98 protein-coding genes (2 of these 98 cut by a window edge) are annotated in these 115,343 nt (G+C 59.2%); 61 read left to right on the plus strand and 37 right to left on the minus strand.

Annotation, left to right across the window (positions count from 1 at the left end):
* Positions 1-241 carry the 5' portion of a GNAT family N-acetyltransferase gene (locus HF945_RS01325; RefSeq protein WP_290523994.1) on the minus strand. 74 nt of this gene lie to the left of the window's left edge, so the window shows 241 of its 315 coding nt (coding positions 1-241); it begins with the start codon at positions 239-241; its stop codon lies off the left edge, out of view.
* A gap of 101 nt (positions 242-342) precedes the next feature.
* Between HF945_RS01325 and hisB the strand changes: the two genes are divergently transcribed.
* The 5 genes from hisB to HF945_RS01350 all read left to right on the plus strand — a co-directional run bounded on the left by hisB (position 343) and on the right by HF945_RS01350 (position 4,371).
* The gene (gene hisB, locus HF945_RS01330) at positions 343-948 is read left to right on the plus strand and encodes an imidazoleglycerol-phosphate dehydratase HisB (RefSeq protein ID WP_290523995.1); all 606 of its coding nucleotides are present in this window, start codon (positions 343-345) and stop codon (positions 946-948) included.
* Between the two features lie 8 nt (positions 949-956).
* Positions 957-1,598, plus strand: coding sequence for an imidazole glycerol phosphate synthase subunit HisH (gene hisH, locus HF945_RS01335; protein ID WP_290523996.1), 642 nt, complete (start codon positions 957-959; stop codon positions 1,596-1,598).
* Between the two features lie 71 nt (positions 1,599-1,669).
* Positions 1,670-2,410 (plus strand): 1-(5-phosphoribosyl)-5-[(5-phosphoribosylamino)methylideneamino]imidazole-4-carboxamide isomerase, encoded by a 741-nt coding sequence (gene hisA / locus HF945_RS01340; protein ID WP_290523997.1) that lies wholly within the window; start codon positions 1,670-1,672, stop codon positions 2,408-2,410.
* 13 nt (positions 2,411-2,423) lie between these two features.
* Positions 2,424-3,197, plus strand: a complete 774-nt coding sequence (hisF, locus tag HF945_RS01345; RefSeq protein ID WP_290523998.1) for an imidazole glycerol phosphate synthase subunit HisF — start codon at positions 2,424-2,426, stop codon at positions 3,195-3,197.
* A gap of 289 nt (positions 3,198-3,486) precedes the next feature.
* Positions 3,487-4,371: a bile acid:sodium symporter family protein gene (locus tag HF945_RS01350; RefSeq protein WP_290523999.1), complete on the plus strand. Its 885-nt coding sequence runs from the start codon at positions 3,487-3,489 to the stop codon at positions 4,369-4,371.
* On the opposite strand, the gene HF945_RS01355 is transcribed toward HF945_RS01350, so the two are convergent.
* Genes HF945_RS01355 through HF945_RS01365 form a run of 3 tightly spaced genes read right to left on the minus strand, consistent with a single transcriptional unit; the run spans position 4,356 to position 7,677 of the window.
* Positions 4,356-5,132: a divergent polysaccharide deacetylase family protein gene (locus HF945_RS01355; protein WP_290524000.1), complete on the minus strand. Its 777-nt coding sequence runs from the start codon at positions 5,130-5,132 to the stop codon at positions 4,356-4,358. The two genes, HF945_RS01350 and HF945_RS01355, sit on opposite strands and share 16 nt — an antisense overlap.
* A complete protein-coding gene (locus HF945_RS01360) occupies positions 5,132-6,448 on the minus strand; it encodes a S41 family peptidase (RefSeq protein WP_290524001.1) in 1,317 nt (438 codons plus the stop codon). The genes HF945_RS01355 and HF945_RS01360 overlap by 1 nt, the downstream gene beginning before the upstream one ends.
* 35 nt (positions 6,449-6,483) lie before the next feature.
* Positions 6,484-7,677 carry a peptidoglycan DD-metalloendopeptidase family protein gene (locus HF945_RS01365; protein ID WP_290524002.1) on the minus strand — a complete coding sequence of 398 codons (1,194 nt, stop codon included), beginning with the start codon at positions 7,675-7,677 and terminating at the stop codon, positions 6,484-6,486.
* A 112-nt stretch (positions 7,678-7,789) separates the two neighbouring features.
* On the opposite strand from HF945_RS01365, the gene HF945_RS01370 reads away from it, so the two are divergent.
* The 3 genes from HF945_RS01370 to secB are packed head-to-tail and all read left to right on the plus strand — an operon-like array spanning position 7,790 to position 8,970.
* Positions 7,790-8,206 (plus strand): rhodanese-like domain-containing protein, encoded by a 417-nt coding sequence (locus HF945_RS01370; RefSeq protein ID WP_290524003.1) that lies wholly within the window; start codon positions 7,790-7,792, stop codon positions 8,204-8,206.
* 17 nt (positions 8,207-8,223) lie between these two features.
* Entirely contained in the window at positions 8,224-8,484 is a 261-nt protein-coding gene (grxC, locus tag HF945_RS01375; RefSeq protein WP_290524004.1) for a glutaredoxin 3, read from the plus strand.
* 12 nt (positions 8,485-8,496) lie between these two features.
* Positions 8,497-8,970 carry a protein-export chaperone SecB gene (secB, locus tag HF945_RS01380; RefSeq protein WP_290524005.1) on the plus strand — a complete coding sequence of 158 codons (474 nt, stop codon included), beginning with the start codon at positions 8,497-8,499 and terminating at the stop codon, positions 8,968-8,970.
* Positions 8,971-9,103: 133 nt separating this feature from the next.
* Here the strand turns inward: secB and trmL are convergent, their stop codons facing one another.
* The gene (trmL, locus tag HF945_RS01385) at positions 9,104-9,577 is read right to left on the minus strand and encodes a tRNA (uridine(34)/cytosine(34)/5-carboxymethylaminomethyluridine(34)-2'-O)-methyltransferase TrmL (RefSeq protein ID WP_290524006.1); all 474 of its coding nucleotides are present in this window, start codon (positions 9,575-9,577) and stop codon (positions 9,104-9,106) included.
* A gap of 68 nt (positions 9,578-9,645) precedes the next feature.
* On the opposite strand from trmL, the gene HF945_RS01390 reads away from it, so the two are divergent.
* Together HF945_RS01390 and HF945_RS01395 are read left to right on the plus strand one after the other, a co-directional pair.
* Positions 9,646-9,987, plus strand: coding sequence for a DUF4377 domain-containing protein (locus HF945_RS01390; protein ID WP_290524007.1), 342 nt, complete (start codon positions 9,646-9,648; stop codon positions 9,985-9,987).
* 12 nt (positions 9,988-9,999) lie between these two features.
* Positions 10,000-10,317 carry a DUF2007 domain-containing protein gene (locus HF945_RS01395; RefSeq protein ID WP_290525371.1) on the plus strand — a complete coding sequence of 106 codons (318 nt, stop codon included), beginning with the start codon at positions 10,000-10,002 and terminating at the stop codon, positions 10,315-10,317.
* 152 nt (positions 10,318-10,469) lie between these two features.
* Here the strand turns inward: HF945_RS01395 and typA are convergent, their stop codons facing one another.
* Complete coding sequence (typA, locus tag HF945_RS01400; RefSeq protein ID WP_290524008.1) at positions 10,470-12,281, minus strand: translational GTPase TypA; 1,812 nt, start codon at positions 12,279-12,281, stop codon at positions 10,470-10,472.
* 254 nt (positions 12,282-12,535) lie between these two features.
* On the opposite strand from typA, the gene HF945_RS01405 reads away from it, so the two are divergent.
* The 3 genes from HF945_RS01405 to HF945_RS01415 are packed head-to-tail and all read left to right on the plus strand — an operon-like array spanning position 12,536 to position 15,662.
* Positions 12,536-13,132 carry a RimK/LysX family protein gene (locus HF945_RS01405; protein WP_290524009.1) on the plus strand — a complete coding sequence of 199 codons (597 nt, stop codon included), beginning with the start codon at positions 12,536-12,538 and terminating at the stop codon, positions 13,130-13,132.
* On the plus strand, positions 13,132-14,667 hold the full coding sequence (locus HF945_RS01410) for an inactive transglutaminase family protein (RefSeq protein ID WP_290524010.1): 1,536 nt from the start codon (positions 13,132-13,134) through the stop codon (positions 14,665-14,667). Before HF945_RS01405 ends, HF945_RS01410 begins: the two co-directional genes overlap by 1 nt.
* Positions 14,667-15,662: an alpha-L-glutamate ligase-like protein gene (locus HF945_RS01415; RefSeq protein ID WP_290524011.1), complete on the plus strand. Its 996-nt coding sequence runs from the start codon at positions 14,667-14,669 to the stop codon at positions 15,660-15,662. Before HF945_RS01410 ends, HF945_RS01415 begins: the two co-directional genes overlap by 1 nt.
* 54 nt (positions 15,663-15,716) lie before the next feature.
* Here the strand turns inward: HF945_RS01415 and HF945_RS01420 are convergent, their stop codons facing one another.
* Positions 15,717-16,664: a metallophosphoesterase gene (locus HF945_RS01420; RefSeq protein WP_290524012.1), complete on the minus strand. Its 948-nt coding sequence runs from the start codon at positions 16,662-16,664 to the stop codon at positions 15,717-15,719.
* Between the two features lie 176 nt (positions 16,665-16,840).
* On the opposite strand from HF945_RS01420, the gene HF945_RS01425 reads away from it, so the two are divergent.
* The 6 genes from HF945_RS01425 to glnG all read left to right on the plus strand — a co-directional run bounded on the left by HF945_RS01425 (position 16,841) and on the right by glnG (position 23,520).
* On the plus strand, positions 16,841-17,926 hold the full coding sequence (locus tag HF945_RS01425) for a tRNA (5-methylaminomethyl-2-thiouridylate)-methyltransferase (protein WP_290524013.1): 1,086 nt from the start codon (positions 16,841-16,843) through the stop codon (positions 17,924-17,926).
* A 9-nt stretch (positions 17,927-17,935) separates the two neighbouring features.
* Positions 17,936-18,187 (plus strand): sulfurtransferase TusA family protein, encoded by a 252-nt coding sequence (locus HF945_RS01430; RefSeq protein ID WP_290524014.1) that lies wholly within the window; start codon positions 17,936-17,938, stop codon positions 18,185-18,187.
* Between the two features lie 228 nt (positions 18,188-18,415).
* Entirely contained in the window at positions 18,416-19,822 is a 1,407-nt protein-coding gene (glnA, locus tag HF945_RS01435; protein ID WP_290524015.1) for a glutamate--ammonia ligase, read from the plus strand.
* Between the two features lie 261 nt (positions 19,823-20,083).
* On the plus strand, positions 20,084-20,800 hold the full coding sequence (locus tag HF945_RS01440; RefSeq protein ID WP_290524016.1) for a DUF4124 domain-containing protein: 717 nt from the start codon (positions 20,084-20,086) through the stop codon (positions 20,798-20,800).
* 169 nt (positions 20,801-20,969) lie between these two features.
* Complete coding sequence (gene glnL, locus HF945_RS01445; protein ID WP_290524017.1) at positions 20,970-22,055, plus strand: nitrogen regulation protein NR(II); 1,086 nt, start codon at positions 20,970-20,972, stop codon at positions 22,053-22,055.
* Between the two features lie 34 nt (positions 22,056-22,089).
* Positions 22,090-23,520, plus strand: a complete 1,431-nt coding sequence (gene glnG, locus HF945_RS01450) for a nitrogen regulation protein NR(I) (protein WP_290524018.1) — start codon at positions 22,090-22,092, stop codon at positions 23,518-23,520.
* A 242-nt stretch (positions 23,521-23,762) separates the two neighbouring features.
* Here the strand turns inward: glnG and HF945_RS01455 are convergent, their stop codons facing one another.
* Positions 23,763-24,176 (minus strand): nuclear transport factor 2 family protein, encoded by a 414-nt coding sequence (locus tag HF945_RS01455; RefSeq protein WP_290525372.1) that lies wholly within the window; start codon positions 24,174-24,176, stop codon positions 23,763-23,765.
* A gap of 49 nt (positions 24,177-24,225) precedes the next feature.
* On the opposite strand from HF945_RS01455, the gene pip reads away from it, so the two are divergent.
* The 5 genes from pip (at position 24,226) to HF945_RS01480 (ending at position 29,102) form a co-directional block, all read left to right on the plus strand.
* On the plus strand, positions 24,226-25,149 hold the full coding sequence (gene pip / locus HF945_RS01460; RefSeq protein ID WP_290524019.1) for a prolyl aminopeptidase: 924 nt from the start codon (positions 24,226-24,228) through the stop codon (positions 25,147-25,149).
* Positions 25,146-25,583: a D-aminoacyl-tRNA deacylase gene (gene dtd / locus HF945_RS01465; RefSeq protein ID WP_290524020.1), complete on the plus strand. Its 438-nt coding sequence runs from the start codon at positions 25,146-25,148 to the stop codon at positions 25,581-25,583. Before pip ends, dtd begins: the two co-directional genes overlap by 4 nt.
* 173 nt (positions 25,584-25,756) lie before the next feature.
* Positions 25,757-26,239 (plus strand): DUF3015 domain-containing protein, encoded by a 483-nt coding sequence (locus HF945_RS01470; RefSeq protein WP_290524021.1) that lies wholly within the window; start codon positions 25,757-25,759, stop codon positions 26,237-26,239.
* Positions 26,240-26,343: 104 nt separating this feature from the next.
* Positions 26,344-28,164, plus strand: coding sequence for a DUF4105 domain-containing protein (locus HF945_RS01475; RefSeq protein ID WP_290524022.1), 1,821 nt, complete (start codon positions 26,344-26,346; stop codon positions 28,162-28,164).
* Positions 28,143-29,102: an alpha/beta hydrolase gene (locus HF945_RS01480; protein WP_290524023.1), complete on the plus strand. Its 960-nt coding sequence runs from the start codon at positions 28,143-28,145 to the stop codon at positions 29,100-29,102. The genes HF945_RS01475 and HF945_RS01480 overlap by 22 nt, the downstream gene beginning before the upstream one ends.
* A 369-nt stretch (positions 29,103-29,471) precedes the next feature.
* On the opposite strand, the gene tatC is transcribed toward HF945_RS01480, so the two are convergent.
* The 13 genes from tatC to HF945_RS01545 all read right to left on the minus strand — a co-directional run bounded on the left by tatC (position 29,472) and on the right by HF945_RS01545 (position 42,145).
* Positions 29,472-30,218, minus strand: coding sequence for a twin-arginine translocase subunit TatC (tatC, locus tag HF945_RS01485; protein ID WP_290524024.1), 747 nt, complete (start codon positions 30,216-30,218; stop codon positions 29,472-29,474).
* Positions 30,211-30,570, minus strand: coding sequence for a Sec-independent protein translocase protein TatB (gene tatB / locus HF945_RS01490; protein WP_290524025.1), 360 nt, complete (start codon positions 30,568-30,570; stop codon positions 30,211-30,213). Before tatB ends, tatC begins: the two co-directional genes overlap by 8 nt.
* A gap of 30 nt (positions 30,571-30,600) precedes the next feature.
* Positions 30,601-30,831: a Sec-independent protein translocase subunit TatA gene (gene tatA, locus HF945_RS01495; RefSeq protein ID WP_290524026.1), complete on the minus strand. Its 231-nt coding sequence runs from the start codon at positions 30,829-30,831 to the stop codon at positions 30,601-30,603.
* Between the two features lie 35 nt (positions 30,832-30,866).
* Entirely contained in the window at positions 30,867-31,202 is a 336-nt protein-coding gene (locus tag HF945_RS01500) for a phosphoribosyl-ATP diphosphatase (protein WP_290524027.1), read from the minus strand.
* A gap of 95 nt (positions 31,203-31,297) precedes the next feature.
* Entirely contained in the window at positions 31,298-32,902 is a 1,605-nt protein-coding gene (locus HF945_RS01505; RefSeq protein ID WP_290524028.1) for an AarF/UbiB family protein, read from the minus strand.
* The gene (locus HF945_RS01510; protein WP_290524029.1) at positions 32,902-33,570 is read right to left on the minus strand and encodes an SCP2 sterol-binding domain-containing protein; all 669 of its coding nucleotides are present in this window, start codon (positions 33,568-33,570) and stop codon (positions 32,902-32,904) included. The genes HF945_RS01505 and HF945_RS01510 overlap by 1 nt, the downstream gene beginning before the upstream one ends.
* Positions 33,571-33,580: 10 nt before the next feature.
* The gene (gene ubiE, locus HF945_RS01515; protein WP_290524030.1) at positions 33,581-34,333 is read right to left on the minus strand and encodes a bifunctional demethylmenaquinone methyltransferase/2-methoxy-6-polyprenyl-1,4-benzoquinol methylase UbiE; all 753 of its coding nucleotides are present in this window, start codon (positions 34,331-34,333) and stop codon (positions 33,581-33,583) included.
* Positions 34,326-35,030: a hypothetical protein gene (locus HF945_RS01520; protein WP_290524031.1), complete on the minus strand. Its 705-nt coding sequence runs from the start codon at positions 35,028-35,030 to the stop codon at positions 34,326-34,328. The genes ubiE and HF945_RS01520 overlap by 8 nt, the downstream gene beginning before the upstream one ends.
* A 107-nt stretch (positions 35,031-35,137) precedes the next feature.
* Positions 35,138-36,472 carry an ATP-dependent protease ATPase subunit HslU gene (gene hslU, locus HF945_RS01525; RefSeq protein ID WP_290524032.1) on the minus strand — a complete coding sequence of 445 codons (1,335 nt, stop codon included), beginning with the start codon at positions 36,470-36,472 and terminating at the stop codon, positions 35,138-35,140.
* Between the two features lie 4 nt (positions 36,473-36,476).
* Positions 36,477-37,001, minus strand: coding sequence for an ATP-dependent protease subunit HslV (hslV, locus tag HF945_RS01530; protein WP_290524033.1), 525 nt, complete (start codon positions 36,999-37,001; stop codon positions 36,477-36,479).
* 417 nt (positions 37,002-37,418) lie between these two features.
* Positions 37,419-38,054: an SPOR domain-containing protein gene (locus HF945_RS01535; RefSeq protein WP_290524034.1), complete on the minus strand. Its 636-nt coding sequence runs from the start codon at positions 38,052-38,054 to the stop codon at positions 37,419-37,421.
* Positions 38,055-38,085: 31 nt separating this feature from the next.
* Positions 38,086-39,840, minus strand: coding sequence for an arginine--tRNA ligase (argS, locus tag HF945_RS01540; protein WP_290524035.1), 1,755 nt, complete (start codon positions 39,838-39,840; stop codon positions 38,086-38,088).
* Between the two features lie 130 nt (positions 39,841-39,970).
* The gene (locus HF945_RS01545; RefSeq protein WP_290524036.1) at positions 39,971-42,145 is read right to left on the minus strand and encodes a primosomal protein N'; all 2,175 of its coding nucleotides are present in this window, start codon (positions 42,143-42,145) and stop codon (positions 39,971-39,973) included.
* A gap of 153 nt (positions 42,146-42,298) precedes the next feature.
* Between HF945_RS01545 and rpmE the strand changes: the two genes are divergently transcribed.
* Both rpmE and HF945_RS01555 read left to right on the plus strand, forming a co-directional pair.
* The gene (gene rpmE, locus HF945_RS01550) at positions 42,299-42,517 is read left to right on the plus strand and encodes a 50S ribosomal protein L31 (protein ID WP_290524037.1); all 219 of its coding nucleotides are present in this window, start codon (positions 42,299-42,301) and stop codon (positions 42,515-42,517) included.
* Positions 42,518-42,629: 112 nt separating this feature from the next.
* Complete coding sequence (locus tag HF945_RS01555; RefSeq protein WP_290524038.1) at positions 42,630-43,904, plus strand: malic enzyme-like NAD(P)-binding protein; 1,275 nt, start codon at positions 42,630-42,632, stop codon at positions 43,902-43,904.
* 102 nt (positions 43,905-44,006) lie between these two features.
* Here HF945_RS01555 and HF945_RS01560 read toward each other — a convergent pair whose 3' ends face one another.
* Positions 44,007-46,604: a penicillin-binding protein 1A gene (locus HF945_RS01560; RefSeq protein WP_290524039.1), complete on the minus strand. Its 2,598-nt coding sequence runs from the start codon at positions 46,602-46,604 to the stop codon at positions 44,007-44,009.
* Between the two features lie 199 nt (positions 46,605-46,803).
* On the opposite strand from HF945_RS01560, the gene HF945_RS01565 reads away from it, so the two are divergent.
* The 12 genes from HF945_RS01565 to HF945_RS01620 all read left to right on the plus strand — a co-directional run bounded on the left by HF945_RS01565 (position 46,804) and on the right by HF945_RS01620 (position 63,253).
* Positions 46,804-47,871: a pilus assembly protein PilM gene (locus HF945_RS01565; RefSeq protein WP_290524040.1), complete on the plus strand. Its 1,068-nt coding sequence runs from the start codon at positions 46,804-46,806 to the stop codon at positions 47,869-47,871.
* Complete coding sequence (locus HF945_RS01570) at positions 47,868-48,434, plus strand: PilN domain-containing protein (RefSeq protein WP_290524041.1); 567 nt, start codon at positions 47,868-47,870, stop codon at positions 48,432-48,434. Before HF945_RS01565 ends, HF945_RS01570 begins: the two co-directional genes overlap by 4 nt.
* On the plus strand, positions 48,431-49,111 hold the full coding sequence (locus HF945_RS01575) for a type 4a pilus biogenesis protein PilO (protein ID WP_290524042.1): 681 nt from the start codon (positions 48,431-48,433) through the stop codon (positions 49,109-49,111). The genes HF945_RS01570 and HF945_RS01575 overlap by 4 nt, the downstream gene beginning before the upstream one ends.
* Before the next feature lie 5 nt (positions 49,112-49,116).
* Positions 49,117-49,647, plus strand: coding sequence for a pilus assembly protein PilP (locus HF945_RS01580; RefSeq protein WP_290524043.1), 531 nt, complete (start codon positions 49,117-49,119; stop codon positions 49,645-49,647).
* A 20-nt stretch (positions 49,648-49,667) separates the two neighbouring features.
* On the plus strand, positions 49,668-51,830 hold the full coding sequence (locus HF945_RS01585) for a type IV pilus secretin PilQ family protein (RefSeq protein WP_290524044.1): 2,163 nt from the start codon (positions 49,668-49,670) through the stop codon (positions 51,828-51,830).
* Positions 51,827-52,360 carry a shikimate kinase AroK gene (aroK, locus tag HF945_RS01590; RefSeq protein ID WP_366492402.1) on the plus strand — a complete coding sequence of 178 codons (534 nt, stop codon included), beginning with the start codon at positions 51,827-51,829 and terminating at the stop codon, positions 52,358-52,360. Before HF945_RS01585 ends, aroK begins: the two co-directional genes overlap by 4 nt.
* Positions 52,361-52,415: 55 nt before the next feature.
* A complete protein-coding gene (gene aroB, locus HF945_RS01595) occupies positions 52,416-53,495 on the plus strand; it encodes a 3-dehydroquinate synthase (RefSeq protein WP_290524045.1) in 1,080 nt (359 codons plus the stop codon).
* Positions 53,485-54,993: an SPOR domain-containing protein gene (locus HF945_RS01600; RefSeq protein WP_290524046.1), complete on the plus strand. Its 1,509-nt coding sequence runs from the start codon at positions 53,485-53,487 to the stop codon at positions 54,991-54,993. The genes aroB and HF945_RS01600 overlap by 11 nt, the downstream gene beginning before the upstream one ends.
* Before the next feature lie 163 nt (positions 54,994-55,156).
* Positions 55,157-59,620, plus strand: a complete 4,464-nt coding sequence (gltB, locus tag HF945_RS01605; RefSeq protein ID WP_290524047.1) for a glutamate synthase large subunit — start codon at positions 55,157-55,159, stop codon at positions 59,618-59,620.
* Between the two features lie 17 nt (positions 59,621-59,637).
* Entirely contained in the window at positions 59,638-61,059 is a 1,422-nt protein-coding gene (locus HF945_RS01610) for an FAD-dependent oxidoreductase (RefSeq protein ID WP_290524048.1), read from the plus strand.
* 161 nt (positions 61,060-61,220) lie between these two features.
* Positions 61,221-62,282, plus strand: a complete 1,062-nt coding sequence (gene hemE, locus HF945_RS01615; protein ID WP_290524049.1) for a uroporphyrinogen decarboxylase — start codon at positions 61,221-61,223, stop codon at positions 62,280-62,282.
* Positions 62,283-62,470: 188 nt separating this feature from the next.
* Positions 62,471-63,253 carry a pilin gene (locus tag HF945_RS01620; RefSeq protein WP_290524050.1) on the plus strand — a complete coding sequence of 261 codons (783 nt, stop codon included), beginning with the start codon at positions 62,471-62,473 and terminating at the stop codon, positions 63,251-63,253.
* 313 nt (positions 63,254-63,566) lie between these two features.
* Here the strand turns inward: HF945_RS01620 and HF945_RS01625 are convergent, their stop codons facing one another.
* From HF945_RS01625 to HF945_RS01665, 9 genes are all read right to left on the minus strand, one after another.
* The gene (locus HF945_RS01625; protein ID WP_290524051.1) at positions 63,567-64,025 is read right to left on the minus strand and encodes a YiiD C-terminal domain-containing protein; all 459 of its coding nucleotides are present in this window, start codon (positions 64,023-64,025) and stop codon (positions 63,567-63,569) included.
* A gap of 105 nt (positions 64,026-64,130) precedes the next feature.
* Positions 64,131-64,472, minus strand: coding sequence for a 4a-hydroxytetrahydrobiopterin dehydratase (locus HF945_RS01630; protein ID WP_290524052.1), 342 nt, complete (start codon positions 64,470-64,472; stop codon positions 64,131-64,133).
* A gap of 71 nt (positions 64,473-64,543) precedes the next feature.
* Positions 64,544-65,269, minus strand: a complete 726-nt coding sequence (locus tag HF945_RS01635; RefSeq protein ID WP_290524053.1) for a hypothetical protein — start codon at positions 65,267-65,269, stop codon at positions 64,544-64,546.
* Between the two features lie 141 nt (positions 65,270-65,410).
* Positions 65,411-65,812: a hypothetical protein gene (locus HF945_RS01640; RefSeq protein ID WP_290524054.1), complete on the minus strand. Its 402-nt coding sequence runs from the start codon at positions 65,810-65,812 to the stop codon at positions 65,411-65,413.
* Positions 65,809-66,621 carry a fatty acid desaturase gene (locus HF945_RS01645; RefSeq protein WP_290524055.1) on the minus strand — a complete coding sequence of 271 codons (813 nt, stop codon included), beginning with the start codon at positions 66,619-66,621 and terminating at the stop codon, positions 65,809-65,811. Before HF945_RS01645 ends, HF945_RS01640 begins: the two co-directional genes overlap by 4 nt.
* Positions 66,622-66,765: 144 nt before the next feature.
* Positions 66,766-68,007, minus strand: a complete 1,242-nt coding sequence (locus HF945_RS01650) for an acyl-CoA dehydrogenase family protein (protein ID WP_290524056.1) — start codon at positions 68,005-68,007, stop codon at positions 66,766-66,768.
* A 194-nt stretch (positions 68,008-68,201) separates the two neighbouring features.
* Positions 68,202-68,876, minus strand: a complete 675-nt coding sequence (locus HF945_RS01655; protein WP_290524057.1) for a 2-phosphosulfolactate phosphatase — start codon at positions 68,874-68,876, stop codon at positions 68,202-68,204.
* 23 nt (positions 68,877-68,899) lie between these two features.
* A complete protein-coding gene (locus HF945_RS01660) occupies positions 68,900-69,430 on the minus strand; it encodes a hypothetical protein (RefSeq protein ID WP_290524058.1) in 531 nt (176 codons plus the stop codon).
* Between the two features lie 93 nt (positions 69,431-69,523).
* Positions 69,524-69,967, minus strand: coding sequence for a ComF family protein (locus HF945_RS01665; RefSeq protein WP_290524059.1), 444 nt, complete (start codon positions 69,965-69,967; stop codon positions 69,524-69,526).
* A gap of 325 nt (positions 69,968-70,292) precedes the next feature.
* On the opposite strand from HF945_RS01665, the gene bioB reads away from it, so the two are divergent.
* The 7 genes from bioB (at position 70,293) to HF945_RS01700 (ending at position 79,283) form a co-directional block, all read left to right on the plus strand.
* Entirely contained in the window at positions 70,293-71,444 is a 1,152-nt protein-coding gene (gene bioB / locus HF945_RS01670; RefSeq protein ID WP_290524060.1) for a biotin synthase BioB, read from the plus strand.
* Positions 71,445-71,589: 145 nt separating this feature from the next.
* A complete protein-coding gene (gene bioF, locus HF945_RS01675) occupies positions 71,590-72,756 on the plus strand; it encodes an 8-amino-7-oxononanoate synthase (protein WP_290524061.1) in 1,167 nt (388 codons plus the stop codon).
* 74 nt (positions 72,757-72,830) lie between these two features.
* Positions 72,831-73,643, plus strand: a complete 813-nt coding sequence (gene bioH, locus HF945_RS01680; RefSeq protein ID WP_290524062.1) for a pimeloyl-ACP methyl ester esterase BioH — start codon at positions 72,831-72,833, stop codon at positions 73,641-73,643.
* Positions 73,609-74,430, plus strand: a complete 822-nt coding sequence (gene bioC / locus HF945_RS01685) for a malonyl-ACP O-methyltransferase BioC (protein WP_290524063.1) — start codon at positions 73,609-73,611, stop codon at positions 74,428-74,430. The genes bioH and bioC overlap by 35 nt, the downstream gene beginning before the upstream one ends.
* Before the next feature lie 190 nt (positions 74,431-74,620).
* Positions 74,621-75,265: a dethiobiotin synthase gene (gene bioD / locus HF945_RS01690; RefSeq protein ID WP_290524064.1), complete on the plus strand. Its 645-nt coding sequence runs from the start codon at positions 74,621-74,623 to the stop codon at positions 75,263-75,265.
* 188 nt (positions 75,266-75,453) lie between these two features.
* Positions 75,454-77,190, plus strand: a complete 1,737-nt coding sequence (locus HF945_RS01695) for an alkaline phosphatase D family protein (protein ID WP_290524065.1) — start codon at positions 75,454-75,456, stop codon at positions 77,188-77,190.
* Positions 77,187-79,283, plus strand: coding sequence for a metallophosphoesterase (locus tag HF945_RS01700; RefSeq protein WP_290524066.1), 2,097 nt, complete (start codon positions 77,187-77,189; stop codon positions 79,281-79,283). Before HF945_RS01695 ends, HF945_RS01700 begins: the two co-directional genes overlap by 4 nt.
* A gap of 333 nt (positions 79,284-79,616) precedes the next feature.
* Here the strand turns inward: HF945_RS01700 and HF945_RS01705 are convergent, their stop codons facing one another.
* The 5 genes from HF945_RS01705 to rsgA form a co-directional block, all read right to left on the minus strand.
* On the minus strand, positions 79,617-80,636 hold the full coding sequence (locus HF945_RS01705; protein WP_290524067.1) for a glycosyltransferase family 9 protein: 1,020 nt from the start codon (positions 80,634-80,636) through the stop codon (positions 79,617-79,619).
* A 652-nt stretch (positions 80,637-81,288) separates the two neighbouring features.
* On the minus strand, positions 81,289-82,425 hold the full coding sequence (locus HF945_RS01710) for an alpha/beta fold hydrolase (RefSeq protein ID WP_290524068.1): 1,137 nt from the start codon (positions 82,423-82,425) through the stop codon (positions 81,289-81,291).
* A 153-nt stretch (positions 82,426-82,578) separates the two neighbouring features.
* Positions 82,579-83,439, minus strand: a complete 861-nt coding sequence (gene asd / locus HF945_RS01715; RefSeq protein WP_290524069.1) for an archaetidylserine decarboxylase — start codon at positions 83,437-83,439, stop codon at positions 82,579-82,581.
* A gap of 53 nt (positions 83,440-83,492) precedes the next feature.
* Positions 83,493-84,308 (minus strand): rhodanese-like domain-containing protein, encoded by an 816-nt coding sequence (locus HF945_RS01720; protein WP_290524070.1) that lies wholly within the window; start codon positions 84,306-84,308, stop codon positions 83,493-83,495.
* A 106-nt stretch (positions 84,309-84,414) separates the two neighbouring features.
* The gene (rsgA, locus tag HF945_RS01725) at positions 84,415-85,446 is read right to left on the minus strand and encodes a small ribosomal subunit biogenesis GTPase RsgA (RefSeq protein WP_290525374.1); all 1,032 of its coding nucleotides are present in this window, start codon (positions 85,444-85,446) and stop codon (positions 84,415-84,417) included.
* An 82-nt stretch (positions 85,447-85,528) separates the two neighbouring features.
* Here rsgA and orn point away from each other — a divergent pair, with 82 nt between their 5' ends.
* Positions 85,529-86,074: an oligoribonuclease gene (gene orn / locus HF945_RS01730; protein WP_290524071.1), complete on the plus strand. Its 546-nt coding sequence runs from the start codon at positions 85,529-85,531 to the stop codon at positions 86,072-86,074.
* 123 nt (positions 86,075-86,197) lie between these two features.
* Here orn and queG read toward each other — a convergent pair whose 3' ends face one another.
* Positions 86,198-87,247: a tRNA epoxyqueuosine(34) reductase QueG gene (queG, locus tag HF945_RS01735; protein WP_290524072.1), complete on the minus strand. Its 1,050-nt coding sequence runs from the start codon at positions 87,245-87,247 to the stop codon at positions 86,198-86,200.
* 82 nt (positions 87,248-87,329) lie between these two features.
* Here queG and HF945_RS01740 point away from each other — a divergent pair, with 82 nt between their 5' ends.
* The 15 genes from HF945_RS01740 to HF945_RS01810 all read left to right on the plus strand — a co-directional run.
* A complete protein-coding gene (locus HF945_RS01740; protein ID WP_290524073.1) occupies positions 87,330-88,829 on the plus strand; it encodes an NAD(P)H-hydrate dehydratase in 1,500 nt (499 codons plus the stop codon).
* Positions 88,804-89,268, plus strand: a complete 465-nt coding sequence (tsaE, locus tag HF945_RS01745) for a tRNA (adenosine(37)-N6)-threonylcarbamoyltransferase complex ATPase subunit type 1 TsaE (RefSeq protein ID WP_290524074.1) — start codon at positions 88,804-88,806, stop codon at positions 89,266-89,268. Before HF945_RS01740 ends, tsaE begins: the two co-directional genes overlap by 26 nt.
* Positions 89,252-90,634, plus strand: coding sequence for an N-acetylmuramoyl-L-alanine amidase (locus HF945_RS01750; RefSeq protein ID WP_366492414.1), 1,383 nt, complete (start codon positions 89,252-89,254; stop codon positions 90,632-90,634). Before tsaE ends, HF945_RS01750 begins: the two co-directional genes overlap by 17 nt.
* Before the next feature lie 81 nt (positions 90,635-90,715).
* Positions 90,716-92,548: a DNA mismatch repair endonuclease MutL gene (gene mutL / locus HF945_RS01755; protein WP_290524075.1), complete on the plus strand. Its 1,833-nt coding sequence runs from the start codon at positions 90,716-90,718 to the stop codon at positions 92,546-92,548.
* Positions 92,549-93,550, plus strand: coding sequence for a tRNA (adenosine(37)-N6)-dimethylallyltransferase MiaA (gene miaA, locus HF945_RS01760; RefSeq protein ID WP_290524076.1), 1,002 nt, complete (start codon positions 92,549-92,551; stop codon positions 93,548-93,550).
* Positions 93,551-94,071: 521 nt separating this feature from the next.
* On the plus strand, positions 94,072-94,356 hold the full coding sequence (gene hfq / locus HF945_RS01765) for an RNA chaperone Hfq (RefSeq protein ID WP_290524077.1): 285 nt from the start codon (positions 94,072-94,074) through the stop codon (positions 94,354-94,356).
* Positions 94,357-94,600: 244 nt separating this feature from the next.
* Positions 94,601-95,983, plus strand: a complete 1,383-nt coding sequence (gene hflX, locus HF945_RS01770; RefSeq protein ID WP_290524078.1) for a ribosome rescue GTPase HflX — start codon at positions 94,601-94,603, stop codon at positions 95,981-95,983.
* A gap of 45 nt (positions 95,984-96,028) precedes the next feature.
* The gene (gene hflK / locus HF945_RS01775) at positions 96,029-97,195 is read left to right on the plus strand and encodes an FtsH protease activity modulator HflK (protein WP_290524079.1); all 1,167 of its coding nucleotides are present in this window, start codon (positions 96,029-96,031) and stop codon (positions 97,193-97,195) included.
* Complete coding sequence (gene hflC / locus HF945_RS01780) at positions 97,195-98,244, plus strand: protease modulator HflC (RefSeq protein ID WP_290524080.1); 1,050 nt, start codon at positions 97,195-97,197, stop codon at positions 98,242-98,244. The genes hflK and hflC overlap by 1 nt, the downstream gene beginning before the upstream one ends.
* A 330-nt stretch (positions 98,245-98,574) precedes the next feature.
* Positions 98,575-99,045, plus strand: a complete 471-nt coding sequence (locus HF945_RS01785; protein ID WP_290524081.1) for a hypothetical protein — start codon at positions 98,575-98,577, stop codon at positions 99,043-99,045.
* 177 nt (positions 99,046-99,222) lie between these two features.
* On the plus strand, positions 99,223-102,204 hold the full coding sequence (locus HF945_RS01790) for a hypothetical protein (RefSeq protein ID WP_290524082.1): 2,982 nt from the start codon (positions 99,223-99,225) through the stop codon (positions 102,202-102,204).
* Positions 102,205-102,360: 156 nt separating this feature from the next.
* Positions 102,361-108,624, plus strand: a complete 6,264-nt coding sequence (locus tag HF945_RS01795) for a hypothetical protein (protein WP_290524083.1) — start codon at positions 102,361-102,363, stop codon at positions 108,622-108,624.
* The gene (locus tag HF945_RS01800; RefSeq protein ID WP_290524084.1) at positions 108,621-109,232 is read left to right on the plus strand and encodes an OmpA family protein; all 612 of its coding nucleotides are present in this window, start codon (positions 108,621-108,623) and stop codon (positions 109,230-109,232) included. The genes HF945_RS01795 and HF945_RS01800 overlap by 4 nt, the downstream gene beginning before the upstream one ends.
* 19 nt (positions 109,233-109,251) lie before the next feature.
* Entirely contained in the window at positions 109,252-112,128 is a 2,877-nt protein-coding gene (locus HF945_RS01805; RefSeq protein ID WP_290525376.1) for a hypothetical protein, read from the plus strand.
* Between the two features lie 2 nt (positions 112,129-112,130).
* A protein-coding gene (locus HF945_RS01810; RefSeq protein WP_290524085.1) for a CshA/CshB family fibrillar adhesin-related protein crosses the window boundary here: on the plus strand, positions 112,131-115,343 show its 5' portion. It continues 1,590 nt past the right edge of the window; only the first 3,213 of its 4,803 coding nucleotides appear in the window; it begins with the start codon at positions 112,131-112,133; its stop codon lies off the right edge, out of view.

Below are 115,343 nucleotides of genomic sequence, written 5' to 3' on the forward strand. Positions count from 1 at the left end.
TGCCCACGCCGCGCCCGCGGGTGGCAGGGTGCACCACCATCCAGTCCAGCCGGGGCTGGTTTTTCCCTATCAGGGCAATAGCCACACGCTTGCCGTTGAAGTGGGCGGCAAACAGCCTGTGTTCCCCGCGCGCCTGCGCATCCTGCAGTTTTTGCCGGTATTCCGGGTCATCGCGCAGCACCTGCTCGAAGGTCTGGCATTCTTCCAGGGAAAAAGGGTGGGCCTGAACGCTGATGGGCATGGATCGACTCCGCTGGTTGAGGGAATGGGGGCTCTGCCACAATGGTGTCAACAGGCCGTCAGGCTGCGTATAATAGCCGGCCCAATGCCCGGGAGGTATAGATGAGCAAGCGAAGCGCGACTGTTGAGCGCAATACCCTGGAAACCCAGATCCAGGTTTCCATCAATCTGGATGGCACCGGCCAGTGCAAACTGGACACCGGACTGCCGTTTCTGGAACACATGCTGGACCAGGTGGCGCGCCACGGTCTGGTGGACCTGGAGATCAAGGCCAAGGGCGATTTGCACATCGATGCTCACCACACCGTGGAAGATATCGGTATTACCCTGGGGCAGGCGTTCGCCAAGGCGGTGGGTGACAAGAAAGGCGTACGTCGCTACGGCCATGCCTATGTGCCGCTGGATGAAGCCCTGTCCCGCGTGGTGGTAGACCTGTCCGGCCGTCCCGGTCTGGAAATGTTTGTGGATTTCACCCGTGGCAGCATTGGCGGCTTTGATGTGGATCTGTTCTACGAATTCTTCCAGGGACTGGTGAACCACAGCATGATCACCCTGCATATCGACAACCTGCGTGGCAAGAATGCCCACCACCAGGCCGAGACTGTGTTCAAGGCTTTCGGGCGCGCCCTGCGCATGGCCATTGAGCCGGATCCGCGCATGAGCGGCATCACCCCGTCCACCAAGGGCACCCTGAGCGAAAGCGAGTAAGTGCAGCCATGAGCGAAGTAGTTGCCGTTATTGATTACGGTATGGGCAACCTGCATTCCGCAGGCAAGGCTCTGGAAAAAGTGGCCAATGGGCAACAGATTCTCATCACCGGCGATGCCGACCAGATCCGCGCGGCGGACCGGGTGGTGTTTCCGGGGGTGGGGGCGATCCGCGATTGCATTGCTGTGCTGAAAGACACCGGTCTGGATCAGGCGATCCGTGACGTGATTGCCGCTGGCAAGCCGCTGCTGGGTATCTGTGTCGGCATGCAGGCGCTGATGGCGCGCAGCGAAGAAAATAACGGCGTGGATTGCCTCGGCGTGTTCGACGGTGAAGTGACCTTCTTTGGGGACATGCACGATGATACCGGCGGCAAGCTGAAAGTGCCGCACATGGGCTGGAACCAGGTGCAGCAGGGGATGGCGCATCCCATGTGGGCCGGTATCGCCAATAACGCCCGCTTCTACTTTGTGCACAGCTACTGTGTCACCGGTCTGGCCGATGAAGAGGTGGCGGGTTTCTGCGATTACGGTCGCCGTTTTGCTGCTGCCGCCACACGCGGCAATGTCTTTGCGGTGCAGTTCCATCCTGAAAAGAGCGCAGATGCGGGGCTGACCCTGCTGGAAAACTTCCTGCGCTGGCAGCCCTGACGTCAGTTGACTGCAATACTCCGTTTTATTGGTTGTCCCTTGGTGGGACGGCCCAGTTTTGAGATCTTGATATGCTTTTAATTCCTGCCATCGACCTGAAAGACGGAAAATGTGTTCGCCTCAAGCAGGGGCGGATGGAAGACGATACGGTGTTTTCCGAGGATCCGGTGGCGGTAGCCACACACTGGGTCGAGCAGGGTGCCCGTCGGCTGCACCTGGTGGATCTCAATGGTGCTTTTGCTGGTGAGCCGGTGAACGGCGAGATCGTCAAAGCGATCGCCCGCAAATATCCGGATCTGCCGATTCAGATTGGCGGTGGTATTCGCAGCCCGGAAATTATTCAGGCCTATCTGGATGCCGGCGTTCAGTGGGTGATCATTGGCACCAAGGCGGTGAACGAGCCGGAATTTGTTCGTGACATGTGCAAGCAGTTCCCCGGTCACATCATTGTCGGGCTGGATGCGAAGGAGGGTTGGGTAGCCACCGATGGCTGGGCCAATGTCACTGATGTGAACGTGATTGATCTGGCCAGACAGTTCGAGAATGACGGTGTTTCTGCCATCGTTTACACCGACATCAGCCGTGACGGCATGCTGCAGGGCGTGAATGTGGATGCCACCGTGCGTCTGGCCCAGTCCATGTCCATTCCTGTGATCGCCTCCGGTGGCATTACCAACCTGGACGATGTCCGCAACCTGTGTGGTGTGGCGGACCAGGGCATCAGTGGGGCCATCACCGGCCGTGCCATCTACGAAAACACCCTCAACTTTGCAGAAGGTCAGGCGTTGTCTGACGAACTGATCAAGGCCTGAGGCGGAGACAAGCATGGGACTCGCCAAACGCATAATTCCCTGTCTGGACGTGGATGATGGCCGCGTGGTCAAGGGCGTCCAGTTCGTGGATATCCGTGATGCCGGTGACCCGGTGGAAGTGGCCAAGCGCTACAACGATGCCGGAGCTGACGAGATCACCTTTCTGGACATCACGGCCAGCCACGAAGGACGGGATACCACCCTGCATACCGTGGAACGGATCGCCAGCCAGGTATTCATTCCCCTGACCGTGGGCGGCGGCGTGCGCACCCTGGAAGACATCCGTAATCTGCTCAACGCCGGTGCCGACAAGGTGGGGATTAATTCCGCTGCCGTGCACAACCCGGAATTCGTTCGCGAAGCGGCAGAGAGATTTGGCTCACAGTGCATTGTGGTGGCCATCGATGCCAAGAAAGTCAGCGCGGAAAGTGAGCCCAACCGCTGGGAAATTTTCACCCATGGCGGTCGCAAGCCCACCGGGCTGGATGCGGTGCAATGGGCAAAGCGCATGACTGATTACGGCGCCGGCGAGATTCTGCTCACCAGCATGGATCGTGACGGCACCAAGAACGGTTTTGATATTGCTCTCACCCGCGCCATTTCCGATGCGGTGCCGGTGCCGGTGATTGCCAGTGGCGGGGTGGGCAACCTGCAGCATCTGGTGGATGGCGTCATTCAGGGCGGTGCCGATGCGGTGCTGGCGGCTTCGATCTTCCACTTTGGTGAATATTCCGTGGAAGAGGCCAAGCGCTTCATGCAGAGCGCGGGTATCGAAATGAGGTTGTGATTTTACGCCCGATGCAGGATGCCTGACGCCAGACGCAAAAAACCGCCGATCCCGGCGGTTTTTTTGTGATCATTCAATCGCCCGTGTTTCGTCGCTTGCAGGCAAGCTCCCACAGTAGCCCCCTGTCGCTCCTTTTGTTTGGCGTCAGGCTTCCGGCGTCCAGTATCAAGCGTCCCCATGGCCAAATGCGCCATCCTCAATGCCGTTCATGCGTCGCCGCTGGCAGGGGCCTCTGCACTGAATTACTCTCGAATGTATATCTACAAGAAAGAGTCCGGGAGAGTACGCAATGGGTTCCAGTGCATTGATCGATATCGGTTTGCCGATATCCCTGTTCTTGATCATGGTCGGCATGGGCATGACGCTCACGCCAAAGGATTTCCGAGAGGTGGCCATTGCCCCACGGGGGACCGCCTACGGTCTGGTTTGCCAGATCCTGCTGCTGCCGTTGGTGGCGTTCGGTGTGGCCGTGGCGATGGAGCTTTCTCCGGCCCTGGCCGTGGGCTTGATTGTGGTGGCCGCCTGCCCGGGGGGAACCACGTCCAACCTGTTTGTCTATCTGGGCCGTGGCGACGTGGCGCTGTCCATTGTGCTGACCGTGATTGCCAGCCTGATCACCATCGTGACCCTTCCGGCCTTCACCGGCTGGGCGCTGGAGCATTTCCATGACTCGGACAGGACTATCGACCTGCCGGTGCTGCGCACCGTGCTCACCCTGATCGTTATTGTGTTGCTGCCGGTGGCCATTGGCATGACGATTCGTCACTTCAAGCCGGTCCTGGCAGCAAAGGGCGAGAAAGCGGTGGGCCTGCTCGGCCTGGTGGTGCTGATAGCCGTAATTGTATTGCTGCTGGTAAAGCTGGGTGATGAAGCCTTCGAGCTGTTCCGCAAGGCCGGGGTGTCGGCGATTGCCCTGAATGTGGCGGGCATCGCGCTGGGTATGCTGGGGGGGCGGCTGATCGGTCTGTCCCGTGACCAGGCCTTTACCGTGGCGATCGAGCTGGGCATCAAGAATGGTACGCTGGGCTTGATGGTCACTCTGACGTTGCTGCACTCGGAGGCCATGTCGGTACCGTCAGCGGTGTACGGCGTGCTGATGTTTGCCTTCGGTTTCCTGATGATTGGTTATGCCCGGCTCACCGGCATTGGGCGCCGCTCTCAGCTTTCCCCGTGATCTTTGCTGATGGCGGCGGCGGTGCTCATCACCGGTGCCGTCAGCAGCTCTGACACCGGTACCACGTGGATTCCAGCCTGATTCAGCAGGGGGAGTACCTGTTGCAGGTAGTGTACGGTTTCCGGGTAGGGGTGCCCGATGGCGATGGCCTGTCCGCGCTGACGGGCCAGTTTGATCAGCTTGTTGAATTGCTCATTGATGGCCGGCAGGGTGCGTTCGTTGTCCAGAAAGATGTCGCGTCCGGCGTTGGCAATGCCGGCCTGGCGCGCCTGAAGCAGCGCCACTGAGCGCCCGGTGGTGCGGCTGTCCACGAAGAATAATTGCCGGGCCTTGAGCTCCCCCATCAGCCACCCCATGGGGCGAGTCTGCTCGGTGAGTGCGCTTCCCATATGATTGTTCAGGCCACGGGCTTCTGGCAGCTGATCCAGGGCCAGGCGTACCTGGTCCTGGATTTCCTGTTGTGTCATTTCCAGCGTGAGGCCGCCACGATCCAGGCGGGCGTGGTGTTGTGCGGCCATAGGCATGTGCACAATCACTTCCTTGCCTTTGCGGCTGGCCTGGCGGGCCAGGCGAGGCCCGTGGGGGGAAAAGGGGATAACGGCGCAGGTTACCGCAGCGGGCAGATCTACAATGGCCTGGCCGTTCCCCCGGCTGTAGCCCAGATCATCAATGATGATGGCGATGCGCGGCGGGTTGGCCTGGGCGGCAGCAGTGACCAGTGTCACCGCCAGCAGGGCCAGTCGTATCAACAGTTTGGCCATCAGGGGTTGTCGCTGTTGGCCTGTTGGGTGGTGATGCGGGACATGACCACGCCCTTGAGGATGGCGAGGGCCTGGGCCAGGGGGTAGTCCTCCTGGGCCAGTGAGGGCGTGCTTTTCTTGCTGGTCCCCTCGCCATTTTCGTTGTCCAGGTGGCGCGGCAGATCCGCTTCACGCAGCTGCTGGTCTTCCCGCACTTCCAGGTGGGTAACCTGATCAATGGTAATGTCCGGGACAATGCCCTCGGCCTGAATGGAGCGGCCAGAAGGTGTGTAATAACGGGCGGTGGTCAGTTTCAGGGCCTTGTCTTCGCTGAGCGGTAGCACGGTCTGCACGGAGCCTTTGCCAAAGGTGCGGTTGCCCACCACCAGTGCCCGGTGTTGATCCTGCAAGGCGCCGGCCACGATTTCCGAGGCAGAGGCGCTGCCACCGTTCACCAGTACCACCAGTGGCACCCCTGCCAGCCGGTCTTCGGATGAGGCCTTGAACTCGCTGCGGCTGTCCTGGCTGCGCCCCTGGGTGTAAACGATCAGTCCGTTGTTGAGGAACAGGTCAGCAACTTCCACGGCGCCGCCCAATACCCCGCCGGGATTGTTGCGCAGGTCCAGTATCAGGCCGCGCAGCTCGCCTTCTTTACTAAGCTTGTCCAGAGCCTTGCCGGTGTCCGCACCGGTATTGTTCTGGAACTGGGAAATACGCACATAGCCGAGACCGGGCTCCAACAGCCGGGAGCGCACACTGTGCAGCTGTATCTTGTCGCGTTTGACGCTGACCTGGCGTGGGTTTTCTTCCCCCTCGCTGAGCACCATCAGTTCAATTTCAGAGCCGATTTCGCCGCGCATCAACTCCACGGCTTCGCTCAGGGTCAGGCCTTTCACAAAGGTGTCGTCGATCTTCAGGATCAGGTCGCCCGCCTGAATGCCGGCCTTGCTGGCCGGAGAATCGTCCACGGGGGTCACGACCTTGACGAAGCCGTCTTCCATGGTGACTTCAATACCCAGGCCACCAAATTCACCGGTGGTGGTGACTTGCAGATCTTCAAACTGGTCCGGGGTCAGGTAGCTGGAATGGGGGTCCAGTTCATAGAGCATGCCGCGAATGGCGGATTCCAGCAGATCCTTGTCACTCACCTCTTCGATATAGGAGCCACGGATTCGCTCCATGACTTCGGCAAAGGCGCGCAGTTCTTCCACGGGGACGCCTTGCTGGGCGGCCTGACGATCCAGCGCCGGGTCGGCGGCTTGTGCCGGCAGGGACGTCAGCCCGATCAGGCCGGTGAGCAGGACGGAGCGAAGCGCATGTTGTTTGAATGTTGGCATCAAGGATCCCCGGCGCACGGACTATGCCGTGCGGTTCAACGATTGTTCTGGGCAATGGGAGGCAGTGTAACACGGCGGTCGCACCAGCGTGTCGGGTTCACCGCCTTGCCGCGATGGCGTATCTCGAAGTACAGACCACTGGCCATGTTGCCGCCGGAGTTGCCGGCCAGTGCCAGGCTGTCACCGGCAGATACCCATTCCCCCACTTCCCGCAACAGGGCCTGATTGTAACCGTACAGGCTCAGGTAGCCTTCGCCATGATCGACAATGGTGAGCAGGCCGTAGCCCCTTAGCCAGTCTGCGAACACCACCCGGCCCGGGTGGATGGCTCGAACCGGGGTCCCCCCCGGGGCTGACATGATCACGCCCTGCCAGCGCAGCGCTCCCTCGCGACGACTGTTGTAGCCAGTGGTGATGCGGCCTGGCAGTGGCCAGGGCAGTTTGCCGGCCAGTTTGCCGAAGGGCTTGCCACCCAGGTCGGCGGGAATATCGTCAAAACTGCGGCGCATCTCTTCCAGCAAGGCGGCAAGGCGTTGCTGGTCGGTCTTTAGTTGGTTGATGTCCTTGCCGCGGTTATCCAGCGAGCGGTTCAGGGCGGCCAGACTCTGCTGGCGTTTCTGCTGGGCTTGTTCCAGCTTGCTGGCATGGCGGGCTATTTCTGCGCGTTTATCCAGCAGTGCCTGACGCGCGCTGGCAACCCGCTCGCCAACGGCCTGCAGTTCTGTCAGCTCGGCCCGGACCGCCTTCAGGCGCTGGGTGCGGGCGCGTTGATAATATTCCTGGTATCGCATCAGTCGGGCAATTTGATCGGGTTGTTCCTGATTGAGCAACAACTTGAGTCGCTCCTGGCGGCCGCTTTGATAGCTGGCGCGGACCGTGCGGGCGAGCCATTCCACCTGGGTGCGCTTGTCCCTGGCCAGGGCGGCCTGTTCCTTTTCCAGAGTGGCTAACTTGCGCTTCGCCTCTGCCTCGCGCTGTTCCAGATCACGCTGCTCTTTGGCCAGTCGGCTGATGCGCAGCTCGGCCTCACGCAGGTCTGCCTGCACGGAATCGCGTTGCCGGAGTTCTTTGGCCTGGGCCTGGCTGAGTTCGCTGATGCGGCTTTTCAGGGCTTCCAGTTCGGCCTTGGAGGGTGTGCTGTCTGCGTGAGCGGGAAGGCAAAGCAGTGCCAGCAAGGTCAGCCCGAAGAGCCGTCCGGCGACGGGGGAGAAAGGGACGCTGATTGGCATGGTTTTACCTTCCCCCCCAAGGGGTGTGTATACTTGGCGCCGATTTTTCATCGATCCTGATGCGGGGGGCTTGCCCCGCAAGACGGATTAACGCCACTGATTCGGGGTTCCCATGAGCCAACTGTTTGAATTCGCCAGCAACCATTATCTTCTGGTGTCCGCCTTTTTCCTGCTGTGGGCTGTATTTTTCGTGCTTGAATCCCGCCGCGGCGGCAAGCCGGTGACGCCACAGATGGCCACCAATATGGTCAACCGGGAAGAGGCTGTCATTGTGGATCTGCGCGACAGCGATGAGTTTCGCGCCGGCCACATTGCCGGTAGCCTCAATATTCCGGCCGGTCAGGCTCTAGAGCGTATTGCAGAACTGGAAAAATACAAGGGCAAACCGCTGATTCTGACTTGTGATATGGGCAGCAAGGCCTCACATCTTGGCAGGCAGCTGCGTCCCAAGGGCTTTGATAACCTTTTCCGGATTCAGGGGGGCATCAACGCCTGGCGTTCTGCCTCACTGCCGGTGGTGAAAGGCTAATTACAGGAGGGTAGACCATGGCGAAAGTGGAACTCTATACAACCGCGTGGTGCCCTTTCTGTGTCCGCGCCAAGCGGCTGCTGGACAGCAAGAATGTGTCCTACCAGGACACCGATGTGGACCGCGATCCGTCACAGCGTCAGGTAATGATGCAACGTGGCGGCGCCCATACGGTGCCGCAGATCTTTATTAATGATCACCCCGTGGGCGGGTGTGATGAACTCTATGCTCTCGAGCGGGCGGGGGAACTGGATGCCCTGCTCGGAGCCGATCAGTAACTGGAGAGAACAATGGCTGACGAACAACAACAGGTTTTCCAACTGCAGCGTGTGTACCTGAAAGATGCGTCCTTTGAATGTCCCGGCGCACCGGAAGTGTTCCTGCAGGAGTGGAAGCCCAAGGTAAACGTGCAGATCAACAACGGTGCCCGTCGCGTGGGCGAAAGCACCGAGTACGAAGTGGAGCTGACCGTCACGGTGACGGCAAAGGACGAGAAGGAAGAAAAGACCTTCTATCTGGCCGAAGTGAAGCAGGCCGGCATCTTCACCGTGAAGGGGATTGAGGGCGAAGAGCTGGGTCAGCTGCTGGGCGCCTACTGCCCGAACCTGCTGTTCCCCTACGTGCGTGAAGTTGTCTCTGACCTGGTCGCCAAGGGGTCCTTCCCGCAAATGCTGCTGCAGCCGATCAACTTCGACGCCCTGTACCAACAGCAGCGTCAACAGCAGGCGGCGCAGGCTGAGGCGAAGGGCGAAACGGTTCAGTGAACAGTTAACAGTGAATAGTGAACAGCGCCGCGAAGCGGGGTTGTCAGTTCATAAACGAAAGAGGCCGCGCTCAGGCATTGGGCGCGGCCTCTTGCGTTTAAGGCTAAAACAAACCAGCCCCGCGCGCTGTTCACTATTCACTGTTCACTGCTCCCACATATCCCAACTGCCGCCACGCCTCATACACCGTGACGGCGACGGCGTTGCTGAGATTGAGGCTGCGGCTGTCGGGGACCATGGGCAGGCGCAGACGTTGTTCGGCGGGGAGGGAGTCGATGATGGCCGGGGGCAGGCCGCGGGTTTCCGGGCCAAATAGCAGTACGTCGCCCTCCCTGAATGGGGCGTCACTGTGGGGGCGGCTGGCTTTGGTGGTCAGGGCAAATACTCGTTGCTCGGGAATCTGCTGCAAAAATGTCTCGAAGTTGCGGTGAATGTGCAGGTTGGCGAATTCCCGATAGTCCAGTCCGGCCCGCCGCAGCTTCTTTTCATCCAGAGAGAAGCCCAGTGGCTCGATCAGGTGCAGGGTGGCGCCGGTGTTGGCGGCCAGACGAATGATGTTACCGGTGTTAGGTGGAATTTCCGGTTCGTAGAGGGCAATGTGCAGCATTGTGTTTTGCCGTCAGGGCGGCGCCATGGTACTGATTAGGGAGTGCCAAAGGATAACAGGGAATCAGAATGAAGCGAGGATGGCGAATCGGGTTGGCAATCGTGCCGGCCCTGCTGCTGGTGGGTTGTGAGAGTGAACCTGAAGGGCAGCTGCTGGAAGTGGCGCCTTACCGGACCGCGTGTATTGGCGTAGGGCCCATGGAGTGCCTGCAGGTGCGCCGTGACGGTGAGGAGAGCTATTCGCTGTTTTACAGCAAGATCGAAGGGTTTGAGTTTGAATCAGGCTATCAGTACACCCTGCGTGTAAAGGTGACTCCGGTGAAGGATGCGCCTACAGATGCCAGCTCCGAGCGTTATACGCTGCTGGAAGTGGTGGAAAAGGCGGATGTGAACCAGCAGGAGGCTCCCTGACCCTTGCGCTGTGTGTATCAGGCCCGGGACGGGCTGGAAGCTCATGTGGTGGCCGATCTGCTCCAGCAAGTGGGTATTGCCGCGCGGGTGCAGGGAGACCTGTTACAGGGCGGGATGGGAGAGCTGCCGGCGTCAGGCCTGGTTGCCGTATGGGTAGATAATGAGGAAGAAGCCCGCGCCCGGGAGCTGGTGGAAGAGTATCAGCGCGAGCAACCAGAGCTGCCTGAGTCGCGGTCCCCATCAACACCGTTATCCTCGGCGGGTTTCCTGTCAGGTTTGCTGGTGGGGTTCTTTGCCGGGGTGCTGGTGATGTTGATGCTGTTGAGATGAGTTTAAAGTTGAAAGTTCAAAGTTGAAAAGAGAGAGCCTGGCTGCTTTGGCGTAGGTTGGCGCGGGCTTTGGTCTTTGCGTGAAGCATGAAGCGGCCGCAGCCATAAAAAAAACCGGGTTGGTACCCGGTTTTTTTTGGTTGCCGTTCAGTATCAGGCGCGGCCGGCGCGCTTGCGTTCGGTTTCCGTGAGCAGTTTCTTGCGCAGACGCAGGCTTTCCGGAGTGACTTCCACCAGCTCGTCATCTTCGATGAAGTCCAGTGCCTGTTCCAGGCTGAAGCGGATCGGCGGGGTCAGTACGATGTTCTCATCGGTGCCGGAGGCGCGCATGTTAGTCAGCTGCTTGCCCTTGGTGGGGTTCACCGCCAGGTCGTTGCCGCGGCTGTGAATGCCGATGATCTGGCCTTCGTACACGTCAACGTTCGGGTCGATCAGCATGCGGCCACGTTCCTGCAGGTTGAACAGGGCGAAGCCCAGCGCCTTGCCCTTCACCATGGAGACCAGCACACCATTGATGCGCTTGGCCATGTCACCCGGCTTGAACTCGCCGTAGTGGCTGAAGGTGCTGTTCAGGATGCCAGTACCAGAGGTGAGTGTCAGGAACTGGCTGCGGAAACCGATCAGGCCACGGCTGGGAACGAGGAATTCCAGGCGAACCCGGCCCTTGCCGTCCGGTTCCATGTTGGTCATTTCGGCCTTGCGCAGACCCAGCTGCTCCATGATGGAACCCTGGTGCTGCTCTTCCACATCGGCCACCACGGTTTCGTAGGGCTCCTGCTTCTCGCCGTTCTCTTCGCGGATAATCACCTGGGGGCGACCGACCGCCAGCTCGAAGCCTTCACGACGCATATTCTCGATCAGCACCGACAGGTGCAGTTCACCACGGCCGGACACGCGGAACTGGTCGGCGCTGCCGGTTTCTTCCACGCGCAGAGCCACGTTGTGCTTTAGTTCGGCGTCCAGGCGCTCGCGGATCTGGCGGCTGGTCACGAACTTGCCTTCCTGGCCAGCGAACGGGGAGGTGTTCACATGGAAGAACATGCTCACGGTGGGCTCGTCCACGCTCAGCGGCGGCAGCGCTTCCACATTGGCCGGATCACACAGGGTGTCGGAAATGTTCAGCGGATCGAGGCCGGTGATACAGACGATCTCACCGGCGGACGCGGCAGGGGCGTCGACACGTTCAAGGCCGTGGTAGCCCATGATGGTCAGAATTTTACCGTTGCGCACGGCGCCGTCAGCACCGATCACTTTCACCGGGCTGTTGGCCTTGATCTGGCCACGCTTGACCCGACCGATACCGATGATGCCCAGGTAGCTGTTGTAATCCAGAGAGGAGATCTGCATCTGGAACGGGCCGTCGGCGTCCACATCCGGGTAGTCCACCTTGTCGACGATGGCCTGCAGCAGCGGCGTCATGTCGTCAGCCAGATTGTCTGCTTCCAGGCCGGCGATACCGTTAAGGGCGGAGGCATAGATCACCGGGAAGTCCAGTTGCTCATCGGTGGCTCCCAGGTTGTCGAACAGGTCGAACACCTGATCCATTACCCAGTCAGGACGGGCGCCAGGGCGGTCGATCTTGTTGATCACCACGATCGGCTTGAGGCCGGCAGCGAAGGCTTTCTGGGTCACGAAGCGGGTCTGGGGCATGGGGCCGTCTACCGCGTCTACCAGCAGCAGTACGGAATCCACCATGGACATCACCCGCTCTACTTCACCGCCAAAGTCGGCGTGTCCGGGGGTGTCCACGATGTTGATGCGGTAATCGTTCCACTGAATAGCGGTGTTCTTGGAGAGGATGGTGATGCCACGCTCCTTCTCCAGATCGTTGGAATCCATCACCCGCTCGATGTCGCCAGCGCGATCTCCCAGGGTGCCGGATTGTTGCAGCAGCTTGTCCACCAGGGTGGTTTTGCCGTGGTCAACGTGGGCGATAATGGCAATATTGCGCAGGCGTTCAATCACGAGTGTTGGCTCCAGTGAAGAATGGGCGGAACCGCTCCGGGTCCCGCAGGGGCGCGCATTATAACAGCGCTGGTGGCAGGGGATAGCCCATCGGTCAGCTTTCTTGTTTGTGAACTGGTTCATGATTTTACGGTTGTTCCTGCGAAGAACGCCGGGATGACCTAGAATGGCGCAACCTTTTCGTCCCGGCTTAGTCACAAAGCTGTCTCTCTTACCGGTTCTCCGGGCAGTAACGCTTTTAGATTCAGGTTGTTATGATGCGATTCTCTCTTTGGCTGATGTTGGCCGGCTGCACTCTTGTGGCACAGGCCCAGGGGCCTGCCAGCAAGGTGATTTACGGCTTGAACGAGCATGTCCAGCTTCGCGAATTGGGGGTGAGTGTGCCGGCCAAACTGGATACCGGAGCAGAATCCGCTTCTCTGAGCGCCCGCCACATCCGCATTTTTGAACGCGACGGGGTGGACATGGTCGAGTTTGACCTGGCGTTGATGAAGCAGGACCGAGAGGCGCTGGGGATCAAGCGGGAGCAGTGGGATGATATTCAGCTGCCCCTGGTGGGGCATGTGCGTATCAAACGACTTGCAGAGAGTCTCGTGGAGGAAGAAAGAGGGTACAATCGACGCCCCATGGTCATGCTGACGGTGTGCATGGGGCGGCGGGCAGAGCAGATCGAGGTCAATCTGACTGACCGCAGTGATTTCAGCTACCCGCTGCTGATCGGGGCAGATGCCCTGAAGCGTCTCGGGGCCGTGGTCGATCCCTCTCTGGTGATGACCGCCGGCAAGCCTCGCTGCACGCTGGAACTGGATGAACAACACGACGACACGACGGAGGCTGCCGAGGCGCAATAATGGGTTCAGTGAAGTTTCAGGCTCGCCTTCTGGCGTTAATGCTGCTGTTGCTGGGCGCGGGCAGCATTCTTTATCAGGTGTTTGTCCAGGATGTTCCCCTGAGTCAGGACGAGAAAGATCCGGTCTGGGTGATTGATGCCCAGGTGGGTTTTACCGCCAGACCCAATAAACCCGTCAAGGTGCGCATGTTCGTGCCGCCGCAGGGGAGCGGATTTACCACCCTCAATGAGAGTTTCATTTCCAACAATTACGGCGTGAACGTGAACGAGGAAAAGGGCAACCGGCAGGTGACCTGGTCCTCTCGCCGTGCGGACGGCCGCCAGTTTCTTTACTACCGGTTGATGCTGACCCATCGCTATGCCCAGGCGGGCGAGGTGGCGCCCGGCCCGCAGTTTCGACAGGCCCCCAATGTACAAGGCCCTGAACGCCTGGCTGCCGAGGCGCTGCTGGAGCCCATCCGTCAGCATTCTGCGGATGTGGAAACCTTTATCAGTGAGACCATCAAGCGGGTCAACGAGCTGGAGAATGACAACGCCCAGTTGTTGCTCGGCAGTGATGTTTCCGCACTCAATCGCGCCCGTGTGGTCGATCTGCTGCTGGGGTTGTCCCATATCCCGGTAGAGCCGGTGCATACCTTGCGTCTGGCAGAGTCCCAGGAGCAGGAGCCCGAGTTGTGGCTGCGCAGTTATAACGGTCGCGAGTGGCTGTACTTCAACCCGGTCAATGGCCAGCAGGGCCTCCCGGAGGACCGTCTGGTGTGGTGGCGCGGCTGGGAGCCGCTGATGAAGGTGGACGGAGGCAAGTCGGCGGACATGGTGTTCAGCGTGCATCGCAATGAAATGAGTGCATTGCAGCTGGCCCAGACCCTGCGCACGAAGGATGCCAGCAGCTTTATCGATTTTTCCCTTTATGAATTGCCGCTGCCGGCACAGCAACTCTACCGCACCCTGATCATGATTCCATTCGGGGTAATCCTGGTGCTGGTGATGCGGTCGCTGGTGGGGATGGAAACCCTGGGTACCTTTACCCCGGTGCTGATTGCCCTGGCTTTCCGCGAGACGCAGGTAATATACGGCGTGTTGCTGTTTGTGTTCATCACGGCGCTGGGGCTGTCGTTACGCTCCTATCTTGAACACCTGAAATTACAGTTGTTACCCAGGCTCTCGGTGGTGCTGACCTTTGTCGTGATGGTGATGGCGTTGATGAGCCTGGTGGGCTACAAGCTGGGTATCGGTTCCGGGTTGTCCGTGGGATTGTTCCCCATGGTGGTGTTGACCATGGTGATCGAGCGGACCTCCATCGTCTGGGAAGAGCGGGGTGGCAGCCAGTCACTCAAGGTGGGGCTGGGGACGCTTGTGGTAGCGGTACTCAGTCATCTGCTGATGGTCTGGCAGCCGCTGTCCTACTTTGCCTTCACGTTCCCCGGGGTGCTGCTGTGTGTGGCGGCCTTCATGGTGATGATGGGGCATTATCGAGGCTACCGTATCACTGAGCTGGTGCGTTTCCGGGCCATGGTGGATGGAGACAAGCACTGATGTTCTGGTCGAAGACCCGCAAGGCGCTGCGTGCCCGTGGGGTGATGGGCATCAACCAGCGCAACGGCGACTACATCCTGCGATACAACAAGCGCAGCCTGTACCCGATGGTGGATGACAAGCTCAAGACCAAGAAAATGGCCATTGATGCGGGCATTCGGGTGCCGGAGCTGTATGGTGCCATTGGTACCGAGCAGGGTATCAGTACCCTGCGCAAGGTGGTGGATACCCACCGCGACTTTGTCATCAAGCCGGCCCAGGGGGCTGGCGGCGATGGCATTATGGTGATCGCCGACCGCTTTGAGCATTATTTTCGCTCAGCCTCCGGGCGCATCATCACCCAGGAGGAGCTGGAGCATCATATTTCCGGAATCCTCTCCGGGGTCTATTCCCTCGGTGGTCACCGCGACCAGGCCCTGATCGAATACCGGGTGCGCTCCACCGAGCTGTTCAACCGCATCAGTTACGAAGGCGTACCAGACATTCGCATCATCGTGCTCAAGGGCTATCCGGTGGCGGCCATGTTGCGCTTGCCGACCCGGCAATCCCAGGGCAAGGCCAACTTGCATCAGGGGGCTATTGGTGTGGGGCTGGATCTTTCCAGTGGCGTCACCCTGGGAGGGACCTGGCACAACCAGCGCATCGAGCGTCATCCGGATACGGCCAACGCCGTAGCCGGGCTCACCGTACCGGATTGGGAAGACTGTCTGGCGCTGGCTGCACGCTGTTACGACCTGACCGGCCTGGGCTATCTGGGGGTAGATCTGGTGATGGACCGGGATCATGGCCCGATGATGCTGGAACTCAATGCCCGTCCCGGCTTGAACATCCAGATCGCCATGGATGACGGTCTGCTGCGACGCTGTCGCCAAGTGGAGCAGCATCTGGAACAGCTAAATGATGAAGATCGCCCGGCGCCCGAGCGGGTAGCATTTTCCAAACAGCAATTTGCGGTGGCAGGGGTGGTGCCGCAGCCCCCTGAAACAACGCAGTAACCCCTGTGCTCGGGGGGTATTGTGATTGCTCCCGAGCCCGCTTTCCCGCGCTGACTATCGCACCCCCTTGCCGGGCTGATGACCTTGCCAAAGTAGTGTAATCAGGGGATCGGCCGGCTCTCCCAATACGCTGTAGAAGCGGTATTCCGCATCAAGCTTTTCGTCATTTTCATGAAAGTCCAGGGTCAGCAGGCCGTGGGTGGCGCGGGTGAATGTCTGGCTGTCACTGGCTGGGCCAAGATCGTTGTTGATGCTGGCGGAGCCGGAGATCAGTTGCCGGGTGCCACGGTATTCTCCCTCATCTGACAGGATGTGATCGTGGCCGCCAAGCAGCAGATCCAGGCTGCCCACCAGCTTGTGCTTCAGGCCCAGGTTGATCATCTCATGGGCATTGCCGTGGGAGCCGGTGCTGAACATGGGATGGTGGGCGAAACCCATGCTGAATCGACACCCCTGCTCCCGGGCGATCTGCTTGCTCTTTTTCAGCCAGTTGCCTTGCCGGTGCAGGTGATACCACTTTTCGAACCAGGTGGTTTCCAGGCTGAAGGCGCAGGCATCCGGCCACTGCTCAAAATAGTAGAAATGGGGCAGATGGATCAGCGGGTGACGGCGCGCCACCTCCAGCCAGGCCTCCCCATCCTGTTTCCAGTCGTGATTGCCCAACACCAGATATACCGGGATGCCGGCGTCCAGCGCAGGCTGCAGCGGGGGCAGGAAGCGTTCCTGAATGAGCGGGTCGTCCGGCCCGTTGATGCCATCCGGGTAGACCAGGTCCCCCTGATAACGGACCTGGTCGCAGTGCAGTTCAACGATGGCCTGCCCCACGGCCAGGGCTGGCTGATTACCCCAGCCTGCGTCGCCGATCACGCATACCCGCTGCCCTGCCAGGGGCTTCTTGTGTACCAGCCAGGGGGCATGGGGGATGTGCCACCACCAGGCCAGTGCGGCGCTGACGGCAATGAGAATCAGCAGAGTGCCAAGGCGGCGAAGCCGGTGTTGCATGTTGGGTCCGTGTAAAAGCTCCGGGATCGGGGAGTGTGGCGGTGGGCTGTGACGTGCAAGTGACAAGCGGTGGCCGTGGAGGATGCGTGAAAACCGCCTCGTTGCTATACTTCGCCGCCCAATTTTCAGGCTCGGGGCGTGCTCACCGGGTACGCTCCTGACAGGCAGGTTTATTCATGACTGAGGCAACCCAACCCATCAAGCGCCGTGCCATTGCGCTGGTATCCGGCGGACTGGATTCCATGCTGGCTGTGAAGGTAATGCAGGAGCAGGGTATCGAGGTGGAAGGGGTGAACTTTTTCACCGGCTTCTGCGTGGAAGGGCATACCCATGCCATCCGCAAGAAAGACAAGGACAAGGAAAAACGCAACAACGCCTTGTGGGTGGCCGAGCAGCTTGGTATCAAGATGCACATCATTGATATCTCCGAGGAGTACAAGGATGTGGTGCTCAATCCCAAGCACGGTTACGGCGCCAATCTGAACCCCTGTCTGGACTGCAAGATCTTCATGGTCAATCAGGCTACCCTGATGATCAACAAGGCACGGGAATTTGCCGGTGATCGTGGTTTTGATTTCATTGTCACCGGTGAGGTGATCGGTCAGCGCCCCAAGAGTCAGCGCAAGGAAACCATGCCGATCATCAGTCAGGAGTCTGGCGCTGATGATCGCCTGCTGCGGCCCCTTTGTGCCCGGAACCTGCCGGCGACTCTTCCCGAGCGGGAAGGCTGGGTGAATCGTGACGAGCTTCATGACTTTTCCGGCCGTAACCGTAAACCGCAGATGGCACTGGCCAAGAAGTTTGGGCTGGATGACTTTGCCCAGCCCGCCGGTGGCTGCTGTTTCCTGACCGACGAATCCTATTCCAATAAGCTGGCGGATCTGTGGAAGGCCCGTAACGAGCGCCGTTACGAGCTGGATGACATCATGTTGCTCAAGGTGGGGCGGCATCTGCGTCCTCAGCCTCACTACAAGCTGATCATCAGCCGTGAGGAGGGGGAGAACCGCTTTCTGGAAGGGTATCGCTACATGTTTACCAGTATCACCACGGTGAGCTGCCCGGGGCCGCTGGCACTGGTGGACGGCAACTTTGAAAATGATGACGAGCTCCACCAGGCTGCCGCCATTGTGGCCCGTTATTCGAAAGGCCGCGTGCTGGATGAGGTGACCCTGGAAATCCGCCAGGCCGATGGCGTGGCTCGCCAGGTGACGGTAAAGCCGGCGTTGCCGGATGACGTGCCGGTATCCTGGAATGTGGGCTGAGGTGACATCATGACTGATCCGATTCATGAACTGGATACGCGCCGTCTGTTGTGCCCGATGCCGGTCATCAAAACGCAGAACAAGGTGCGAACCCTGAGCACAGGTGATTGTCTTCGCGTCATCAGCACCGACCCCGGATCCTTGAATGACATTCCTGCCTGGTGCCGTATTAACGGCCACGAGGTGCTGGAAACCGGGGAGCAGGGCAACGAGGTATTTGTTGTGTTGCGGGTGGGTGAGGATAATGGTGCACTGTTTTAGTGCTGTGCACCGCCGTGATGCGCTATTGTGGTGCGCAATGTTGGTGCTGCCTGCCGTTGCCCCTTGTATTTCGGCTTGATGCGCTAAAAAAGGGCTGGCATGGTATTTGCCTCCCTATTGGCATTGCTGGCCGTCTGGCCGAGAATACCGGCTCTCTGTGTTGCTCCATGCCGGTGCAACAGAAAGAGCCAGAGATAAACCCGCTGTTCCTTAGGAGGACGCACGATAATGTCTGAGAAGACCCTCAAACTGATCAAAGAAAACGATGTGAAATGGGTGGACCTGCGCTTCACCGATAGCCGTGGTAAGGAGCAGCACGTAACTCTGCCTGTGGGTGAGATCGACGAAGATTTCTTCACCGATGGCAAGATGTTTGACGGTTCTTCCATCGCTGGCTGGAAAGGCATTAACGAGTCCGACATGGTGATGATGCCTGACGACTCAACCGCCGTGCTGGACCCGTTCACTGACGTGGCCACCCTGAATCTGCGTTGCGATATTCTCGAGCCGAACACCATGACCGGTTACGAGCGCGACCCGCGTTCCGTTGCCAAGCGCGCTGAAGAGTACCTGAAGTCCACCGGTATCGCTGACACCGCCCTGTTCGGCCCTGAGCCGGAGTTCTTCGTGTTCGATTCCGTGCAGTGGAAATCCGACATGCAGGGTTCCATGTACAACATTCACTCCGAAGAAGCGGCGTGGGTGTCCCACGAAGACTTCGAAGGTGGCAACATCGGTCACCGTCCGGGTGTGAAAGGCGGTTACTTCCCGGTTCCGCCGGTAGACAGCCTGCACGATCTGCGTGGCGCTATGTGTTCTGCCATGGAGTCCATGGGCCTGAACATCGAAGTGCATCACCACGAAGTGGGTACTGCTGGCCAGTGTGAGATTGGTGTTGGCGCCAACACCCTGACCAACAAGGCTGACGAAGTTCAGATCCTCAAGTACTGCGTGCACAACGTGGCTCACGCCTACGGCAAGACGGCTACCTTCATGCCCAAGCCGCTGATCGGTGACAACGGCTCCGGTATGCACGTGCACGTATCCCTGGGTAAAGATGGCAAGAACCTGTTCGCTGGCGACGGCTATGCAGGCCTGTCCGACGAAGCCCTGTACTTCATCGGCGGTATCATCAAGCACGCCCGTGCCCTGAACGCCTTCACCAACGGTTCCACCAACTCCTACAAGCGTCTGGTGCCCGGTTTCGAAGCCCCGGTAATGCTGGCCTACTCTGCCCGTAACCGTTCTGCTTCCATCCGTATTCCGTTCGTGAGCAGCGCCAAGGCCCGTCGTATCGAGGCGCGCTTCCCTGATCCGTCTGCCAACCCCTACCTGTGCTTCGCCGCACTGCTGATGGCTGGCCTGGACGGCATCAAGAACAAGCTGCACCCTGGCGATGCCATGGACAAGGATCTGTACGATCTGCCGGCTGAAGAAGCGAAAGACATCCCGACCGTGGCTCACACCCTGACCATGGCGCTGGATTGCCTGGAAGCTGATATGGACTTCCTGACCGAAGGTGACGTGTTCACCAAGGACATGCTGGAAGGCTACATCGACCTGAAGCGTGGTGAGATCGAGCGTCTGAACATGACCCCGCACCCGGTTGAGTTCGACATGTACTACTCCTGCTAATTTCCCTTCGGGAAAAGCAGTAGTGAAAAAGCCCCCGCTTGTCGGGGGCTTTTTTGTGGCCGCTCTGCGGCTGCATCACGCTTCACGCAACATGCTGCACGCCAATCCCCAGCCCCAACCCCGGGCTAGGGGGGTGGCTGGGGCTCACCGCGGGCCGGGATGGGGCTGATCTTTACTGATCATGCAGCAAATTGAGCAATTAGGCCTTCCCTGTTGTCGAATCAGAAGACAGAATCGGGGTATAGAGTCATGGAGACGGTTATGAAAAAGCAATGGGGATGGGTGTTGGGGCTGGTGGCGTTGTCGGCGTCAGTGGTAGCTGCCGAGGCAGGCGACAAGCCGGCCAGCGGCATTTATCGCAGTGTGGATGCCAATGGCAATGTGGTATTCACTGATCAGCCGCCGGAAAGCGGCGAGGCGGAAGAAGTCCACTTGCGCAAGCTCAACACCGTGCCCACAGAAAAAATGAGGACTGTCCTGGATTCCGGGGAGGAAGAGTCTGAGCCGGCGAAAAAGGCGCAGGGCTACAGCTCCCTTGAAATTACCTCTCCGGAACATGAGGCAACGATCAGAAATCCGGATTCTGCAGTCCAGGTATCTGTTGCACTTGAGCCGTCGTTGCAGTCCGGTGACAGCATGGTCCTTTACGATAACGGGGTGGCCCAGCCGGGTATGGCGCTGGAAATGCCGGAGCGAGGCGTTCATAGCCTTCAGGTGAAAGTGGTGGATGAAAACGGCGTGGAAAAGATTGCCTCCCCGGTCATCGAGCTTTATGTGCATCGCAGTACCGCCAGTGACTTCCGTCGCCGTCCGGATGCCAATGGCGCAACCGCGGATGTGGGCGGTGCGGCCGATCGGGGCAACGCAGCCAGTGTTGGTGGTGGCGCCAGCGTGGGTGGTGCTGCCAGCGTAGGAGGGGCGGCGGATCGCGCCCGCCCGGCCCGTCCTGCACTGCCTCGTCCCACGCCAAGGAACTAATTTGCACCCATTTGGTGCAAAGTTGCCTCCCTTCTCGATACACTCTCCTTCAGATGCGTCTTGAAACGCGTCATTGAACCTGAAACCGGGCGATTTAACGGTGCGCGCAAGGTGGCCTGATAATTGCTTATGCCCTGTTATGGGCCAATAGTCGAAGGATGGTGTCATTTTGCACAAACGGTTACTGGATCACCTGCGCACAGCGGTGGTGATGCTCGATAGTGAGCTTCGCGTGCGCTATTTGAATCCTGCAGCAGAAATGTTGCTCGCAACCAGTGCTGTGCGTGCCATTGGTCAGCCCCTTCCTGACTATTTCTACGATGACGAAGAGGCGCGTGGTGCACTTCAGCAGTGCATACAGGATGAACATCCCTTCACGCGGCGAGAAGCGCGGCTTTCGGTGGCGCCGGGGTATGAAGTGACGGTGGATTATTCCGTCAGCCCCATCAATGAGTCAGGCCAGCCGCTGTGTCTGCTGCTGGAACTGCAGGCATTGGACCGACTGCTTCGCATTACACGTGAAGAAGCCCTGCTGCATGCTCATCAGGCTACTCGTGCGTTGGTGCGCGGGGTGGCTCACGAAATCAAGAATCCTCTGGGGGGGATTCGTGGTGCTGCCCAGCTGTTGGAGCGCGCGCTGCCCGATCCGGAGCTGACCGAGTACACCAAGGTCATCATCGATGAGGCTGACCGCCTGCGAAATGTGGCCGACCGTATGCTGGGGCCGCGCAAGCCGCCCGAGTTCCGGCCGGTGAACGTGCATGAATGTCTGGAGCACGTTCGTCAGTTGCTGTTGGCGGAGCATCCCAGTGGGGTGGCGATCTGGCGCGACTATGACATCAGTTTGCCGGATGTGGTGGCCGACAGGGATCAGCTGATCCAGGTGCTGCTCAATCTGATTCGCAATGCCACCCAGGCCCTGCTGGAGTCGGCCACCGAGGATGCCCGCATCATCATGCGCACCCGGGTGCTCCGTCAGTTCACCATTGGCGCCTTGCGCCACCGATTGGTGCTGCGGGTCGATGTGGTCGACAACGGTCCGGGGATTGATCCGGAAGTGCAGGAAACCCTGTTCTATCCCATGGTCAGTGGCCGGGCTGCCGGAACCGGGCTGGGACTGTCCATTGCCCAGTCCATCATCAGCCAGCATCACGGCCTGATTGAGTGCGAGAGTGCTCCCGGTGAAACCGTTTTCAGTATCCTGCTGCCCATGGAGCAGCCGGAGGAAGTCGAAAAAGAGATCAGTGCGTTATGAATGAAATAATGGGAAAGGCACGGAGAGGCAGGTCATGAGTGTAAGTATTTGGGTTGTGGATGATGACCGCTCGATTCGCTGGGTTCTCGAGAAAGCCCTGAGCCAGGAAGGATATGCAGTTACCTGCTTTGAAGATGGCGATGAAGCGCTGAACACCCTGGAAGAAGGGGGCGCTGAGCCCGACGTGCTGATCAGTGATGTGCGTATGCCGGGAACCGATGGCCTGCGTATGCTCAAGATCCTTCAGCGCAAGAATCCGGATTTGCCAGTGATCATCATGACCGCTCACTCGGATCTGGATTCGGCCGTGGCGTCCTATCAGGGCGGTGCGTTCGAGTATCTGCCCAAGCCGTTTGATGTGGATGAGGCTGTGGCTTTGGTACGCCGTGCTATCAAGCACCGGGAAGAAACCCAGGAAGGGGTGCCGGCGGCGGTGGAAGAAGCGCCCACAGAGATTATTGGCGAAGCCCCCGCCATGCAGGAAGTGTTTCGGGCGATTGGCCGGCTCAGTCATTCCAATGTGACGGTGCTGATCAATGGTCAGTCCGGCACCGGTAAAGAACTGGTGGCCCGGGCGCTGCATCGCCATTCCATGCGGCGCGAGAAGAATTTTGTGGCGCTGAATATGGCCGCCATTCCCAAGGATCTCATTGAGTCGGAGCTGTTCGGTCATGAAAAGGGCGCCTTTACTGGCGCTAACAGCCAGCGGGTTGGTCGTTTTGAGCAGGCCAACGGGGGCACCCTTTTCCTGGATGAAATTGGTGATATGCCGCTGGAAGCGCAGACTCGTCTGCTGCGGGTGCTACAGGAAAACGAATTCTACCGGGTGGGCGGCACCACTCCCATCCAGGTGGATGTGCGTATCATTGCCGCTACTCACCAGGACCTGGAAAAACTGGTGAAAGAAGGCGACTTCCGTGAGGATTTGTTTCACCGCCTCAATGTGATTCGCATCCACATTCCACAGCTTTCAGAGCGCCGTGAAGATATTCCGCGGCTTGCCAATTACTTTTTGCAGCGCGCAGCCAATGAGTTGGGCGTGGAGCCAAAAGTGCTGCACAAGGATACGGAAAAATATCTGGCCGCCCAGGCCTGGCAGGGTAACGTGCGGCAACTGGAAAATACCTGCCGCTGGCTTACCGTGATGGCCTCGGGCCGTGAGGTGCTGGTGGATGATCTGCCGCCAGAACTGAAAGAGGTGGTTTCCAGCAAGGGCGGTGATGTCAGTGGCGACTGGCTCAAGTCGTTGCGCAATTGGGCGGACCGCGCCTTGTCCCAGGGCGAGCGTGGCATCCTTGAACAAGCGGTGCCCGGCTTTGAGCGCACCATGATCGAAGTGGCCTTGCAGCACACCGGCGGCCGCAAGCGCGACGCCGCGGCCTTGCTGGGATGGGGGCGCAATACGCTGACTCGCAAGATCAAGGAACTTGATATGGAGAGTGAGTTGGGCGGGGATGACGATTGAGAGGCAGTTAACAGTTAACAGTTAATAGTGAACAGTTAACAGCGGCGCGATAGCGCGTCGTTGTTACTTCCAGGAAGGAGGCCGCGACCATGTTTTGGTGCGGCCTTTTTTCGTTTTAAAGATAAGGAAAAAGCAAAACAAATACTTGACAGGTTATGCCGGTCGCGCAGCGTTCACTGTTCACTGTTCACTGTTCACTGTTCACTGTTCACTGTTCACTGTTCACTGTTCACTGTTCACTGTCATTCATAAACCCGCTCACTCTCCAGGCTCTCAATCTTCCAGTCGCCATCCTCCAGCACCCAGTGGCTGTCCACCTGATAACTGTCGGCTTTTTCCGGCAGCACATTTCTGCCTCCCCATACCAGGGCGGTGAAGCGGGCGCGGGCGGTTTTTCCGTTGGGGGCGGTGTCAATACGGATGCCTGCCAGTGTGACTTGCCGCTTGGGGTAACGGAAGAACAAGCCAACCAGGGTGCGCTGTTGTGTTTTGCTGTCCATGCTCTCGCCGCGATGGACCACGGCCGAGTCGGTCAGCCTGTCCAGTATGGTGCCGGTGTCTCCGGCTTCAACCGCCTCTTCCAGTTCCGTCAGGGCGGCCTTGATGGCTTCCTCCGGCGGGGATTGCTGGCAGCCGCTGATCAGCAGTTGCAGCACTATGATCAACAGGTATGCTGCTGTTTTTGGTCGGGATAACGTTGCACCCATGGCCCTGTTTCCTTTTATTGACTGTCACCACGCGTTTTACCTGCCGGTCGGTGATGGTCATCAGTTGTATGTGGAAGAAAGTGGCAATCCTGACGGGGTGCCAGTTGTCGTCCTGCATGGTGGCCCTGGCGGAGGGAGCTCTCCTGTTCAGCGCCGTTTTTTTGATCCCCGGGAATTTCGCATTATCTTGCTGGATCAGCGTGGTGCGGGTCAAAGCCGCCCATTGGCCGAGACCCGCAACAATACCACGATGCATCTGGTGGCAGATCTTGAGGCGGTGCGCGCCTATCTCGGGATTGATCGCTGGCTGCTGTTTGGCGGCTCCTGGGGGGTGACTCTGGGTCTGGCGTACGCGGTGGCGCATCCTTCCCGGGTGCTGGGGATGGTGCTGCGAGGCGTGTTCCTGTGTCGACAGCAGGACATGGACTGGCTGTACACGGCCAGTGGTGCTGCCAGACTGTTTCCGCGGGAGTGGAAAGCGGTCAATGCGCCGGTGGCGGCGTTCCCGGGCAATCTGCTCGAGCGTTATGCCGAGGGGTTGGCCGGGCCGCAGGCCCGTGAGTTTGCCCGCCACTGGTGTAACTGGGAAGCGGTGCTGGCAGGGATGTCGCCACTGCCTGCCGGGCCGGGCGGGGATGATGAGCTGTGCATGGCCACCCAGGAGGTGCATTACTTCCGTCATCAGGGTTTTCTCGAGCAGCCCTTGCTGGATGCATGTGCAGGCATTGTCTTGCCTGTGGAAATTATTCACGGCGACCGGGATTTTGTCTGTCCGATGGATCAGGCAGAAACCCTGCACGAAATACTCCCCAACAGCGTGCTGACCAAGGTGGCCGGCGGTGCTCATTCGGCCTCCCATCCTGCGATTGCCGATGCGCTGGTGGAGGCGGTGAAACGGATACACAAAAGGGTGATGGCGTGAAGGTGTTGATTCAGCGGGTGGCGCAAGCGCAGGTCCAGGTGGACAAGGTGACGGTGGGTGAAATTGCGCATGGACTGTTGTTGTTGATCGGGATCGAGACCCATGACGAAGAGACTTCGGTGGCGCGGATGGCGCAACGTATTGTGGGCTACCGGATCTTTGCCGACACGGAGGGGAAAATGAATCTGGACGTACGCGATGTGGGCGGCTCACTGTTGGCGGTATCTCAGTTCACCTTGGCGGCGGACACCCGCAAGGGGCGCCGTCCGAGCTTCTCACGGGCAGCCGATCCGGAGCAGGGACAGCGGCTGTATGACCATGCGGTGTCCTGCCTGCGTGCTGAGGGGGTGGATGTGGAAACCGGGATTTTTGCGGCAGATATGCAGGTTTCTTTGGTCAATGATGGCCCTGTGACCTTTTTACTGGAGTCGTGACGGAGTGACACATTCGTGTTGCAAAGGTGTCACCCTTGTTTATGATGAGATCAGTTGCCTGGAAAGGGTGACGGGGAGAGCACCGGTGGATTGCCCTATATCTGCCGTGCGATGCAGGCTAGCCTGATCTGCATCCCCAGGGATGATTTTATAAAAACGTGGAGGTATTCAGGATGAAAAAGACTTTGATTGCTGCTGCCATGCTGGGCGCATCTTCTTCTGCCATGGCTGTGGCGCCGGGTGGCCCGGGCTGTGGTTGGGGTAACCTGCTGTTTGAAGGCCAGTCCGGTATGCCCATGCACCTGCTGGCGACCATCGTGAACGGTACTTCCGGTAACGCCACCTTCGGCATGACTACCGGTACCAATGGTTGTGACACCAGTGGCGCACTGACCTACAGCGGCCAGAGCCTGCTCGGCATGACCGGTGTGATGGAAGAAGTGGCCCAGGATATGGCCACCGGTGAAGGCGAAGCCCTGACTGCCCTGTCTGTATCCATGGGTATCGAGGCCTCTGACCGTGCACACTTCAATGCGGTAATGCACGAAAACTTTGCAGCCATCTTCCCGCATCAGGACGTGACTGCAGAAGACGTCATGGCGTCCATCACTGACGTGATGAAGAAAGACCAGAGCCTGTCCAAGTACCTTGTGTAAGGTCTACTTTCAGGTTTGAATCAAAGCCCCGCTTCGGCGGGGCTTTGTTTGTCTGGCATGCTTGCCGGATTGCTGATTACTTGCCGGTCTGACGGATCTTTTCAATGCGTGCGGTTTTCCTGAGTTTGCTGTTGTGCTGGTGCGCAACCGTTTCTGCTTCTCCTTCTGACAAGGAACTTGCCGCGCAGCCTCGCTGGCAGGCGTTGTTGCATATCAATCCCGGTGCAACCCTGCGTGATCGTCATCGCAGTTATGTGGATGATGAGCAATTCTTTTTTTCTGATGTCGGCGCAGATGATCCCCTGGCGGAACTGGTTGCCAGCCGGGAGGCATTGGCGCCTGCAGGGGCTGAGGCCCGCTGCCGTTTTCCTGCCCGCTACCGTTTCTTTTCCGCGCAGCTGGGCTGGCAGGATGCTGCGCCCTTGGCGCACTGTGACGATTATCAGGAGTGGCGCCAGGCCGTGACGGCCAGCCGGGCGGTGTTGGTCTTTCCTGCCGCCTACCTGAACAGCCCCTCTTCCATGTTTGGACACACCCTGCTCCGTCTGGATCAGGGGGAGGATGCGTCTGTCTGGTTGTCCTGGGCGGTGAATTTCGGCGCCGTTGCCATGGCAGACGACAATTCACTGTTTTATATCTATCGCGGCCTTGCCGGGGGGTATCCCGGCCGTTTTGCGTTGGTGCCCTATGTGCAGAAGATCCAGGAATACTCGCACATGGAAAATCGGGACATGTGGGAATACACCCTGGACCTGGATCAGCAGGAAATGGACTGGCTGATTGAGCACCTGTGGGAGCTCAAGGATATCAATTTCGATTATTACTTCTTTGATGAAAACTGCTCGTTCAGGCTGCTGGAGCTGATGGAGGTGGCCCGGCCGGGCTCCCATTTGCTGGACGACCTGCGTTTCGCGGAAGTGCCGGTGAATACCGTGCGGGCCCTGGATGACGCCGGTTTTATCAGTGAGCGCCACTATCGCCCTTCCAAAGCCGTTGAGCTGGATAACCTGCGCCAACAGTTGAGCGGGGCCCAGCAGGCTCTGTCTCGTCGATTGGCAGAAGACCCAGGCCTGCTGGAGAGCGAGGGTTTTCTGGCGGCCAGTGAGCAGGAGCAGTCGCTCATGGTCACGGTGGCCTATCGCTACCTGCGCCTCAAGTACCGCAAGGAAGAACGAACCGACAAGGTGGCGGGGGATTCCTTTGCCCTGCTTTCTGCCATGAACGGGCTACCTGCGGTGGAGATGCCGGAAACCGTGGATGCCCAGCCTCCGGAAAAAGGACACGGGACCCAGATGCTGGCGGCCAGCGGCGGCCAGCGTGATGGCAATCAGGACTTTGGTGAATTGAGCTATCGGCTGACTTATCATGATCTGTTGGATAACCCCTATGGCTTTCTGCGTGGTGCGCAGATCGAAGGGATTGACCTGACGCTGCGTAGTACCGATTCCGGCGACCCCAAGCTGGAAGAGTTGGGTGTGGTGAGCATTCGCTCCCTGGCACCCCGTAACCGCTTTATCAAACCTCTGAGCTGGTACGTGGAAGGTGGGCTGGAGCGGGCGTGGGCTGAACGCCGCAGACTGGTGCGTTATGTACAGGGGGGCGCGGGCGCCAGCTGGCTATGGGGTAACTGGCAGCCCTATCTGCTGTCCAGTTTCCGGCTGGAGAACAACAGTGCCTTCGATAGCTTTGTCACTCCCGGGGCCGGTGTGGATACCGGCTTGCTGTATCGCCGGGGAGATTGGCAGTGGCAGCTTGGCAGTGTCGGTCATTATTTTACCAATGACGTCTACCGTTACACGTCCACCTTTTCGGTGCAGTGGGCCATGACGCGACAACATGGGTTGCGGGCCTCCTTTGAACGGGAAGGCTGGCGTGGCGATGGCGAGAATGAGTTCAAACTGCAATGGCGATGGTACTTCGATTAATCGCAGTCGGGCTGGCGAGTTTGTGGCTGTCCGGTTGTAGCAAGCTGTTCTTCTATCCCATGTCTCCCTGGGTGCAGAACCCCGAGAATCAGGGATTGAAGTACGAGGATATCGTGCTGATACACCCGCGGGGCTTGCGCATCCATGGCTGGTGGCTGCCTGCGTCCGGCGATGAGCCCGTGCGCGGCACAGTCTACTATCTGCACGGTAACGCGCAGAACATCAGTACTCACCTGGCTAATGTGCACTGGTTGCCCGCGCGTGGCTACAACGTCTTTCTGCTGGATTATCGTGGTTACGGCCTGTCGGAGGGAAAGCCGCGTCTGCCAGAGGTTTATGCGGATGTACAGCTGGGGCTGGACTGGCTGCGCACCGCAAGGCGTACAGAGGGCCCGCTGGTGGTGTTCGGACAAAGCCTTGGAGGCGCACTGGCGACCACGGTGCTGGGAGAGCAAGACAATGCCCAGGCTGCTGATTGCGTGGTACTGGAGGCCGCGTTTGCCAGCTACAGGGACATTACCAGCGACATCATGAAAACCAGTTGGTTGCTGTGGCCTTTCCGTTGGTTGGTGGTGCCTGGCATGCCTGAGCGTGAACAGGACCCGGAGCAGCGGATTGTGGCCATCGGGCCGACGCCGTTACTGGTCATGCACAGTGATGAGGATGAGGTGGTGCCTTACGCCCACGGAGAGCGTCTGTACGCGGCAGCACAAGCGCCCAAAACTTTCCAGCCCCTGCATGGCAGCCACGGGCAGAGTACACGGGACCCGGCGGTACAGCAGCGTATTGTGGACTTTCTCGATGAGCAGGGCTGTGCCGCCCAGCCCCCCCAGCCCAGTGAGCCACCCGTCGCACCGGATACCCCGGACGCGCCGGTGTTGCCGCCGCTGGAAAACCCTGCGCCGCCAGGCAGCCCGGAGCGGGGCTACACTTTCTGATGATGGGGCGCTGGTCGGCGCCGACAGAAAGAGACTGGCTGCGTATCAGCAATCTCGCCACAGCACCCGGGGCGGGTAAGTCACTGCTGTCCCACGGTTTGTGTCTGCTTGACTGAGCACAGCGGGGCTGACATTCCGGCAGGGTCTTTCGTGATATGAAGACATGAATTGGCGACGAGCCAATTTTCAGATGCCGTTGCCCAGCTTCCGTAGGCTCTTCCCGGGTAGGCGCTTGCTTGCAGGCGAAGACGTGTTGGCAAGGGCCGAATTCGCTTGCAAGCAAGCTCCCACAAAGGAAGGGGGCCTGTCCCAAAGAGGGGGGGGCTGAAAATGTGGGGCAGCAGTGGGGGCAGGCCGCCACCATTGTCGCTATGGCGCGTCGGTGGCGGACTTCTTCTCGACCAGTCGGGCTGCCAGCAATCCCATTTCAAACAGGAACCACATGGGCAAGGCCAGCAGGGTCTGGCTGATCACGTCGGGAGGGGTCAGCAGCATGCCGAGCACAAAGCAGCCCACCACCACATAGGCGCGAGCGGCACTGAGCTTTTTCACTGTAGTCGCGCCGGTACTCACCAGAAGGACAATGGCGATTGGCAGCTCGAAGGCGAGGCCAAAGGCCAGAAAGAGCGCCAGCACAAAGTCCAGGTAGCTGCTGATATCGGTGGTCACGGCCACGCCTTCCGGAGCAATGGCGGTGAAGAACTGGAACATCAGCGGGAACACCACAAAGTAGGCAAAGCTGGCGCCGCCGTAGAACAGCATGACGCTGCTGGCCAGCAGGGGTACCGCCAGTTTCTTTTCATGCTTGTACAGACCGGGTGCCACGAAGGCCCATGCCTGGTGGAGAATGAAAGGCATGGCCACAAACACGCTCAGGTAGAGTGTTAGCTTGAACGGGGCCAGGAACGGCGCTGCCACACCCGTGGCAATCATGCTGGTGCCTTCCGGCATGGCTTCCATCAATGGCCGCGCGATCAGGGTGTAGAGTTCGCGGGAAAAATAAAACAGGCCGAGAAAGACGACAAAGACAGCAACCAGCGCCTTGAGCAATCGGTTGCGCAGTTCCAGCAGGTGGGCAATCAGTGGCTGGCCGGTATCGGTGCTGGCGTCAGTCATTGCGTGTCGGGTCCTGGGCGTCCTGGTTGGAAGGCGGCTGGATACGGTTTTCTTCGCTGCCTGCAGGCTGGCGAGCCCGGGCAATCTCGTCGGGGCTGAGCAGGCTTTCCCTGGCTTCACGGATGCTGGCTTCGTCCAGCCCCATTTCCCGCATCTGCTTCTCCATGCGTTCGCGCATGTCCTTGGTGACCGCTTCCTTTTCCAGTTCGTTCTTCAGGTTGTTGAACGTGGAGCGGGCACGACCCAGCCAGTGCCCCAGGGTGCGGGCCACGGTTGGCAATCGCTCGGGGCCCAGGACCACCAGACCGATGATGAAGATCAGGGTGAGTTCGGCAAAACCGATATCAAACATTGCAGCCTCGACCGGAATTCAGACGGTGGGTTACGCCTGATCCTTTTCTTTGGATTCTGTGGTGTTGGCTGTGGTTTTCTCGTCTTCCTCGGCAAGACGTTTCTGGTCCTGCTCTTCTTCGCCGTCTTTCATGGCGCTCTTGAACCCTTTGACCGCGCCGCCCAGGTCGCCGCCAATGTTGCGCAGTTTCTTGGTGCCAAACAACAGGACCACGATGGCGAGAAGGATCAGTAACTGCCAGATGCTGATACCGGATAACATGGGTAACTCTCCGCTTTATTAGTGTGTTGCCTGCGTCAGTGCTTGTGTGTGCGCGAGGCTTTTTCGTCATGGCCGGACAGGCCGAAACGGCGCTCCAGTTCTGCCAGGACCTTGTCCGGGTGCTCCCCCAGTTTGGCCAACATGACCAGACTATGGAACCACAGATCCGCGGTCTCGCTGATCAGGGCCTTGTTGTCGCCACTGATTTCCGCATCACGGGCGGCAAGAAGGGTTTCCACGGCCTCTTCGCCAACTTTCTCGAGAATCTTGTTGAGGCCCTTGGCATACAGGCTGGCCACGTAGGAGCTGTCCGGATCGGCGCCCTTGCGGGATTCCAGTACCTGATGAAGCTGGCTGAGAATATCTGACATAGTTGACGTTTTTCTGCAGGTTTTCAGTAAGTGGCATGAACGCTGCCGCTTCCGGCTTGCCGTGATGAGTGCGCCACGGCAAGGGATTTCACAGTCTAGCGCCGCCAGCCCCAGCTCACCAGTACCAGAGCTGCCGCAGCCAGCGGCCAGCTGTAAGGATTGGCCAACCACAGGGCGGCACCGGCACAGCCCAATCCAGACACGCCGGCCATCAACTTGTGACGATGGCGTACCAGTTGCTGTTCCAGCCGGGCTTCCAGGCGATCATGCTGGTAGGGCAGATCGCGCAGGGTTTCCAGTCCATCGCGCAGCAGGTCGGGCATGTCCGGCAGTTGGGCGGTCCATTCCGGTAGCCGGTTCTGCAGCTTCTTCAGGGTGGCGCTGGGGCCGTATTCGGCCATCATCCAGGCTTCCAGCAGTGGGCGGCCGGTGTTCCAGATATCCAGCTGCGGATAGATGCTGCGGCCCAGGCCTTCGATATGCACCAGGGTCTTCATCAGCAGGATGTACTGCACTGGCATCTCGATATGGTAATTGCGGGCCAGATCAAACAGCTTCATCACCAGTGGGGCGAACTCGAGCTGATCCAGCTGGGCTGAGCGAACCGGTTCCACCAGGTCGATCACAGCCCGCTCAAAACGGGGGCGATCAATGGGGGCGCGGTTCCAGCCGGCGCGGATTACCGCGTCCACCAGGCCGCTATAATCCTCGCGCATGACTGCCAGTACCATGCGGCCCAGTATATTCAGGTCCTCTTTCGACAACCGTCCGGCAATGGCTGCGTCCACCGCCATATACTGGGGCGATTCCGGATGTTCCGGGTTGACGAAAATGTTGCCCGGGTGCATGTCCGCATGGAACAGATTGAAGCGGAATACCTGTGAGAAGAAGATTTCCACGCCGCGTTCGGCCAGCACTTTTGGATCAATGCCGGCGGCCTTGATACGCTCGATATCATTCACCGGGATGCCGTTGATCCGGTCCATGATGATTACGGTGGCGCTGGAGTACTCCAGGTGAATGGCCGGGATGTAGAGCAGTGGGCTGAACAGGAAATGCCGGCGCATGGCTTCACTGTTGCGGGCTTCGGCGGCCAGGTCCAGTTCGCCAAGAATGATGTCGCGGTAGTCGGCCACCACCTGTGCCGGGCGGAAGTAACGGGCGTCACGCCACAGGCGTTCAAGCCAGCGGGCCCCGAAGGCCATGACTTTCAGATCCCGTTCCACCACCGGGCGAATGGTGGGACGCAGGATCTTGGCCACCACATGCTGGCCGTTCTTCAGTGTGGCCGGGTGCACCTGGGCCACGGATGCCGCGGCTAGGGGGGTGGTGTCAAAGTCTTCAAAGACTGCATCGAAAGGTTGGTCCAGGCTGGCTTCCACCAGGGCTCGGGCCTGCTCGCCATCAAACGGGGCGACCTGATCCTGGAGCCGTGCCAGGGCGGCGGTCCATTCCGGAGGCAGCATATCCTGGCGGGTGGCAAGCAGCTGGCCAAACTTGATAAAGATGGGACCCAGCTGCTCCAGGGCTTTCTGCAGTCGCTCACCCTCGCTGAGTTTGCCCGTGCCTATCCAGCTGGAGGGGATCAGGAAGGACAATGCAATCAGCAGGTTGCGCAATGGGTGGGCGGGCAGCAGAGCCAGCAGGCGGTAGCGGCACACCACATGGGTGACTACCAGAATACGGGTAACGGGGAGCATTAGTGATCAGGGCTCCCTGTGCGGGCGGCGTTGTCGGCGGCACGCAGGCGTTGGATCCGGGCGTCCAGCCGGTCCACATCCATACGCAGCTCATCCACGTCCTGACCAAACTCATAGACCTCGCGGCGCTGGGGGATGAGGCCGGATTCATTACCCACATAGTCGCCCAGCTGATCCACCAGTCGACCGGCGGCCTGCCTGGCCCAACCGAACAACTGGCGGGCGCCGTAGTCGATCTGTTGGGCCAGTTCAGAGCCGGTCAGCGGCTCGAGCAGGGCCCCCCAGTCGATGTGCAGCCCCTGGGCCAGCTCCTGCAGCTCCTGAAGCAGCTCACTGTTCCCGGTGATCTGCACGGGCCCACCAATAACCCCCGGGCGGGTGTTCCAGTCCAGCAGCTGGGCGGCCAGATCCATGGGGCTGCCCTTGACGGCCACATCTGCGGTGGCATCGCTGCGGTGGTACAACTCAATGCCGTCTTCCACGATCAGGGCGTACACCGCCATGGGCGGCAGGGTCACTTCAATGGCAACCAGGCGGCCTGAATGCATGGCCACTTTGGCCGCAGTGGCGGGATCGGTGCGCAAGGCTGTGTTGATGGCCCGTTCCACCGTGGCCAGGGCAGTGGTGGAGATCAGGCCGGGGGAGCGGGATTGGTCTTTCAGGCTCATCAGCAGCCCCCTAAAACTTGAAGCCGCGATGCAGGGCGACGATGCCGCCGAGCATGTTGAAATATTCGGTACGGGCAAAGCCTGCTTGATCCATCATCCCCTGAAGCGTGTCCTGGTCAGGGTGCATGCGGATGGACTCGGCCAGATACTGGTAGCTGTCGGCGTCGTTAACGATCAGCTTGCCCAGCTTCGGCCACACGGCAAAGGAGTAGGCGTCGTAGGCCTTGGCCAGTGCCTTATTGGTCGGGGTGGAGAATTCCAGTACCAGCAGGCGACCGCCAGGCTTGAGCACCCGCAGCATGGAACGCAGGGCGGCGTCCTTGTCGGTGATGTTGCGCAAGCCAAAGGCGATGGTGATGCAGTGGAAGGTGTTGTCTTCAAACGGCAGGCATTCGCCGTTCACCTGGGCTACCTGGGTGTTGTGGCTGCAGCCGGCATCAATAAGACGGTCGCGGCCAACTTCCAGCATGGCATCGTTGATGTCTGCCAGTACCACATTGCCGGTTTCACCCACCAGGCGGGAAAACTTGATGGCCAGATCGCCGGTGCCGCCGGCCAGATCCAGCACGGACTGACCGGGGCGGATGCCGGCCAGTTCAATGGTCATGCGTTTGAGGATGCGGTGGCTGCCCATGGAAATCAGGTCGTTCATCACATCGTACTTGCCTGCGACAGAGCGGAACACGCCGGCCACTTTCTGCTGTTTTTCCTGCCACGGTACCTGCTGGTAGCCGAAGTGTGTGACCTTATCGTTATCAGGCATGTTGAGTCTCAAACGGTGACGGGTGGTGATCGTAAACCCGGTCCATGATGGCCGATTCCGTAGCAGCCAGCTGCTCCAGCAGCAGGCCCACGCTGGGCACCGGCTTCATGACCCGGAAGCTGCGGTCCATGAAATCATACAGGTTCGAAAAGCCCGCCGCATGAACGGGTTTACGTACCATCCGGAAGGTGGTCAGCAGCATACGCGAACGGACGTAACGGTCCAGTCGATGGCCCAATTCAGCAACCAATTGTAGCTGACGCAGGCGGTCTTCGCGGTGATGATCCTGGCGGAAACCCTTGAGATAGGTCATTTCCGTGATCGGTTGATCCAGTTCCTCGCCGAGCAACTCGGTCACCGCCTCATCCAGCTCCTGGGTCAGGATGGCGGCCTCCAGGGCCGCTGCGGACGTGATCATGACCTTGTCCGGGAGCAGTTTCATGGCCTTGGGCAGGGCGCGGCGGATTTCCCGGGCCACGGGCAGCAGTTCGCGGCCGCCATACACCTCTTCCAGCAGAAAGCGGATGCCCTCGGCGGTGACCGGGTCTTCCAGCAGGTGAGCATGGGTGTTTTTCAGGCGCTCACCCTGCCAGTCCTGCAGGCGGCGCAAACGGGCCAGAAACACCGCATCGTCACCGTGCTGGCGCAGGGAAAAGAATCGATCGAGATAGTGTTGAAGCTGTTCGCCGGCAGTCATGAGTTTTCCTCCGGCGGGGATAATAGCAAAGGGAGACGCAAGCACGCACCACGCATCACGCTGGCACGCAGAAAGGCGTGATGCATGATGCGTGTTGCGTGCCGCGTTTACAGAATATACCGGCTCAGGTCTTCGTCATCGGCCAGCTCGCCGAGATAGCGATCCACGGCTTGCGCGTCCAGTACCAGCGGTTTGTCGTGGTACTGGGTGGCCAGGTCGTCGGCGTCGAAGCTGATTTCCTCTAGCAGCTTTTCCATTACGGTGTGCAGGCGACGGGCGCCGATATTCTCGGTGCGCTCGTTGACCTGCCAGGCCACTTCAGCGATGCGACGGATACAGTCGTCGGTAATTTCCAGGTTCAGGCCTTCGGTGTCCAGCAGGGCCTTGTATTGCTCGGTGAGCGAGCATTTCGGCTCGGTGAGAATGCGCTGGAAATCTTCCGGGCTCAGGGCGCTGAGTTCCACCCGGATCGGCAGGCGACCCTGCAGCTCCGGGATCAAGTCGCTGGGCTTGGCCAGGTGGAAGGCGCCAGAAGCGATGAACAGGATGTGATCCGTTTTTACCATGCCGTACTTGGTGGATACGGTGCAGCCTTCGATCAGCGGCAGCAGATCGCGCTGCACCCCTTCACGGGACACGTCGGTGCCACCGCTCTCGCCGCGCTTGGCCACCTTGTCGATCTCATCGATAAAGACGATGCCGTTGTTTTCCACGGCATCGATGGCCTGCACTTTGAGTTCGTCTTCGTTGACATGGCGGGCGGCTTCTTCATCGCGGATCAGACGGTAGGCTTCACGCACTTTGAGCTTCTGGGTCTTGCGCTGCTGGTTGCCACCCATGCGGGAGAACATCTGCTGCAGCTGGCTGGTCATCTCTTCCATGCCCGGCGGGGTCATGATCTCGATGCCGGCCGGGTTGGCGGCCACATCGATGTCGATTTCCTTGTCGTCCAGTTCCCCTTCACGCAGCTTCTTGCGGAAGATCTGGCGGGTGGCGTTGTCGGTCTTGCTCTGTTCCTCGCCGCGGGCACTGGGCAGCAGGGCATCAAGGATGCGTTCTTCGGCGGCGTCATCCGCCTGGCTGCCGACCCGGGCAATGGCCTTTTCTCGCAGTAACTTGATGGCCATTTCTACCAGGTCGCGAATGATGGATTCCACATCACGGCCCACATAGCCCACTTCGGTGAACTTGGTGGCTTCCACTTTCAGGAAGGGGGCATCGGCCAGTTTGGCCAGGCGCCGGGCAATCTCGGTCTTGCCCACGCCGGTGGGGCCGATCATGAGAATGTTCTTGGGCGCGACTTCGGCGCGCATCTCGGCGGGCAACTGCATACGCCGCCAGCGGTTGCGCAGGGCCAGGGCAACGGATTTCTTGGCGGCGGACTGGCCGACAATGTGTTTGTTCAGCTCCTGAACAATTTCGCGCGGGGTCAGGTTGGACATTGGATTACCAGTTCAATTCTTCGATGGTTTGCTGTTGGTTGGTAAACACGCAGATGTCGCCGGCGATGGTCAGACTCTTCGCGACGATATCCTGGGCTTCCAGCTCGGTGTTATGCAGCAGGGCGGTGGCGGCGGCCTGGGCAAAGGGGCCGCCGGAGCCGATGGCGATCAGGTCATCTTCGGGTTCGATGACATCGCCATTGCCGGTGATGATCAGAGACGCTTCCTTGTCAGCCACGGCCAGCAGGGCCTCCAGGCGACGCAAGGCGCGGTCGGTGCGCCAGTCCTTGGCCAGCTCTACAGCAGCACGGACCAGATGGCCCTGGTGCTTTTCCAGCTGGGCTTCGAAGCGTTCGAACAGGGTGAAGGCGTCAGCGGTGCCGCCGGCAAAACCGGCAATCACCTTGCCGTGGTATAGCCGACGAACCTTGCGGGCATTCCCTTTCATGACGGTATTGCCCAGTGACACCTGGCCGTCACCGCCGATAACAACGCTATTGCCGCGGCGTACGGATACAATCGTGGTCACATCAAACTCCTTTCATGGTGATTCTGCTGATGTGGGGCTTGGGCGGGGGGATTCAAGCGTCGGAAAGCAGTTAATAGTGAATAGTTAACAGTGAATAGCTGCGCGGGTTGGTGTCGTCGGGTCTGAAAGGCTGGTGGCCGCGCTCCGGCGTTGGGTGGATGCCGTTACCCGGAGGTGGAATTTGCTGTGGGAGCTTGCCTGCAAGCGATTCGGCATTGGTTGGAGGCTAATCGCTTGCAGGCAAGCTCCCACAGAGGGGGTGCGTATTGTTTTTGTTGCACGCAAACGTGTTGCGAGTCACGGGTAACGATAAGCAATATTTCCGGTTTTCGAAACTCGTTACTCGCGACTCGCTGCTGTTGCCTTGATGGCCGTCGCGGCTTTGCGTCGGGCGTCAGGCATCCAGCGTCAGGCGGCCTATTTTTTCATCTTGATCGGCAGGGTTTCGATGCCGTTGCTGGCCAGTTGGTCCTGGGCGCGGTGCATGGCATTGAGGTTGTTGTAGGGGCCGATCATGACCCGGTGCCAGCTGTCGCCGCTTTCCAGATCCACGGACTGGATAGAGGCTTCGAAGCCTTTCAGGATCAATTCGGCACGACGACGGTCCGCATCCTCGTTGCGCCGGAAGCTGCCCGCCTGGAGCAGGTATTTTTCATTGCTGTTGCGGGTGCCAGACTCCGTGCTGGTCTGACGCGGGGTGTCCTTGGGCTTGCGAGTGGCCGTATTCCGTGTGCCGGTGTCAGATTCGTTTTGCGGCACAATGACTTCCATCTTCGGCAGCACCGCATAGAAATCGAATTGCGGTGAATCATCCCCGGTTTGGGGCTCCTCCTGCTTTGCCGCCGGTTTCTCTGTCTGCGCTTTCGGCTTGTTGGTGCCGGCGATGGGTTTGCCGCCCTGCTGCAGCTGGGTGTTGCCCAGATGAAACAGGAACGCGATGAAAAGCCCCACCATCAGGCCGGTAAACAGCCATACCCAGCCGGGTACCTGTCGTTGTGCTTTCTTCTTTTTGGCGGGGCTGCGGCTGGCGCCCCGTCGGGTGTTCTTCGCCATGGTCCTTCCTGGGATTGCGTCGGGGTGTCAGTTACATCCGTTCGAGTGGCGTCAGGCCCAGCAGTTCCATGCCCTGTTTCAGGGTGCGGGCAGTCAATGCGGCCAGTTTCAGGCGGCTCTGCTTGAGGGCCTCATCCTCGCTGTTGAGGATCGGGCAGTGCTCGTAGAAGCTGGAGAACAGGCCTGCCAGCTCATACAGGTAAAGGCACAGCAGGTTGGGCAGGCCCTTGTCAGCCACACTCTGCAGGACTTCGCCGAATTGCACCAGTCGTGCAGCCAGCGCTTGTTCTGCCTCTTCCTGAAGCTGGAACGGGCCGCTGACCTGGCTCATGTCCAGCTCGGCCTTGCGGAAGATGCTGGCTACCCGGGTGTAGGCGTAGAGTAGATAGGGTGCCGTGTTGCCCTCAAAGCTGAGCATCTGATCGAAGTTGAAGATGTAATCGCTGCTGCGGTTCTTGGACAGATCCGCATATTTTACTGCGCCAATACCCACGGCACGGGCAATGCTGCGCAGTTCCTCTTCGTCCAGCTGCGGGTTTTTTTCCTTCACCAGCGCATAAGCACGCTCTTCGGCCTCGTTGAGCAGGTCGATGAGCTTGACGGTGCCGCCATCACGGGTCTTGAACGGGCGACCGTCCGGGCCGTTCATGGTGCCAAAGCCCATGTGCGACAGCTCGGTGCTTTCCGGTACGAAGCCGGCCAGCTTGGAGAGACTGAACATCTGCTGGAAGTGCAGGGCCTGGCGTTGGTCTACGAAGTAGAGCATGCGGTCCGCACCCAGGGTGTTGGCGCGGTAGCGCAGGGCGGCTAGATCCGTGGTGGCATAGAGATAGCCCCCATCAGCTTTCTGCACGATGACTGGCAGAGGGTCGCCGTCCTTGTTCTTGTACTCGTCCATGAACACGCACTGGGCACCCTGGTCTTCGCTGAGCAGGCCTTTGGCATCCAGATCGGCGACAACCTGGGACAGGTCGTCGTTGTAGGCGCTTTCACCGCGCACGTCATCAGCGGTCAGGCTGACACCGAGGCGATCGTAAACTGCCTGGCAGTGGCTCAGGGAGACGCTGTTGAACTCGCTCCACAACTTCAGGCATTCCGGGTCATGGGCCTGCAGTTTGACCACCAGGCCGCGGGCGCGGGTGGCGAACTCTTCGGATTCGTCAAAGCGCTGCTTGGCGGCGCGATAGAAGCCTTCCAGGTCGCTCAGTTCGCTGGACAGTTCCGCGGCGCTTTCTTCGTGTTTCTGCTCGTCCAGATAGGCCAGCAGCATGCCGAACTGGGTGCCCCAGTCGCCCACGTGATTCTGGCGTACCACCTTGTGGCCAAGGAATTCCAGGGTGCGCACCACGGCATCACCGATGATGGAGGAGCGCAGATGCCCCACGTGCATTTCCTTGGCCAGGTTGGGGGAAGAGTAATCCACCACCACGGTCTGCGCCTGCTCCGGACGGGCCACGGACAGATGTTCGTCGCCCAGGGCCTGATCCAGCAGACTGTTGAGCCAGTCGCTGGCCTGGAAGAAATTGATGAAGCCGGGGCCGGCGATTTCGGTTTTGGCGATGGCGCTGTCCTGGGGCAGGGCGGCAATCACCTTTTCGGCCAGATCGCGGGGCTTCATGCCGGCAGGCTTGGCCAGCATCAGGGCGATATTGGTAGCGAAATCACCGTGGCTCTTGTCCTTGGTGCGGTCGATTTGCACCGGGCGCTTGGCATCGGCGGGCAGAGTGCCGTCGGCAATCAGGGTGTCGAGGGCGTCTTCAATCAGGGTAATCAGGCGTTCTTTCATGGGGTCCGTCGGGGCCGTTTGACTGGCCGGCGATTGTACGGGAAAAGGGCTGGTTACGCAGCACGCAACACGCATCACGCATCACGCGGGGCTTTGGCGTGTTGCGTGGAGCATGCTGCGTGATGCGTTGTCACAGCATATCAATCGGATCCACATCCACGTGCCAGCGGCACTGGCGGGCCTGGGGCAGGCTGCGGGCGGTGGCCAGAAGGGCGTCCAGGGTCTGGTGTAGCGGGCCGCGCTGGGGGCTTTGCAATAGCAGTTGGGCGCGGTAGCGGCCGGCGCGTTTTTCCATGGGGGCGGGTACCGGGCCAAGCACATTCACCCCGGGGGCGACCTGCTGCACGGCCAGCTCCTGCAGGAAGTTCATGGCCTTGCCCAGGGTCATGGCCTCGCAGCGAAACAGGGCCAGATGACCAAACGGTGGCAGGGCGGCCATGCGCCGCTCTTCCAGCAGGGCACTGGCCAGGGCGGGGTAGTCGCCGCTGGCGGCCAGCTGCAGCAGATGGTGGTCCGGGTGTCGGCTTTGCAGCAGTACCCGGCCCTTGCCTTCCCGGCCGCTGCGGCCGGCCACCTGCAGCAGCAGCTGGGCGGCTTGCTCCGGGCCGCGGAAGTCGGCACTGAGAAAACCGGCGTCCATATCCAGAATGACCGCCAGGGCCAGCTTCGGGAAATGGTGACCCTTGGCAAGCATCTGAGTGCCCACCAGTACGGCCGGTTCCCCCTTGCGGATGGTGGCCAGTTTGGCGTCCAGTTCGCCCTTGCGCCGGGTGGCGTCCCGGTCCACCCGAATGATGGGTACGGGCAGGGACTGTTCCAGCAGTTCAGTGAGCTTTTCGGTACCACTACCGGCTTCATGGATGGCGCTGGAGCCGCAGTCCGGGCAGCGGGCCGGGACGCGCTGTTGGCTGTCGCAGTGATGGCAGCGCAGGCTGTTCTCGCTGCGGTGCCAGGTAAGGAAGCTGTCGCAGCGTTTGCATTCCGCCTGCCAGCCGCAGTCCTGGCAGAGAATCATGGGGGCGTAGCCGCGCCGGTTGATGAACACCAGGGCCTGGTTGCCGTCGTTGACGCATTGCTTGATAGCCTGCAGGGAGGTGGGCAGCAAGGGCTGATTGGGGGGCGCCAGGGTGCCGTCCAGAATCTCGATGTGCGGGCGTTGTTGTTCGGTGGCCCGGCGCGTCAGTTTCAGCCAGCTGAAACGACCGTCGCGGGCCAGCTGCAGGGTTTCCAGGGAAGGGGTTGCGCTGCCCAGCACCACCGGGATGTCCAGCTGTTGGGCGCGCCAGGTGGCCAGGTCGCGGGCATGGTAGCGAAAGCCATCCTGTTGTTTTAGCGAGCCATCGTGGGCTTCGTCGACGATGATCAGGCCGGCTTGATCCAGTGGCGTGAAGATGGCCGAACGTGTACCGATGATGATTCGCGCCTTGCCATCCCGGGCCGCCAGCCAGTTGTCCAGGCGCTCACGGTCGGTGAGGCCGGAGTGCAGGGTGACGACGGGTACGCCGAAGCGTTGGCGAAAGCGTTGTACGGTCTGTGGTGTCAGGCCGATTTCCGGCACCAGTACCAGCACCTGTTTACCGCTGGCCAGTACCGGCGCCATGGCCTGCAGATACACCTCGGTCTTGCCGCTGCCAGTAATGCCATCGAGAAGAAAGGGCGTGAAACCACTGGCATCCTGGATGGCATGAATGGCAGTGCGCTGTTCTCCGTTGGCCGGCAATGGGGGTTCGGCGAGCACTTCCCTCGGGGTCGGCATCGGTGTGTCCAGCAGGATCTGCTCTGCCCATCCCTTGTCACGCAGACTGGCCAGCGCTTGCGGGCTCACTTCCAGAGCGCCCAGCATGGCGCTGCTGAGCCCCTTGGGGTGTTCTCTCAGTACCTGCAGGGCCTGGAGTTGCCGGGGCGCGCGCCGGACCTGATCGTCATGGACGTGCTGGCCGCGCTCGGTCAGCTGCCAGCGTTTTTCCTGGCTGGCTTGCGGGTCGTTACCCTGGCGCAGCAGGGCAGGCAGGGCGTCGCTGAGCACTTCGCCCAGAGGGTAGTGGTAGTAGCGAGAGGCCCTTTCACACAATGCATACAGTTCGGCGGGTATAACTGGAGTGGTGTCGAGAACGGTGTTGATGGCTTTGAGCTTCGGGTAGTCGCTGTTGCCGTGTCCGTGGACCACGCCGATCAGGGTGCGCTGCCCAAATGGTACCTGTACACGGCAGCCCTGTGAGGGCGGTTCACTGCCTTTGTAGAGATAGTCGAACAACCCTGGCAGGGGAACCGGCAGGGCAATTTGCAGTGTGGGTCGGGCTGACACGAGGGTTCCTGGTATCGGGTGGTTCTGGCGGCAACGATGCCGCGGCGCTTGCGGATTGGGGCCAAGCTGCTATGATTCGCCTTCTTTTTTACAGACGCAAGCCGTGTGGTGCCTGTCGGAGAGGCAGGTAGCGACACATACCGGAGCAAGACCATGAAAGCAGAGATCCATCCCGAATACCAGGCAGCTACCTATACCTGTAGCTGTGGCAACGTGATCGAGAGCCGTTCCACCCGTGCGGGTGACATGTCTCTGGACGTATGTTCTGCCTGCCATCCTTTCTACACCGGCAAGCAGAAGCAGGCTGACAGCGGCGGCCAGATCGACAAGTTCAAGCAGCGTTTCGGCGTGATGCGCAGCAAGAAAGGTTAAACACCTCTCTTCGCCACATCATGACCCGCAAAAAGCACCCTCAGGGTGCTTTTTGCTTTATTGACCTTGCGTACACAGTGTATATCCCTCACAGGGACCAGCGGAGACCACCATGTCCGAGGATTTGAAAGCGGCGGCTTTGGAATATCATGCCAAGCCGCGCCCCGGGAAGATCAGTGTTGAGGTGACCAAGCCGGCGGCGACCAGTCGCGACCTGAGTCTGGCCTACAGCCCGGGTGTGGCAGAGCCGGTGCGCGAGATCGCGCGGGAGCCGGAGCTGGCATACCGTTTTACCTCCAAGGGTAACCTGGTGGCGGTGATCAGTGATGGCACGGCCATTCTGGGCCTGGGCAACCTGGGGGCACTGGCCTCCAAGCCGGTGATGGAAGGCAAGGGGATTCTGTTCAAGTTGTTTGCGGGTATCGATGTGTTCGATATCGAGGTGGACTCCGAGGACTCCCAGGCCTTCATCGATACCGTGATGCGCATCCATCGCACCTTTGGTGGCATCAATCTGGAAGATATCCGTGCCCCGGAATGCTTCGAGATCGAGCGGATCCTGAAGGAGCAGTGTGATGTGCCGGTTTTCCACGATGACCAGCACGGTACCGCTATTGTGGTCTGTGCGGGCCTGATCAATGCGTTGGAAATCCAGAAGAAGCGCATCGAGGACATCAAGGTGGTATGCGTGGGCGCAGGTGCGGCGGGCGTAGCGTCGGTACGGCTGCTTATCGAAATGGGCGCACGCAAGGAAAATATCCTGGTGCTGGACCGAAAGGGGGTGATCCACAGCCGCCGTGACGACCTGAACCAGTACAAGGCGGCGCTGGCCAACGATACCAGCAAGCGCACTCTGGATGATGCCATCGAGGGTGCGGATGTGTTCATCGGGGTGTCCGGTCCCGATACGCTGACACCGGAAATGGTCAAGAAGATGGCCGACAAGCCGGTGATCTTTGCACTGGCCAACCCGGATCCGGAAATTCGCCCGGAAGTGGCCAAGGCGGCCCGTGCCGATGCCATTGTGGCCACCGGTCGCTCCGATTTTCCCAATCAGGTGAACAATGTGCTGTGTTTCCCGTACATGTTCCGTGGCGCCCTGGATGTGCGTTCCACCTCGATCAATGAGGAAATGAAGATCGCCGCCGTGCACGCCATTGCTGAGCTGGTACGCACGGCGCCGCCCCAGGAGGTGCTGGATGCCTACGGTGGTGAGCCGCTGACCTTCGGTGCTGACTACATCATCCCCAAGCCCAACGACCCTCGTCTGCTGGGCACGGTGTCGGCAGCAGTGGCCAAGGCGGCGGTGGATAGCGGAGTGGCCCGCAAGGGGTACCCGTCCCACTACCCGCTCAACTCCCTGGACGAGATCTTCCCGGAGTTGTGAGGACGCTGGACGCCTGAGGCCAGACGCCTGACGAAAAAAACCGCCCCGAAGGGCGGTTTTTTTATGCCTTCACGTCCGGCATCGGGCGTCCGGCATCCAGCTTCAGAAAATTTGCTCCGGCGCGTTGTTGCCGCCGGCAAGGCCCAGCGGGGGCTCCAGCTCGGGGAGCTGGTCCTCGATGAAGTACTCGGTGACGCTGTCAGGATTCTGCGGGCGTGCCAGTAGACCATTTTCAGGATTGATGCGGACAGTGGTGATGCCGCGGGGTTGTTCCAGCTGCTGGTCCGGAACCCCTTCCAGGGCCGGGCCCATGTAGCTCATCCATATAGGCAGTGCCGCCTTGCCGCCATATTCTCCCCAGCCCAGAGTGGTGGGATTGTCAAAACCGACCCATACCGTGGCCACCAGTGCCGGGGAGTAGCCGGAGAACCAGGCATCCACCTGGTCATTGGTGGTCCCGGTCTTGCCGGCCAGGTCGCGCCGGCCCAGCGAGTTAGCCATATGGCCGGTGCCGCGACGTACCACGTCCTGAAGCATGGAGTTCATCAGCCAGGCAATGCGTGCATCCAGTACCCGCGGTGCCATTACCGGGGGCGGCTGGACAGGGAGGACTTCGCTGTTGGCATCCTCTGTGTTCTCAGGGGCGTCGCTGTGAAGAACCTGGGCAAGTGAGGGCGGAGCCTCCACTGGGGCCAGAGTCACGTTGCCGTCATCGGCTTCCTGGCACTGGCTTCTCTCGCACAGGACAACGTCCGGTGCCTTCCACAGCACATCCCCGTTTTCCTTTTCGATGCGCAGGATGCCCCAGGGTGAAACCCGGTAACCCCCGTTGGCAAAGATGCTGTACGCCGTGGCGATTTCCATGGGGGTCACGCTGGCGCTGCCCAGTGCCAGCGACAAGTCGCGCTGGAAGGTGTCGGCGGGCAGGCCGAACCGATCCAGTGTGCCCATGGCCTGGCTGATGCCGATCTGGCGCAGGATACGGATGGAGACCAGGTTCAGGGAGCGGTAAAGGGCCTCGCGCATGCGGGTGGGGCCATAAAACTTGCCGCTGGCGCCGGTGGGCCGCCAGGCGGTTTCCAGTTTCTCGTCGTCGAACACCACCGGTGCGTCGTTGATAATGGAGGCCGGTGTGAAGCCATTTTCCAGGGCAGAGGTGTACACGAAGGGTTTGAATACCGAGCCAGCCTGGCGTTTGCTCTGCACTGCCCGGTTGAAATTGGAAACGGAAAAGCTGTAACCGCCCTGCATGGCTTCAATGGCACCGTTGTGCGGGTCCAGAGAAACCAGTGCAGACTGGGCGCGGGGGAGCTGGGACAGGCGCCAGCGGCGCTCCTCCTTGCTGCCGACGGGGCGAACGTAGATGACATGTCCGGGGGCAATTACCTGGCTTGCCCGGGTTGGCTCATCACCAACATATTTGTCATTGATGAACGGGCGGGCCCAGCGAATGTCGTCCCAGTCCAGTTGGGCACGCTTGCCGTCACGGAACAGTAATTCTGCCTGTTTTTCCGCCACGGTGGTCACGATGGCGGGGGTGAGCGGGCCGATGCGGGAGCGGTCCTTGATCTTGTCTGCCCAGGCGGCAATGTTCGGGTCCAGACCGGTAATGGTCTTTTTCAGCTCGGCCTCGTCTTCGCTGGAGGGAGGTGTTTCCTGTTCAGGCGCGGCTTCCGTGCTGGCGGCAGTGAGTGCCGGCAGTTCGGGCAGCTCACTGGTGTCCAGTTCGGCCAGTGGGCCACGATAGCCGTGGCGCTCATCGTAGCTGTGCAGCCCCTCACGCAGAGCGGAGACGGCACTGGCCTGGCGAGCGCTGTCCAGGGTGGTCACGATGCGGATGCCGGCAGTGTAGAGATCGTCGTCAAGCAACTCCATGGCTTGCAGGCGCACCATCTCGGCAAAGTAGGCGCCGTCCACTTCCGGTTTTGCGGCATGGAAACGGGCGGTGACCGGGGCCTGCTGGGCGGCAAGCCGTTCTTCCTGGGTGAGTGCGCCGGTTTCTTCCATGCGCAGCAGGATCCAGTTGCGTCGAACCAGGGCGCGCTCCGGGTTGGTGATCGGATTGTAGGCGGATGGTGCCTTCGGCAGGCCGGCAATCATGGCCAGCTGGGCGACGCTCAGCTCACTGATGGACTGGCCGTAGTAGACCTGCGCGGCGGCCTCGGCGCCGTAGGCACGGTGGCCGAGGTAGATCTTGTTGAGGTACAGCTCGAGGATTTCTTCCTTGCTGAGTACCCGCTCGATCTGGATGGCGAGCACGATTTCGTTGAATTTGCGCAGAAATCGCTGTTCCCTGCCTAGGAAAAAGTTACGAGCAACCTGCATGGTGATGGTGGAGCCGCCGGAGCGGATCTCACGGTAGCGGGCCAGTTCCACGGCCGCGCGCAGCAGCCCTTTCAGGTCTACGCCGTTGTGGCTGAAGAAGCGCTCGTCTTCTGCGGCAAGGATGGCTTGCACCAGCGACTCAGGCAGTTGGTCATAGGAAACCGGTTGCCGTCGCTTTTCGCCATACTCTGAAATAAGCTTCATATCCCGGCTGTAAATGCGCAGCGGGATCTGGTATTCCACCTCGCGAATCTGGTTGGCAGGCGGGAGCTGCGGCGCCAGATAGAGGTAGCTGGCGGCGAGAACAAGGAGGCCGCCGCCCGCGCCAGCCGTGGCGAGGAGGAGGAGGAATCGGGTCCAGGTGGGTAAACGCATGTTTTCGGCAACTACTGGCTTGGATCGGTAGAAAGGCCTAGCCGGCCCGTGAAGTGGATCATTATATGGTGGAAAGGTTGTTGTGATCTAATATCTGTTCTGCTATTACTTACACCTAAAGTAATTCGACATAAAAAACCTGTAAGTGTATCTTTAGCAAGAAAAAACACTTCAATAATAACCAGACGGGACGACGACAGTGCTGCCTTTCCTCAGAAAAAAGGCCCAGACACTACTGGGGATCGACATCAGTTCTACCGCAGTCAAGCTGCTGGAACTGTCCAAATCCGGTGGCCGTTACAAGGTCGAGAGCTACGGGGTTGAGCCCCTGCCGGCCAATGCGGTTGTCGAGAAAAATATTACCGATGTTGAAGGGGTTGGCGACGCCATTGCTCGATTGGTCAGTCGTGCCCGCCCGGGGGTAAAGACCTGTGCTGTGGCCGTTTCCGGCTCGGCAGTTATCACCAAGCTGATCGAACAGGATGCCTCACTGAGTGAGGATGACCTGGAAGCTCAGCTCAAGGCGGAGGCCGACCAGTATATTCCCTATCCCATGGATGAGGTCCGTATGGACTTCCAGGTCATCGGGCCGGTGGAAGGGAATGAGGAGCGTGTGGAAGTGCTGGTCGCCGCGTCGCGCACCGAGAATGTGGAAATGCGCACCGATGCGGTGGAAATCGGTGGCCTGCAGGCCAAAGCCGTGGACGTGGAAGCCTATGCCATGGAACGAGCCTTCCAGCTGGTGCGGCCCAGTCTGCCCAATGCGGATGAGCTCGATACGGTAGCCGTTTTCGATATCGGCGCCACCATGACCACGCTGAATGTGTTCCATCAGGGGCGCAGCGTCTATACCCGTGAGCAGCTGTTCGGGGGCAAGCAGCTGACCGAAGAGATCCAGCGTCGCTATGGCATTTCCATGGAAGAGGCCGGTTTGGCAAAGAAAACCGGTGAGCTCCCGGATGATTATGAAAGTGAGGTGCTGCAACCGTTCAAGGATGCGGTGGTTCAACAGGTGAATCGCTCCCTGCAGTTCTTCTATGGTTCTACCCAGTTCAACGAAGTGGATTACATCCTGTTGGCAGGGGGGTCTGCATCAATTGCAGAGCTGGATGATCTGGTCCAGGAAAAAGTGGGGGCCAGCTGTTCTGTGGCCAATCCGTTCAGTGACATGGCGTTGGCCAATAAAGTAAGTGCCTCTGCCATTGCCAATGATGCCCCGGCATTGATGATTGCCTGCGGCTTGGCGCTGAGGAGCTTTGAGCAATGACAACAACAATTAACCTGTTGCCGTGGCGTGAAGAGCGCCGCAAGCAGCAACAACAGGAATTCATCGTCCTGCTGGTGGTGGCAGCCGTGGTGGGCGGTCTGCTGTTCTGGTTGTGGCAGGGGAGTGTTGATCAGCAAATCGCAGACCAGCGCGCCAGGAACAGTCATATTCAGGCCAAGACCGCCGAGCTGGACGAGAAAATCAAGGAAATCAAGGAGCTCAAAGAGCGCCGGGCAGAACTGGTGGCTCGTATGGAGGTGATTCAAAGTCTCCAGGGCAACCGGCCTTCCATTGTCTATGTGTTTGACCAGCTGGTGAAAACCCTTCCGGATGGCGTCTATTACAACGAAATCAAGCGTGAGGGGGATCTGTTCACCATTGTGGGGCTGGCCGAAAGCAATAACCGGATTTCCCGTTTGATGCGCAATCTGGACCAGTCTGACTGGTTTGAAGGGGCCAACCTCCTCAATGTCAGCGCCGGAAACGACGGTACGGAAGTGAACAGCTTTACGCTGACTGTGAAACAGGCTTCCCGCTCAGGCCAGGAGGAAGAAGAAAAATGAATGCCTCTGAGTTGAAGAACATGGATCTGAGGGAGCTGGTCGATCAGGTCAATTCCCTGGATTTCGAGAATGTGGGCGGCTGGCCGACACCGGTCAAGATTGTCAGTGCGGTGTTGGTGCTGGCGTTGGTGGTCGGGCTTGGTTATTTCTTCGTGATTAAGGACATGCACAGCCAGCTGGAACAACAGCGGGCGGAAGAACAGACCTTGCTGACCTCGTTCGAGAAGAAGGCCTTTGAAGCGCATAACCTGGACCAGTACCGCAAGCAGATGGCGGAAATGGAACAGACCTTCGGGGCGCTCCTCAAGCAGTTACCCAAAGATACCGAGGTGCCGGGGCTGTTGGAGGATATTACCCATACCGGTCTGGGTAGCAGTCTTGAGTTCGAGGAAATTGTTCTCAAGAAAGAAGTGAAAAAAGAGTTCTACATCGAGCTGCCCATACAGATCAGGGCGATTGGGGATTATCACAGTTTTGGTTCATTCGTGTCTGGTGTGGCGGCGTTGCCGCGGATTGTGACACTGCACGACTACACCGTATCCCGCCCGGCCAAGAACGAATCACTGGCCTCTCTTGGCCTGCTGTTTCTTGATATCACGGCCAAGACGTATCGCTATTCGAGTGATGACGGTGGCGGCGGTAAATCCCGGAAAGCCGGTAAAGGCAAGAGAAAGTAGGGGGCATGATGAATAAGATACTGATACTACCCGTTATGCTTCTTGCGCTTTTCTCGCTGGGAGGCTGTAGTTCAGGCGCGAATCTGGGTGAGCTGGATGCGCGGCTGCAAGAGATCAAGGCGCGTCCGCGTGGTCGCATTGAGCCGCCGCCGGAGTTCAAGCCGGTGGCCTCCTATGCCTATTCGGCGCACAAGTTGCGTTCACCGTTCAGTCCGCCGGTGGATCAGCAGCTGATCGCTGTGCCGGATGGCCGCAAGGTGGAGCCTGACCTGGGCAGGCCCAAGGAGTACCTGGAGCGCTTCGCGCTGGATGCGCTGAAAATGGTAGGGACTATTGCCCGTCCCGGTGAGCCGTTGCAGGCATTGATTGCCGATCCTTCCGGTGCCGTAACGCGGGTGCGTCCGGGAAGTTATATGGGGAAAAACTTCGGAAAGGTCAGACAGGTGTCCGAAGCCAGAGTAAGTCTTGTCGAGGTCGTTCCGGATGGTCGTGACGGCTGGGTAGAACGTGCCAGTAACGTTTCAATCACCGAATAACAGTCGCTGGGGATCCAGTTATGAAAACTATAAAGATGAAGAAAAACATTAGCGCTTCCCGGCGTCTGGTAGGGGTGGCCCTGGCCGGCATGCTGGGTGCCCTCAGTTCGATTTCTGCGGCGGCTACCCTGAAATCGATTGAAGCAAACGCCTTGTCCGGGGATGCCATGGAGGTACGCCTCAAGTTTGACGGAGGTGTGCCGGAGTCCAAGGGTTACAGTATCGAGCAGCCGGCAAGAATTGCACTGGATCTGCTGGGGGCAGATACGGATGTGTCCGGCAAGCGTCAGAATCTTGGTACGGGCAATGCCCGTAGCGTGACCATTGTCGAAGCGAAAGATCGCACCCGCTTGATCTTCAATCTGGACTCGTTGACCGGTTACACCACTGAAGTGGATGGCGATTCCCTGGTGGTGATGCTGGGTGGCGAGCAGTCCGAAAGGGCCGCTACCGCTGCGACGGCAGCTGCGGGAGAGTCCGCGGTCAAGGGTGTCGATTTCCGCCGGGGTGAGGAAGGCGAGGGGCGCGTCATCGTTGATCTCTCCAAGGCGTCCATTCCTGTTGACGTACAGGAAGAGGGTGGGCGTATCGTTGCCCGCTTCGTTGGGGCTGGCGTGTCAGATGATCTGATCCGCAAGCTGGATGTAACGGATTTCGCAACACCGGTGCAGATGGTGGATGTGAAAGTGTCCGATGGCAGTACCATCATCGAGATTGAGCCTACCGGGGTGTGGGAATATCTGGCTTACCAGGCGGATAACAAGTTCAGCATCAATGTTAAACCGGTTACCCGTGCTGAAGCAGAGCGCAAGAAGAAGGATGCCTTTGAATACACTGGCGAAAAGCTGTCCCTGAACTTCCAGGATATCGAGGTGCGTTCTGTACTGCAGCTGATTGCTGACTTTACCGGGTTGAACCTGGTGGCGTCCGATACCGTCGATGGCCGTATTACCCTGCGTTTGCAGAACGTACCCTGGGATCAGGCGCTGGAGCTGATTCTGAAGACCAAGGGGCTGGACAAGCGCCAGGTGGGTAACGTGCTGCTGGTGGCGCCGGCAGATGAGATCGCTGCCCGCGAACAGTTGGAGCTGGAAAGCCAGAAAAAAATCGAGGCGCTGGCGCCGCTGCGTACCCAATACATCAATATCAACTATGCCAATGCCAGTGAGCTGAAAGGCTTGATCAGCAATGCTGGTGGCAAGGGTGATGCGCTGGTTTCCGAGCGCGGTTCCGTTGTGGTTGATCAGCGAACCAATACGCTGATCATTCAGGATACGGCCGCCAAGCTTCAGGATATTCGTGATCTGATCGAGCAGCTGGATGTGCCGGTGCAGCAGGTGCTGATTGAAGCGCGTGTTGTGGTGGCCACCAATGATATCTCTGACGAATTCGGTGTGCGTTGGGGTGGTCTGGGTTTTGATGCTGAAAGCATGTTGCAGGACAAGCGGACCTATGGGTTCTCCGGCCGCCTGCAATCCATCCGTAACCTGCACCAGACCAACGTGGATGCCACTATTGCTGGTGGTAACACGCCGCTTGATCCCGATGATGTGGATTTCGGTCCGGATGATTTCGAATTTGAAGAGATCGAGAACGGTGATGATCTGATCGTGGATCTGGGTGTGGATTCTGCTGATGCTTCCCGGTTTGCGGTTGGCTTTACCTCGCTGGCATCCGGCCTGATCGAACTGGAGCTGTCCGCCCTTGAAGCCGAAGGTCATGGTGAGCTGGTGGCAACGCCGAAAGTGCTTACCGCAGACCAGCAGCCAGCGGTGATTGCGTCTGGTCAGCAAGTGCCGTTTGAGACCGCAACCAATGCTGGCGCCACTGCCATCGACTTCGTGGAAGCGGAGCTGCGCCTTGAGGTGACCCCGCACATTACGCCGGATGGCAATATCATCATGGCGCTGAAGGTGAACAATGACTCCTTCAGTTCAGACGGTTCTGCGGCCATCGATACCAACCGTGTAGAGACGTCGGTGCTGGTAAATGATGGCGAGACCGTGGTGCTTGGTGGTATCTTCCAGCAGGAAAAGATCAACGCGGTTACCAAGACCCCTTTCCTGGGTGACCTGCCGTGGATCGGAAATCTGTTCAAGAAGACCGTCAAGCGTGACAGCAAGCAGGAACTGCTGATTTTCATTACGCCGCGCTTGATGAAGGATGCGTTGGCAACTCGGTGATAGAAAATAGTAACCCTTCCTTGATACTGGTCGGCCCCATGGGTGCAGGAAAAAGCACCCTGGGCCGACACCTTTCCCAGATTCTGGATTATCCCTTCTACGACTCAGACCGGGTCATCGAGGAAAAAACCGGTGCCGATATTCCGTGGATTTTCGACATGGAAGGCGAAGCCGGTTTTCGCCGTCGAGAGCATGAGGTCATTGAGGAGTTGACGGCCCTGCAGGGTATCGTGCTGGCAACCGGGGGTGGTGTGGTTGTCACGCCGGAAAACCGGCAACTGCTTCATGATCGAGGTTGCGTGGTTTATTTGTGGACACCGGTGGAGGTGCAGTTGGCCCGCACCCGTAATGATCGTAACCGGCCTCTGCTTCAGACTGCTGATCCGCAGGCCCGACTGGAGGCGCTGTTTACCGAGCGTGATCCGCTCTATCGGGAGGTGGCGCATCATGTGGTTTCCACCGCGTCCGGCAACCTCAAGAAAGTGGCGGATGATGTGTTGGCTTGTTTGGCGTCTCACCGGCAAGGATAATGTCTGCTTCCGGGCGTTGACAGCCTGATCAGGACAACCAGATTGCGGAGAGACGATGCGCACACTTCAGGTGGCTCTTGCCGAGCGCAGCTACCCCATACACATTGGTGAGGGATTGCTGGACAGCTTCCCGCTGGCGGAGCAGGTCCGCGGCAACCAGGTGATGATCATCACCAACGACACCATTGCTCCCCTCTATCTGGACCGGCTGGTCGCCCAGTTTGCAGATATCCAGTGCGATACGCTGATTCTGCCTGATGGCGAAAAATTCAAGACGCTGGATACCCTGGAAACGATCTTTGATGCGCTGATGAGCAAGCGTCACTCTCGCACCACCACCCTGATTGCATTGGGGGGGGGGGTGATCGGCGATATGGTCGGCTTCGCGGCAGCCTGCTACCAGCGCGGCGTTGACTTCATACAGGTGCCCACCACCCTGCTGGCCCAGGTGGATTCCTCTGTGGGGGGCAAGACAGCCGTCAATCATCCCCGCGGCAAGAACATGATCGGTGCCTTCTATCAGCCGCGTCTGGTGCTGATTGATACGCGGGTGCTGGAGACCCTGCCGTCTCGTGAATTGGCCGCCGGTTATGCGGAAGTGGTCAAGTATGGCCTGATTCGTGATCCGGATTTTTATCACTGGCTGGAAACCAACAACGACAAATTGTTGTCCAGAGAACCAGCGCTAATCGCAGAGGCTATTTACCGCAGTTGCGAGAACAAGGCGCAGGTGGTGGCGGATGACGAGACGGAACAGGGCAATCGTGCCTTGCTGAATCTTGGTCATACCTTTGGTCATGCCATGGAAACCGCCACAGGTTATACCCATTGGTTGCACGGTGAGGCGGTGGCAATGGGGATGATTATGGCGACACGCATGTCCTGTGAACTCGGCTGGGTGGAGTCGGGCCTTGAAGACGCGTTGACGACCTTGCTGGCGAGCTGGAATCTGCCCGTGTCGGTGCCGCAGGGCATGACGCCTGCCCAGTTTCTTGATCTGATGGCCATGGACAAGAAGGTGCACAATGGCCAGCTTCGTCTGGTGTTGCTCAAGGCATTGGGGCAGGCTGTGGTGACAGCTGACTACGACAAGGGAGCCCTGGACAGGACTCTGGAGGCGTTTTGTGGAGTTTGATGAAGACCGTTTTTTCAGTGGCGCATCCCGGGGAGATTACCTGGAGGCGCTGACCGCCCATGCGGGGCTGGGCTCTGTGGTGATTGTGGACGGTGAGCGCGGCAGCGGTGTCTCCACGCTGCTGGGCCAGGCTGTGATGGCGCTGCTGGATGATCTGGAGGTGGTGCGCATTGATGGCGCGGATCCCCATGATGGCAACGTGGTCGTGGATGCCCTGTTGCGCCATTTTGATATCGAGCGTCCCGATCTGCCGGAGACCCTCCGCCATGCTCTGGTGGATGGCCGTATTGTGGTCGTGGTCGACAACGCAGAGCAGTTGTCTGCTGAGGCGCTGTCGACCATGGCGTCCCTGAAGCAGAAGCTGGGTGGCAAACTGGGCTATTTCTTTGGCGGTCTGCCTGGGCTTGTCGAGCCGGTCAGGGCAGCAGGGTTTGCCGTTGATGATGTGCTGACGCTGCCGGCATTGATGGCTGAGGATGTGCAGGATCTTGCCTGGTTTGTGCTTGGTCTGGAGCTGGATGACACGGAGTCAGAGAGTCAGTGTGAGCAGGCAGGGGGGAACCTGGGTGAAACTCTGCACGCCCTTGCCCCGGAGAGTGCTCTGGTCTCAGCGGACTCCGGAACGGACAACACGATGCGTTTCGGCGCCCGCGAACCAGAGCCGGTTGATGAACTGGATGACCATGGCGACGGTGCGTTTGTGGATGCGCCGCCACAAGCGGGTGAAGAAGAGGCTGAGCGAGCTGCGCCCCCCTGGCGCCATATTGCTGCCGTGGCCGGGCTGTTGGTCGTGGTGCTGTTACTGTGGGTCGGTCTGTCTTCGGATGCGCCGCAAGAGCAGAGTGCAGCCCGATCCATTGCATTGCCGGCACCACAGGGTAATGGTGACGGGGTGAGCCAGCATAAAGAGTCGTCAGCCAGCGAGGGCGAGGATGCCGGGGGGCGGCCGTTGCAGCCCACGATGGAGCCCGTGGCTCGTCTAGAGGACCTGGACGCGCGGGACGCCAATGCCCGTGAGGAAGGGGAGGTGATTCTGGAGCCGGTGTCCGATCCGGTGATGCAGTCTGCCCCCCCTCCGAAGGATACCGTGATGGCCCTGCCGGAAGCGCCTGAGGCGGGGGGCGGTGAGGCTGAGGTTGAGCCTTCGTCAGGCCAGACACCGGAGGAGGCGCCCGCGAGTGATACCGGGCCGGCGCCGCTGGTGGATGGGCAGGGCTATCAGCACGCGGGCTGGCTCGCAACCGTGGATGACAGCCGCTGGTTCCTGCAGATCACGGCTACCAGCCAGCAGGAGGGGGCGCGTCAAGTGCTTGAGCAGATTGACCGTAACGGGGCCTATTACCGGGCCGAGCGTAACGGCAAGGCCGTATGGCTGGTGCTGGCGGGGGAGTATTCCAGTCGTCAGGCTGCCCTGGATGCTAAATCCGCACTGCCAGCAAAATTGCAGCAGGCTGGGCCATTTCCCCGCAAGATGGGCGACATTCGGAGCGAACTCTAGCCTTTTCGTCCCCTCTTCTTAAACAAAATTGCGGGTTGGGCGCGTGTTCAATTTGTCGCCCAACCCTGCAATGTGTAGAATGCATATCCCTTTTTTGCCGTCACCGCTAGCCTGACGCCATTTGCCTTCTGTAAGTCTCTGAATTTCAAGAGGAAAGGTTTTGATGCAGCAGAACTCAACGCTGGTGCGGGGGCTCACTGAGCCCGGAGAATTCCGGGACAACTGTGGTTTTGGTCTGATTGCCCATATGGAGGGCAACGCCAGCCACGAGCTTTTGCAAACCGCCATCGAAGCACTGACATGTATGACCCACCGGGGCGGCATTAATGCCGACGGAAAAACCGGTGATGGCTGCGGTCTGTTGCTCAAGAAACCCGATTCTTTCTTCCGCAAGGTTGCGCAAGATCGGTCCATCGACTTGCCCGATAACTACGGCGTGGGGATGATCTTCACCCACCCGGACAGTGATGAAGCGGACAAGCAGAAAGCCGCCATCGACGCTGCGCTTCAGGCGCAGGACGTCCGGGTGCTGGGTTGGCGCGAAGTGCCCACCGATGACGCCTGTCTGGGTGAGCTGGCCCGCGCCTCCCTGCCCGGCTTCTGGCAGGTGCTGGTGGCCGCCGATGGCAACACTGAACAGGAACTGAACCGTCGCCTGTTCTTTGCCCGTCGTCGTGCGGAGCAGGCCATCGAGAGCGACGGCTACTTCTATGTGTGCTCTTTGTCTGCCTCGGTCATTTCCTATAAAGGGCTGATGATGCCGGTGGATCTGCCGGCCTTCTTCCCGGATCTGGGTGACGACGCCATGGAAACCGCCATTGTGGTCTTCCATCAGCGCTTCTCCACCAACACCTTGCCGCAGTGGCCGCTGGCCCAGCCGTTCCGTTACCTGGCCCACAACGGTGAGATCAACACCGTTCAGGGTAACCGTAACTGGGCACTGGCACGGGAAAGCAAGTTTGCCAACGACTTGCTGCCGGGTCTGGAAGAACTGAGCCCGCTGGTCAACCGTACCGGTTCCGACTCCTCCAGCATGGACAACATGCTGGAGATTCTGCTGTCCGGCGGCATGGATCTGTTCCGTGCCGTGCGCATGATGATTCCGCCGGCCTGGCAGAACGTGGATACCATGGACGCGGACCTGCGCGCCTTCTACGAATATAACTCCATGCACATGGAGCCCTGGGATGGCCCCGCCGGCCTGGTAATGACCGATGGCCGCTATGCGGTCTGTATGCTTGACCGTAATGGTCTGCGTCCGGCGCGCTGGGTGGTCACCAAGAACGGTTTCATCACCCTGGCCTCTGAAATCGGCGTGTACAGCTACAAGCCGGAAGACGTGGTGGCCAAGGGCCGTGTGGGGCCGGGCCAGATTCTGGCGGTGGATACCGAGACCGGTGAAGTGTTGCACACCAAGGACATTGATAACCGTCTGAAAGTGCGCCACCCCTACCGTGACTGGCTCAAGAGCAACGCCCTGCGCATCGAAGCGGATTACGACCATGAAGTGGGTCGTACTGACGAGGTGGATCCCCAGGATCTGCTCAGCTACCAGAAATTCTTCCAGATCAGCTTTGAAGAACGTGATCAGGTGCTGCGTCCGCTGGCCGAATCCGGCCAGGAAGCCACGGGTTCCATGGGGGACGATACCCCCATGGCAGTGTTGTCCCGCCGTGAGCGTCAGCTGTCTGATTACTTCCGTCAGCAGTTTGCCCAGGTCACCAACCCGCCCATCGATCCGCTGCGCGAAGCCATCGTGATGAGCCTGGAAACCTGTGTGGGTGCCGAGCGGAACGTGTTTGAAGAAACCGCCGATCATGCCGATCGTGCCATCCTGTCCACGCCGGTATTGTCGCATTCCAAATTCACCAACCTGCTCAACATCGACCGTCCTGGTTACGATGTGGCCAAGCTCAGCCTGCACTACGATCCGCAGGTGGGCCTCAAGCAGGCGGTGCTGGACCTGTGTGAAGAGGCCGCGCAAGCGGTACGCGACAACAAGGTGATACTGGTGCTCACCGACCACGGGATCAGTCAGGATACCCTGACCATTCCGGCGTTGATGGCCACCGGGGCGGTGCACCACTCGCTGACCGAGAAGGGGCTGCGCTCCGACGCCAACATCATTGTGGAAACCGCCACGGCCCGTGATTCCCATCACTTTGCCGTGCTGTTCGGTTTCGGTGCCACCGCGGTCTACCCGTATCTGGCCTATGACGTGATTGCCGATATGGTCCGTTCCGGCGAGCTGCTGGGTGATGCGGTTGAATTGCAGAAAAACTTCCGCAAGGGCATCAACAAGGGCCTGATGAAGATCCTGTCCAAGATGGGCATCTCCACCATTACCTCCTACCGGGGTGCCCAGCTGTTCGAGGCCGTGGGCGTCGACCGCGAGGTGGTGGATCTGTGCTTCCGTGGCGTGGCCAGCCGTATCCAGGGGGCCGGTTTCGAGGACTTCGAAGCCGACCAGCAAAACCTGGCCAAGGATGCCTGGAAGCAGCGCAAGCCCATTGATGCCGGCGGTATTCTCAAGTTTATCCACGGCAAGGAATATCACGCCTTCAACCCGGACGTGATTCACGCCCTGCACCGCGCCACCCAGGACAACGACTACGATGCGTACCGGGAGTATGCCGAGTTGGTCAACAAGCGTCCGGTAGCCACCCTGCGCGACATGTTCGCCTTGCGGGATGACGTGGACGGTATCAGTGTGGACGACGTGGAGCCGCTGAAGGACATCATGCTGCGCTTTGACTCCGCGGGCATGTCTCTGGGCGCATTGAGCCCGGAAGCCCACGAAGCCATTGCCACCGCCATGAACCGTATTGGCGGCCGCTCCAACTCCGGTGAGGGCGGTGAAGATCCGGCCCGTTACGGTACCGAGCGCGTATCCAAGATCAAGCAGATCGCCTCCGGCCGTTTCGGCGTGACCCCGCATTACCTGGTCAATGCTGAAGTGCTGCAGATCAAGGTGGCCCAGGGCGCCAAGCCCGGTGAAGGTGGCCAGCTGCCAGGCGGTAAGGTGAATACCCTGATCGCCCGTCTGCGTCATTCTGTGCCCGGCGTGACCCTGATTTCACCGCCGCCGCACCATGACATCTACTCCATTGAGGATTTGGCCCAGCTGATCTTCGACCTCAAGCAGGTCAACCCGGATGCCCAGGTATCCGTGAAGCTGGTGTCTGAGCCCGGTGTGGGCACGGTTGCCTCCGGTGTGGCCAAGGCCTACGCCGACCTGATCACCATCTCCGGTTACGACGGTGGCACCGCGGCAAGCCCGCTGACCTCCATCCGTTACGCCGGTTCCCCCTGGGAACTGGGGCTGGCAGAAGCGCACCAGGCGCTGCGTGGCAACGACCTGCGTGACAAGATCCGTCTGCAGACCGACGGTGGTCTGAAGACCGGTCTGGATGTTATCAAGGCGGCCATTCTGGGTGCCGAGTCCTTCGGTTTCGGTACCGTGCCGATGATCGTGCTGGGTTGTAAGTACCTGCGTATCTGTCACCTGAACAACTGCGCCACCGGCGTGGCCACCCAGCGTGATGATCTGCGTAAAGAGCACTACATCGGTGCTCCGGAGCTGCTGATCAACTACTTCACCTTTGTGGCTCAGGAAGTGCGTGAGCTGCTGGCAATGCTGGGTGTGAAGAGCATCCCCGAGCTGATCGGTCGTACCGACCTGCTGAAAGTGCTGGAAGGCGAAACCGCGCGTCAGGGCAAGCTGGATCTGACACCGATCCTGCGCAACGACCTGGTGCCGGCCGACAAGCCGACCTCCTGTCAGGTCAGCCGCAACGAGCCCTTTGACAAGGCCGTGCTCAGCCAGAAGATGGTTGATGACATGAAAGTGGCTATCGACAACAAGTCTGGTGGCTCCTTCAACTACGAGATCACCAACTGTGATCGCTCCGTAGGTGCCCGGGTTTCCGGTGAGATTGCCAAGCAGTACGGCAACCTGGACATGGAAAGCGCGCCGATCAAGGTTCGCTTCACCGGTACCGCAGGTCAGAGCTTCGGTGTGTTCAACGCTGGCGGTCTGCACATGTACATCGAAGGGGATGCCAACGACTACGTGGGCAAGGGCATGGCCGGCGGCAAGCTGGTGATCCGTCCGCCCAAGGGCAGCCCGTTCAAGAGTCAGGAAACTGCCATCATCGGCAACACCTGTCTGTACGGCGCCACCGGCGGCAAGCTGTTTGCCGCAGGTACGGCTGGCGAGCGCTTCGGGGTGCGTAACTCCGGTGCGCACACGGTTGTGGAAGGTGCGGGCGATCACTGCTGCGAGTACATGACCGGTGGCTGTGTCACCGTGCTGGGTCGTACCGGACACAACTTCGGTGCCGGCATGACCGGTGGTTTTGCCTTCGTTCTGGACGAAGACAATGACTTCTTCGACCGCATCAACCCGGAACTGATCGAGTTGCATCGCATCAGCTCCGAAGCCACCGAGTCTCATCGCAGCCACCTGCGTGGTGTGATCAGCGAATACGTTGAAGAGACCGGCAGCGAATGGGGCCAGTACATTCTGGATAACTTTGATGCCATGAGCCGCAAGTTCTGGCTGGTGAAGCCCAAGGCCGCAAGCCTGGACAGCCTGCTGAACTCCACGCGCGCCAATCCGGCATAACGGAGGTTGGGGAGAACATGGCTGAGCGTTTGAACAACAATTTCCAGTTTCTCGACGTGCCACGACACGATCCGAAGAAAAAGGACATTGAAGACCGCAAGAACAAGTACGAGGAAATCTACTACCCGTTCGAAACCCGGGAAGTGGAGCATCAGGCGCACCGCTGTCTGCACTGTGGTAACCCGTACTGTGAATGGAAATGTCCGGTTCACAACTACATTCCCAACTGGCTGAAACTGATCAGCGAAGGGAACCTGATGGAAGCGGTGGAGTTGAGTCACCAGACCAACTCCCTGCCGGAAGTCTGTGGTCGTGTGTGTCCGCAGGATCGTCTCTGTGAAGGGGCCTGTACCCTGAACGACGGTTTTGGCGCGGTGACTATCGGTGCCACCGAGAAGTACATCACCGACACGGCGTTGGCCATGGGCTGGCGTCCGGACATGTCCAAGGTGGTCTGGACTGACAAGAAGGTTGCCGTGATTGGTGCGGGGCCTGCCGGCATCGGCTGTGCCGACGTGCTGGTGCGAAACGGCGTCAAGCCAGTGGTCTTTGACCGTTACGAAGAAATCGGCGGTCTGCTGACTTTTGGTATTCCCGAGTTCAAGCTGGAAAAGCCGGTCATGGCCAAGCGCCGTGAAGTGTTTGAAAGTATGGGCGTGGAATTCCGTCTGGGCGTGGAAGTGGGCAAGGACGTCACCATCGACGAACTGCTGGCCGACTACGATGCGGTCTTCATGGGCATGGGTACCTACACCTACATGAAGGGTGGTTTCCCCGGTGAAGATCTGGATGGCGTGTTCGAAGCACTGCCCTTCCTGATTTCCAACGCCAACCGTAACCTGGGCTTTGAGAAAGACGAGGCTGATTTCATCGGCATGGCTGGCAAGCGTGTGGTGGTGCTGGGTGGTGGTGATACCGCCATGGACTGTAACCGTACGTCCATCCGCCAAGGTGCAGACTCTGTCACTTGCGCCTACCGCCGTGATGAAGAGAACATGCCGGGCTCCCGCAAGGAAGTGGCCAACGCCAAAGAAGAGGGCGTACAGTTCCTCTTTAATCGCCAGCCCATCGAAGTGGTCGGTGAAGATGGCAAGGTGGTCGGTGTGAAGGTGGTTGAAACCAAGCTGGGCGAACCGGACAACAACGGCCGTCGTCGTCCCGAGCCGATTCCGGGCAGTGAAGAGATCCTGCCAGCGGATGCAGTGATCGTGGCGTTTGGTTTCCGTCCCAGCCCGGCAGACTGGTTTGCCGACAAGAACGTGAATACCGACGATTCTGGCCGCGTGACCGCTGCCGAAAAGCAGGAATTCCCGTTCCAGACCAGCAACGAGAAAATCTTTGCCGGTGGTGACATGGTGCGTGGTTCCGACCTGGTGGTTACTGCCATCTGGGAAGGCCGCGAAGCCGCCAAGGGTATTCTGGATTACCTGGATGTATAAGCGGTTGACGCTGGACGCCTGACGCCAGACGCTTTAAAACAGTAGTGCCAGAAATGTTGCGGCTCCGCAGAGATTCTTTGCGGAGCCGCAATGCTATCAGAAGCGGGTTGAGCGTCGGGCATCATGCCTCAGGCGTCCAGCCAGGACTTTAGGACTTATTAATGACTTTCGCCCCTCTCCAGAACGACCTGTTTCTTCGCGCCCTTAACCGGGAATCCGTCGAGCGCACGCCTATCTGGATGATGCGACAGGCGGGGCGCTACCTGCCGGAATACCGCGCCAGCCGCGAACATGCCGGTTCGTTCATGGATCTGTGCAAGAACGCCGATCTGGCCTGTGAGGTGACCCTGCAGCCGCTGGAGCGCTACCCGCTGGATGCGGCCATCCTGTTCTCCGATATTCTGACCATTCCGGATGCCATGGGACTGGGGCTGTACTTCGAGACGGGTGAAGGGCCGAAATTCAAGAAAGTGGTGCGCACCGAGGCCGATGTGGCGGCGCTGCCGATCCCGGATGCGGAATCGGATCTGGGCTATGTGATGAATGCCGTGAGCACCATCCGTGGCGCTTTGAATGGTCGTGTTCCCCTGATCGGTTTCTCCGGCAGTCCCTGGACGCTGGCCACCTACATGGTGGAAGGCGGCTCCAGCAAGGATTTCCGTCACCTCAAGGGCATGGTCTACAGCCAGCCGGAACTGGCCCATGCCATGCTCGACAAGCTGGCCCAGTCGGTTACTGCCTACCTGAATGCCCAGATCCGTGCCGGTGCCCAGGCTGTGCAGATTTTTGATACCTGGGGCGGGGCACTGTCTGCCGAGGCGTACCAGCAGTTCTCCCTGAAATACATGAAGCAGATCGTGGACGGCCTGATTCGCGATCATGATGGCCGCAAGGTGCCGGTGATTCTGTTCACCAAGAACGGCGGCCTGTGGCTGGAGTCCATGGCGGATACCGGTTGTGATGCCCTGGGTCTGGACTGGACCATCAATATCGGCGAGGCCCGCCGTCGGGTGGGGAGCAAGGTGGCTTTGCAGGGGAATATGGACCCGGCGGTACTGTACGCCTCACCGGATGCGATTCGCGCAGAAGTGAAGCGTATTCTGGAGGATTTCGGTGATCATCCCGGGCATGTGTTCAATCTCGGTCATGGCATCACGCCGCAGGTTGACCCTGAACACGCGCGGGTCTTTATTGAGGCTGTGCACGAGTTCAGTACGAAATAACAGAAAGGCAAGCTACAAGCCTCAAGCTGCAAGCTACAACGCGGTTGAAGGCTTGATGTGTGTTGAACGCTGGAGTCCGCGGCCAACGTGTCGGCGCGGCTCCAGCGACATCAAACCTGACAGATCCTTGATTCGCGTTGCAGCTTGTAGCTTGAGGCTTGCCGCTGCTCTAAGGGGGGGGGATTCCAATGCGATATTTGATCATCGCGGTGCTGCTGTGCTGGTCGCTGCCAGCGTTGTCCATGTCACTGGCCCTGGCCAAGGTCGAACGGGCCGAGGACGGTGAAACCGAGCAGCAGGTCTGTGACCGGGCATTAGCCAAGATGACCGAGGAGCTGCATGGCAGTCTTCTCAGTGTGATTGAGGCCACAGATGCCTATCGGCAGCGGCGACTGGCTTACAAGGAACAGGGGCTGGAAAGCGCATTGCTGGATGAAGCCTATCTGAGCCAATTATTCCAGGAGAAGCCGAGGGTAGAAGGGCGTCGCTGGACGGGATCACGCTGTTCCGTTCGCGCCCGTTACGAAGCGGATATTGATGCCCTGGCTCTGAGAGTCATTATGCCGGAAGCGGCGCCGGCCGTCGCAAGCAAGTCCAGTAATCCGCCGCCTCCCGGGGTGGATGAAAAAACCTGGCAGCTGTTCAGTAGCACCCGCGAAAGAGCCGAGTTGTCACAGGTATTCACGACAGTCAGTGCGTTGCGGATGCAGATGGTGGAATACTACGCCATGACCGGTGCCTGGCCGGAAGACCTGAACAGTCTCGGAGTAGCGCCTGAGCAGGTGGTTGGCAAGCGTATCAAGCGCGCCTATCTGTTGCAGGAGGGGCTGCTAAAACTGGAGCTTGCCGGCCCCCTGGAAGGCCATAGCCTGAGTACCTGGCCCACTGACTCAGGGATTCGTGGTGTGGAGTGGCAATGCACCACTACAGTGAAAATGGGGCCCAATAGCTTTTGTGAGCAGGTTGAATAATTCGCTACGAGCTACGAGCTACGAGCTACGAGCTACGAAAAGCGAAAAGAGGCCGCGTCCGGCATTTGGGCGCGGCCTCTTTTGTTTGAGTCGCTATGACATCACACGCGTTGTTGCGTGCAGCGTGATGCGGGGGAGGATCAGTTGAAAGTGTAAAGTTGAAAGTTCAAACGCGATGAACGCCGGGTTTGTGCTGGTACGAAAAAGGCCGCGCCCGGAGACGGGTGCGGCCTTTTATGTGCGCGCGGCGAAAAGCGTCCAGTCAAAACACGAGGTCTTGTTCGCGCGTTTCAACTTTCAACTCGCAACTGCTTTACGCGCCGATTTTACGCATCTGGTAGACGTTGTGGGAGATGGCAACCACCTCGCCGTTGGCGTCTTTCAGTTCCACATCCCACTCGAAGTCACACTTGCCTTGCTCTTCGGTGGTCTTTTCGATGCGGGCAATCTCTTCTTCGCTCAGGGTCACTTCCACAGTGACATCCGTAGTGGCCGGGCGACGGAAGCGGATCGACATGTCCTTGACGATGGGGTAGTACTTCTTGGTGTCGAAGGAGGTCAGGTAGATGGTGCCACCGGGCAGTTCGGCAATGGTGTACAGGGCGCCTGCGTACATGATGCCCACGTGGTTGATGTTGGGCTTGAACGGCATCAGCATCTTGCAGTAGCCGCGATCCACGTCCAGGGTCTGCACTTCGCAGCGCTCAACGAACGGAAAAGTCTTGTCGCTGGCGGATTTGATCAGGTTCTTCTGTTCTTCAGTCAGGGCCATGTCAGTTTCTCCTCAAGTTAACGCGGATGCTAACAAAGGCCTGAACAGTGCAGTGAAGCCGTTTCGTTCACTGCACTGGCGTAAACGGTCAGTCAGGATGAGGGGTTACTGATCCAGCAGCGCGTCGGTCTTGGCGGCGCAGATAAAATCATTGCGGTGCAGGCCCCCGATCTTGTGGGTCCACCAGGTCACAGTGACCTTGCCGTATTCGGTAAGAATGGCCGGGTGGTGGCCTTCCCGTTCCGCAAGTTGGCCTGCCTGATTGGTGAAGGCCAGCGCCTGCTCGAAATTGCGGAAGCTGAAGTGTCGCTGCAGCTTTTCCACGCCGTCTTCTTCTACCTGGATCCATTCGGGGATCTGCGGGAAGAGCGTTTCCTTTTCTTGTTCTGTGACGGCAGGTGCATCGGCACGGCATGCCTCACAGGCTTGGGTATTCAATGTGGTCATGGCGGGTTCCGGTCTCATACTGACAATGGAAGCACGCTTCCATTGTCAGCGATACGGATCAGGTTGGCAATTTACGGCTGGCCGGGTTCGCACAGACGAACCGGGTCGCCGTCGGTGCCGCCCGGGGCCATTTTCTTGAGGATGCGGCGTAGCTTTTCCAGATCGGTGTCGTCACGTACCCGGCCAGGAATTTCCATGCCTGCAGCCAGGTTCAGCAGCACCGCCTTCATCTTCTCGGGCATCAGCACTGGCTGTCTGTGTTGAAGTACATAGATCAGGTCGCCACGTTTGAACAGTAGGAAACCGTAATAGTAGGTACCGCTTTCCGCTTCCAGGTCTTTCACCTGGGCGGCATCAATATTGATGCCGATGATAGCAAACAGTGCCTTGGGCTCGGCGTCTTCCAGGAATTCACGGTAGGAGGCCTCGGCGCTGGTAATCATGGGGGCCTTTGCCACCACGTCGCGAAGATAACTGTTCAGTGTCAGATTGAGCAGTGTCAGATCCGAAGCAAAGCGCGGTGCCTCGATCATGGGGTGATTCTGTACATTCAGGTAGTCCGCACGGAACAGGCGGCCGCTGCCATCCCAGAACGTGGTGGAGCCACCATTTCGGTCACAGCGCTCATCCAGCACCACTTCGCCCCGGAAGGTGTTGATGCTGAGGTCCAGGATGTAGGCGCCAGCAGGCGAGAAGTAATAGTCCCCTTCACGTTCGCCCTGGAGCCCCTGGCAGCCAGCCAGAAGGGAAAGCAGTGACGTGATGAAGAGTAACGCGGCGGTTTTGATTATTTTCATTATTTGCCCCGAATAGGAAAAAGCTGCAGGCACCCTGGCAAGGCGCAGAGCGCGCTCGCCTTTTACGGCACAGGCAGGTGCCTGAAGATCATAGCATAATCCTGAAGGGGGGCCGCCAGCCTCCGGGCTGACCGGTGTGACTTACATCAATGGCAGATTGTCCACTGGGATGATGGTCTTGTTGTTCGCCGCGCGCTGGGCCCGATTGTAATGCCAGGTGGCCTTGGCGGGTTGCTCAAACACGCGCAGTGAGACCGCCTCCAGGGGGATGTTGCAGTCGCGAACGGTGCTGGCGGTTGCGTTGAATGCCTCCATAAGCGGAGCCATCAGGGTGGCCTGGCGCGCTTCGGCGGCGCTGTCGCATTGCTGCTCACCACTGTTGAAGTAATTGATGGAGGGTGAAATCAGCACGCTTTGACGAAGTTGTCGCTTGCTGGCATCAATCACTTCCACACACTGCTGGGTCCAGTAGTAATAACAGTCGCTGGCCCGGGCAAGGCCGCCGCTCACCAGGATCAGTAACCCTATAATCACACCTTTCATGAGGGCTCGCCCTGATGCTGGCGACCTGGCTCCCACTGCAGAAAGACATGGTCGGCGATCAGGTGGTCGGGAATCCGGTGTCGAATACGGGCGTGCAGGCTGGGCAGCTCACTCCAGTGAATGCCCGGCAGCATGTGGTGCGCGGTGTGGTAGCCCAGATTCCAGGAGGGCAGGTTGTAACGCTTGAGCTCAACATTGCGGGAGGCATGAAAATGATCCTCAAAACCGGTGCCGGCATGCTGGCCATAGGTGTTGTCCAGCAACAGAAACAGCATGGTGAGCATGGGCAGAAGGAAGATAATCATGGCATTGCGCGGGTCATGCATGAATGTCAGAACAAGCGGTATGTTGGCGATCACAAACATTTTCAGGAAACGCCGATAGAGCTGAGGGTGCTGCTGCCCGATGCGATGAACTTCCGGGTAAATCATCAGGGTGTTCACCAGTACATAGCGCCAGCGGGGCATCAGTGAGCCGTCGGGTTGTTGCCAGGGTGACGGATCTTTCTGCGGATCAAGATAGAGTTTGTGGTGACCGATGTTGTGGTGCAGGGTCCAGCTGAGGGGGCTGGTGCCGGTCTGCAGATAGAGAATGCATTCAAACAGCCGGTTCAGGGGCCGTTTTCGGAAGACATTCACATGGTGGTGGTTGTGGCAGATCGCCCCGCAGGAAACCTGTATGGGGAGCAATGCCAGCATGCCCAGCCAGGTTGCGAGGCCGTGGCTAAAGAAAAACAGTCCCAGTTGCAGGGAAAATACCGCCAACACCAGGGCAACTGCGGCTCGATCGGCCCTATAGCGTACCAACATCTCTCATCCACCCGGGCCTCTATGGGGCCCTTAATACGAATAAGGGGTGAGTCTAATATTATACTTTTGTGTTGGTGTGGCCCTATTGACCGGGCGAGCCAGCGCCTTGGCCAATAGGGGGCTGTGGTGCAGAAATGGCGGGGTTCAGGCGCGGCTCAGCAGATCTCTGGCAATGGCAATAATCTGCATTTCGTCGGTGCCGGCGTAGATCTGAAGGATCTTGGCATCACGCATGAGTTGTTCCACTCGGGATTCGCGCATGTACCCGTAGCCACCGTGGATCTGCACGGCTTCAGTGGCTACTTCCATGGCGGCCTGGGCGGCATACAGCTTCATGGCTGAGGCTTCAGCCAGGGTCATCTGCTTCCCTTCTGCGGTCATCTCGATATAGCGAAATACCATGTTCTGCAGGTTGCTGCGGGCGACTTCCATCTTGGCCAGTTTGAGTTGGATCAACTGGTTCTGGCCAATGGGGCGGCCGAACTGGCTGCGGTCGTTGGCGTACTGCACGGACAGCTCCATGGCCCGTTCCACCATGCCCAGTGCCATGGCCGCCACGCCAGCGCGCTCCTGCATGAAGGTGCCCTTGGCTCCGCTGCGCCCATAGCTGTCTTCGCTGCCACCCAGCAGGCGGTCTTTACCCACTTTCACATCGTTAAGGAACAGTTCGCCGGTGGGGGAGGAGCCGATGCCCATCTTCTTGAAGGGTTTGGATTGCTCCAGGCCTTCCATGCCGCTGTCCAGGATGAAGGACACGATCTTGCGCTGTTCCGGCGCCACGCCCTCTTCATCCAGCTTGCAGATCAGGATGATGGTATCGGCGAAGGGGCCGTTGGTGATCCAGGTTTTGCTGCCGTTGATAATATAGCCACCGTTGTCGTCCCGGCGTGCCAGGGTCTTCATCTGTCCAAAGGCATCGGAACCAGCGTTAGGTTCGGAGATGGCCCAGGCGCCGACTTTTTCCAGTGTCAGCAGCGGTAGCGCCCAGCGCTCTTTCTGTTCGATGGTGCCCTTGCTCATGATGGCCCCGCCGGCCAGGCCCATGGAGACGCCCATGGCGGTGACCAGCCCCTGGGCATGACGGCAGATTTCGATGATAGGGATCATGCGCATGGCCGCTTCTTCCCCGGCCATGGCAGAGGGGCCATCCTTTTTCTTTTCTTCGACGGTTTCGCCGGCGGCGATGGCTTTTTCCCGTGCCAGCTGCTTTTCAAAACTCTGCTTGGCCATCACATCCATGCCGAACGTCGTGATCAGCTTGCGCAGGATGTCGTAAGGGGGGACGCCGTTGTATTCGATGTCATCCAGCTGAGGAACGACTTCTTTCTCCACGAAATCGCGCACCATTTTCTGGATCATCTGTTGTTGTTCTGACCACTGAATCATTGGGTTGTCCTGTCAGTTTGAGAATGTCTCAACAGTAACAACAAGCTCTCCTGCGCCGCATTGATCATAACGGACGGAATCCTTGACGTTCGGGATCAATAGAGACGCTGGAAGCCAGACGCCTGATGCCTGACGCAGAAATGCAAAAACCGGCAAGGCCCGCCTGAAACCTGGCGGGTTGCCGTGGAGGGGTATCAGTGAGCGGTGATGCAGGGGAACGGGTCGAAGCGCACCTTCATGACCAGGGCGCCGGGGCCGGCGTTGCTGGCGGCGGCCTCGATGTCTTCGGGGCGCAGCCGCGGGTGGCTGCCATTGAAAAACTTCTGTGCTGCACGGGCATTGAGGGTGCGCTCGCGGGCCGCTTCGTAGCTGATGCCTTCGCCTCCCAGCAGGTGGCGGATGTACTCTGCGCAGGCCACGTCCTCGTCGCCGGTGGGGTGCGAGGCCACCAGCACCACAGTGGGGGGGGTCAGTTCACGCAGGTAGTTGGCGGTGGCCTCGGCATTGATCAGCCCGGCTACCAACACCTCGCGGCTGTCGCGGGCCCGCAATGTGGCTGCCACCCCGTTGGTGGTGCGCAGGATGATTTCCCTGTCCGCCAGTTCAGCATGGTCCATCTCCCAGGGAGAATTGCCGAAGTCGAACCCCTTGATCGGCAGGGCCTCCACCTCTCCGGCCAGCAGGGCGTCGGGAAGGTGCTCATCGCGCAGGGCAAAGGCCTGTTCCGCACTGGCCACTGGCCAGATGCAGCGCAGGCCCTTGCGAAAGGCGTGGTGGCAGGTGGTGAAGGCACGAATCACGTCAATCACCACGGTAATGCCATGGATGTTGTGTGGCGGGTTATGCCCCTGGGCGATGTGAATTTCCATAGAGTTCCTTGCGGGGCGCGGCCCTAGAACAGGAGCCCGACGCCCCAGGTCGCATTGTCGAAAATCTCTTCCTCTTCATCCAGGTATTGCTCGATAGCCACGGTGAAGGTGATGCGGTCACCAATGGTGAGCCGGTCCTTGGGGGTGCGGGTGCCGGAGAGGAAGTCCATCACTGAGCGGAAATTGAAATCCGAGCGGAAACGCATCAGATCGCCGTGATTGCCGTAACCGTATTGCACCTGAATCAAACGGCTGAAGCCGATCCCAAAGTAGCCGTTGTTGACGCGCTCACCATCGGCCTCTGAAAAATCATCACGGCTGTCGGGTCGCAAGGGCGAGTCGCCGAATTTCTTGGTGGCAATGCCGCCGTTGAGGGCCACGCTGCTGTAGTTGGCATCCACAAAGAAACCGGTGTCGATATCTTCGGTGGGATCAACACGACCCACCGATACCACCGTGCCGCGGATCAGGTTGACCCCGCTATACCGTTCTTCCGCCTGAACGCCGCTGCTGAACAGGGCAAGCATGGCCATCAAGATTATTATTTTTTTCATGGTTATCCCTCCGTGAACAAGGCGTCATTATGCCTAGAGTCTGTGTGGGTTTCACCCTTGAGGGAGTGCAATGGCCCGTTTGGCAGGGCGGTGTTACAGGGTGCGCGCCAGGCACCATACCTGTACCGAAGCTGCGCCGGCATCCAGCAGGACCCGGCTTGCTTCCCTGGCTGTGCTCCCGGTGGTCATCACATCGTCAATCAGCAGGATATGACGGCCTTGAATCCGGGCCCGGCAGCGGAAAGCCTGACGAAGGTTGCGTTGTCGCTGGCTGCGAGTGAGTCCTTGCTGATGGGGGGTGGGGCGGTACCGTGTTAGGGCCTGGACAACGGGTCGCTGCCATTGTTGGCCGAGCAGGTTGGCCAGTCTTTCCCCCTGGTCGAATCCCCGTTGCCAGCGTCGCAGCCAATGAACGGGCAAAGGGCAAAGCAGGTCGCAGTGTGGCCAGGGCAGTTCCGCCTGGTGTATCAGCTGCTGCAAGGCGCGTTCGTTCACCATCTTGCCCTGATATTTGAACCCCTGGATCAGTCTGTCCACCGGAAACTGATAGGGGTATACGGCCGTGCTGGCAGAAAAGGGCGGAGGGTGTCGGATGCAGCGGCCGCAGAGGGGGGCGGTCTCCGTGAGGCTGTGCTCTCCGTTGGTCGCATTGAAAGGCAGGCCGCAGCGGCATTGTGCTGAGGGTAATGGCTGAAGCAACGACTCACAGGCCTTACAAATCAGCTTGCCCTGCTGGTGACCGCAGAGCAGGCAATGGCTAAATAGATCAAAAAATGATCGTCGGTAAACTTTTGCTGCGTCGGAGTGGTTGACAGGCGGCATGGCGCTCCCTAGCCTTCAAGGCTCGAATAAGGAGACCAGCATGCCCGCTACCGCCAGCACCGCCCATTCCACCCAGTCTCAGATGGTTGTACGCCATGACTGGAAACGCAGTGAGATCGAAGCGCTTTTTGCCCTGCCATTCAATGATCTGCTGTTTCAGGCTGCCAGTGTGCACCGGGCCCATTTTGACCCCAATGCGGTGCAGGTGAGTACTCTGCTGTCCATCAAGACCGGCGCCTGCCCGGAAGACTGCAAGTATTGCTCCCAGTCCGGCCACTACAACACTGAACTGGAAAAGGAAAAGCTGCTGGAAGTCGCACGGGTGGTGGAAGAAGCGAAAGCCGCGCGAGAAAAGGGGGCTTCCCGGTTCTGCATGGGGGCCGCCTGGCGCAGCCCCCGTGACCGCGACATGCCCTATGTGCTGGATATGATTCGTCAGGTGAAGGGGCTGGGCATGGAAACCTGCATGACCCTGGGCATGTTGGACAAGGAGCAGGCCGATGCTCTGGCTGACGCCGGTCTCGATTATTACAACCACAATCTGGATACCTCGCCGGAATACTACGGCAAGGTGATCACCACCCGTACCTACAACGATCGGCTCAGCACCCTCTCCAACGTGCGTGATGCCGGTATGAAGGTATGTTGTGGCGGCATCGTCGGTATGGGCGAGGAGCGCGATGACCGGGTGGGCCTGCTGCAGCAGCTGGCCAACCTGCCGCACCATCCGGAGTCCGTGCCGATCAACATGCTGGTGAAGATTGAAGGCACACCGCTGGCAGATGTGGATGACCTGGACCCCTTCGAGTTTGTCCGTACCGTGGCAGTGGCCCGTATCCTGATGCCGGAATCCTACGTGCGTCTTTCTGCCGGCCGCCAGGAAATGAACGATGAAGCCCAGGCCCTGTGTTTCATGGCCGGCGCCAACTCCATCTTTTACGGTGAGCGTCTGCTGACCACCGATAACCCGGAAGCCAATCACGACCAGCTGCTCTTCAAGCGCCTGGGCATTCATCCGCTGGATCCCCGACACGAGGCATCTGACGAGGCCCACGAAGAAGCGATCAAGGCGCAGGTGGCCGAGCAGCAGGCGGAAGAGCAAGGTTTGTTCTATAACGCCATGGGCGAAAAGCGCGCCGCGAAGCACGTGCTCGACAAGGACACAGGCCGCCCTGCTGCTACCGAGCATTGATTCTCCGTAGGGTGGAAATCGGCGTGAGCCGATCTCCACCGATGGCTAATTACCATGCCGTGTATCCATTTTCTCCAGCCATTGATTGGCGCTTACGTCGTGGCGGAGATTGGCTCACGCCAATTTCCGCCCTACGGGTTTAGCAATGACCTTTGATCTCGCCGCTGACCTTGAAGAGCGCCGCCAGCAACACCGTTTCCGCGAACCGCTGGTGATGGACGGCCCTTGTGGTCGCTTTGCGCGTTTGGCAGGGCGTGATTACCTGAATTTCTGCAGCAATGATTATCTGGGGCTGGCCAATGACCCGGAGGTGATTGCTGCCTTTCAGCGGGCCGCCAGTGACTGGGGGGTGGGCAGCGGCGCCTCCCATCTGGTGTGCGGTCATCAACGTCCCCACCAGGATCTGGAAGAAGCCCTGGCTGCCCACACGGGGCGTGAACGCGCCTTGCTGTTTTCCACGGGCTATATGGCCAATCTGGGTGTCATGTCGGCGCTGCTCGGCAAGTCTGATGCGGTCTTCGAAGACCGGCTCAATCATGCGTCCCTGCTCGACGGTGGTCTGCTCAGCGGGGCGCGCTTCCGCCGCTTCGCCCACAACGATCCCGCAGCGCTGGAGCGACTGCTGCAACGCAGCGACGCGCGCCGCAAACTGGCGGTGGTCGATGGTGTGTTCAGCATGGATGGTGATGAGGCTCCGCTGGCGGCGCTGGCGGCGGTTTGCGAAACCAATGATGCCTGGCTGATGGTGGATGATGCCCATGGCATTGGCGTGCTGGACGAGCAGGGGAGAGGCTCACTGTTTGCCCAGGGCGTGAATGAACGCGTCCAGATTCTGATGGGCACCCTGGGCAAGGGCCTGGGTAGCGGCGGTGCTTTTGTAGCTGGCAGTCATGACCTGATCGAGACCCTGATACAATTTGCCCGCACTTTTATTTACACCACCGCCATGCCGGCGGCGGTGGCGGCTGCAACGCTCACCAGCCTGAAGAAATCACAGCAGGAGCACTGGCGCCGGGAAAAACTGGCGGAGCTGGTGGCGCGTTTTCGTGCCGGCGCCAGTGAGCAGAGATATGCGCTGATGGATTCGCAGACGCCGATCCAGCCAATCCTGATCGGCAGTGATGCCGATGCCATGGCTTTGAGTGCCGCGCTTCGGGAAAAGGGTTTTCTGATCACCGCGATCCGCCCGCCCACGGTGCCGGAAGGGGAGGCGCGGTTGAGAGTGACACTGTCTGCCGCTCACGAACTGGCGGATGTGGATGCGCTGTTGGCAGCGCTTGATGAAGTCGGACGTCTGACGTCTGACGTCTGACGCTCAAAAAGGCCAGCCTGTTTTGCTTCTGCCGTCAGACTTCCGACGTCAGACCTGTGACCAAAGGACCTTCAATGCCCAAGCTGATTCCCTATCACAACACCTACAAGGCCACTGGCGTCGATGATGCCGAAGCGTTGGATATCGTCCTGATTCATGGCTGGGGACTGCATGCCATCGTTTTTGATGACGTCGTGCCGGCGCTGCTGGAACGGTTCCGGGTGACGGTGGTGGATCTGCCGGGTATGGGGCAGAGCCCGTTGCCAGGCGCCGAATACACTATGGATTTTCTGGCAGAGGAAGTGCTGGCGATCATGCCGCAGAAAGCCCATGTGCTGGGGTGGTCACTGGGCGGCCTGGTGGCCCTGGCCATGGCGGACAAAGCGCCGGAACGGGTGCAGTCCGTGGTGACGGTGGCCACCTCGCCGCGTTTCACCTCCACCAAGGGGTGGGGCACCGCCATGAAGCCGGAGATCCTCGGAAAATTTGCGGAAATGTTCGACGAAGATCAGGAAGGCACGCTGGTACGTTTTTTGGCGTTGAACTGTAAAGGCAGTGCCGCCATGCGTGCAGATACCGCAAGACTCAAAGAGATTCTGTATTTCTGCGGATTGCCTGCCCCCCGGGCTTTGCGAGGCGGCCTCGACATTCTTCGTGATGCAGATCTGCGCGAGGTGCTGCCAACCTTGTCCATGCCGGTGTTGATGGTGTTTGGCGAGAACGATCATATTGTCCCTGCCGCCGCCATGGCGGCCAGTGAGTCGCTAATCAACAACGGTCGTACCGCCCTGATCGAACAGGTGGCCCATGTGCCTTTCCTGTCAGCCCCCGGAACCTTTACCCAAGCAGTGTATGACTTCTATCGCGAACATCAGTTGGTCAACTGACATGGCCGTGCCGGAAACCGATAAGCATGCTGTCAGCGATCATTTTAGTCGCGCAGCGCGCAGCTATGACGAGCATGCGATCTTGCAGCTGGCGGTGGGGCGTTCATTGGTGCAGCGGTTACCGCAGCAGTTGCCGGTGGACGCAGCTCTGGATCTTGGCTGTGCCACGGCCCCATTTGCCCGTGCCCAGCAACAGGCGTTGCCGACAGTGGGCTGGCAAGCGGTGGATCTGTCCCGGGCGATGCTGGCTGAAGCGCAGACCCGTGGTCGGTTCAATGAACGTTACCAGCCGCTTTGTGCCGATGCGGAAGCACTGCCGCTGGCGGATGCCAGCCAGGGGCTGGTGTTTAGCTGCTTTGCGTTGCAGTGGTGTGATCCGCAAATTGTACTGGCGGAAATCTATCGTGTGTTGGCGCCCGCTGGGCGTGTGCTGCTGGCGCTTCCGCTGGCGGGCTCTCTCAGGGAACTGCAACAAAGCTGGCAGGTTATCAATCAGCGCCCGCATGTGAATGCGTTGCCGGGGTTGGCTGACTGGCAGAGTGCGGCCCTGCAGTGCGGCTTCATGGATGCGGATTTGCAGCAGCAAGTGATGGTGGAATACTACGATTCGGTAAAATCCATCGCTCGCCGTCTCAAGGCGACCGGCGCGGATCATGTCAGTGGCGCTTCCGGCCTGACCGGCAAGAATGCCTGGTTGGCGATGGTGGAAGAGTACGAGAAAAAACGTACGGACCAGGGCTTGCCGCTGACCTGGAATGTACTGTTTCTGGAAGCGGAAAAGTCGTGAGTTGAAAGTTCAAAGTTTAAAGTTGAAACGCGAATCAGACTGCCGAAAAATGTAATGCCGTGCCCGCGATCTCAGTTAATGGCGCGGGCACGGACTCTCTAACACAATAATCTCTCTCGCGCTTTTCAACTTTAAACTTTGAACTTTCAACTGATCCGTCGTTAGCTACCAACTCTTGAGTCAGAACTCCATGGAAAATCAGAAACCACCCCTCCCCGCCCTCAAAGGCATCTTCTTCATCACCGGCACCGACACCGAAGTCGGCAAAACCTGGGTCAGTTGTCGTTTGCTGGAGCGTGCCCGTGAAGCGGGGTTGAGCTGCTACGGGCTCAAGCCGGTGGCGGCGGGTTGCGAGGAAACCGCAGAGGGTTGGCGGAATGATGATGCCCTGCAATTGATGGCGGCAAGCTCGGTAAAACTGCCCTATGAAGTGGTCAACCCGGTGGCGTTCAAGGCGCCGATTGCGCCGCATATTGCGGCTCGCCAGGAAGGTAAGGTCATCACGCTGGCGCGGCTGGTGGGCTATGTGCGCGGGGCGCTCAATGCGCATCCGGCCGACCTGATCCTGATCGAAGGCGCAGGCGGCTGGCGCGTGCCATTGAATGACCGTGAGATGCTGTCTGCGCTGGCCAAGGAGCTGGAGGTGCCGGTGATCCAGGTGGTGGGGATGAAGCTGGGGTGCATCAGTCATGCTCTGCTGACCGCAGAGACCATCGAAAAGGATGGCTTGCGCTATGCGGGAACCATGGCCAATTGCTTTGGTGACATGGATGCCCAGGAAGACAATCTGCTGACCCTGCGCCAGCACCTCCCGGGCGCCTTTGCCATCCTGTGATTTCGGCACACAATGACAGGGCTGCAAGTCGTTGAATTCATGGGCCTGTCATCTTTAACTGGGCGGTTACAGGCCGCTACATAGTACTACAGTGCAACTACCCAAGCGCCACTGTTCCCGTGCAATTTCCTGCCTAACCTTGAGTGGTCCCGTGACAACGGACATCTCGACATTCTGGGGGAAAATACATGGACAGCAAACGGCGAAGCGTCATTCAGGCATTGGGCGCCGGGGGAACCCTGGCGCTGGCGGGCTGCGGTGGAGGCAGTGGTTCTGTTGGGGTACAGGCAAACTCACCGGCAACACCCACACCCAACCAACCGGATGAGCCACCAGTAACTGCCGCGCCGAACGTGCGTTTTGAGCATGGCGTGGCGTCCGGCGACCCACTTTCCGATCGGGTCATGCTGTGGACCCGGGTCACCCCTGAGCAAGAGGGTGAAATTCCTGTGGTTGTTACGGTGGCAACGGACCAGGCCATGTTGCAGCCGGTGGCGGTTTACGCGGCTACCGCTACCGCAGAACGGGATTATTGCGTCAAGGTAGATGCGGATGGCCTGCAACCGGATCACTGGTATTACTACCGGTTTTCAGTGGGCGATCAGCATTCTCCTGTGGGGCGTACCCGCACCTTCCCGGCCTCCTCCAGTTTTATCGACCGAGCCCGTTTTGCGGTGGTTTCCTGTGCCAACTATGCCTACGGTTTTTTCTCGGTCTATCGTGCTGTGGCAGAACGGGGTGATCTGGATTTCGTGTTGCACCTGGGGGATTACCTGTATGAATACGGCCCCGGTGAGTACGGAGATTTCCCTGAGCGGGACCCGCTGCCGCCACAGGAAATGGTGACCTTGGCGGATTACCGTGCCCGTCATGCCCAGTACAAGACCGATGAAGACCTGCAGGCTGTGCATCAGCAGTTTCCCATGATTGCCGTATGGGATGATCATGAGTCTACCAATGACAGCTATCGCGATGGTGCCGAGAATCACCAGCCGCTTAGCGAAGGAGACTGGGAAGAACGCAAGGCGGTATCCCGGCAGGCCTATTTCGAATGGCTGCCGATTCGCCCGCGGGAGCCGGGAAATTTCAGTGTGATCTACCGGCGGTTCCAGTTCGGTGACCTGATCGATCTGACCATGCTCGATACCCGTCTGGAAGGCCGCGATGAACAATTGACCGTCCCCCTTGATCCGGCCCGTAACAGCGAAGATCGCCATCTGATCAGTGATGCGCAGATGGACTTCCTGCTCGATTCCCTGAGTCAGTCCTCATCCCAATGGCGGTTCATCGGCCAGCAGGTGATGTTCGGCCAGTTGAATATTGCTGAACTACCCAGCCTCAGCGAAGACCAGGCACAACTGCGTGGCAACCTTTCTGCCATCAATATGGATCAATGGGATGGCTATGCCGCGGACCGGTTGAAAATTCTCAATCATATCGATGACAACAACATCGATAACGTGGTGGTGCTTACCGGCGATATTCATACCTCCTGGGCCACGGAAATTTACCGCAATCCGTCTTCCCTGTTGGGCGACCTGTTCGACAAGCCATTGGCGGCAGAATTCGTGACGCCGGCGGTGACCAGCCCGGGGTTCCCGGAAGGGGCTGCGGAGTTGGCGGGCGTTTTGATTCCGGTGGTGAATCCGCACATTCGTTATGTGGAGGCCAAGTCCCGGGGATTCATTCTCGTGGATGTAACCCGTGAACATGCACAGGCCGAGTTTTACTACGCCCGGAGTATCGAGTCGTTTGATCTGCGTGGCCAGATCGATACCAGCAAGACCAAGGTAGTGACGGTGAAAAGTGGCGACAGTCGCATCATCGAAGACCGCCCCGTGTCTCGCCCGCGCACGCTGCGCACCGCATGGAACAACCCTCCCCTTCCCCTGAATTCCGTCACCCGTAATGAGGTATTGTCATGATTGCCCCCTGGAAATTATTGCCGTTGGTTGCCGCCATCACACTGACCGCCTGTGGCGGCGATGGTGGAAGTTCATCCGGGGGGAATGCTGCTTCCGGTAACACCCCCACACCCAACCAGCCTGCTGACCCGGATGGGGGGGATGACGGGGATGAAGGTAGTGGTGGTGCGGCCAATCCGCCGGCGGCTGTGCGGTTTGTGGTTATCGGTGATTCCGGTAGTGGCTCGGCTGGCCAGTATGCGGTGGGCGAAGCCATTGCCGAGGTTTGTGATAACAAGGACGAGTTTGTCGGTGATATGACCTTTCCAGGCTGCGACCTGGTTGTGGGGCTGGGCGACAACATTTACGAATCCGGGGTGACCAGCGTTGATGATCCCCAGTTCGAGGAAAAGTTCGAGAAACCCTTTGAGCCGGTACAGCTGCCGTTTTATATGGTGCTGGGCAACCATGACAACACCGCCTATGTGGGTGGGGATGGTGCCGGCAATGCCCGTGGTGAGTTCCAGGTGGACTACACCTACTTTGACGGAAAGTTGTCCAACCGCTGGAACATGCCGGACCGCTATTACAAACACAGCACCGGTACGACCACGACCAACCCACGTCCGCTGGTGGATTTTTTCGCGCTGGATTCCAATCCTATCGCCGGGGGCTTTGCTGACCCGGATCTGGCCTACGCGTATCACACCTATGGTATTGATCAGCGCAACTGGGCGGTGAATGCGCTGGGTAGCTCCAATGCGGTCTTCAAGATCGCCATGTCTCACCACCCCTATCTGTCCAACGGCACCCATGGTAACGCGGGCAATTACGATGGCGTCCCCAGTGCCCTGTTGCCGGTGCTGGCCGGTGAACGCTGGAAGGCGTTCATGGAAGAGGCAGTGTGTGATCAGGCAGACTTCCTGTTCGCAGGCCATGACCACGATCTGCAGGTACTCAATGCGGTGCCCTCCTGTGGCCGCACCGAATTCATTGTCAGCGGTGCAGCAGGCAAGACCCGCTCCCTGGCGGATACTGAACGCAACGAAGCCCGTTTTCAGCAGGGCGACACCTATGGTTTCTTCTGGATGAAAGCCACCGAGGCCGATCCAGAAACCATGACACCGGCCACCCTGTGCGTAGAGGCTTACACGGTAGATCCAGAGGCGGAGGGCCTGGGTGTGATGGCCGGGGGAGAACTGCAGCCCGCGTTCACCCACTGCTTTGAAAAGCAGATGATGCGTCTGGCCTCACCGGGCAATGATTTCTCCGGCCAGTCACTGGGCGGTTATGCGCTGCCGTTACCGTTGCCGGAGGGTTTCGATGCCGACTTCACCGGTCCGCTGAAGGAGCTGCGCGAAACGCTGGTATCCGGCTTTACGGAAGCGGGAGCCGACCTGCCGGAAGAGCAGCGCCAGGTGTTTGATCAGATGCTGGCGGGTACCGATATCCTGTTCAATGCGCTGGATGCGGCCACCGCGGCCATCCTGTCTGGTGATAACAGTGATATGACCCAGTCCATCGAAGCGGTGCTGGCGGCGTCAGAGCAGCTGCAGGCCATTGATACCAGCACTCTGCCGGCACCCTTTGACCAGTTGGGTGGGGCGTTTGAAGCCTTCGCAGGCGGGTTCGGTAATGGCGGGATTGAGGCCGGGGAAGGCAACACCCGCGCGGATATTGCCTTTATCGCGGCGCCGCTGGTAGAGCTGGCCCGTAATCTGGACAACATTGTCGATGGCATTGACGAGCAGGTGCCGGACGAGGTCCCGGTGATTGCCGGCCTCACCAAGGTCTTGTCCACGGTTACCCTTGGTCTGGCCAACACGCTGGAGCAGCTGGTGTTGCTGGACACGTCCGCCACCGGAGAGCAGTTGATCGGCACCGTGGCGGCCACCCTGCAGGCGCTGGTTGGCGACGTGCTGCTGCTCAACCAGATCCCTGGAGCGGAAGACTATGTGACCCTGCCGGGCGATGCTCTCTCGTCAGCGTTGCTGGTGGTGGTGCGTGAAGTGACTGAACAGCTGGATGAGCGTGTGCTGAATCCGCTGGATCCGTTGCTGAACCTGCTCTCGCCAATCACCGGGTTGGTGGCCGGGTTACTGGATTTGTTCTGAGCCGGTTCGAACTTCAGGAAAAGGCCGCAGGGGAAACCCTGCGGTTTTTTTCGTCTGCTAACCGGGCGTTCTTTCGCGCAGGAGCGGCGTTCGCTATGCCCTCCGGGTGCGGCCGCGATCCGCTCGCGTTTTCGCACCGGAACTGCCGCTCCGTCAAAACAGGAGGTCCTTTGCTTTGTGGGAGCTTGCTTGCAAGCGAATCTATCCTCACCCAGGTTTGGCCCCCTTCGCGTGCAAGCACGCTCCCACAGTTATAGATGAGGCAGCAGTGTTTCATTGGTAACAGGCACGCTCCCGAGAATAGTGGGGGCGGTCAGCGTGAAACGGGCGTGCTTAATGAAGTGCTCGGTGGATGGGTAACGTGATGGGTTCGGGCAGGACGCCCAACCGTGCCAGCTGCTCCAGCACCAGATCCACGGTAATGCTTTGCAGGCAGGGATAGCTGTCCAGTGCGCAGCTGTTGCGTTCACAATCTTCGCGGCAAGGTTGACGGCGCAGGCTGACCGCCTTGCCGGATAACGGCGCCCACAGCCTGTCGTCGGTGGGGCCGAACAGGGCAACCGTGGGCAGACCGCAGGCCGCGGCCAGATGCATGGGGCCGCTGTCATTGCCCACATAGCCCTGGCTGCTGTGACACAGTGCCACCAGTCCTGCCAGCCCGAGCTGGTCGCAAAGATCGGGTACCGGATCGCTGAGGAAGCTCTGCACACGTTTGATCTGGGCACGATCCTTGTGCCCCGCGCCAATCAGTACAGGCACACATCCACAGCGTCGCAGCCGTTGGCAGAGGCTGGCAAACTGCTCCGGGTGCCACATCTTGTAGGTCTTGGTGGCGCCGGCATGAATCAGTACCCGCGGTCCGGCAGGCAGCTCCCGGGAGACGACCTGCAGTTGCTGCTCGCCCACGTCATTGCTGGTCAGGGGCAGATAGTGAGCCGGTGCTCGCGCGGCGGGCAGACTGAGGCTGCCGTAGCCGTTCCAGCGGTGTCCGCTCCATTGTGGTTCGCGTATATCATTATAAAACCAGGCGGCGTGCCGGCGGGGTGGTCCCACCCGTCGTGGGGCGCCACAGAGCCGGGCCAGCGTGGCCGATTTCTGTTCTCCTTCCACATCGATAACCACATCGGCGCGGAACTGCCGCATTGCGCGCACAAAACCCAGATAACTGACTATCCGGCGTAGTAACGGCTGGGAGGTGGCCAGGCTTGTTTCCGGGTAGAACAGCAGGCGCGTTTCCCCGGGAAGGCTGAGTGACACCAGAGACGCATACCGCTCGCTGGTCACCAGCAGCGACTCGGGGTGCGCACTGAGCATGGCCTTGAGGTGAGGCAGGGCGATCAGCAGGTTGCCCATGTGGCTGCAGGGAAAAAGAATCAGGTGCCGGGACATATCCGTTGTGGCGCTGTTATCCGTAACATGAAGGGTCAGCCTAGGAGGGGGGTGTGACGGCAGGATGACAACGGGAGACGCTGCACGCATCAAGCTACAACGCGGATCACTGCCTGCAGCAATCTGCCATATTGAAGCCGCGCTCAGAGTCTGGGCTCGGCTTTTTTGTAGCTTCTAGAGATGGCGATCCAACGCATTCGAATTGCGCTTCTGGAATCCTTACCTCGCTTAGGCTCGGATCGCGAGCAGGCTCGCTCCTACAGCGGCTTCGTAGAAAGGCTGGAAAAGCCGGGAGCTTTCCCTCTGCCGTCCCAGAGTGTCATGAAGGTCCTGAGGAAGAGGAGGCGCTTTCTCTTGCGGGAGCTCTCTGTGCTCGTCAGGGTATGCTTGCAAGCGAATAGCCCTTTCCGCACCAACATTCGCCTGCAAGCAGGCTCCCACGGGACAGGCATCTGCGAGAGTCAAAATGTGGCGGTGAAATCCTGTTCCCCTAAACAGAGAAACCCGCCGGCTTGCCAGCCTGGCGGGTTTCGGACTTAGCTAAATCAAACTGTGGGACAGCAGTGGGAGCTTTCCCGGCTTTTCCAATTCAAGCGCTAGCTTGATGCGTGTTGCGTCAGGCGTCTCTTTCAATCAACCAATCGGCAATCTTGCCCCAGCTCTGCTTTTGGGCTGCGTTGCTGCCAAGGATGCCCATATGACCGCCATCAATGGTCATGAAGGTTTTGTCCTTGCTGCGAATCAGCGGCTCCATGGCGTGGCTGCAATCGCGGGTGACAATCGGGTCATTCGCGCCAGTGATGTTCAGTACATTGGCGGTCACCTTGCTCAGGTGTCCCTGGCTGCCTTCCATGGGCAGATTGCCGCCGGCAACCACATTGTCTGTCCAGAGATAGCGCACGATGTCCTGAATCACGCCACCAGGGTAGGCCACCATGTCATCCAGGAAGGCTCCGTTGGTGGCGTGGGCGGTAACAAATTCCCGGTCATGCAGGTTTTTTACCAGGTTCAGGTAACCCTGCAGGCTGCCCACCGGATTGGTGAGCTTGAAAGCGAGGCTGTTCATCCAGCCCGGAGAGCGTAGCAGTCTTGCCGGCACATTATGGATGCGCAGGCCGGTGCGACTGCGAATCCATTTGGCGCGGCGGCTCAAGCGCTGATACTGCACCCCGAGGGCCCCATTGCGATGGTAGTCGCAAGGGGCGCCCAGCAGTACCAGGTTACGGATGTCCGGGTCGTTGCCGAGGGCGGTGTAGCACAGGCTGAACAGCCCGCCAAAGCTCCAGCCATGCAGACTCAGTTGCTGTTGGCCGCTGTGCTGGCGGACCTGCACCAGCAGCTTGGGAAGATAATCGGCGAAGTAGCTACTCAGGTTCAGGTGGTTGTGATATTTGCCGGGACGGCCCCAGTCGACCATATACAGCTCAAATCCCCGTGCGCGCAGATAGCGAACAAGGCTGCGTTGCGGGAACAGATCATAGATCAGCATATTCACTGCCAGCGGCGCCACCAGCACCAGCGGAGTGCGCTGCGCGGTCTGGCTCACAGGCATGATGGTGCCATCACCTAGCGGGATCGCCTTTTCCTGCAGCGGCGGGTAGTAGCGCAGTTTGACCAGGCCGTCGTCGAACAGAGTGTCGAACGGGGTTTTCTCTGCCTGACTCAACTGGTCGGACGCGAACAGGCGGGCACGGCCATTTTCAAGGCGGTGGCGCCAGGGTCGGGTCTTTTGTTGCAGGGCTTCGGTGAGCATGGGTCATACCGGCGTTATGGGTTGGGCCGGACATTGTATGCAAGATGGAGGGCGGTGCACTCGCCGTACGGACAGTTCCTGGCGGCGGGGAAGACACCCGTCACAGGGCGGTCATTGACTGTGACGGGGGAGCGGGTGAGCCCGCCAACGGGGTTATTGAAAGCTGCCCAGCTTGCTGCGCACCTGGGTGAGGCTGCCGGCCTTGAGTTCACTTTCGAAACTGGCCTTGCCTTCCGGGAACAGCAATACCACGGTAGAACCCAGCAAAAAGCGCCCCAATTCATCGCCTTTCTGGAGGGTGATGGGCTGGGTGCGCTGGTAGTCGGTGGTCTGGACTTCGCGGGGCAGCGGGCAGACCTGGCCAGAGAAGACCGTTTCGATGCCCGCCACGATCATGGCGCCCACCAGAATCACCGCCATGGGGCCGTTATCCGTGTCGAAGATGCACACCAGCCGCTCGTTACGGGCGAACAGGTTGGGCACCCCATTGGCGGTGGCTTCATTCACAGAAAACAGGTCGCCGGGTACGTAGCGGGTTTCGCGCAGGGTGCCGGTGAATGGCATGTGGACGCGATGGTAATCCCGGGGTGACAGGTAAATGGTGGCGAACTGGCCGTTGGTAAATTCGCTGGCCAGGGCGCTGTCGCCGCCCACCAGATCATACAGGGAGTAGTCATGCCCCTTGGCCTGGAACACCTGGTTGGCGCGGATGGCGCCCAGCTGGCTGACCGCCCCATCCGCCGGGCAGGCGATGTCGTTCACCGCATCGGCTTCCAGTGGGCGGGCATCCGCTTTCAGGGCGCGGGTAAAGAAAGCATTGAAAGTGGGGAACTGGTCCGGATCCTGAATCTCGGCCTCGGACAGGTCAATGCCGAAGCGTTTCATGAACTGGTTGATGAAGGTGGTCTTGATCCACGGCACCTCACTACGGGCCAGCATGCCGACCAGACGGGAAAGTCCGTGCTGGGGAACCAGATACTGCAGAATCACAAAAAGCTTGTCGCGTAGGCTCAAGGTGTTGTCCTTGTGGTTGCGTGGTTGTGGACGCGCTGCTCGCCGGGACCGGATTATTCCGGTTTCTCCACCGGGGTGTCCGGGTGATTGCCCCATTCCGCCCAGGAGCCGGCGTAGCCCCGCAGGCGCGGATAGCCGAGGATCTTGCCCACCAGCCAGGAAAAGCTGGAGCGGTGATGAGTCTGGCAGTGGCAAATCACTTCCTTGTCCGGCGTAATGCCGCGGGCTTCCAGTTCAGCGCGGATCTCGTCCAGCGGGCGCAGGCGCAGGTTGTTGCTGCGATCCATGGCCTCGGTCCATTCGTAGTGGATGGCGCCGGGGATATGACCTGCCTTCTGGGCGAAGGCGCGCACACCGGCGTATTCCTCTTCGGAGCGGGAGTCCCACAGGGCCAGGGCCGGGTTGTCGAAGTTCTTGAGCAGGTAGTCCAGATGCACTTCGGTGAGCGGGTCATGCTCACCGACTTCGTAGTCGCTGGGCTCAGGCTCCGGGGACTCGCTGCTGGTGGGGTGCCCCTCGGCCAGCCAGGCGTGGATACCACCGTTCAGATAGCTGTAGTGTTTGTGGCCAATGGCATCCAGGGTCCACAGCAGGCGCCCGGCCCAGCCGCCGCCCTCATCATCGTAGGCCACCACATGGGTGTCCGGGGTCAGCCCCAGGCTGGAGAACAGATCCCCCAGCGCATCGTCACTGGGAATCATCCCCGGCGCCGGCTGGGCGCCGCTCTGCAACCGCTTGAAATCCAGATGAATCGCCCCGGGCACATGGGCCTGCACGTAGATGGAGGGCTTGCTCAGATCAATGATCAGCAGCTTGTCATCGTCAAGATGCCTGGCGAGTTCGGCGGGTTCTAGCAGTAGAGGGAGCATAAGAAGGCAATGAATAGTTAATAATGAATAATGAATAATGAATAGCGAAACAACTTCGCGAAGCGAAGTCCAATTATTAACTATTCATTATTCATTATTAACTGGTTCACTGGTACCTCTCCCGCCCTTCCTCATCCAGCGTATCGGCGATCTGGTAGAAGTTTTCCAGCCGTTCTTCGCTGATGGCGCCGCTGTCGGCGGCTTCGAGGAAGGCGCAGCCGGGTTCGTTGCGGTGGGAGCAGTTGCGGAATTTGCAGTGGCCGGCCAGTTCGGAGAGTTCCCGGTAGCCGTGCAGCAGTTCGTCCTCGCTGATGTGCCAGAGGCCGAATTCGCGGATGCCGGGGGAGTCGATCAGTTCGCCGCCGGTGGGCAGGTGGAATAGGCGGGCGGTGACGGTGGTGTGCTGGCCCAGACCTGAGGTGCTGGACAGATCGCCCACATCCAGTGCCGCTTCCGGCAGGACCGCATTCACCAGCGACGATTTGCCGACACCGGATTGCCCCACAAACACGCTGATCTTGCCCTTGAGGATCTCGTGCAGCGGCGCCAGGCCGTTGTGGTCATGGGCGCTGAGCTCCAGTACCGGGTAATCCAGCGCTTCATACATGGCTTTCAGTTCGTCGATAAAGGGGCGAAGCTCTTCGTCAATCAGGTCGGCCTTGTTGAGCACCAGGGTAGCCGGGATGCCAGATAATTCCGCTGCCACCAGATAACGGTCCAGCAGGGTGCTGGACGGGGTGGGCAGGGGCGCGAACACCACCAGCATTTGTTCCACGTTGGCGGCCACCGGCTTCAGGTTGCCGTAGGGGTCCGGGCGTTTGAGAACTGTATCGCGGGGATCGATGGCCACCACCACGCCCAGTCCCTCACTCTTGGGTGGCTGCCAGATGACCCGGTCGCCCACCACCAGTTGTTCCAGGGTGGCGCGGAAGTGACAGCGGCGGCTTTCGCCATCGGCGCTTTCCACTTGCACCTGCTGGCCAAAGTGGGCGGTGATAATGCCCTGCTGCTCGTCGCCCAGGTCGTCTGCCACCAGCTCTTCCAGCTGGTCGTTGCGTTTCTGGGCGCGTTCGCGCTTCTCTGCCTGGATCTTTTCAATGCGCCAGCGCTGGCGGCGGTTGAGTTTACGTTTGGCCACGGTGGTATGGGTATCATTCCGGTATTGGGTTGGGGCCATGCTACCATGCGGTCACAGCCACCGCGTAGCCAAGAGACAAGCCATGACCGACAAGCGCAACAATCTGATCTGGATCGATCTGGAAATGACCGGCCTGAGCCCGGAGAACGATCGCATCATCGAAATCGCTACCATCGTCACCGATTCCCAGCTCAATGTGCTGGCAGAAGGGCCGGTGCTGGCGGTGCATCAGAGTGATGAGCTGCTGGACGCCATGGACGAGTGGAATACCGAGCACCACAACAATTCCGGTCTGGTGAAGCGGGTGCAGGAAAGCCGCATCAGCGAGATGCAGGCCCAGGCCCAGACTATCGACTTCCTGAAAGAATACGTGGAACCGGGCATGTCCCCCATGTGCGGCAACAGCATCTGCCAGGATCGCCGTTTCATGGCCAACTACATGCAGGAACTGGAAGCGTTCTTCCATTACCGCAATCTGGATGTGTCCACCCTGAAGGAACTGGCGCGGCGCTGGAAGCCGGAAATCCTGGAAGGCTTCAAGAAGGAAGGCAAGCATCTGGCGCTGGACGACATCCGTGAATCCATCGCCGAGCTGAAGTACTACCGCGAGCATTTTATTGGCTGTTGAAGCTTGTACGCGGCTCGCAAAATTTTCGCCGTAGGAGCGGCGCTTGAGCCGCGAACAGCCTTACTTCGGAATCCTCGCTACGCTCGATTCGCGGCTCAAGCGCCGCTCCTACGGGGGGTCATTTTAGGTCGCGATGTGCTGCTCCAGCGCCCACTGCACATGTTCCTGCACGGTGTCATCCGGGTAATCGCGTCTTTCTTCCAGCGCCTGGATAACGTCCTCTGACGTGGGGGCATTGCCCAGTGCTACCGCAATATTCCTCAGCCATTTTTCATAGCCTGCACGACGGATCGCCGACCCGGCGGTGCGTTCCAGAAACTCTTCCTCATTCCATCCGAATAGCGTGACAAGATCACTGTCGCCCAGGCCGTGGCGAGGGTGGAAATCGGTCTCGCCGGTGTGTCGGGCGTAGCGGTTCCAGGGGCACATCAGCTGGCAGTCGTCGCAGCCGAAGATGCGGTTGCCGATGTCGCGGCGCAGGTCCTCAGGGATGCTGCCATCGTGTTCGATGGTCAGGTAGGAAATGCAGCGCCGGGCGTCCAGTTGGTAGGGCGCGACAATCGCATCGGTGGGGCAGACGGTGATGCAGGCCTTGCACTTGCCGCAGTGGTCCTCGCCGGGCTCGTCGACCGGCAGGGGGATGTCCGTGTAGATTTCGCCAAGGAAAAACCAACTGCCGGCTTCCCGGTTCAGCACCAGGGTGTGTTTGCCTTGCCAGCCGAGACCGGCCTTGGCTGCCAAGGGCTTTTCCATCACCGGCGCGCTGTCCACAAAGGCGCGGGCCAGCTCGCTGTCGCCCACTTCCGCGCGAATTTTTGCCGCCAGGGTAGCCAGCCGCTTGCGAATCAATTTGTGGTAATCACGGCCCAGGGCATAGCGGGACACATAGGCCTTGTCCTTCTCCTGTAGCATCTTCACCGGCGCGGTGTCCGGTGGCAGGTAATCCATGCGTGCGGAAATCACCCGCAGGGTGCCGGGTTCCAGTTCGGCAGGCCGATAACGCTTGTGGCCATGGGCGGCCATCCATTCCATCTGCCCCTGATAGCCGGCTTCCAGCCAGGCCTTCAGCGCCGCTTCGGCGGCGGACAGGTCGGTATCGGCAATACCGATCTGCTGGAAGCCGAGTTCGCGGCCCCATTGCTGGATTTTGTCCTTGAGCTGATGCAGATCCATGGGTTTCTGAACGGCGGGGTCCCGTGGGTATAATGGCGTAAATTCCTGTACGCAAGAGCGTACCGCAAAGGCGAAGGATAACATGACCGCACTGCCAACCGCGCTTTATACCGCAGCACAGACCCGGGAGCTGGACCGGCTGGCGATCGCTGCAGGTACCCCCGGTGCCGAGCTGATGCTCCGTGCCGGGCAGGCGGCGTTCAACGCCCTGTGTGAACGCTGGCCGGAAGCCCGTCGCATCGCGGTGTTATGTGGTGGTGGCAATAATGGTGGCGACGGGTATGTGGTGGCGGCACTGGCCCACGAGGCAGGTTTGCAGCCCAGCATCCATTTTATCAAGACGCCGGATTCCCTGAGCGGTGATGCCCTGACCATGGCACAGCGCTGCCAGGCCTTGCAGATACCCATGCAACCGCTGTCGGTGACGGCCATGCCAGCCGGGGCCGACGTGCTGGTGGACGGCCTGTTTGGTACCGGCCTGGCGGGGCCGTTGCGAGAAGACGTAAGCCGCCTGATCGCGGCACTGGATGATTTGCCTGTGCCGCGACTGGCGCTGGATATCCCTTCCGGGCTCAGCGCCGATACCGGCATGCCTCTGGGGGCGGTGTTGCGGGCAGATATCACCTGTACTTTTATCGGCCTCAAGCGCGGCCTGCTCACCGCTCAGGGACCGGTGCACACGGGGATATTGTGCTTCTTCGACCTGCAGGTGCCCCGTGATGTGTATCAGCAGGTGCCGGCGGACGTGAGCGTGCCGACACCGGACAGGCTGTTGGAGGTGTTGTCGCCGCGAGATCTGGATGGCCATAAAGGTCGCTATGGGCATGTGCTGGTGATCGGCGGTGATCATGGCTTTCCCGGGGCGCCGATCATGTCGGCCCAGGCGGCGGCACGCTGTGGCGCCGGCAAGGTCAGCCTGATCACCCGGCCCGAACACGTGCCGGTGATGATTGCGCGACAGCCGGAAGTGATGGCTCGTGGTGTGGACCGGCCTGCCGAGGCCGTGTCATTGATCGAGGCCGCCTCGGTGATCGCCATTGGGCCGGGGCTGGCCCGGCAGGATTGGGGGCGTGGGCTGCTGGAGCTGGCCCTGGACAGTGGCAAGCCGATGGTGGTGGATGCCGACGCGCTGAACCTGTTGGCAGAGAGTCAGGATGTGGGGGAGGCGGACTGGGTACTGACGCCGCACCCTGGCGAAGCGGCGAGATTGCTGAACGCGAACCAGGGTGAAGTCCAGCGGGACCGCTTTGCCGCCCTGGAAAGTCTCCATGCCCGGTTTGGTGGCACCGTGCTGCTGAAGGGCCTGGGGACGCTGGTTCAGGGCAGTGAGGGCCGCGCCCTGATCCGCGAGGGAAATCCGGGGATGGCCAGCGGCGGCATGGGCGATGTGCTCACCGGGGTGATCGCCGCTCTGCGCGCGCAGGGCTTGAGCGGTTATGATGCGGCACGCTTTGCTGCCATGGTGCATGCCCGTGCGGCGGATGCCTGCGCCCGTGACAAGGGCGAACGCGGCCTGCTGGCCACGGATTTACTGGATGTCCTCAGAGAGAATTTGAATGAGTATTGTCCCTGTGACGGTTGAACAGATCGACCTGCCGGATGAAGCTGCAACCCTGGCGTTGGGGGCACAATTGGCCCGCCGTTTGCTTCAGGAAAAAGGCAACGGCGCCTGTGTCTATCTGGAAGGGGATCTGGGGGCCGGGAAAACCACGCTGGTTCGCGGTATCCTTCGTGGTATGGGGCATGAGGGCGCAGTGAAAAGCCCCACTTATACCATTGTGGAACCCTACGAGCTGGAAGGCGTCCATATCTATCACTTCGACCTGTATCGTCTGGCGGATCCGGAAGAACTGGAGCTGATCGGGGTGCGGGATTATTTTTCTTCCGGCGACCTGTGTTTGCTGGAGTGGCCGGAGCGCGGGGCCGGGGTGGTGCCGGCACCGGATTTGACCATTACACTGGCCGTGGACGGCCATGGACGAAAAGCGACCCTGGAATGGGCCTATGACGAAACGCACTGACAATAAAAAACGTTTCCTTGCCGTGCTGCTGATGGTGGCCGGCTGGCTGACCAGTCCTTCCCTGTTGGCCAAGGAGAGCATTGATTCGGTGCGCTTGCACCGGGCGCCGGATCACACGCGGATCGTGTTTGATCTGCCAGCCCCGGTGGATCACAAACTGGACAAGCTGGCCAACCCGGATCGGGTAGTGCTGGATCTCAAGGACGCCCGGCTGGCGTTTGATATCAATTCGCTGGACTACGCCAGCAGCCCCATCGCCAACATTCGTGTGGGAGAGCATGCCGACAAGACCCGGGTGGTGTTCGACATGCGCGAAGGGGTGCGCACTCGCACCAATCTGCTCAAGCCCATCGAGCCCCATGGCTGGCGCCTGGTAGTGGACCTGTTCGACAAGACCCTGACGGACTCTGCGTCCGGTACCCGTGCTACGGCCGCCACCCCGGCCAGCAAGGCACCGGAAGTGCGCAAGACCACCCGTGACGAGCAGCGTTTGATGATCGTGGCCATTGATCCCGGGCACGGTGGCGAAGACCCGGGAGCCAGAGGCCCCAGCGGCACCTGGGAGAAAACCGTGGTGCTGCAGATTGCCAAGAAGCTGGAGAAATTGATCAACGATCAGGCGGGCATGCGCGCGGTCATGGTCCGCGATGGTGACTACTACGTGCCGCTGGCGGAGCGCCGCAAGATCGCGCGCCAGCAACACAATGCGGATGTGTTTGTGTCCATTCATGCGGATGCCTTTACCGATGCCCGTGCCCATGGTGCGTCTGTTTTTGCGCTCTCTAACCGGGGAGCCACCAGTGCCAAGGCGCGCTATCTGGCCAAGATCGCCAACGAATCTGACCGGGTGGCCGGGGTGTACGAAGAGGAAGAAGACGACAGTTCCCTGCTCAGTGTGCTGGCGGACCTGCAAATGAACGGCTCCATGGCCGGTAGCCTCTATCTGGGCCGGCAGGTGCTGATGGAAATGGGCAAGGTAACCAAGTTGCATGGCAACCGTGACAAGGTGGAGCAGGCCGGTTTTGCGGTGCTGAAAGAGCCTGAGATGGTGTCCATCCTGGTGGAAACCGGCTTTATCTCCAACCCCACCGAGGAGCGCAACCTGCGTTCCTCGGCCCACCAGTCCAAGCTGGCACGATCTATCCTCAACGGCATCGACGATTACTTCCGTTCCCACCCGGCGCCGAACAGCTGGTATGCCGCCCAGCGCCGTGAGAAGGGCGAGGAGTACCGTATCCAGCCAGGTGATACACTGTCAGAAATAGCTCGTCAGTATAGTGTCAGCGAGCAGTCCATACGCTCTGCCAATGACATTCGTGGTGATCGCATCATGGTGGGCCAGGTGTTGAAAATTCCCCGTTCCTGAGAGCGCCGCTTTCACAACCTGCTTCACGCGGGCATGCCCGGTCTGGCTGTCCGCGCTCAATGACGTTATCAAGGATTCATTTTGTCCAAGATTCAACTGCTGGATTCCCGTCTTGCCAACCAGATCGCCGCCGGTGAGGTGGTGGAGCGTCCGGCTTCCGTCCTCAAGGAACTGCTGGAAAATGCCCTGGATGCCGGTTCCGAATCCATAAACGTGGATGTGGAACAGGGGGGCGTGAAGCTGCTGCGGGTGCGTGACAACGGCCATGGTATCGAGCGCGACGACCTGCCGCTGGCACTTTCTCGCCATGCCACCAGCAAGATTCGCGGGTTGGAGGATCTGGAAGCCATCGGCACCCTGGGGTTTCGCGGTGAAGCGCTGGCCGCCATCAGTTCGGTTTCCCGCCTCACCCTGGCCAGTAATGTGGAAGGCGAGGCGGAAGGCTGGCAGGTGCAGGTGGAAGGCCGGGACATGGCGCCCTCTGTGACACCGGCAGGGCATCCCCGTGGCACCACCGTGACCATGCGTGACCTGTTCTTCAATACTCCGGCCCGACGTCGATTCCTGCGCACCGAAAAAACCGAATTCAATCATCTGGAAGAAGTGTTTCGGCGCATTGCCCTGAGCGAATTCAATACCGCTTTTCGGCTTACCCATAACCAGAAGGTGATTCATCAGCTGCCTGCGGGGCTGGACGATACCCTGCGTGCCGCCCGTGTCGCCAAACTCTGCGGCAAGGGGTTCATGGAGCAGGCGATCCCGGTGGATGTGGAGCGTGATGGCATTCGTCTGCATGGCTGGATGGGACTGCCCACCTTCTCTCGCTCCCAGGCGGACCTGCAGTATTTCTATGTGAATGGCCGGGTGATTCGCGACAAGGTGGTTAACCATGCAGTGCGCCAGGCTTATGCGGATGTGCTCTACCATGGTCGCCACCCGGCCTATGTGCTGTTCCTGGAACTGGATCCGGCCATGGTGGATGTGAACGTGCACCCGACCAAGCACGAGGTGCGTTTCCGCGAGCAACGCATGGTGCATGGTTTCCTCTACAGCTCCCTGCATCGCGCCATTGCCGAGGTGCGCCCCGGCCAGGATCAGGGCCCGGCGGTGGTGGAAGAGGGTCTGTCCATGCCGGCCGCTGCGCCCAGTCAGGGCAGCATGTCCCTGCCGGCACCGTCGGGGCGGCCCTATTCGCCGCCCCCTTCGCCGGGTGGCAGCTTCGGGTATGGCCAGGGCATGCGCCAGGCGGATGCCTATGGCGCACTGGTTCAGCGGCAGGTGGAAGAGGCTTCCCCGGCAGTGATGCCGCCTGCCAGCGAGGACGAAACCGTCCCGCCGCTGGGCTACGCGGTGGCACAGCTGCATGGCATTTTCATTCTGGCGGAAAACCAGCACGGCATGGTGGTGGTGGACATGCATGCGGCTCACGAGCGCATTACCTACGAACGCCTCAAGCAGAGCTGGTCAGAAGACAAGGTGCGCAGCCAGCCATTGCTGGTGCCGGTGTCGCTGGCGGTGTCCTCCCGGGAGGCGGACTTTGCTGATGAGCAGCCGGAGGTCTTTACCCGGCTGGGCTTTGTGGTGGAGCGTGCCGGTCCGGAAACCCTGGTGGTGCGTGAAGTGCCTGCCATGCTGCGAAACAGCGACAGTGAAGCCATGGTCCGCGATGTGCTGTCGGACCTGCTTGCCCAGGGCAGCAGTGAGCGCATCGAGCAGAAGCTGGATGAATTGCTCTCCACCATGGCCTGTCATGGCAGCGTGCGCGCCAATCGCCGCCTGACCATTCCGGAGATGAACGCCTTGCTGCGAGACATGGAAGCCACCGAGCGTTCCGGTCAATGCAACCATGGACGCCCCACCTGGACCCAGATGAGTATCAAGGATCTGGATCGTCTGTTCATGCGAGGGCAGTGAATGGACGCCGGACGTCGGACGCCAGACGCGTTGCCCGTGCTGCTGCTGATGGGCCCCACCTGTTCAGGGAAAACGGCGTTGGCGATTGAGGCTGCCCAGTCGTTGCCAATCGAAATTATCAATGTGGACTCTGCGTTGGTCTATCGTCAGCTGGATATTGGTGCGGCGCGTCCCACTCCGGAGGAGTTGGCAGTGGCGCCGCATCGGCTGCTGGGCTTCCGGGATATCACCGACCCTTATTCGGCGGCGGATTTTCGCGCAGATGCCCTGCGGGAAATTCAGGCGGTTCACGATAATGGCAAACTGCCGTTATTGGTGGGCGGAACCATTCTTTATTTCAAAGCCCTGGTGGAAGGACTGGCCCCGTTACCGGAAGCCGATCCCGAGGTGCGAGCAGAGATTGCTGCTTTGGCAGAGCGCGAGGGGTGGCCCGCCGTCCATGCTGCCTTGCAGGCGGTGGATCCGGTCACTGCCGCGCGCCTCAACCCCACCGATCGGCAGCGACTGCAGCGTGCACTTGAGGTATTTCGGGTCACCGGTCGGCCACTGTCGGCCTTTCATGCTGACCATCATACGGCTGTCACATTACGCGGGGATGGTTTAAGTCAGTTCAGTGCGTTGTCCTGGCCAGTTTACAGTGCGGCTCTGGCCCCGGCGGATCGTGGCTGGCTGCATGCCATGATTGAAAAGCGCTTTGACGCCATGCTGGCACAGGGGCTGGTACAAGAAGTGCGCGGATTACGGGAGATGCCCGGTGTGCACCGGGATCTGCCGGCGGTCAAGGCGGTAGGCTACCGACAGGTGTGGGATTACCTGAGTGGCGACTACGACCAGCCGATGATGGTACAGAAGGGGGTGATTGCTACCCGCCAACTGGCGAAACGGCAGTACACCTGGCTAAGAAAATGGCCGAATCTGGCATGGTTTGACAGTAATAATGAACAACAGCGCAATGCGCTGTCCGGCCAGCTTGCCAAGATCTGTAAATCTGTGTTTATTTGAAGCCGGGTGCTGCTATTTTGGTCTATAATGCATGGGGAGCCTCTGAATAACTCCTTGCATACTCAGTCTTTCAGGCTGGTTCGCAATCTAGGCGCACTTTTGAAGGCATGCTGGTTGCCTGTCGAAAAAGTGCAACAACGAGTGCGGATCAGCCTGGAAGACCCGGAGGGCGCGGCCTGGAGCGCCCATCTTTTGTGCCTTGCCTCTCGGAAAGGGAGCCACCCTGACCATCGAGCCAAGACACAACAGCTGCACGCTCCAGGCCACGCTGAGCATGCAAGGAGTTATTCAGAGGCTCCCCGGTAATTGGGGGGTGGGGATCTTGAAAACGTATTTCGCCATCCCATATAGGTCGGAACAAGCCGGGCCTGGAACCATTTATTCGGGTTGTTGACGAAAAAGATGTCTGATTGCGGATCAGGCAGGCAGCGGCCGTTCGGGACGGTTTCACTGTCGCAAACCGCGCTGATTGCCCGAAGTGTTGGGCACCACTTTTTACTGTTATTTCAAGGAGACTTGCCATGTCTAAGGGGCATTCTTTACAAGACCCTTTCCTGAACGCCCTGCGTAAGGAACGGATTCCTGTGTCTATCTTTCTGGTGAACGGCATCAAGCTGCAGGGCCAGATCGAGTCATTCGACCAGTACGTGGTTCTGCTCAAGAACGCCGTCAGTCAGATGGTCTACAAGCACGCGATTTCTACCGTAGTGCCTGCCCGTAACCCCCGTGCTGGTGGTAACCCGGCCATGTCCACGGGCAACGGTGGCACTGCTGCGCCGGCCGGCGAGAGCTACGGCAACCAGTAAGCCGTCTCTTCCGCCTCAAAAAGCCGCCTTCGGGCGGCTTTTTTGTGGCCGCTCGTTGCCGCTCTGCGGCTGCACCACGCTTCACGCAACAGGCAACACGGGAAAAGCGTTGCCACCGGGAGGCGCGCTTGATGTTTCATCTTGAGCATCAGGCATCAGGCATCAGGCAGCATGGATAGCTATTCCCTGCCTTTTTTGCGCCGCTGGTTTACAATCGGCACATTCATCCCCATATCAGGTCTCTATGGACTTATTTGATCGTACAGAGCAGTCGCGTACCGGCGCCGGCGAGAAAGCCATTCTGGTGCACCTGGATCTTCCGGACGCCATGGGGCGCGAGGATCTGGACGAATTTCATCATCTGGTGACCTCCAGTGGTGTTGAACCGGTGATGGAGCTTACCGGCAAACGCGACCGGCCTGACCCTGCCCTGTTCATCGGCACCGGCAAGAGCGATGAGCTCGCCCAGCTGGTCAAGGAGCACGGTGCGGATGTGGTGCTGTTCAATCATGCCCTCAGCCCCGCCCAGGAGCGTAATCTGGAGCGTGCGGTGAAGTGTCGGGTATTGGACCGTACCGGCCTGATTCTGGATATTTTTGCCCAGCGTGCCCGTACTCATGAAGGGGTGTTGCAGGTGGAGCTGGCCCAGTTGCGCCACCTGTCCACCCGGTTGGTACGAGGTTGGACGCACCTTGAGCGACAGAAAGGCGGTATCGGCCTGCGAGGCCCCGGTGAAACCCAGCTGGAAACCGATCGCCGTCTGCTGCGCGACCGCATCCGTGCCATCGAATCGAAACTGGAGAAGGTGCGCAAGCAGCGTGCCCAGGGCCGTCGAGCCCGGCAGCGCTCGGAAACCCCACTGATTTCGCTGGTGGGCTACACCAACGCCGGCAAGTCCACCCTCTTCAATGCCATCACCACCGGTGATGTGTACGTGGCCGACCAGCTGTTTGCCACCCTGGATCCAACCCTGCGCAAGGTAAAAGTGCCCGGTGTGGGGCCTGCCATTCTTGCCGATACCGTGGGCTTCATCCGTCACCTTCCTCACCGGCTGGTGCAGGCATTCCGCGCCACCCTGGAAGAAACCGTTAACGCCACCTTGCTGTTGCATGTGACAGATTGCAGTGCCGAAGAACGGGACAGCAATGTGGAAGCGGTGAACGAGGTACTGGACGAAATTGGTGGCGAGAAGCTGCCGGTGCTGCATGTCTACAACAAGGTGGATAACCTCGATGAGGCGCCACGCATCGACCGTGACGAACAGGGTCAGCCCTGGCGGGTCTGGATTTCGGCACACACCGGTGAGGGGTTCGATCTGCTGTTTGAGGCCATTGCGGAACGTCTGGCCGCTGGCTGGGTCGATTGTTGGGTGAGGCTGCCAGCCCATGCGGGTCGTTTGCGGGCTCGCCTGCACGAAGCCGGTGAAGTGCTTGACGAACAGGCGGCCATGGATGGCAGCATGCTGCTGCGCATCAATGTGAACCGTGTCCATTTCGAGCGGTTGCTGCGGGAGCAGGGACTGCGCGAGGAAGAATTGGTGGTGCCCGCGCCCTCAGGGACGGCGGACCCGGTTGCAGGGGAAGAGAGCCCTTCCTACAATTCAGAACGCTCGCCGAAGGCGGGATAACATTAATGCCGGAGGGCGCGCAGCCCGAACGGATTGGAGACCTACATGGCGTGGAATGAACCCGGCGGTAACAAGCCGAAAGACCCCTGGGGTGGTGGCGGTGACCAAGGTCCGCCGGATCTGGATGAAGCTCTGAAGAATCTCAAGGACAAGATCAATAATGTCTTTGGCAGCAAGGGCGGCGGCAATGGTGGCCGCAGTGGCGGTGGCTCCCCCTGGCCGGTGGTGATTGTCGGCATTGTGGTCGCCGCACTGGTGTACGGCTTTGTGGGCTGGTTTCAGGTTGATCAGCGGGAGCGTGCCGTGGTGCTGCGCTTCGGTAAATTCGACCGGATTGTAGAGCCGGGCCTGAACTGGCGGGCACCCATCTTCGAGCAGTTCGAAAAGGTGGACGTGGGCCAGAATCGTCGCTTCGAGATCACCGAAGAGATGCTCACCAAGGACACCAATATTGTCAGCGTGACCCTGCAGGTGCAGTACCAGGTACTGGATCCGCGCCCGTTCTTGCTGAAAGTAGCGCAGCCAGAGGCGATCCTCGAGCATGCCACAAGTTCCGCCCTGCGCCATGTGGTGGGGGCCTCCTCCATGGATGATGTGCTCAAGGACAACCGGGAAGCGATCCCGGTGCAGGTGCGTGAACGTCTGGCGGAATACCTGAATCGCTACGATACCGGTCTGGTGCTGCGTCAGGTGGTGCTCGACAAAACCGAAGCGCCCAATGCCGTACGAGACGCTTTCGATGACGTATCCAAGGCCAAGGAAGATGAAGATCGCTTCCGTAACGAGGCGGAAGCCTACCGCAATGCGGTGATTCCCCAGGCCCGTGGTGAGGCCCAGCGTGTTACTGAAGAATCAGAAGCCTACAAGCAGCGGGTGATCGATTCAGCCAAGGGTGATGCCGACCGGTTTACCGATCTGCTGGCCGAATACCGCAAGGCGCCTGAGGTGACCCGTGAGCGTTTGTACCTGGAAACCATGACCCAGGTATATGGCGCTACCAGCAAGGTGCTGGTGGATGTGGACAAAGGCAACAGCCTGATCTACCTGCCGCTGGAGCAGCTGATGAAGAAGAATGCTGCCAAGGCAGCTGACAGCAGCACCCAGAGCAGTGCGTCGCGCAATGCGCCGGCCAGTGCCGGGGCTGACGACGGGGGCAGTGGCCGCAGCAGCAGTCGCAGCCTGTACAGCACACAGAACCAGGGGTTGCGCTAATGAATAATCGTGGATGGGTCGCGCTTCTGGCAGTGGGTCTGGTGGCATTACTGGCGCTGGATTCCTTCTATATCGTGAAGCAGACCGAAAAAGCCGTACTCAAGCAGTTCAGCCGTATTGAGCTGGCAGACATGGATCCGGGCATCTACTTCAAATGGCCGCTGGTCTCGGAAGTGGTGAAAGTGGACGGCCGCGCGTTGGTCTATGACGTGCCTACCCAGGCGTTTCTCACCGCTGAGAAGAAGTTGCTCAACGTGGATGCCTTTGTGGTGTGGCGGATCAACAATGTGCAGCGCTATATCGTGAGTGTGGGTGGTGGTTCTTCCAATGCCCAGATCATGGAAGACCGTGCTCGCCAATTGCTTGACCCGCGGGTGAATGAAGCCCTGCGTAACGAGTTTGCCTCGCGCACCGTGTTCCAGGTCGTTGCCGGAGAGAGTGACGTGGAGGCGGTGGAAGACGGCAAGGCGATCATTCGTGATCCGGCCACCGGCGAAACCACGGAAGTGCCGACCGAGCAGCTGGATGAGTCAATCCTCACCAAGACAGAAGAAGGTGAAGCAGGCGAAGCGGAAAATGGCGTTGCCTCTGATCAGCGTGAAGCCCTGATGGATCAGGTGCGGGAGGAGGTGAATCTCTCCACTATGGAAGATCTGGGTATCGAAGTCGTGGATATCCGGGTGAAGCAGGTGGATTGGCCGGACCAGGTCCGTGGTCGTGTGTTCGACCGCATGCGCGCCGAGCGTCAGCGTGATGCCGCCGCGCACCGCTCCCAGGGCCGCGAGGAAGCCGAGAAGATCCGCGCCGGCGCTGACCGCCAACGCACCGAGATCCTGGCGGACGCCTACCGTAAATCCCAGGCGATCCGGGGTGAAGGTGATGCCCAGGCAGCGGCCATCTATGCGGGTGCCTACAATCAGGATAAGGAGTTCTTCCGCTTCTACCGAAGCCTTCAGGCCTACAAGGAAAGCTTCAAGGATCCGGAAGATGTACTGATTCTGGAGCCGGATAGCGAGTTCTTCCGCTATATGAAGGGGGCAAAGCAGTAATTAATTGCATTGCTGTTAGTAAACTCCGTTCATCACCTAAAAACCCGCCTTTGGCGGGTTTTTTTTATCCTGAAAAAGTGTTTCCTGTGTGCAATGCATTGATTTTAAAGGGTTTTTTTGTTTTTCTGGTGCGATAGTGCTCATTCGGTTTGGTTATTTTTACATTCCGTTAACGAATAAGTGGGGTTTTTTGTGCAAAATAAGCACCATGTCACAGAATGTATGGATAGTGTGACTGTTTTTTGTGAACTCGTTAACAGAATAAAGTTTAATATTCCGCACTTGGTTTGGCCGGAGTAAGGGTCGCCGGGCGGTACTGGGAGCCATAAGATGAAACTGCTTTTCTCTGTCTTGCTGCTTGCCATGTCCTCTCTGATTTGGGCGGAGGGGCCATTGAGCAGTCACATGGAAACCTTCCTGGTGACTGAAAATGAGGGCAAGGAAACCGTAGTCGCCACGGAGCAAGCATCTCCTGGCGATGTGGTGGAATACCGCCTGACCTATCGCAATACCGGTGATCAGCCGCTTTCCGGCCTTGTCATCACCGGCCCTGTTCCGGCCAACACTGCCTATGTAGGCGGTAGCGCCAACACCGAGGTGGACGCATCGTTCACCGTCAGCATTGATAACGGAACCCGTTTCCTGGCTGAGCCCGTCACTCGAGAAGTGAAGGACGCGGACGGCCAGAGCAAGAACGTCACGGTTCCCCCCAGCGACTACACCCAGGTGCGTTGGCAGCCAAATGGCAGCCTCAAGCCTGACCAGGAGCAGCAGTATCGCTACCGGGTGAAGGTGCAGTAGCTCCCGGGGGAGCTGACGTAGGAGCTAACGCTCCGAGGAAGTCTTGCGCGAGCGGCTTGATCGTCATGGTCAGCCGCATGGGGAGGGGCGGACCACTCGTTTCGACGAGGGGCCGCTCTCGCAAGGCTTTCTGAAACTAGAGGGTAAGTCAAAACATCAAACTTTGAGGATGAAGCCATGAAACATGCCTTCAATAAGGGCGTGTTGTCTTCGAAAATGGCCGTGTCCCTGGTTTCTGGTGGGTTGCTGTTTGCCGCAGGGCAAACGTGGGCACTCACCGAAGCCGGCACGGACATCAAGAACAAGGCAACCGTCACCTATGAAGACGCCAACGGCAACAGTTACTCCGCCCAGTCCAATGAGGCGGTGGTCACCGTTGCAGAAGTGTACGCAGGGACCCTGCGTAGCGACGGTAGCAAGGCCGGTGCTCCCGGCGAAACCGTGTACTTCAGTCACAGCCTGAAGAACACCGGTAACGCCCGTGACACCTTTGTGCTGAGTGGCCGTGATGGCGGTGCCACCGGTGGCGTTGCTTATGACGTCTATTGGGATACCAGCGGCAACGGCCAGCCTGACGCAGGTGAAAACGTTGTCACCCAGATCGAGCTGGATCCGGATCAGCAAGTCGAGCTGATTTTGGCTGTGCCGGTGGGGTCCAGTGCGACAGCCGGCAGCACGATCACCGCTACCCTGTTAGCCCAGTCCACGCGTGGGGATGGCAGCTACGACGGAGATGCGACCGATGGCGGTCTGGTTATCGATACCAGCCCAGCCAGTGGAGGCGCAGATAGCGGCTCCTATGATTCCGATGCGGATGGCTCGGCAGACGGTAACGATACCAACACCGACGTGGTGACCGTGACCACCGATGCAGTACTGGTAACCACCAAGTCTGCATCCGTGAATACGTCTACCAACACCATCACCTATACCCTGACCGTGAAGAACAACGGTGGCAGTGCGGCAACCGAGGTGAATATCTTCGATGCGGTCCCGGCCAATGCCACTTTTGTTGATATCACTTCAGTAAATGGTCTGCTGGCAGCCAATGGCGATACCTACGAGGACAATACTGGTGCAGATCAGGCGGTCCCGACTGATGCTACAACCATGTATGCCCCGGCCTCACTGGCCACGATTGATGAGCCGACGGGTGTGGATCTGGACGGTGACGGCACCAGCGGTGAAACCGGTATCCCCGGTATTCTGCTGACCGATGACAGCCTGGGTGTGAACACCACGGTATCGATCGTGTACCAGGTGAGCTTTGATCCGACGGCGCCTGCCGGTACCGAGATCAAGAACACCTTTGCGGCCCAGGGCAACCTGGACAACGATGTCGGTACCACCGAAGCAGCGGTAAGCTCCAACACAGTTACCACTGTGATTGGTCAGACCTACGCTGTGGATGCCAACGACACCGAAGATGGCACCGATGGCACCGATGACGACATCTACACTGTTGCCAGTGCGGCCAGTGGTGCCGTGGTCGACTTCAAGCACACCATTACCAACAACGGGAATGGCGTGGATGTGTTCGAGCTGAGCGCAGCCAACGATGCGACCAATCCGTTCCCGGCAGGTACCACGTTCACCTTCTGGAATGCTGCGGGCACGGTTCAGATCACTGACACCAACAGTGACGGTAACCCGGACACCGGCGAGCTGGATCCGGCGGAAGCGATGAACATCACCGTGAAAGCCGATTTGCCGGCCAGCGCCAGTGGTGTCGGCCCGTACCAGTTCAACCTGACGGCGACCTCTGCGGGCGACAATGCCCAGTCTGATACCTCCGCGGGTGTATTGAGCACCATTAATGCGGCGGCCGTGGATATTGCCAACACTGCCAACGCGACCGGTATGGGTGATAGCACGGTCGATGCCGACGAGAACACCGGCACGCCGACCACGACCAACACAGCAGCAGCAGGTTCGGTCACCTCGTTCAATCTGTATGTGGCCAACGAGTCCGGCAACGCCCAGTCCTACACCCTGGGTGGCACGGTGCCCGCGGGCTGGTCTGTGCAGTTTGTGGATGTGGGTGTCGATACCGATGGTAATGGCACAGTGGACAACACCAGCAATGCAGGCGATGTGGTCACAGCCACCCCGAACCTGCCGGCCGATGCGGTTTATCACTACACCGCCAATGTGACGGTGTCCTCCAATGTGGCTCAGGCCCGTGCGGATTACACCGGCGGTGATGCGGTGAACACCAATGATAGTGATGGCGACTACCCGATCACGTTTACGGTCACCTCTCCGTCCGACAACAGCATTACCGACAGCAAGCTGGATGCGGTTGATGTGGTGGCTAATCGTGATCTGAGCATCACGCCTGATGGCGCCAACCAGGTGCAGCCCGGCGGTAACGTGGACTACCCGCATGTGTTGTCCAACGACGGTAACTCCACGGAAACCGTTGAGTTGTCAGCCAGCAACAGCCAGACCGGCTTCACCAATACTACCCAGCTGTATGTGGACACGGACGGCGACAATGTTCCGGATGCATACCGTGAACTGAGCCAGCTGGCGGGCCTTGCAACCGCGGGGCAGTTGTGGGTGCGTGATCAGGCGGGTAACCCGGTGCAGATCGGTGTTGCGGATGCCGACGGTGACAACCTGCCGGAGTTGACTCTGGAGGCCGGCGAGAAGGTTGAAGTGCAGGTGACCGTGTTTGCCCCGGCGACAGCGTCTCAAGGTACCCAGGACACCCTGAGCCTCACTGCAGCAAATGAAGACAGTGGTGCAGGCGCGGCTGCGTCCGCCACGGCCAACGACGTGACCGAAGTGATTCTGGGTCAGGTGCGTTTGAACAAGCTGGCCGGCGTCGATGCAGATTGTAGCTGTAATGCCGCAACGCCTGACTGGAGTGCGGATTCTGGTTTTGCTGCAACTCAGACCACCCAGGTGGAGCCGGATCAGTGTGTGATCTGGGACCTGACTGCGACCAATGAAGGTGCAGCCACGGCCAAGAACGTGACCATCACCGATGAAACCACCCCTTACACCACCTTTCTGGCCGCGAAAGATTCTGTTCGTGCCTCAGATGGAGATGAGGTGACGAACTCCGGTACGGATCCGGAGGTGAAGTGGGTCGTTGGGGATCTTACTGCCGGTAACAGCGCCAACGCGAAGTTCTGCGTGCGAGTGAACTAAGCCCCTCCCAGGGGGCCCCTCTCTCCTCCGGGAGAGGGGGGCTTTCCCAAGGGCAGCGGAGCTGTCTTTGGGAAAGCCCTCAAGTGGGGACTGGGGAACAACGCAACAGCCATCTGGCCTGGGGGTTCGGGCCGAGCAGGGAACGACGACAACACCGTGAAAAACAGACTCGTGTGGACAATGGTAGCGATGACGCTGCTGGCGATAGCCAGCGGTGTGGTCGTTGCTGCCACCGAGGCAGGCACGGTGCTGCGCAATCAGGCCGAGGTCAGCTATTTCGATCCGGTCAATGGCGAAGTCATCGTCATGCGTTCCAACCTGTCTCAAGTGGTGGTCGCTCCGTTGCGGGCCGTCGCTCTGGATAACGATAACCTGGCGACTGTGGCGCCCGGTCAGCCGGTCAACTTGCCACACGTCATCAGCAACACCGGTAACGTGGCTGACCGTTACGCCATCAACGCAAGTAATTTGACCGGCGATGAGGGCGACCTGCTGAACCTCGTCGTTTATCAGGATGTCAACGGTAACGGCCAGGCAGACCCCGGTGAACCGGAGCTGCTTGAAACTGCCGAGCTGAAGCCGGGTGAAAGCGTGGCTCTGGTGGTAACCGGAAGTGTTCCGGCGGGTCAGAATGCGGATGATCGGTTGCGGCTTGAGGTGAGCGCCGTTTCTCTTGAGGACAATACCATCGGTGATACCCGCCAGGATGTGGTTACGGTCTCCCGCGGGGCATTCCTGAATATTACGAAATCAGCCAGCCAGAGCTGTGAGGCGCCGTTGCAGGCAGGCCAGAATCTGGACTATCGGATTTCCTTTACCAATAACGGCAGTACTGCGCCGCAGGCGCGTACCGTGTTGGTAAATGGCGTGCCCTACCAGGGCGTGCTGGTGGAGGATGAAATTCCCGGGAACGTGACCCTGCGCCCCTCCAGTGTGAGCAATGTGTCTCCGGTTCAGTCTTTCCCGCTCGTCCACCGTGCCGGTGACGCAGAAGATCAGTGGATCAGTTACGCCCAATGGGATACCGATGAGGCGGTAGATCGGTTTGCGATGTTGATGCCGGCAGAGACACTCGAAAGGAACGAGAGTGGCAGTTACACCTTCGGGGTGTCTGTGACTGCCGGCACCACCGCCGGTACCCGTATTTTCAACCAGGCCCATGTGGACCTGGAGGGCGATGGCCTGGCGGATTTTGAGAGTAATACGGTCTGTAACACGATGGGCGGTTCTGTCAGACCGGCCATCCTGTTTGAGCGCCCGACACCGGCAGTTGTGCGCAACGAGGGCACCCCGGATCTGAGTAATGATGGCGATTTTGAAGCCGCCGATATCTATCGCCTGTTGCCTGAAGCCAGCCATGAAGTGCTGCACGATGGTGTTTATATCCGCCTGACGGCATCGCAACTGAATCAATCGCAAACCCAACGTGATTTTCTGCAGCAGACCCCCAATGGTCAGCAATTGGTCATCGTCACCGTGGAGTCCCGGCTGACGGGGGACTCGGTAAGGGTGGTGATGGTGGAAACCGGCGCCAATACCGGCGAATTCCGCAGCATTTTCCCCATCGTTCTCAGTGAAGAGGAAAGAGGGAATAACCGGCTGTGCCCCTCTTATGCCAGTCAGCAAGATGTGAGTCAGTATGATGGCGAAACGACGACGCTCGATGCGCTGACCAATGCCTGTGTGTTGAACAGTACTCAGCGTGATACCTTGACCGCCCGCTATACCCTGCCGGTATACGGTGCGGGCGGTACCATCGAAACCTATGAAGTAATCAGTGACATCGCGGCGGTGGATCCGGCCGGTACCGTGTTTGACTCCACCAATGGGAATCCCGTTGGGGGCGCGCGGGTCATTCTCTATCAGTCCCGGCAAACCTTGTCTGCCAGTGGGGCAGGCTCCTGTGCGGACCTGGCCGAGAGCGATTACGAAGTCGGTACTGATCCCTATACCGGGGAATCGCTGGATGGTGAAAACACCAATACCTCCAATGCCGATAACACCACCAAGTTGGGGGATTATCAGTACCCTTTTGCAACCCCTGGGCATTGTTACTACCTGGATGTCATTCCGCCTGCGGGTTACACCTTCCCGTCAGAAGTGGCGCCTGCCGCCGCGGGCGCTTTCTACCCTGACGTCAATGACAGTTCCTACGGAATCGAAGGGTATCAGGCGCCGGTTGGCCGCATGGCTGCACGAGTGGCAGGGAGCAATAATGGTGCCTTCCTGCTCGGTACCGCCAATGTGTTTGTCAATATTCCGGTTGATCCCGGGGCAGGGCTCAATGCTGGCAATCTGGTTATCGACAAACGGGTAGAAAAAGACAGCGCGTCCGTGGGCGATGTGGTGGCCTACAGTATCGATATTACCAATAACCATACCGATGAATTGTATGCGGGTCGGGTATTCGACTCGTTGCCGTACGGGTTTCGCTACATCAATGACAGTGCCTGGCTGGAAGTGAATGGCAGACGTGTGGAAATGCCTGAGCCAGCCGGTCGTCCGGGCCCCCAGCTGACATTCCGGATTGAACGTTTGCTGGCCAGTGGCAATGTGGATGCACTGCCGTTGCAGCCGGGCAACACCATTACGCTGCATTACGGATTGCGTCTTAGTGCGGGAGCCGTAGACAGCAATGGCATCAACCGGGCGACGGCGCAGGCAAATACGCTTTCCGGCGCGACCTATCGCTCCAATGAAGACCAGGTCGAAGTCAAAATCCGTAACGAAGGGGTGCTCTCCGACAAGGCCATGCTGTTCGGTAAGGTCTATGTGGATGCGGATTGTAATAACCTGCAGAACGACGGTGAGTGGCCCATCGGTGGCGTCAAGCTGTACATGCAGGATGGCACCTGGGTGATCACTGACGAAAACGGCCAATACAGCATTTATGGTCTGGAGCCCGGGCTGCACACCATCAAGATTGACCCGCTGACCTTGCCTGCCGGACTCAAGCTCAAACCCATTGATAATCGTCATGCGGCGGATCCGGAAAGCCGGTTTGTGGATCTGCGTTCCGGTGAATACCACCGTGCGGACTTTGCTGCATCCTGCCCTTCTGGTGACCAGGCTGAGGCGCTGGCAGAACAGCTCAAGCAGCGTAATGCGTCCATGAACGGTGACTGGATGCTGGATGAAGCGGCCCGTTTTGATCCGCTGCGCCAGCAGACCACCAACCCGATCATTCGCCAGGCGGATGGTAGCGGTGACCTGGGCAGTGGTGTGTACACCCAAACTGGGGATGATTCCCTCAATGAAGCCTGGGACCAGGTCTCCCGTGTCAGCGGCGCGGAAACCGGGACGACCCGGCTGGTTGATGAGCAGACGCCTGAAGCGGCCATGGTGGAGACCAGGGAAGCCGCTGCCACCATTACCCGTGAGCAGGCTGAGCAGGGCGCTTGGCTGTGGCCCCGTGGACAAGTGAGCCGTGATGGTCGTTTCCAGGTGGTGGTGCGTGCCGGGGTCGATCCGATCTTGAACGTGAATGGCAAACCTGTTGCGAAAACCCAGCTGGGCGAGCAGGTCGTGAACAAGCGCGAACGGGCACAGGTGGCTACCTGGTACGGGGTGCAGCTCGCCGAGGGCGAGAACACCCTCACCGTGACCACTAAAGACATGTTCGGTAACACCCGGGTCATGGCAGAAGGCACCTTCATCCGTCCGGCTGCGCCGACCTCCATTACGGTTGAATCGGAAGCCGATACCCTACCAGCCGATGGCGGCCGATCCACTCTGGGCATTCGGATTCGGCTCAACGATGCTGCGGGCAATCCGGCGGTTGGCAATCACTTCGTTACTGTGGAAACCGATCGTGGTCAGTGGCTGGAAGATGACCTGCAGAGCGATACCCCCGGGCATCAGGTGAAGCTGGTTGATGGTCGCGCCCTGGTGCATTTACGCAGCACCGAATACACCGGGCCGGTGCGTATCCGCGCAAGCCTCGACCGTTTCAGTGACAGCATCCAGATTGAGCAGATTGCGCCGCTGCGTCCCTTGCTGGCCACCGGTTTTCTGCAGGTGCAAAGCCGCGCAGGAGGATTGCGTGACAACGGCAATGCGCCTGCGGATGTGGCGGATGAGTTTGACGACGGCGTTGATGGCCGTGCCGCCGTATTCATGAAGGGGCAGGTGCGTGGCGATGCTCACCTGACGCTGGCCTACGATACCGACAAGGATCTGGATACCGAAGACGAAGTACGTCGTGACCTGAATCCTGCGGATTATTATCCGATCCCGGGTGATGCCTCTGTGCGGGGTTACGATGCACGCAGCCGCAGCAAGCTGTACGCCAAAATCGAAAAAGACCGAAGCAGCCTGATGTGGGGGGATTACCTCACGGATCCGGGTTATGAATTCTACGACCTGGGCCGTACACAGCGTACTTTGACCGGCCTGAATGGCATCTATGACAACGGCCGCGCCCGTTTCCAGCTGTTTGCTGCCCGTCCGGAAATGGAGCAGGTTACGGAAGAAATTCCCGGCAACGGTACGGCACTGCTTTTCACGTTGAGCAATAACCCTGCCCGTGACAGTGAAACCGTGGAAATCATCGTTCGCGATCGTAATAACCCCGGGCTGGTGGTTGAGACGACGCCGCTGACGCGTTACGTGGATTATTCGGTGAACTACTTCACCGGCGATATCCGTTTCCATGATGTGATTCCGACGCGCGATGAAAACCTGAATCCGGTGTACGTCCGCGTTAACTACAACGTGGAAGGTGACGCAGAGGAGTACAGCGTGTTGGGGGCTCGCCTCAACTACGATCTGACTGACCAGTTGCAGGTTGGCGTAAGCCGTACCCAGGATGATCACGATACCGACGGTTATGATCTCACCAGTCTGTCAGCACAGTACAAGGTAGATGAAAATACGCGGGTGAATGTTTCCACCGGTACCATGGAACATGAAGATGGGACGCCGGAAGGGCGCGCCTACAGCATTAATGGTGAACGTTTGTGGGTCGATGGTTCGCGTACCGAGTTGCGCTGGGCCCGTGCTGAAAGCGGGTTTGACAACCCTGCGGCAGGCATTAGCGAAGCCCGTGAAGAAATGCGCCTGGGCCATGAACAGATGATCACCAACGATTTCTCTGTCGAAGTCGAAGGTATTCGCTCCAGACAACTGGATGCGTCAGATGAGCAGAATAGCCTGGGCGCCATCGCCGAAAAGCGGATCGGTGCCACCGCATTGCGAGGCGGGGTGCGGGGTATCGAACAGAAAGACGCGCAGGATACCGAGCGTTTCGGGACCTATATCCTCGGTGCGGATCGTGGTTTTACGCTGCTGGGCAAGCCTTTCCAGATAGGTGGTGAATACGAACAGGCCTTCCAGGACTCAGGACGCCGTCGCATCGCAGCGGATGCAGATATGCAACTGACCGAGAAAACCAGCCTGTATAGCCGTTACGAAATCATCAACAGCCTGAATGGAATTAACACCCTGGATGATGATGTGGAGACTCAGCAATTCACCACCGGGGTGCGTTCTGCCGTGACACGTAACACGGATGTCTACTCCGAGTACCGTCTGCGTGGCGCGGTCAGTGGCGAAGATGTGGCGGCGGCCAACGGTGTGAAGTCGGATATCGAGATCGAGCCGGGCTTGACGGTGAGCCCTACCTTTGAATGGATTCAGGCTCTCGAAGGTAGCTCCAGCCAGGACTCCACGGCCTTGTCCATTGGTGCGGAAGACCGCCGTAACCAGAACCGTCGTACCCTTGCCCGGGTGGAAACCCGCTTCGGAGATGATCGCGAGTATTACGGTTTGAGTGCGGCCAATATCTGGCGTCTGAATACGGACTGGTCAGGTGTGGTTCGTGATGATCTGCGTCTTCAGTACTTCGATGCAGATCCCAAGGAGGGCGATAACATCGTTACGCTGGGGCTGGCCCGCCGCCCACGTCGTGACAACCGACACCACATGCTGTTCATGTACAAGTGGAAAGAAGAATGGGGCGGTGCCGCTGGCACCGACCGCACTGTGCACCTGTTCTCTACGCACCATAACTTCCAGCCCCATGATGACTGGATTTTCTCAGGCCGTGTCGGTGGCAAGTGGCAGGAGACGGAGCTGGGTGCGTTGGATGTGCATACAGATGCTTATGTGGCGGATGGTCGCATCATCTGGGACATGACCCGTCGCTTTGATCTGGACCTGCATGCTGGGGCGATCACCACAGAAGGTGTGGCCGAGCGCCGCTTCAGCTACGGCTTTACCGTGAATGCCCTGATCCGTCGCAATCTGCGAATGGGCGTTGGCTATAACTTCCAGGGCTTCCGTGATGATGATCTGGACCCGGAAGGCTATAACGCTGAAGGGGTATATGTGGGGCTGGAATACAAGTTTGATGAAGATGATCTGGGCTGGCTGGGCAGCAAGGCTGCCGGACAGCGTAGCTATATGGGAGATGCGCGATGAGAAGAATCAAGGCGCTATTGGCAGTGCTGTTGCTGGCGGGGCTTAGTGGTTGTGCCACCACCGAATCCCTGTACGCTCAGTACGATGAATTGTGTCCGGTAGAAGCTCGGGTAACCAACACTGGCATGGTAATGGTTACCGGGATTGCTACCACCGGTAATGGAATGGTGGAGGCGGGTGCAACAGAGAGTCAGGTTTGGGAGCCTGCGGTGTATTTCGGCTTCGATATGGCCGATTTGAAAGACAGCGAGAAAACCCGACTGGATAGCAATATTGCGGTCCTGCAGCGCTACGAGGCATTGCAAATCAGCGTTCAGGCTTACACCGATCAGAAAGGCAATGATGAGCTAAATCAGGCTTTGTCGATAAAAAGAATGAACAGTGTGGTGGCGTACTTGGAAGAGGCTGGCATCAGCGCTAGCCGAATCAAGGCCACCTATCTTGGCGAAGGAGCCCCTCTGCTGGCAGGCAGTTCCACCAATGAACGTATTGTGAATCGTCGTGTGGAACTGATGCCTCTGGATTCCGGGGGGCGGCCGCTGGTCATGCGTACCGACTTTACCAACAGCGGTGGTGACGAGTTTGTCGCCCCTGCACCGGTGAAGTGACAGGAGGTCCGGGGTGAATATGTTGCAACGTTGTCTGCTTGTTTGTCTGGTGATGGCTGGGGCTTTGGCCCAGGCCGCTACGCCGGCAGCGGGCACCCTGATCAAGAACCAGGCATCGGCCAGTTACCGTGCCTGTCTTGATGATGGATGTACCGAGCAGGCTGAGGCGCAGCGCGTCACCTCCAACCTTGTACAGACCGTAATTCGCAATGTGCCCGGCCTGGAGCTGATTAGTGATCAGGGTAAACCGGCTGTGCCGGGGGGCTATGTCTATTTCTCTCACGTACTGACCAATACCGGTAATGGGCCGGACCAGTATCAATTCTGCCTCGACACCATCAGCAGCGACTTTGTCTCCTGGACGGTGTACAGGGATGAGGATGGTGACGGTCAGCCTGATGTGGGTGGTGCCCTGTTTAATCAATCTGATGCTGACGCCTGTTGGGATTCATTGACGCGAACGCTGATTGCCGATGAAACCTTCTCGCTGGTGATTGAAGCGGAATTGTCCAATGCCGTAGTAGCAGGCCAGCAGCCCTCTCTGCGGGTTCTGGCCAGCAGTCATGAGGACAATGCCATTGTTGCCACCAATACAGATGAAGCGGATGTTGTTAATGGCCCCGTTATTGAGGTGGTTAAATCTCTGAGCGAACGGGAAGGGCGCTCCCCTGCTGGACCGATTACGGTGACGCTGGAATATCGGAATGCGTCTGACCAGGCGGCAACGGATATCGTTATTGAGGATATTCTTCCCACCGTGACGGTGGATGGCGTGGCCGGCGGCATGACTTACGTGGCGGGTTCGGCCCGCTGGAGCCAGACAGGAAGTACGGTACTGACCGACGATGGTGAAGATGGCAGTCAGGGCAGTGCTCCCGATCTGATGGATTATTGTGCCTATGACGAGGACGCCACGAATCCGGATTGTCATGACCGAGTTCGTGCCGAGGTGCAGCAGTTGCCACCGGGTGGTATCGGCATCCTGACCTTTGATGTCATGATCGATAGCGGTATTGCCGCAGGCGACCGGGTGCGCAATACCGCACGTTTCCGCTATTCCAACCAGCCCGGCGATACGGTGTTTGGCTCGCCTTCCCCCTTCAGTACCAACTCCGTCAGCTATCGGATCATCGGCCGCGCGCTTCAGCCGGCGGTAGTGGCGAACAATGATACCTCTGACAGTGTCACCGGTAGCGACGATATTTCCGACACGGGCAACCGGGTTGAGGTTGCTGCGGTAGGCCAGGGGGGAACCGTGGCGTTCGACAATTTCATCTGGAATACCGGTGACGGCGAAGACAGTTTTGATATTCTGGTGGATAGCGCAAACGACCGTCAGGGCAATGCGCTGGTTAATCCTTTCCCGGCGAATTCGGTTTTTCAGCTCTACAAGGCGGATGGTGCTACGCCATTGGTAGACACCGATGGTAATGGCGTCGCGGACACTGGCCCTATCCCATTGCCCGATGCGGTAACGGGTCAGTGCCCGGCGCGGTTCGTCACCGATACGGTTAATGGCGCTTGCGGTGTGCGGGTCATCCTGCGTGTGATACTCCCTCCGGATGTGGTGGGAGGGCCGTTCGCCGTAACCAAGATAGCCCGCTCGGTGAGCGATGCCAGTATCAGCAATGCGATCAGCGATATCCTGCTGGCCATTACTGCCAACAATGTGGATCTGACCAATGATCAGCCTGCCAATGGTAGTGCGCCGGGTGAGGGGGCAGGTCCAGAAGCAACCCCGGTTCGGACCCTGTCCATTGCGCCTGGGGCGCAGGGGGCGTTTGTGGTCTATATCAATAACACCGGTGCTCGCCAGGACACCTACGAGCTTCAGGTGAGCAGCAGCAACTTCACCCCGGGGCAGCTTCCGGCACAATGGCAGGTGGCCTGGCATCGTGATGGTGGCAGTGGCGATTGCAGCAGCCTCGGTCCGGCGCTAACCAATTCCGGACTAGTGCCTGCCGGTGGGCAGAGACTGATGTGTGTTCAGGTCAAGGTGCCCGATATCGAGTCTGGGGACCAGACTGTCCCCCTCTATCTACGTGTGTTGTCCCCGACCAGTGGTGTCAGCGATATCAAACAGGATGCGGTTACCGTCGTGGCTGGCCCGGCGCTATCGTTGCAACCCGATCAGGTGGGACAGGTGGCTCCTGGAGCAAGCACCACATACAGCCATCAGTTGACCAATACCGGTAATGTGGATTTGTCCAATGTGCTGCTGTCAGCCTCCCCGGCTGCGGCGGTTGATAACGGCTGGTCAGTGACACTGTATGAGGACAGTAATGACAATGGTCAGTGGGATCCGGATGATATCCTGATCATTGACGGGACGACATTGCAGACGGCAGGCAGTGACGGCGTGCTTGGCGTTGGGGAAAGCATTTCCGTGTTTGCCCGTGTGTTTGCTCCTGCCAATGCTGCTTTCGGTATCGTCAATATCAAAACCCTTACTGTTACGGCTGACGGCGCGGCCCAGACCGTTTCTGATCAGGCCACCGATACCACCACGGTTAACAATACGGATGTGGCCATCACCAAAGAACAGGCGCTGGATGGCAACTGCGATGGCGTGCCTGATGGACCCGGCAGTTGTTCCGCGGATGGCTGTTTTGTTTATACCTCGTTTCAGGCGACCCCGGGGGAGCAGTGCGTTATCTACCGTTTGACGGCCACAAATACCGGGTCGCAGAGCATGTATGAGGTAACCATCAATGACCGAACCCAGCCCTATACCAGCATGCTGGGTGCGGCAACCCGCTGCTCTTCGCCTGCCGGAGACTGTGCGGGTGATGTGGTAGCGCCGGGTGACAATGCAACCGGTGATGTATCGGTCAACATCGGTGAGTTGAGGAGCGGTCAGCAGGCGGTGCTGATCTTTGGTCTGAGGGTAGAGTAACGATGACAACCAAAGATCCCAACAAAAACAAAGGCAAGCTGATGATGAGACAGCTGGCCATGCAGATGTTGAGCCTGGTGTTGGTGGTAGGGGGCTGTCTGGTGAGCGCTCCGGCCCACGCCGTGAGTGTTGCTTTGGACGGAACCCGAACGGTCATCGGTGGCAGCGATTGTGCCCTTGCCAGTTATCGCTTTGGGACCAATACCTCTTACGGTGGCCAGGCTCTGGATTTGCTGGTGGAAGTGATCCAGGAAGATAACGAGCAGGCTGGTTCTTTTCAGTGTGTGGGTGTGGACAGTGGCGTGTTGTTTGTCAGCCTGCGAGACAAGGATAGTGGCGAGAATATCGCTTATGCAGATTTGCGACTGACTCTGGTGGCCCAAGGGACCACCACGCCGGTCACCGTGGATCGCATGGTGGTCACCGGTTTTGATCTGGACCGCAACAGTGACAATACCCAGACAGACACGGATGACATGTACTTTACCACCGGACCGACAACCCGGTCCTATGTGTCTACCAATACCCAGACAACGGTCACCACGACGGGCACGGGAAGCTATAACACACGTATCCGGGGCCGTGATGATAACTGTGATGATGGTGCAACCAATTCACAGCCGGAGTGTCGGGCCAGTGTGGTGTTCGCGGAGACATCCTCCGCCACCGTCAGGGTGCAAAACAACAATGCCTACGGCAATGCCCCCAATACGAGTACAGCCCGCCGAGTGTCTTACCTGTCATTCAGGGTCAACGACTTTGAAGACGTGGTTGATGGTAACCTGGATTATGGTGATGCGCCCTCCAGTTACGGGGCCGGACGCCAGAATGTGACCACTGCTTTAGGTTTGGGGCGCGGTTTGGTGGCAGATCATGATGCGGCCAACCAACCCGGCAACACTGCGTTGGGTGATGACAATGACGGAGGCGCCTCGCCACTGAAATACGACGACGAGGCAGCAGTGATGATCAGCGGGAATACACTGAGTGGCACCTCGCTGTTCCCCGGTCAGCAAAGTGAGCTTTCGGTTACCACTTTTGGCTCTGGGTATCTCAATGGCTGGTTTGACTGGAACCGCGATGGTGATTTTGACGATGCCGGTGAGCGAGTCATAACCAATCAACAGGTTACCAACAATGGTGAGACTGCCTCCGGCGCGAATTCTCAAAGCTTTGTGTCGGTCACGCCTGTCAATATCACGGTCCCCGGCGGTGCCGCGGAAGGATCGACCTTTGCCCGTTTCAAGTTTACCCGCTCTGCCAACCCGGGTGTTGACGTGAGTGGGGATGATGGTGAGGTCGAGGATTATCAGGTTGAGGTGGTTACCCAGACCTGTAGTGCAGAGGTAAGTAACAGCCTGACACTGATTGGCTCTGCCAGTCGCAGTGCCAGTAATGTGATCACCCTGACGCCGGCAACGGGTAATCAGGCAGGCGCCGCCTGGTCCCAGAACCGCATCAGCTTGCTGGCGGCATTTACGGTGGAATTTTCTGTCAACTTGGGCACCAAGGATGCCAATGGCGCTGACGGGATCGCTTTCGCGTTTCAACGTGATCCTGCGGGCAGTAATGCTACCGGTGTATTCGGCGGTGCCTTGGGTGTGGGTGGGCTGGACCCGGCGATTGCCGTTGAATTTGATACCTGGAATAACGGTTCATCCTATGGCGATATTGCCAACGACCATACCGCCATTTACGACCCGGTGAATTACACGGATAACACTGGCGGCGGCAATGTCTTCTCTTCAGTGGTAGATCTGGGAAACATTGAGGATGGTGACTGGCATACGGTGGCGCTTTCCTGGAACCCGGCTACCCAGACGCTGGAATACCGTTTTGACGGTGCAGTGGTATCGACATTTCAGCGCGACCTGATCAATGTGGATTTTAACGGTGACCCCAATGTGTTCTTCGGCTGGACGGCTTCCACTGGGGGATCCAACAATCTTCAGCGCGTCTGTGTTATCGATGCCCCGGAACAGGTGCTACTGGATTATGGCGACGCCCCTGCCAGCTACGGGAACCCTTCCCACATCATCGACGACACTGTTCGCCTGGGGGCAGGCATCACAGAGGATGTGACCGGCTATGACAATGCCTCTGCAGCAGCCGATAGCCTGGATGACGGTGTCGTTTTCCTGCCCAGCCTGCCGGGGGTGGATCCCATTCAGGTGACGGTAAATGGTGATGACGGGTACCTGCAGGCCTGGATCGACTGGAACCGTGATGGTGATTTTGATGATGCTGACGAGCAGATTGCCGAGAACGTTCAGGATGAGGATGACGACGGCCTGATCGAGTTGGTGGTGCCGCCGTCCGCGCAGGCGCAAAACGCCAATGATGTGATCGCCCGTTTCCGTTGGTCCACCACAGCAGACTTGGATGCCTATGACGGCGCTGATGATGGTGAGGTGGAAGATTACCTGATCAATACCCGTGAGGTGGTGTTTTGTCCCCAGGGGTCGGATGCCACTGGTGGCGGTATTGCCACCGGGGGCAGCGGTGGCTTTCGGGATGCGGTTTACTGGCTGGACTGGAACTGTGGCAGCAAGACCAACTACCAGCCCGGTGAGCTGGTGCGCAAGAGCTGGCAATTTGGTCCCGTCGAAATTCGTGCCACGGTGGATAACCTCACCAGCCAGTTGAATATCTACAACAGTGGAAGCTGGGGTGGTGACCGCTTCGATGACCTGTACCAGGGGGTGAACCCGATTGGTCTGTCCAGTCCCAGCGGTACAGCGCCAGCCTTTGATATTCGCTGGGAAGTTTATCTGAATGGGCAGAGAGTGCCCGCGGACATCATTGCCGCTGATGTGGAAGACACGGATGAAAACGAGAGTCTCACCTGGGAAACGGATGGTGAGCCCTGGGAGATCTTCTCCGTTGATCCACAGTCTGACCTGCTGGCCCGTTTTGAGAATGCGGCACGCAGGCTGGTGCTGACCACCGCCCCTGGTGCAGGTACCGGTGCGCTGTTGGCGTTGACGGAAGATGCTACCCAGACCGCTCACATCGTGGATGGTGGCGGTACCCAGGCGGTGGGCTTTGGGGTGTTCCTGCAGGTGGATCATGGCGATATCGCCGGTGGCTACCCCCAAAGTGGCGGGCATGTGTCGCGTCGGGACGCAACCGGTGGCAGCAAGCCGACCACTGACACCAACGTCAACACGCTGACTGTGGCCACCTTGCAGCCCGCGGCGCCCTATTTGGGCAGC

Origin of the sequence: Alcanivorax sp., from assembly GCF_017794965.1 — a bacterium.
Lineage (GTDB): Bacteria > Pseudomonadota > Gammaproteobacteria > Pseudomonadales > Alcanivoracaceae > Alcanivorax.

What these genes read in the sequence shown, in the direction of transcription:
- HF945_RS01365 (WP_290524002.1), bottom strand. Translation starts at nt 7,677, where the DNA reads ATGCCAATCAGCGTCCCTTTCTCCCCCGTCGCCGGACGGCTCTTCGGG.
- HF945_RS01475 (WP_290524022.1), top strand. Translation starts at nt 26,344, where the DNA reads ATGCGTGCGGTTTTCCTGAGTTTGCTGTTGTGCTGGTGCGCAACCGTT.
- HF945_RS01360 (WP_290524001.1), bottom strand. Translation starts at nt 6,448, where the DNA reads ATGCCAACATTCAAACAACATGCGCTTCGCTCCGTCCTGCTCACCGGC.
- aroB (WP_290524045.1), top strand. Translation starts at nt 52,416, where the DNA reads ATGCGCACACTTCAGGTGGCTCTTGCCGAGCGCAGCTACCCCATACAC.
- gltB (WP_290524047.1), top strand. Translation starts at nt 55,157, where the DNA reads ATGCAGCAGAACTCAACGCTGGTGCGGGGGCTCACTGAGCCCGGAGAA.
- hisA (WP_290523997.1), top strand. Translation starts at nt 1,670, where the DNA reads ATGCTTTTAATTCCTGCCATCGACCTGAAAGACGGAAAATGTGTTCGC.
- HF945_RS01480 (WP_290524023.1), top strand. Translation starts at nt 28,143, where the DNA reads ATGGCGATGGTACTTCGATTAATCGCAGTCGGGCTGGCGAGTTTGTGG.
- pip (WP_290524019.1), top strand. Translation starts at nt 24,226, where the DNA reads ATGGCCCTGTTTCCTTTTATTGACTGTCACCACGCGTTTTACCTGCCG.
- HF945_RS01655 (WP_290524057.1), bottom strand. Translation starts at nt 68,876, where the DNA reads ATGGAAATTCACATCGCCCAGGGGCATAACCCGCCACACAACATCCAT.
- HF945_RS01570 (WP_290524041.1), top strand. Translation starts at nt 47,868, where the DNA reads ATGACAACAACAATTAACCTGTTGCCGTGGCGTGAAGAGCGCCGCAAG.
- HF945_RS01430 (WP_290524014.1), top strand. Translation starts at nt 17,936, where the DNA reads ATGACTGATCCGATTCATGAACTGGATACGCGCCGTCTGTTGTGCCCG.
- secB (WP_290524005.1), top strand. Translation starts at nt 8,497, where the DNA reads ATGGCTGACGAACAACAACAGGTTTTCCAACTGCAGCGTGTGTACCTG.
- tatB (WP_290524025.1), bottom strand. Translation starts at nt 30,570, where the DNA reads ATGTTTGATATCGGTTTTGCCGAACTCACCCTGATCTTCATCATCGGT.
- argS (WP_290524035.1), bottom strand. Translation starts at nt 39,840, where the DNA reads ATGAAAGAACGCCTGATTACCCTGATTGAAGACGCCCTCGACACCCTG.
- HF945_RS01645 (WP_290524055.1), bottom strand. Translation starts at nt 66,621, where the DNA reads ATGTTGGTACGCTATAGGGCCGATCGAGCCGCAGTTGCCCTGGTGTTG.
- HF945_RS01705 (WP_290524067.1), bottom strand. Translation starts at nt 80,636, where the DNA reads ATGGGCAACCTGCTGATCGCCCTGCCTCACCTCAAGGCCATGCTCAGT.
- HF945_RS01520 (WP_290524031.1), bottom strand. Translation starts at nt 35,030, where the DNA reads ATGACTGCCGGCGAACAGCTTCAACACTATCTCGATCGATTCTTTTCC.
- HF945_RS01635 (WP_290524053.1), bottom strand. Translation starts at nt 65,269, where the DNA reads ATGAAAATAATCAAAACCGCCGCGTTACTCTTCATCACGTCACTGCTT.
- HF945_RS01505 (WP_290524028.1), bottom strand. Translation starts at nt 32,902, where the DNA reads ATGCTCCCCGTTACCCGTATTCTGGTAGTCACCCATGTGGTGTGCCGC.
- HF945_RS01790 (WP_290524082.1), top strand. Translation starts at nt 99,223, where the DNA reads ATGAAACATGCCTTCAATAAGGGCGTGTTGTCTTCGAAAATGGCCGTG.
- HF945_RS01750 (WP_366492414.1), top strand. Translation starts at nt 89,252, where the DNA reads ATGACGAAACGCACTGACAATAAAAAACGTTTCCTTGCCGTGCTGCTG.
- HF945_RS01720 (WP_290524070.1), bottom strand. Translation starts at nt 84,308, where the DNA reads ATGCTCCCTCTACTGCTAGAACCCGCCGAACTCGCCAGGCATCTTGAC.
- hisB (WP_290523995.1), top strand. Translation starts at nt 343, where the DNA reads ATGAGCAAGCGAAGCGCGACTGTTGAGCGCAATACCCTGGAAACCCAG.
- miaA (WP_290524076.1), top strand. Translation starts at nt 92,549, where the DNA reads ATGGACGCCGGACGTCGGACGCCAGACGCGTTGCCCGTGCTGCTGCTG.
- HF945_RS01420 (WP_290524012.1), bottom strand. Translation starts at nt 16,664, where the DNA reads ATGCAACACCGGCTTCGCCGCCTTGGCACTCTGCTGATTCTCATTGCC.
- HF945_RS01410 (WP_290524010.1), top strand. Translation starts at nt 13,132, where the DNA reads ATGGGTTCAGTGAAGTTTCAGGCTCGCCTTCTGGCGTTAATGCTGCTG.
- HF945_RS01625 (WP_290524051.1), bottom strand. Translation starts at nt 64,025, where the DNA reads ATGGCCCTGACTGAAGAACAGAAGAACCTGATCAAATCCGCCAGCGAC.
- HF945_RS01535 (WP_290524034.1), bottom strand. Translation starts at nt 38,054, where the DNA reads ATGGCGAAGAACACCCGACGGGGCGCCAGCCGCAGCCCCGCCAAAAAG.
- HF945_RS01630 (WP_290524052.1), bottom strand. Translation starts at nt 64,472, where the DNA reads ATGACCACATTGAATACCCAAGCCTGTGAGGCATGCCGTGCCGATGCA.
- HF945_RS01440 (WP_290524016.1), top strand. Translation starts at nt 20,084, where the DNA reads ATGAAAAAGCAATGGGGATGGGTGTTGGGGCTGGTGGCGTTGTCGGCG.
- HF945_RS01805 (WP_290525376.1), top strand. Translation starts at nt 109,252, where the DNA reads ATGTTGCAACGTTGTCTGCTTGTTTGTCTGGTGATGGCTGGGGCTTTG.
- HF945_RS01370 (WP_290524003.1), top strand. Translation starts at nt 7,790, where the DNA reads ATGAGCCAACTGTTTGAATTCGCCAGCAACCATTATCTTCTGGTGTCC.
- glnG (WP_290524018.1), top strand. Translation starts at nt 22,090, where the DNA reads ATGAGTGTAAGTATTTGGGTTGTGGATGATGACCGCTCGATTCGCTGG.
- glnA (WP_290524015.1), top strand. Translation starts at nt 18,416, where the DNA reads ATGTCTGAGAAGACCCTCAAACTGATCAAAGAAAACGATGTGAAATGG.
- bioD (WP_290524064.1), top strand. Translation starts at nt 74,621, where the DNA reads ATGGAAAATCAGAAACCACCCCTCCCCGCCCTCAAAGGCATCTTCTTC.
- HF945_RS01575 (WP_290524042.1), top strand. Translation starts at nt 48,431, where the DNA reads ATGAATGCCTCTGAGTTGAAGAACATGGATCTGAGGGAGCTGGTCGAT.
- bioC (WP_290524063.1), top strand. Translation starts at nt 73,609, where the DNA reads ATGACTTCTATCGCGAACATCAGTTGGTCAACTGACATGGCCGTGCCG.
- HF945_RS01555 (WP_290524038.1), top strand. Translation starts at nt 42,630, where the DNA reads ATGTCCGAGGATTTGAAAGCGGCGGCTTTGGAATATCATGCCAAGCCG.
- hemE (WP_290524049.1), top strand. Translation starts at nt 61,221, where the DNA reads ATGACTTTCGCCCCTCTCCAGAACGACCTGTTTCTTCGCGCCCTTAAC.
- bioH (WP_290524062.1), top strand. Translation starts at nt 72,831, where the DNA reads ATGCCCAAGCTGATTCCCTATCACAACACCTACAAGGCCACTGGCGTC.
- hflK (WP_290524079.1), top strand. Translation starts at nt 96,029, where the DNA reads ATGGCGTGGAATGAACCCGGCGGTAACAAGCCGAAAGACCCCTGGGGT.
- orn (WP_290524071.1), top strand. Translation starts at nt 85,529, where the DNA reads ATGACCGACAAGCGCAACAATCTGATCTGGATCGATCTGGAAATGACC.
- HF945_RS01580 (WP_290524043.1), top strand. Translation starts at nt 49,117, where the DNA reads ATGATGAATAAGATACTGATACTACCCGTTATGCTTCTTGCGCTTTTC.
- bioB (WP_290524060.1), top strand. Translation starts at nt 70,293, where the DNA reads ATGCCCGCTACCGCCAGCACCGCCCATTCCACCCAGTCTCAGATGGTT.
- HF945_RS01390 (WP_290524007.1), top strand. Translation starts at nt 9,646, where the DNA reads ATGAAGCGAGGATGGCGAATCGGGTTGGCAATCGTGCCGGCCCTGCTG.
- HF945_RS01695 (WP_290524065.1), top strand. Translation starts at nt 75,454, where the DNA reads ATGGACAGCAAACGGCGAAGCGTCATTCAGGCATTGGGCGCCGGGGGA.
- rpmE (WP_290524037.1), top strand. Translation starts at nt 42,299, where the DNA reads ATGAAAGCAGAGATCCATCCCGAATACCAGGCAGCTACCTATACCTGT.
- HF945_RS01405 (WP_290524009.1), top strand. Translation starts at nt 12,536, where the DNA reads ATGATGCGATTCTCTCTTTGGCTGATGTTGGCCGGCTGCACTCTTGTG.
- HF945_RS01650 (WP_290524056.1), bottom strand. Translation starts at nt 68,007, where the DNA reads ATGATTCAGTGGTCAGAACAACAACAGATGATCCAGAAAATGGTGCGC.
- ubiE (WP_290524030.1), bottom strand. Translation starts at nt 34,333, where the DNA reads ATGCCTGATAACGATAAGGTCACACACTTCGGCTACCAGCAGGTACCG.
- HF945_RS01620 (WP_290524050.1), top strand. Translation starts at nt 62,471, where the DNA reads ATGCGATATTTGATCATCGCGGTGCTGCTGTGCTGGTCGCTGCCAGCG.
- hflX (WP_290524078.1), top strand. Translation starts at nt 94,601, where the DNA reads ATGGACTTATTTGATCGTACAGAGCAGTCGCGTACCGGCGCCGGCGAG.
- HF945_RS01610 (WP_290524048.1), top strand. Translation starts at nt 59,638, where the DNA reads ATGGCTGAGCGTTTGAACAACAATTTCCAGTTTCTCGACGTGCCACGA.
- HF945_RS01350 (WP_290523999.1), top strand. Translation starts at nt 3,487, where the DNA reads ATGGGTTCCAGTGCATTGATCGATATCGGTTTGCCGATATCCCTGTTC.
- HF945_RS01660 (WP_290524058.1), bottom strand. Translation starts at nt 69,430, where the DNA reads ATGAAAAAAATAATAATCTTGATGGCCATGCTTGCCCTGTTCAGCAGC.
- HF945_RS01740 (WP_290524073.1), top strand. Translation starts at nt 87,330, where the DNA reads ATGACCGCACTGCCAACCGCGCTTTATACCGCAGCACAGACCCGGGAG.
- tatC (WP_290524024.1), bottom strand. Translation starts at nt 30,218, where the DNA reads ATGACTGACGCCAGCACCGATACCGGCCAGCCACTGATTGCCCACCTG.
- trmL (WP_290524006.1), bottom strand. Translation starts at nt 9,577, where the DNA reads ATGCTGCACATTGCCCTCTACGAACCGGAAATTCCACCTAACACCGGT.
- HF945_RS01425 (WP_290524013.1), top strand. Translation starts at nt 16,841, where the DNA reads ATGACTGAGGCAACCCAACCCATCAAGCGCCGTGCCATTGCGCTGGTA.
- HF945_RS01640 (WP_290524054.1), bottom strand. Translation starts at nt 65,812, where the DNA reads ATGAAAGGTGTGATTATAGGGTTACTGATCCTGGTGAGCGGCGGCCTT.
- tatA (WP_290524026.1), bottom strand. Translation starts at nt 30,831, where the DNA reads ATGTTATCCGGTATCAGCATCTGGCAGTTACTGATCCTTCTCGCCATC.
- HF945_RS01560 (WP_290524039.1), bottom strand. Translation starts at nt 46,604, where the DNA reads ATGCGTTTACCCACCTGGACCCGATTCCTCCTCCTCCTCGCCACGGCT.
- grxC (WP_290524004.1), top strand. Translation starts at nt 8,224, where the DNA reads ATGGCGAAAGTGGAACTCTATACAACCGCGTGGTGCCCTTTCTGTGTC.
- HF945_RS01800 (WP_290524084.1), top strand. Translation starts at nt 108,621, where the DNA reads ATGAGAAGAATCAAGGCGCTATTGGCAGTGCTGTTGCTGGCGGGGCTT.
- HF945_RS01415 (WP_290524011.1), top strand. Translation starts at nt 14,667, where the DNA reads ATGTTCTGGTCGAAGACCCGCAAGGCGCTGCGTGCCCGTGGGGTGATG.
- hfq (WP_290524077.1), top strand. Translation starts at nt 94,072, where the DNA reads ATGTCTAAGGGGCATTCTTTACAAGACCCTTTCCTGAACGCCCTGCGT.
- HF945_RS01355 (WP_290524000.1), bottom strand. Translation starts at nt 5,132, where the DNA reads ATGGCCAAACTGTTGATACGACTGGCCCTGCTGGCGGTGACACTGGTC.
- bioF (WP_290524061.1), top strand. Translation starts at nt 71,590, where the DNA reads ATGACCTTTGATCTCGCCGCTGACCTTGAAGAGCGCCGCCAGCAACAC.
- hisH (WP_290523996.1), top strand. Translation starts at nt 957, where the DNA reads ATGAGCGAAGTAGTTGCCGTTATTGATTACGGTATGGGCAACCTGCAT.
- hflC (WP_290524080.1), top strand. Translation starts at nt 97,195, where the DNA reads ATGAATAATCGTGGATGGGTCGCGCTTCTGGCAGTGGGTCTGGTGGCA.
- HF945_RS01510 (WP_290524029.1), bottom strand. Translation starts at nt 33,570, where the DNA reads ATGAGCCTGAAAGACCAATCCCGCTCCCCCGGCCTGATCTCCACCACT.
- HF945_RS01585 (WP_290524044.1), top strand. Translation starts at nt 49,668, where the DNA reads ATGAAAACTATAAAGATGAAGAAAAACATTAGCGCTTCCCGGCGTCTG.
- queG (WP_290524072.1), bottom strand. Translation starts at nt 87,247, where the DNA reads ATGGATCTGCATCAGCTCAAGGACAAAATCCAGCAATGGGGCCGCGAA.
- HF945_RS01785 (WP_290524081.1), top strand. Translation starts at nt 98,575, where the DNA reads ATGAAACTGCTTTTCTCTGTCTTGCTGCTTGCCATGTCCTCTCTGATT.
- tsaE (WP_290524074.1), top strand. Translation starts at nt 88,804, where the DNA reads ATGAGTATTGTCCCTGTGACGGTTGAACAGATCGACCTGCCGGATGAA.
- hisF (WP_290523998.1), top strand. Translation starts at nt 2,424, where the DNA reads ATGGGACTCGCCAAACGCATAATTCCCTGTCTGGACGTGGATGATGGC.
- hslU (WP_290524032.1), bottom strand. Translation starts at nt 36,472, where the DNA reads ATGTCCAACCTGACCCCGCGCGAAATTGTTCAGGAGCTGAACAAACAC.
- HF945_RS01500 (WP_290524027.1), bottom strand. Translation starts at nt 31,202, where the DNA reads ATGTCAGATATTCTCAGCCAGCTTCATCAGGTACTGGAATCCCGCAAG.
- HF945_RS01710 (WP_290524068.1), bottom strand. Translation starts at nt 82,425, where the DNA reads ATGCTCACCGAAGCCCTGCAACAAAAGACCCGACCCTGGCGCCACCGC.
- HF945_RS01700 (WP_290524066.1), top strand. Translation starts at nt 77,187, where the DNA reads ATGATTGCCCCCTGGAAATTATTGCCGTTGGTTGCCGCCATCACACTG.
- HF945_RS01470 (WP_290524021.1), top strand. Translation starts at nt 25,757, where the DNA reads ATGAAAAAGACTTTGATTGCTGCTGCCATGCTGGGCGCATCTTCTTCT.